Genomic DNA, 115,343 nt, shown 5'->3' on the forward strand with positions numbered 1-115,343 from the left:
GCCCTTGTCCTTACCGGACAGCACGACAACGCTGTCGCCTTTGCGAATCTTTTGCATCGTCTTGCTTCCTTACAGAACTTCCGGAGCCAGCGAAATGATCTTCATGTGGCTCTTTGCGCGAAGTTCGCGCGGAACCGGTCCGAAGATACGCGTGCCGATAGGCTCTTTCTTGTTATCGATGAGAACAGCTGCGTTATTATCGAAACGAATAACGCTACCGTCTGCGCGACGGATGTCCTTGGCGGTCCGTACGACCACCGCCTTCATCACGTCACCTTTTTTGACGCGGCCGCGCGGAATAGCTTCCTTGATCGACACCACAATGATGTCGCCAACGGAAGCATAACGCCGCTTCGAGCCGCCCAGCACCTTGATGCACATGACACGACGTGCGCCGGAGTTATCCGCCACGTCGAGGTTTGTTTGCATCTGAATCATGACTGGCCGCCTTCTTTTCCTTCAGCTGGTTAAGGGCTCCTGCCCTACCTAAGCTGCGTGTTTGTAATTTAGCCCGCTGTTACGTTCGAAAGAACGACCCAGCGTTTGTCCTTCGAAATTGGCTTGGATTCTTCGATAGAAACCTGATCACCAATCTTGAACTGGTTGTTTTCGTCGTGCGCCTTATACTTCTTCGACTGGCGAACGGTCTTCTGGAGGAGCGGGTGCGAATAGCGACGCTCAACCTTAACCACAACAGTCTTATCGTTTTTGTCGCTGACGACAACGCCCTGCAGAACGCGTTTAGGCATTATACTTGTTCCTTATGCCTTGCTTTCGGCCGCCTTCTGGCGGGCGATGGTCTTAATACGCGCAATGTCACGGCGAACCTGCTTCACGCGCGCGGTTTTTTCGAGCTGGCCGGTTGCCTTCTGAAAGCGCAGATTAAACTGCTCTTTCTTCAGGGCGCCCAACTCATCGTTCATCTGATCGAGGCTTTTGGCCCGAACGTCTGCGGCTTTCATGACTGCCTCTCTTACTCTGCGATGCGCTGAATGAAGCGCGTCTTGACCGACAACTTTGCAGCGCCGAGTCTCAGGGCTTCGCGTGCCACATCTTCGGGTACGCCGTCAAGCTCAAACATTATACGACCTGGTGCTACGCGGCATGCCCAGTAGTCAACTGAACCCTTACCTTTACCCATACGGACTTCGGTAGGCTTCGATGTTACTGGCAGATCCGGGAAGATACGGATCCATACACGACCGGCACGCTTCATGTGACGGGTGATCGCGCGGCGAGCCGCTTCGATCTGTCGTGCTGTGACGCGGTCAGGCTCAACGGCCTTCAAACCGAATGCACCGAAATTAAGGTCCGTACCGCCCTTCGAGTTGCCGTGAATACGGCCCTTGAACTGCTTACGGAACTTGGTGCGCTTAGGCTGCATCATTGTTCTCTACTCCAAATTTCTCGCCCGCGGCCCGCTTTTTAAGCGTTTTCGCGGCGGCGGTTCTGCTGGGAACCCTGATTGTCACCCTCAACCGCACGACGTTCAGAAGCCATTGGGTCGTGCTCAAGGATTTCGCCCTTGAATACCCAAACCTTCACGCCGCAGATGCCGTAAGCGGTCTGCGCTTCTGCTGTACCGTAGTCGATATCAGCACGCAGCGTGTGAAGAGGAACGCGGCCTTCGCGGTACCATTCCATACGTGCGATTTCAGCGCCACCCAGACGGCCGGAGCAGTTGATACGAATACCTTCCGCACCCAGACGCATTGCTGACTGAACAGCACGCTTCATGGCGCGACGGAATGCCACACGGCGTTCGAGCTGCTGAGCGATCGACTGAGCGATCAGCGTAGCATCGACTTCCGGCTTGCGAACTTCAACAATGTTGAGCGACGCATCGGAATTCGTCATCTCGGAAAGCTTCTTGCGAAGCTTTTCGATGTCTGCACCCTTCTTGCCGATGATGATACCCGGACGAGCCGAGTGAATCGTCACGCGGCACTTCTTGTGCGGACGCTCGATTACGATCTTGGAGATCGCAGCCTGCTTAAGTTCGCTCTTAAGATATTCGCGAATCTTCACGTCTTCATGCAGAAGCTTGCCGTACTCACCGGTATTCGCGTACCAACGCGAATCCCAGGTGCGGTTGATGCCGAGACGAAGACCGATTGGATTAATCTTCTGGCCCATTATGCGGCCTCCCCTTTTTCCGCAACTTCGCGGACAACAATGGTGAGATGCGAAAACGGCTTTTCGATGCGGCTTGCCTTACCACGTCCACGAACGTGGAAACGCTTCATGACAATGGATTTGCCGACATAAGCTTCAGCAACGATCAGCGCGTCAACATCGAGATCATGATTGTTCTCTGCGTTGGCGATAGCCGATTCGAGCGTCTTTTTCACTGTTTCCGCGATCCGCTTGCGCGAGAACGTCAGATCAGCAAGTGCCGCATTTACTTTCTTACCGCGGATCAATGCCGCGACAAGATTAAGCTTCTGCGGGCTGACGCGAAGCGTACGGGCGACGGCTTTCGCCTCGTTATCCTTAAGCTGGCGGGGAGCCTTGGCCTTGCCCATCGTTACTTCCTCTTTGCCTTCTTGTCCGCGCCGTGACCGTAATAGGTACGTGTCGGCGCGAATTCACCGAACTTGTGTCCAACCATTTCTTCGGAGATCGATACCGGCACATGCTTGTTGCCGTTATAAACACCGAAGGTCAGGCCAACGAACTGCGGCAAGATAGTGGAGCGACGGCTCCACATCTTGATGACTTCACTACGACCGCCCTCGCGTACCTTCTCAGCTTTCTTGAGAAGATAGCCATCGACGAACGGACCTTTCCAAACTGAACGAGCCACTTCAGACTACCTCTCTTACTTCTTGCGCTGATGACGCGAGCGCATGATGAACTTATCGGTCGCCTTATTCGAACGGGTCTTCTTACCCTTCGTAGGCTTGCCCCAAGGCGTGACCGGATGACGACCACCGGAAGTGCGGCCTTCACCACCACCATGCGGGTGGTCAACTGGGTTCATTGCAACACCGCGAACGTGAGGACGCTTACCGCGCCAGACCGAACGACCGGCCTTACCGTCATTGATGTTGCTATGCTCTGGGTTGGAAACTGCGCCAACCGTTGCGAAACATGCACCTGGAACCAGACGCTGTTCACCAGAATTGAGACGCAGGATAGCCATACCCTGGTCACGTCCGACGAGCTGTGCATATGCACCAGCCGAACGAGCAATCTGGCCGCCCTTGCCTGGCTTCATTTCCACGTTGTGGATAATCGTACCAACAGGCATCGACGAAAGCGGCATTGCATTGCCTGGCTTAACGTCGACGGACTGGCCGGAAATGACCTTGTCGCCGGCTGCCAGACGCTGCGGAGCCAGAATGTAGCTCAGCTCGCCGTCTTCATAGCGGATCAGCGCGATAAACGCGGTGCGGTTTGGATCGTATTCCAGGCGTTCAACCGTAGCGACGACGTCGTGCTTACGACGCTTGAAGTCAACAAAACGGTAAGAACGCTTGTGACCACCGCCCTGAAAGCGAACAGTGATACGACCGGTGTTGTTACGGCCACCCTTCTTGGACAGACCTTCGGTCAGGGACTTGACCGGCTTGCCCTTGTAGAGTTCCGAACGGTCCACGATGACCAGCTGACGCTGGCCTGGCGTGGTCGGATTAAAGTGCTTGAGTGCCATTGTCTTTACTCCATGGCCTCTCAGAGACCTGTCGAAACGTCGATGCTCTGGCCTTCAGCCAAAGTAACGATCGCTTTCTTGACATCGCTCTGGCGCCCGACAATGCCGCGGAACCGCTTCACCTTGCCTTTGCGCACAGTGGTGTTAACGGCCTTTACCTTGACGCCAAAAAGCGCCTCGATTGCAGCCTTGATTTCCGGCTTCGTCGCCTTGCGAGCTACGTTGAAGACGACCTGGTTATGTTCGGAAACAAGGGTCGACTTCTCAGTAATAACTGGGCTGACGATCACGTCATAATGGCGAAGATCGGTCATTTAAAACGCTCCTCGAGGGCTTCGACAGCTGCCTTGGAAAGCACGAGCTTGCCACGACGCAGGATGTCGTAAACATTGATGCCCTGTACTGGCAGAACATCGATGTTCGGGATGTTCGAAGCAGCGCGCTGGAAGTTCACGTCGATCTCTGCACCACCGATGAGGAGTGCATTCTCAAGACCGAGCTTTGCGAACTGCGAAACAAGCTGCTTTGTCTTGGCTTCAGAGGCAGCCAGATCATCGATGATGATCAGGTCGGATGCCTTAGCCTTAGCCGACAGAGCATGACGCAAGCCGAGAGCGCGAACCTTCTTTGGCAGATCATGATCATGCGTACGGACTACTGGTCCGTGAGCCTGACCACCGCCCCGGAACTGCGGTGCACGAGCCGAATGGTGACGAGCGCGACCCGTACCCTTCTGCTTGTACATCTTCGAACCGGTGCGGCTGATGTCGCTGCGGCCCTTGGCATCATGAGAGCCCTGCTGGCGGCGAGCCAGCTGCCAGCGCACGACGCGCTGAAGAATGTCGTCGCGTGGGTCGAGGCCGAAGATTTCTTCGTTCAGCTTGACCTTGCCGGCATCCTTGCCTTCAAGAGTTGTAATCGTGAGATCCATTATTCGGCTCCCTCAGTCGCGACTGCATCCGCAGCTGCATTGTTTGCGCTTGAACGCAGGGCAGCCGGCTTAGGTGCATTCTCAGGCAGCGAAACCTTGACTGCATCACGAACGAGGATCCAGGCACCCTTGGAGCCAGGAACCGCGCCGCGAACCAGAATAAGGCCACGATCGCTATCTGTAGAGACAACTTCGATGTTCTGCGTCGTCACGCGGGTTTGACCCATGTGACCAGCCATCTTCTTGCCCTTGAACACCTTACCCGGATCCTGACGCTGACCGGTCGAGCCGTGAGCGCGGTGGGTAACTGAGTTACCGTGCGAAGCACGATGACCAGCAAAGTTGTGGCGCTTCATAACACCGGCAAAACCTTTACCGATAGAAGTGCCCGTCACATCGACCTTCTGGCCGGCGACGAAATGCTCGGCAAGAATCTCCGAGCCTACTTCGAGAAGGTTATCCGGCGAAACGCGGAATTCCGCTACTTTCGCCTTAGGCTCAACTTCAGCCTTCGCGAAATGACCGCGCAGAGCCTTAGTTGTGTTCTTTACCTTGGCAAGTCCAACGCCAAGCTGAACAGCCGTATAACCGTTTTTTTCAACTGTACGCTGAGCTACCACGTGGCAGTCTTCCATGCGGAGAACTGTCACTGGTACATGTTCGCCAGCGTCGTTATAGACGCGGGTCATGCCCAGCTTCTGTGCAATAACACCTGAACGCATCGGGTTCGTTCCTTCCGTCCTCAAGCCGATTAAAGCTTGATCTCGACATCAACACCGGCAGACAGATCGAGCTTCATCAGCGCGTCTACAGTCTGTGGAGTTGGGTCAACGATATCGAGAAGACGCTTGTGCGTGCGCATCTCGAACTGCTCGCGGCTCTTCTTGTCGATGTGCGGCGACCGGTTAACTGTGAACTTTTCGATCCGCGTTGGAAGTGGGATCGGTCCGCGCACGTTGGCACCGGTACGCTTGGCAGTCGACACGATTTCCCGCGTCGAAGCGTCAAGGATCCGATGATCAAACGCCTTGAGGCGAATGCGGATGTTTTGACCGTTCATTTCATCTGTTCCTTGTTACGCGGAGCGCCTCCGGAGAGACGCTCCTGCACAAATCTAATTACTCGATGATCGAAGCGACGATGCCTGCACCGACGGTGCGGCCACCTTCACGGATAGCGAAGCGGAGCTTCTCTTCCATCGCGATCGGTACGATCAGCGTGACGTCTACAGTGACGTTATCGCCAGGCATAACCATTTCCGTGCCTTCTGGCAGGGTAACAACACCGGTCACGTCAGTCGTACGGAAGTAGAACTGTGGACGGTAGTTGGTGAAGAATGGCGTATGACGACCACCTTCGTCCTTGGTCAGAATGTAGGCTTCTGCCTTGAACTTGGTGTGTGGCTTAACCGAACCTGGCTTGCAGAGAACCTGACCACGTTCAACGTCTTCACGACCAACGCCGCGAACCAGTGCGCCGATGTTGTCGCCAGCCTGGCCCTGATCGAGCAGCTTGCGGAACATTTCAACGCCGGTAACGGTCGTCTTGCCGGTTGCCTTGATGCCGACGATTTCGACTTCTTCGCCAACCTTAACAATACCGCGCTCAACGCGACCGGTAACAACCGTACCACGACCCGAAATCGAGAACACGTCTTCGATTGGCATCAGGAATGGCTGGTCGATTGGACGCTCTGGAGTTGGGATGTACGAGTCAACTGCATCCATCAGGTTGCGGATTGCGTCTTCGCCGAGTTCCTTCGAGGAATCTTCGAGAGCTGCAAGAGCCGAACCCTTAACGATTGGCACTTCGTCGCCTGGGAAGTCGTACTTCGACAGAAGTTCACGAACTTCGAGTTCTACGAGTTCGAGAAGTTCAGCATCGTCAACCTGATCGCACTTGTTCAGGAACACGACGATCGCAGGAACGCCAACCTGACGAGCGAGCAGGATGTGCTCACGGGTCTGTGGCATCGGGCCGTCAGCTGCCGAAACAACCAGGATCGCGCCGTCCATCTGTGCAGCGCCGGTGATCATGTTCTTAACATAGTCAGCGTGGCCTGGGCAGTCGACGTGTGCATAGTGACGGTTTGCAGTTTCATATTCAACGTGAGCCGTCGAAATGGTGATACCGCGAGCGCGTTCTTCTGGTGCAGCATCGATCTGGTCGTATGCCTTGAATTCACCGAAGAACTTGGTGATCGCTGCCGTCAGCGAGGTCTTGCCATGGTCAACGTGACCAATGGTGCCGATGTTTACGTGGGGCTTATTACGTTCAAACTTGCTCTTTGCCATCTGAGCTCTCCTAAAATTACAGCCTGCTCAGGCTTTTTAATGTTTGGCGTAACCCGGAGGTTACGCGAACTTCTTCTGGATTTCCTGTGCGACTGCAGTTGGGACCGGCTCATAATGGTCAAACTGCATCGTGTACTGGGCGCGGCCCTGAGACATCGAACGCAGGTTGTTCACATAACCAAACATGTTGGCCAGTGGAACATTTGCGTTGACGACCGTAGCGATACCGCGTGCTTCGGTGCCAGAAATCTGACCACGACGCGAATTCAGGTCACCGATAACGTCACCGACGTAATCTTCAGGTGTTACCACCTCAACCTTCATGATTGGCTCGAGAAGCTGTGCGCCAGCCTTCTGTGCGCCTTCACGGAATGCTGCACGGGACGCGATTTCAAACGCGAGAACCGAGGAGTCAACGTCGTGGTATGCGCCGTCGATCAGGGTTGCCTTCACGCCGAGCATCGGGAAGCCTGCCAGCGGGCCTGCACCCATGACGCTTTCGATACCCTTCTGAACGCCTGGGATGTATTCCTTAGGAACAGCACCACCAACGATCTTGGATTCGAAGATGAAATCGTCGCCGTCATGCGGTTCGAAGATAATCTTGACGCGAGCGAACTGACCCGAACCACCCGACTGCTTCTTATGCGTGTAGTCGATTTCAGCCTGACGGGTGATCGATTCACGGTAAGCAACCTGCGGAGCACCGACGTTAGCTTCAACCTTGAATTCGCGCTTCATGCGATCGACGAGAATGTCGAGGTGAAGTTCGCCCATGCCGGCGATGATGGTCTGACCCGATTCTTCATCCGACTTAACGCGGAACGAAGGATCTTCAGCAGCCAGACGGTTGAGCGCGATGCCCATCTTTTCCTGGTCAGCCTTGGTCTTTGGTTCGATCGCGATTTCGATAACCGGATCTGGGAATTCCATACGTTCAAGAATAACCGGCTTCAGCGGATCGCAGAGCGTATCGCCGGTGGTGGTTTCCTTGAGGCCAGCCAGAGCAACGATGTCGCCTGCAAAAGCTTCTTCGATGTCTTCACGGCTGTTCGAGTGCATCTGCAGCATACGGCCGATGCGCTCACGCTTGCCCTTAACAGTGTTTTCGAGCGAAATGCCCTTGGTCATCTTGCCCGAGTAGATACGAGCGAAGGTCAGCGAACCAACGAACGGATCGTTCATGATCTTGAATGCGAGCATCGAGAGGGGTGCTTCATCCGAAGATTCACGGGTTGTTTCGGTTTCCGTCTTAACGTCGATGCCCTTAATTGCAGGAACATCGGTTGGAGCTGGAAGGAAAGAAACAACAGCGTCGAGAAGCGGCTGAATGCCACGGTTCTTGAACGCAGTACCGCAAAGAACCGGATGGAACTTAACGTCGATCGTGCCCTTACGGATCAGTGCGCGGAGCTGGTCGTTCGTAGGCATGGTGCCTTCGAGGTAAGCTTCCATCGCAGCTTCGTCGATTTCCACGGCCAGCTCGATGAGCTTTTCGCGGTATTCTTCAGCCTGATCCTTGAGGTCTGCAGGAATTTCACCAACGGTCGCAGCTGCGCCGATCGTGCCATCCCAAGTCAGAGCCTTCATTTCGATAAGGTCGATAACGCCTTCGAACTCGTTTTCAGCGCCGATTGGCAGCTGAACTGGGAGAGCGATTGCACCAAGACGCGAGCCAACCATTTCTACGCAACGGTAGAAGTCAGCACCGATCTTGTCCATCTTGTTGACGAAGACCATACGTGGAACGTGGTACTTCTCAGCCTGACGCCATACGGTTTCAGTCTGCGGCTCAACGCCAGCATTCGCATCGAGAAGAGCGATTGCGCCATCGAGAACGCGGAGCGAACGCTCAACTTCAATGGTGAAGTCAACGTGGCCCGGGGTGTCGATGATGTTGAAGCGACGCTTCTTGCCATCCTGACCCTGCCAAAACGTGGTCGTGGCAGCGGACGTGATGGTGATACCGCGTTCCTGTTCCTGCTCCATCCAATCCATGGTGGACGCGCCATCATGGGTTTCACCGATCTTGTGGTTCTTACCGGTGTAGAACAGAATACGCTCGGTCATCGTCGTCTTACCGGCGTCGATGTGAGCCATAATACCGAAATTGCGGTAGTCTTCGATTTTATATTCGCGGGCCATGTTTTTGCTCTTTGAATAGGGTTCGACGATTACCAGCGGTAATGCGAGAACGCGCGGTTGGCTTCTGCCATGCGGTGCGTGTCTTCACGCTTCTTGACAGCGGAACCACGATTGTTTGCCGCATCCAGCAGTTCGCCGGAGAGACGGTCAATCATCGTCGTTTCATTGCGACCACGAGCTGCATTGATCAGCCAGCGAATGGCAAGTGCCTGGCGGCGTTCTGAACGCACATCGACCGGAACCTGATAGGTTGCACCACCAACGCGGCGCGAACGGACTTCAACGTGCGGAGCAACATTGTCGAGCGCCTGATGGAACAGCGCGACCGGCTCTGACTTCGCCTTGGCTTCGATTGCAGACAGCGCACCGTAAACGATGCTTTCAGCAACCGACTTCTTACCATGAAGCATAACTGCATTCATGAACTTCGTGATAACGAGATCGCCGAACTTTGGATCCGGATTAATCTCACGCTTCTCAGCTTTATGGCGTCTGGACATTTCGTCTCAACTTTCAATTACATCGGGCTCAACTCGCCATTCCGGCGGCCGGTATCCCCGGAAAATTCTTACTTAGGACGCTTCGCACCGTACTTCGAACGACGCTGCTTGCGGTTCTTAACACCCTGGGTATCGAGAACGCCGCGGATGATGTGGTAACGCACACCCGGCAAATCCTTTACGCGACCGCCGCGGATCATGACCACGGAGTGCTCCTGAAGGTTGTGACCTTCACCAGGGATGTAACCGATGACTTCAAAGCCATTGGTCAGACGGATCTTAGCGACCTTACGGAGAGCCGAGTTTGGCTTCTTAGGGGTCGTTGTATAAACGCGGGTGCAAACGCCGCGCTTCTGTGGGTTTGCCTGCAGAGCAGGAACCTTATTACGCTTTACCGGCGCAGTGCGCGGCTTGCGGATCAACTGGTTTACGGTAGGCATTGAACCTTCCTCTATAAAAAATCTCGTATCGGCGCCCAATAAGGGCCGTTTCACCGGAGTGCTCATGCACAAATTCGGGACGAGCCACTCCATCAGCGGCCACCCGAACAAAAGCAGAGGAAGCATAAGCTTCATGCGAACGGCAAGTTGCATTTCGATCGTAAAACGAACCCTGTTTGAGGCGAACTCCAAAGCGCGTCGCTCCGAAAATGCCAGCCTCACATCGGCTCAGATGGGCTGCTGATACGTGTTTACAGGCGTTTCGTCAAGGGCAGGACGTTAAGTTTCTTATCCAAAAGGCCGCTCGGGGGCGTTTTGGGGTCCGCCGGACAGGTTATTGCGCCGCATTAGGCTTCATATCGCTAATATTTCGCGGCAAAACTGTCATTTTCGTATGCCAGCATAGCGCCAGACATCAACAGTCGCTATTGAAGCACATCCGAGTCGAAACGCAACACAATATTAAGGGATTCTCAATGTCATCCACCACCACATCCACAGAGAACGATTCGCCGATTGTTCACCTGGTGATCGCCGACGTCTGGAACGAAGGTGAAGAGGAATCTATCGAAGTCCATATCCTGCTGAAATCCGATGAAGACGAAGATCTCGTTCAGACGGTTCTCGCGATCCTGGCGGAAGAAGGTTATCACGAAGCAGAGCTGGTCGAGATGGGTACCATCACGGAAGAACCAGAAGAAGAACCACACAAGAGCGCATGGCACACCGCCCTCACCGGCGAAGTTGCATTGATTGAATTCGAAGGCGACGAAGAAGACGAATAAGTTCGACGCAAGCGAGCACCGAAAAATGTGGAGCATCTTCCGCTTTGCATAATCTTCAAGGGCGGTTTTAAACTGCCCTTTCTTTTTGAAATTTGCATAACAAAAAGGCCGCCCCGAAAGGCGGCCTTTTCTTTGTTGATTGCTTTCCGATTATTCGGCAGCGTTGTTGGTCATATCTGCCAGCATCACGTTGGCTTCCGAAGAACCGGTCGACTTGCGGCGCTCGTCGATGATCAGTTCGTCGCGAGCAGTTGCAATGCGACGGATCTGGTTGGTCATGCCACCTGTACCAGCCGGGATGAGACGACCGACGATGACGTTTTCCTTGAGACCCTGCAACGTATCCATCTTGCCTGCAACTGCAGCTTCGGTGAGTACGCGAGTGGTTTCCTGGAACGATGCCGCCGAGATGAACGAAGGAGTCTGAAGCGACGCCTTGGTAATACCAAGCAGAACCGGATTACCCGAACCTGGCTTCTTGCCTTCTTCGATCAGACGATCATTGATTTCGTCCAGTTCGATGCGGTCGACGTGATCGCCCGGAATGTAGCCGGTATCACCGGATTCCGTGATCTCGATCTTCTGCAGCATCTGACGAACAATCACTTCGATGTGCTTGTCGTTGATGAGAACGCCCTGCAAACGATAGACTTCCTGGATTTCGTTCACGAGGTACGAAGCGAGTGCTTCAACGCCCTTGATCGCCAGAATGTCATGCGGTGCTGGGTTACCGTCGAGGATATATTCACCCTTTTCGATAACGTCGCCGTCCTGAAGATGGAACGGCTTGCCCTTAGGGATCAGATACTCAACAGGCTCGATCGTATCGTCGTTTGGCTCAATGATGATGCGACGCTTGTTCTTGTAATCGCGACCAAAACGAACGGTACCATCGATCTCTGCGATGACGGCGTGGTCCTTCGGACGACGAGCTTCAAACAGTTCCGCAACGCGTGGCAGACCACCGGTAATATCCTTAGTCTTCGCGCTTTCCATCGGCAGACGCGCAATAACATCACCAGCATTAACATGTGCACCAGGCTCGAACGAAAGGATCGTTTCTACCGAAAGCAGGAAGCGAGCTTCGCCACCTTTCGACAGCTTCGCGATCTTGCCGCTCTTGTCCTTGATGACCATAGCAGGCTTGAGGTCCGCACCGCGTGGTGTCGAACGCCAGTCAATGATGACGCGCTTCGTGATACCGGTCGACTCGTCCGCTGTTTCCGAAACCGAAAGGCCATCAACGAGATCTTCGAACTCGATATAACCTTCAACTTCCGTCAAGATTGGACGGGTGTACGGATCCCATTCAGCAATACGCTGGCCGCGCTTGACTGCATCACCTTCGTCAACGAACAGGCGTGAACCGTAGGTTACGCGGTGAACCGCACGTTCCTTGCCGGTCGAGTCGAGGATCAGGACAGCCATGTTACGGCCCATCACCACGAGATTGCCATCGGAGTTGCGAACCACGTTGCGGTTACGCAGCTTGACAGTGCCTTCGTACGAAGCTTCCAGGTAAGACGAGTCAACAACCTGTGCAGTACCACCAAGGTGGAACGTACGCATGGTCAGCTGAGTGCCAGGCTCACCGATCGACTGAGCAGCGATAACGCCAACTGCTTCACCCTGGTTAACAGGCGTACCGCGTGCAAGGTCACGACCATAGCACTTGGCGCAAACGCCGTTACGGGTTTCACAGGTCAGAGCCGAACGAATACGGATCGACTGGATGCCGGCCTTCTCGATGACTTCAACGTCCTTTTCCTCGATCATGCGGCCAGCTTCGACGATGACTTCGCCGGTTGCCGGATTGATGATCGGATCAAGTGCCGTACGGCCCAGAACGCGCTGTCCGATTGGAGCAACGATCTGACCAGCATCAACGATTGGCTGCATGGTGAGACCGATTTCGGCGCCACAATCGACTTCCGAAATAATCGCATCCTGTGCAACGTCAACGAGACGACGTGTCAGATAACCCGAGTTAGCGGTCTTCAACGCGGTATCGGCAAGACCCTTACGGGCACCGTGGGTCGAGTTGAAGTATTCGTTAACCGTCAGGCCTTCCTTGAAGTTCGAAATGATCGGGGTTTCGATGATTTCACCCGACGGTTTGGCCATAAGACCACGCATACCGCCCAGCTGACGCATCTGGTTGACCGAACCACGGGCACCCGAATGAGACATCATGTAGACCGAGTTCATCTGCTTCTGACGTCCGGTCACCGGATCGAATTCAACAGCCTTAATGCGGGCCATCATTTCTTCGGTGATCTTGTCAGTCGCCTTACCCCAGGCATCAACGACCTTGTTGTACTTTTCGCCCTGAGTAATCAGACCGTCATTGTACTGCTGTTCGTATTCAGTCGTTAGAGCTTCGGTTTCTGCAACGATCTTGGCCTTCGAGTCTGGAATGACCATGTCATCCTTACCGAAGGAAATACCGGCGCGACATGCATGGGCGAAGCCGAGCTGCATGATGCGATCGCAGAAGATAACCGTCTCTTTCTGACCGCAATGGCGGTAGACGTGGTCGATCATCTTGGAGATGTTCTTCTTCGTCATCTCCTGATTGCAGATATCGAAAGGCACATTGGCGTGCTTCGGCAGAAGCTCACCAGTGATCATGCGACCAGGCGTGGTGTCATAAACCTTGGAAACAGGCTTGCCTTCCGCATCAACCGTCTTGAAACGGCCTTTGATCTTGGTGTGCAGCGTGACAACCTTGTTCTCAAGTGCATGCTGAAGTTCGCCCATATCGGCAAACACCATGCCCTCACCCGGCTCCTTGTCTGCCACGATCGACAGATAGTAGAGGCCGAGAACCATGTCCTGCGAAGGAACGATGATTGGTGCGCCATTCGCTGGGTGCAAGATGTTGTTGGTCGACATCATGAGCACGCGCGCTTCAAGCTGAGCTTCAAGCGACAGCGGAACGTGAACAGCCATCTGGTCACCGTCGAAGTCAGCGTTGAAAGCTGTACAAACGAGCGGATGCAGCTGAATGGCCTTGCCTTCGATCAGCGTGGGTTCGAATGCCTGAATACCAAGACGGTGCAGCGTAGGCGCACGGTTCAGGAGAACCGGATGCTCACGGATGACTTCGTCGAGGATATCCCAAACTTCCGGACGTTCCTTTTCAACAAGCTTCTTCGCCTGCTTGACAGTCGAGGAGTAACCCTTGGCGTCAAGACGAGCGTAGATGAATGGCTTGAAGAGTTCGAGCGCCATCTTTTTCGGCAGGCCGCACTGGTGCAGCTTCAGTTCAGGACCGGTCACGATAACCGAACGACCAGAATAGTCGACGCGCTTACCGAGAAGGTTCTGACGGAAACGACCCTGCTTACCCTTGAGCATGTCGGAGAGCGACTTCAACGGACGCTTGTTAGCACCGGTGATGACGCGGCCACGACGGCCGTTATCGAACAGCGCGTCAACAGCTTCCTGCAACATACGCTTTTCGTTACGGATAATGATGCCCGGAGCGCGCAGTTCAATGAGACGCTTCAGACGGTTGTTACGGTTAATCACACGACGGTAAAGGTCGTTGAGATCGGACGTAGCAAAACGACCGCCATCCAGTGGAACCAGAGGGCGCAGATCCGGTGGAATGACCGGAACGATCTTCATGATCATCCATTCAGGACGATTGCCGGATTCCATGAAGTTCTCAACAATCTTGAGACGCTTCATCAGCTTCTTCGTCTTCAGTTCCGAAGTGGTTTCTGCAAGTTCAACGCGCAGGTCTGCAGCGATGTTTGGCAGATCCATCGAAGCCAGGAGTTCGAAGATAGCTTCTGCACCGATAAGGGCTGTGAACTGATCTTCGCCGAACTCGTCGACAGCGATCATGTATTCTTCTTCCGAAAGAAGCTGATGCTCCTTAAGCGAAGTCAGACCTGGTTCGGTCACGATGTAGTTTTCGAAGTACAAGACGCGCTCGATATCCTTGAGCGTCATGTCCAGCAGCGTGCCGATGCGCGAAGGCAGCGACTTCAGAAACCAGATGTGAGCAACAGGCGCTGCGAGTTCGATGTGACCCATGCGCTCGCGACGAACGCGCGAGAGCGTGACTTCCACGCCGCACTTTTCGCAGATAATGCCCTTGTATTTCATACGCTTGTACTTGCCGCACAAGCATTCATAATCCTTGATCGGGCCAAAGATACGCGCGCAGAAGAGACCATCGCGTTCAGGCTTGAACGTACGATAGTTGATCGTCTCCGGCTTCTTGATCTCGCCGTATGACCAGGACAGAATCTTCTCAGGGCTGGCAATCGAGATTCTGATGGAATCGAACGTCTGTGCCGGAGCCTGAGGATTGAAAAGATTCATGACCTCTTGGTTCATGCCGTTCTCCTTGAGGGCGATCCGCCGCCCTGTGTGTCGTCGATGACAGGCTGAAAGTCCCTGCCATCTTGAAAAGAAATCGCGGTATTAAGCAGTTTGAAACTGCACATTCCGTTTCAGCATTTCCGTTACGCAAATCACTTCTTGCATTGTCTGGAAACACCTTACGGGCGCGCCACGGCAATACCATGGCGCGCCTTGATGTTTTTTTATTCCGCCGCGTCCGGAAGTGCCGGCTGCTCGTCACGTGTGTCGTCCAGCTCAACATTGAGACCGAGCGAACGCATTTCCTTGACCAGAACGTTGAAGCTTTCTGGAATACCAGCTTCGAACGTATCGTCACCACGAACGATGGCTTCATAGACCTTGGTACGGCCGGCAACGTCGTCGGACTTGACCGTAAGCATTTCCTGCAGCGTGTAAGCTGCACCGTATGCTTCCAGAGCCCAGACCTCCATTTCACCGAAGCGCTGACCACCGAACTGCGCCTTACCACCAAGCGGCTGCTGAGTGACGAGCGAGTAAGGTCCGATCGAACGAGCATGGATCTTGTCGTCAACCAGGTGGTGGAGCTTCAACATATAGATGTAGCCCATCGTCACCTGACGGTCGAACGGCTCACCCGTACGTCCATCATACAACGTCGACTGACCCGAGGTCGCAAGACCTGCATCCGTCAACATCGCATTGATGTCAGCTTCCACCGCACCGTCGAAGACCGGCGTCGCGATAGACACGCCGCGCTTGACCTGGTTCGCCAGCATTATGACTGAATCATCGTCATAAGAGCGAACAGGCTCATTGCGGTCATTGTCCGGATAGATGTGCTCGAGCGTATCACGCAGCGGCTGAATGTCTGCCGTCTTGCGATAAACATCGATCAGCTCACCGATCTTCTTGCCCATACCTGCGCAAGCCCAGCCAAGATGTGTTTCCAGAATCTGGCCCACATTCATACGGCTCGGCACGCCAAGCGGGTTAAGAACGATATCGGCATGTGTACCGTCTTCGAGGAATGGCATGTCTTCGACAGGAAGAATGCGGGAAACCACACCCTTATTGCCGTGACGGCCAGCCATCTTATCACCCGGCTGGATCTTGCGCTTAACAGCGACAAAGACCTTGACCATCTTCATGACGCCTGGAGGCATCTCGTCGCCGCGCTGAACCTTTTCGACCTTGTCCATGAAGCGTGCTTCAAGCAGCTTCTTGGATTCGTCGTACTGGCCGCGCAGAGCTTCGAGTTCACCCTGCTGCTTTTCATCTTCAACAGCAAACTGCCACCACTGCGAACGCGGATACTCGGTCATGATATCGCGAGTAATGGTCGTGCCCTTCTTGAAGCCCTTAGGGCCTGCAGCAGCAACCTTACCATCGATCATGTCGGCGAGACGGCCGTAAACGTTACGGTCGAGAATAGCCTGTTCGTCGTCACGGTCCTTGGCAAGACGTTCGATCTCTTCGCGTTCGATCGCCATTGCACGTTCGTCTTTTTCAACGCCGTGGCGATTGAAAACGCGAACTTCAACAACGGTACCGTAAGTACCTGGAGGCATACGCATCGAGGTATCACGAACATCGGACGCCTTTTCACCGAAGATAGCGCGCAGAAGCTTTTCTTCAGGCGTCATCGGGCTTTCGCCCTTCGGTGTGATCTTACCGACAAGGATGTCGCCAGGATGCACTTCAGCACCGATATAAACGATACCTGCTTCGTCGAGATTCTTCAGCGCTTCTTCCGACACATTCGGAATATCACGTGTGATTTCCTCAGGTCCAAGCTTCGTGTCGCGGGCGGCGACTTCAAATTCCTCAATGTGGATCGAGGTGAAGACGTCGTCCGAAACAATCTTCTCGGAAAGAAGGATCGAATCTTCGTAGTTATAGCCATTCCAAGGCATGAACGCGACAAGCACGTTACGACCAAGAGCCAGATCGCCCAGATCAGTCGATGGGCCATCAGCAATGATGTCGCCCTTACCGATAGGATCACCAACGCGTACAAGCGGACGCTGGTTGATACAGGTGCTCTGGTTCGAGCGCTGGAACTTCTGCAGACGATAGATATCAACGCCAGACTTAGAAGGATCGAGGTCCTCAGTAGCGCGAATAACGATACGCGTTGCGTCAACCTGGTCAACCACACCACCACGGCGAGCGGCAATAGCAGCACCTGAGTCACGTGCAACAACTGCTTCCATACCGGTTCCAACGAACGGAGCTTCCGCACGAACGAGTGGAACGGCCTGACGCTGCATGTTCGAACCCATGAGAGCACGGTTAGCATCGTCGTTTTCAAGGAACGGAATAAGAGCTGCTGCAACCGAAACGAGCTGCTTCGGCGAAACGTCCATCAGGTCCACGTTTTCACGCGGAGCCATCATAACTTCGCCTGCGTGACGGCAGATGACGAATTCGTCAACAAAACCGCCCTGCTCGTCCAGCTCAACGTTTGCCTGAGCAACCGAGTGCTTCGCTTCTTCCATAGCCGAAAGGTAAACAACGTCGCTCGTTACCTTGCCGTCGACAACCTTACGATACGGGCTTTCAATAAAGCCGTACTTGTTGACGCGGGCAAAAGTTGCAAGCGAATTGATCAGACCGATATTCGGGCCCTCCGGCGTTTCAATCGGGCAGATACGGCCATAGTGGGTCGGATGCACGTCGCGGACTTCGAAGCCAGCACGCTCACGGGTAAGACCACCGGGTCCAAGAGCCGAAAGACGGCGCTTGTGGGTGATTTCCGAAAGCGGGTTGGTCTGATCCATAAACTGCGACAGCTGCGAAGAACCGAAGAACTCGCGCACTGCTGCGGCTGCAGGCTTCGCGTTAATCAGATCCTGCGGCATAACCGTGTCGATTTCGATCGAGGACATACGTTCCTTGATCGCACGCTCCATACGGAGCAAACCAACGCGGTACTGATTTTCCATCAGTTCGCCAACCGAACGCACACGACGGTTACCGAGGTTATCGATGTCATCAACTTCGCCGCGGCCATCGCGCAGTTCAACCAGCATCTTGACCACAGCAAGGATATCTTCCTTGCGCAGAACACGCACGGTGTCTTCTGCATCCAGATCAAGACGCATGTTCATCTTCACGCGACCAACAGCAGAAAGGTCATAGCGTTCCGAATCGAAGAACAGCGAATGGAACATGGCTTCAGCCGAGTCCATTGTCGGCGGCTCACCTGGACGCATAACGCGATAGATGTCGAACAGAGCTTCCTGACGACTTTCGTTCTTGTCGACAGCGAGCGTGTTGCGGATATACGCACCGATATTGACATGGTCGATATCGAGAACGTTGATCTCTTCAACACCGGTGTCGAGAAGCGTCTTGAGAACCTTTTCGTCGATTTCGTCACCAGCTTCCAGATAAATCTCGCCGGTAGCGTAATTGACGATGTCTTCTGCAAGGTACGAGCCGAACAGATCGTCTTCAGTCGCCTTGATAGCCTTGAGGCCCTTCTCAGCGAGCTGCTTTGCCGAGCGAGCGGTCAACTTCTTGCCAGCTTCGAGAACGACTTCTCCGGTGTCCGCATCGACGAGATCAGAAATGATCTTCATACCCTTGAAGCGGTCAGCCGAATAAGGAATGCGCCAGTTATCACCGTCACGCGAATAGGTGACAGTTTTATAGAACGTCGACAGAATCTCTTCGCCGTCCATGCCAAGCGCCATCAACAGCGTCGTAGCTGGAAGCTTACGGCGACGGTCGATACGTGCATAGACTACGTCCTTGGCATCGAATTCGATGTCAAGCCACGAACCGCGATAAGGAATAACGCGAGCTGCGAACAAAAGCTTACCCGACGAATGGGTTTTGCCCTTGTCGTGATCGAAGAATACGCCCGGCGAACGGTGCATCTGCGAAACGATAACGCGTTCTGTACCGTTGACGATGAAGGTGCCGTTGTCCGTCATGAGCGGCATATCGCCCATGTAAACGTCCTGCTCCTTAATGTCCTTGATGGACTTCGCACCGGTATCTTCATCAATATCGAACACGATCAGACGCAGCGTCACCTTGAGAGGTGCCGAATACGTCAAATCGCGCTGACGGCATTCGTCAACGTCGAATTTTGGTGCATCGAATTCGTAGCGAACGAATTCGAGCATTGAAGCGCCGGAGAAATCCTGAATTGGGAAAACAGACTTGAAAACCGCCTGCAAACCCTCGTCAGAACGCCCGCCAGCTGGTTCCTCAACCATGAGGAACTGGTCGTAAGATGCCTTTTGAACCTCGATGAGGTTAGGCATTTCCGCGACCTCGGGAATCTTGCCGAAAAATTTGCGTACGCGCTTGCGACCATTGAAAGAATGGGTCTGAGCCATCGTCGCTCCTCGTTCTATAGCCTTACGGCTTGCTCACGCCTTGCGGCCTTTATCGTGCGCCGCCTTTCGGCGGTCCTTCTAACGGGCTAAAACCCGTTTTCTGAAAGCCCCTTCAAGGCCATCAGAAAAAGGGTTCAACAGGATCAGAACGCTCTTCAAATATCCGTTCCGATTATAAGATGCACAAATCAAAGCAAATTCCGCACTTTTCGTTTCTTTTCATGCATTTACTCCAGATGCAAGTCCAGAGTGAAACCGACGGACGGAAACCGTCCGTCGGAATTTTCGAACTTACTTGAGTTCGACCTTAGCGCCAGCTGCTTCGAGCTGTGCCTTGATCTTCTCAGCTTCGTCCTTCGAAGCGCCTTCCTTAACTGCCTTTGGAGCAGCTTCAACAAGGTCCTTAGCTTCCTTGAGGCCGAGACCGGTGATTGCGCGAACTTCCTTGATCACGTTGATCTTGTTTGCGCCACCGTCAGCGAGGACGACGTCGAATTCAGTCTTTTCTTCAGCAGCAGCAGCTGGAGCAGCGCCACCAGCAGCAGCAACTGCTACAGGAGCAGCAGCCGAAACGCCCCACTTCTCTTCGAGAAGCTTCGAAAGCTCTGCAGCTTCGAGAACGGTCAGTGCCGACAGGTCGTCAACGATCTTTGCGAGATCAGCCATTTTGGTATTTCCTTAGTTTCAAGGTTTGAACAATTGACAGCGAAAAACGGCCTTACGCCGCCTCGTTCTTCCGGGCGTGCGCGCCAATAACGCGAGCGATCTGGCCCGCTGGTGCGCTGGTAAGTACTGCGAGACGCTGAGCCGGGGTCTGGATCATTCCAACCAGCTTTGCGCGCAGTTCGTCGAGCGATGGGAGCGAAGCAAGCGACTTTACGCCATCGGCGTTAAGTGTCGTTGCGCCCATTGCACCGCCGAGGATAACGAGCTTGTCGTTAGCCTTAGCGAATTCGACGGCTACTTTCGGAGCGGTAATTGGGTCGTTTGCATAAGCAACAACCGTCTGACCTGTAAACAGATCAGAGATACCTTCCGATTCCGTGCCCTGAAGAGCGATCTTGGCAAGGCGGTTCTTCGCGACTTTAACGGTACCACCAGCATCGCGCATCTTTGAGCGAAGATCGCTCATCTGCGCAACAGTGAGACCGGTATAGTGGGCCACGACGACCGAACCGGAATCTTTAAAAGCTCCGTTCAGCCACGAGACAAATTCGCGTTTTTCCGCTCTATCCACTGTCTCTCTCCAGTAGACAGGACCACATGGTCCTGCCGGGTTGCCTTTGCCGGACGAACTTCACAGTCAGTCCGACGTTCGAGGATCCTGTCCCCTTCAGCTATCCTGGAAACCAGGCATCACTCAAAGGCAACTACGGTTCAAACCTTGCATGCACATTCATGCGAAACAGGGTTATTCCACGTCTCATGCAGGCCATATGTTTAAGGACAATCACCCGAAGATGAATGTCCGCCTGCAATCTCGGACAGGATAACCGGACTTTCGTCCGGCTATCCGGATCTTGCGATCCGGAATTCTTGCACTTTTGACCGCTTTCACGATGCAGGTGTACCACCATTCGCCCTTCTCGAAGAAAGGCTAAGCTCCGGCGAGCCGGAGCCTAAATAACTTAAGCGACAACCTTAACGGTTGACGGGTCGACCTTGACGCCAACGCCCATGGTCGAAGAAATCGATACGCGCTTGACGTATTCACCCTTAGCAGCCGAAGGCTTAGCCTTGATAACTGCATCGGCAAAAGCCTTGATGTTTTCTTCGAGCTTCTGGTTGTCGAAGGAAACCTTGCCAATACCGGCGTGGATGATACCAGCCTTTTCAACGCGGAATTCAACTGCGCCGCCCTTAGAAGCGGTAACTGCAGCTGCAACGTCGACAGTAACAGTACCAACCTTAGGGTTTGGCATCAGGCCACGCGGGCCGAGCACCTTACCAAGACGACCAACGAGTGGCATCATGTCTGGGGTTGCAATGCAACGATCAAAGTCGATCTTGCCGCCGTTGACGATTTCGAACAGTTCTTCCGCACCAACGATGTCAGCGCCAGCCTTCTTGGCTTCTTCAGCCTTGTCGCCGCGTGCAAAAACAGCAACGCGAACAGTACGGCCGGTGCCGTTTGGAAGGTTAACAACGCCACGAACCATCTGATCAGCATGACGTGGGTCAACGCCGAGGTTCATTGCGATTTCGATGGTTTCGTCGAACTTGGCAACTGCACGTTCCTTAACCAGGCCGATAGCATCGGACAGGTCATAGAGCTTGTTGACGTCAACGCCTTCGCGGATCTTAGCTACACGCTTGGAAATCTTTGCCATGGTCTTAGCTCACCACTTCCAGGCCCATCGAACGGGCAGAACCTTCGATCATACGCATAGCCGCTTCCACGTCAGATGCGTTCAGATCCTTCATCTTAACAAGAGCGATTTCGCGAACTTTATCACGCGCAATCGTGCCTGCCTTTTCCTTGCCAGGCGCCTTGGAACCCGACTTAAGGTTGGCAGCCTTCTTAAGGAAGTAGGTTACCGGAGGGGTCTTCATCACAAAAGTGAAAGACTTGTCCTGGTAGTATGTGATCACGACTGGAATCGGCGAACCTTTTTCCAGTTCCTGTGTGGCAGCGTTAAATGCCTTACAGAATTCCATGATGTTGATGCCGCGCTGACCCAGAGCTGGGCCAATCGGAGGCGATGGGTTGGCCGCACCTGCTGCTACCTGGAGCTTCAGCTGGCCTGCAATTTTCTTAGCCATTGCATTCTGCCTTCATAAAAATACCGGAAACCGGCGTTCTCGATTAATGCCGGAAATCCGGCTCTCGACTGACGTCAGTAAAACTGACTGGCAGTTCGGTGGTTCGAGATCAGCGACCGGCTAAAGCCACCTACCCTTCCACCCTTTTCACCTGTTACGGTGAACGCCCTCGCGAGCTAAACGATCAGAGCTTATCGACCTGACCGTATTCAAGATCAACAGGCGTAGCACGCCCGAAGATGGAAACTTCAACCTTGAGGCGCGCGCGCTCTTCGTCGACTTCCTGCACAATGCCATTGAACGAGGCAAACGGACCATCGGAAACGCGAACATTTTCGCCGATTTCGAAGGTCACAGAAGTCTTCGGACGCTCTGCACCATCCTGAACCTGATTCAGAATCTGATCTACTTCCTTCTGTGAAACCGGAACAGGCTTGGAATCACCAAGGAAGCCAGTCACACGAGGCGTATTCTTGATCAGCGAGAATACAGCATCGGTCAGGGTAGCCTGAACGAGAACATAACCCGGGAAGAACTTGCGCTCAGCATCAACCTTGCGGCCACGGCGAACTTCAACAACCTTCTCGGTCGGCACGACAATCTGCTCAATAAGGCCAGAAAGACCCTTCTGTGCAGCCTTAGCCTGAATATCCTCAGCCACCTTCTTTTCGAAGTTGGAATAGGCGTGAACGATGTACCAGCGCGCTGTCATCTCGTAACTCCCCAATCCTGCTTAGCGGCCAAGGCCAAGTATAAATTCTACGCCATAGGCCATAAGCTGATCGGCAAGAAAAAAGAATGCAGCAGCAAAAAAGGCCATTACAACCACCATAATGGTGGAAATGACTGTTTCACGCCGGGTCGGCCAGCTCACCTTCGCCGTTTCGGCGCGAACCTGCTGAAGAAAGGTGATCGGATTCGTCTTAGATGCCATCTGCCACTCTGTTCTTGCTTGAGGAAACCGGACCGTTCAAAACGAATCAGAACCCGATACCCATGCGTATACGGCACGTAAAGCTGAAGATTCAGCCCCACGCACCGCGTGTCTGTTGACGTTACATAGAATCGATTCCCAAAAAAAACAAGCCCAATAGTTAAAAGAATACCATACAGGCTTATCGGAAATCCGATCCTTACGAACATCGCTTGCTGCACCATTCAATCGTGCCGCCGCGACCTCCCCTGCCCGATCTGAATAACCGGCGGAAAGTTATCGATATCTGACTTCGCTGCCAAAAGGCCAGAGCGCTAATCAGAATAGTCAGCGAAACCGCTAACTCTTAATACAAAAAACGAGCACTCACAGTCAAGCCATGAGTACTCGTTTTAAATGGCAGGGGCAGCAGGGTTCGAACCCGCGACCTACGGTTTTGGAGACCGTCGCTCTACCAACTGAGCTATACCCCTATTTGGCATTCAAGATGCCAGACCGGCGGCATAACCGCCAGTCAAATTCTTTACTCGATGATCGAAGCGACGATGCCTGCACCGACGGTGCGGCCACCTTCACGGATAGCGAAGCGGAGCTTCTCTTCCATCGCGATCGGTACGATCAGCGTGACGTCTACAGTGACGTTATCGCCAGGCATAACCATTTCCGTGCCTTCTGGCAGGGTAACAACACCGGTCACGTCAGTCGTACGGAAGTAGAACTGTGGACGGTAGTTGGTGAAGAATGGCGTATGACGACCACCTTCGTCCTTGGTCAGAATGTAGGCTTCTGCCTTGAACTTGGTGTGTGGCTTAACCGAACCTGGCTTGCAGAGAACCTGACCACGTTCAACGTCTTCACGACCAACGCCGCGAACCAGTGCGCCGATGTTGTCGCCAGCCTGGCCCTGATCGAGCAGCTTGCGGAACATTTCAACGCCGGTAACGGTCGTCTTGCCGGTTGCCTTGATGCCGACGATTTCGACTTCTTCGCCAACCTTAACAATACCGCGCTCAACGCGACCGGTAACAACCGTACCACGACCCGAAATCGAGAACACGTCTTCGATTGGCATCAGGAATGGCTGGTCGATTGGACGCTCTGGAGTTGGGATGTACGAGTCAACTGCATCCATCAGGTTGCGGATTGCGTCTTCGCCGAGTTCCTTCGAGGAATCTTCGAGAGCTGCAAGAGCCGAACCCTTAACGATTGGCACTTCGTCGCCTGGGAAGTCGTACTTCGACAGAAGTTCACGAACTTCGAGTTCTACGAGTTCGAGAAGTTCAGCATCGTCAACCTGATCGCACTTGTTCAGGAACACGACGATCGCAGGAACGCCAACCTGACGAGCGAGCAGGATGTGCTCACGGGTCTGTGGCATCGGGCCGTCAGCTGCCGAAACAACCAGGATCGCGCCGTCCATCTGTGCAGCGCCGGTGATCATGTTCTTAACATAGTCAGCGTGGCCTGGGCAGTCGACGTGTGCATAGTGACGGTTTGCAGTTTCATATTCAACGTGAGCCGTCGAAATGGTGATACCGCGAGCGCGTTCTTCTGGTGCAGCATCGATCTGGTCGTATGCCTTGAATTCACCGAAGAACTTGGTGATCGCTGCCGTCAGCGAGGTCTTGCCATGGTCAACGTGACCAATGGTGCCGATGTTTACGTGGGGCTTATTACGTTCAAACTTGCTCTTTGCCATCGCCGTTGTTCTCTTTGTTCTAGAACCGCTCGAGCGCCCGCATAGAAACCAATCAGATTTCCAGGCCGACATTTATGCCAAAACGGAACGGCGAACCGCCCGTCGATGATTCCTTACACGCCTATCCGCTCTTGAAAATCTGGAGCGGGTAACGGGAATCGAACCCGTGTATTCAGCTTGGAAGGCTGCTGCTCTACCATTGAGCTATACCCGCGCACTCTAAACTCTAATCCGACAGTGGTGGAGGAAGTTGGATTTGAACCAACGTAGGCTTAGCCAACGGATTTACAGTCCGTCCCCTTTAACCGCTCGGGCATTCCTCCTAATATCACTATCAGCAGAGTCGAGTAACTAGGCATTTTTCACAGAGTTTCCGGTTGGCGCTGGGCCCGCCGTCGTTCTGTGAGCGGGCTTATGCCGATATGCGTCGCTCCTGTCAACAGGGTAAAAGTGAAAAGAATGCAGAACATTCCACAGCTTGGACAGATCAGCTCGCACTCAGCCCCCGAGAACCGCGCGAAACCGGGATTTGACGCCTATAAAGAGATATAAATTCTCACATTAAATAAAATCGAGCACGCTATCTTCCATGTTGTGGACAGGGTATAAGCGCCGCATGAATGATAAAAACTCACCCCGTACCCCTAAAGATTCTCATTATGCGCGCCTGCGTCGCGAACATCGTGACCATAAGGCAGCCGCAGAAGGCAAAGTGCCGCACAGGCCTCAACGAGCACCTATTCCGGCCGGTCGAGTGGCGGATGGAACCGTGCGCCTTTATGGTCTGCATACGGTTCGCGCAGCTGTAGAGAATTCCGCACGCACGATTTTGCGTATGCGTGCGACTCGCAATGGCTTTGCGCGCCTTGAAATTGGCGAAGCGGAGAGCCTCCCCTTCCCAGTCGAAATCGTCGAACCTAAAGAGATCGACAAAGAGACTGGTTCGGATGCCGTCCATCAGGGCGTCATGATCGAAGCAGAACCGCTTCGGCATAAAAAGTTGTCAGAATTGAAAGATAGCCCGCTTTTGCTGCTGCTGGATCAAGTTACCGATCCACACAATGTTGGTGCTATCATCCGCTCGGCAGTGGCTTTTGGTGCAGGAGCAATCATCACCACTAACCGTCACAGCCCTCAAGAAAGCGGGGTTCTGGCAAAAGCTGCCTCGGGTGCGCTCGAACTGATTCCTCATATTGAGGTTCGCAACCTTGCAGAAGCGATCGAAGAACTTCATTCGCTCGGTTTCATGACCATCGGCCTTGATTCGGAAGGTCCACTTGAAATGGAAGCGACACTTGTGGGTGGTCGCGTTGCACTCGTTCTTGGCGCAGAAGGCAAAGGTCTTCGTCAGAAGACCCGTGAAACAGTGACTGCACTGGCACGTCTCGATATGCCGGGCGAAATCAAATCGCTTAACGTCTCCAATGCTGCAGCAATTTCGCTCTATGCAGCGGAACGTTATCTGCGTGCGCGCAACGGTTCTTAAAAGCGATTCAAGTTTTTATCTGGAGCGTTTCATGCGCTCCAGATGATTTGAAGAATAGGACACACGGATTTAGGCCGTGGCGATGTAAGTCCGAATATCCTCTGCTTCACGCTCCACATCCTCAATGCGCCGCTTAACTACGTCACCGATTGAGATGATTCCAGCAAGCTTGCCATTTTCTTCCACCGGCATATGACGGAACCGGTTGCGAGTCATGATTTCCATCACCTGATTCACAGTGTGATGTTCCCGACAAACCTGTACCTTTGTAGTCATAAACTCAGACACAAGCCGGTCAGCGATCTTTTCTTGCATAGACGCGATAGCACGCACCACGTCACGTTCAGAAAAAATGCCCTTTATCCGACCTGCTTCATCACAGACGACCAAAGCACCGATTTTGTGTTGAGCTAAGACAGCAACAGCATGAGAAAGCGTTTCCTCAGGGCCTATAACAACAACATCTCTGCCCTTTGTCTCGAGAATCGATCTAACAGTCATGCCAAAGTCCCTCCCAAGGTTCAGCAATCCAATCTGCAGGATCGCTGCATGATTCTAACGCAACTCCTCCAGCTGCGTTCCAATAATGGTGCGCTTTGATTAGCCGCTTTGCAAGCAGACTAAATTGGGAGACCTAAGCTCAGCGCCTAATCACAGCGTCGTAGCTTCGGGGCTTATCAAGCAGTGAAATCCCGAAAAAGCCTGCGATGAAGCCACCAATATGGGCTTCCCATGCAATTCCCGATAAATCAGCTCCGCCTGTCGAATAAAGACCCGTGAAAATATTGATCAGAAACCAGATACCCACGAAGGTCAGCACAGGCTTAAGTGTGAGCGTGAGACCAATAGGCAGCACCGGCCCTGCAAATTCCGACCTGCGCCCAAAGCCGACACGGCGGAACCCGTAACGCGCTGCAGCCCCCATCATGCCGGAGATTGCGCCGGAAGCACCAACGAGTGGCGTTACGCTTTCGGGATAGATCGCATAATGCGTGAGGCCCGCAATCACCGACGTTAGAATCCAGAAAATAATCATTCGACCAGTACCGATACGGCCCGCGAGCGGAGAACCGAAAGCCGCAAACCAGATCATATTGACCGCAATATGCGCAAAACCGCCATGCATGAAAGAGTAACTGATGAGCGTGAAAAGTGCGGACGGATCGGTAAAGCCACCAGCAAGTGAGAACCGCGCGGGAATCAAAGCAAAGTTCAGCATGAACTCATAGTTCTGCTGCTCACTGATAATGTAGTTTTGATAGATATAGACGCCAGCGCAGATCGCCATTAGCGCAAGAATGACGCTCGGTATGTTGAATATTGGTTCGCTGCCGCCCGAACGTCTCGAATCGTTGGAGTTTCCGCGCATTTCAGGCTGAGGCGTGCTCATCGATTGCCACTTTCCGTCTGCGAAAGACCTGTCGCGCTGATCGCTCTTGGCGGCCGCGCTCATCTGGATATGGATTCTTGATAAGTGACAATTCGTTAAAAATAAAGGCCGCCGGAGTATCCCGTACGGCCTTGTCGCAAATGTCTGACTTTTGCGAGACAGAATCTGGAGATCAGAAAAAAGCCAACCAAGACAATGGCTTCAACTGACAACCCATCAAACTGCTATAAAAGAACTTTTGCAACTATTACTTCTTGTTAACCTTAACAACCAACCCTAGTGGATGAAGAAAGGGTTAAGCTGGCGCCCTCGCCGTTAATACTATTTTAATGCGCTGACCAACGGGCACTGCCCGAAATCAGGATAAAACGGCAAGCAGCGCATAATGAAAAACCGCAGCACGATCGCAATCTTTAGCGAATGGCAGCGACTGGCTTTAAGTCAGGGTAACGCGCTCCATGCGCCGCAGCGCGAACTGATCCAGCCTCGCAAGCTCGGACGGCATTTGTCGGATCTGTTCATTCTTGAAGAAGATGAAACGGGTGACCTGATGTTCCGCCTCGCGGGCACACGCGTTTGTGCCCTGTTCGGTCGCGAACTTAAAGCCACTCGGTTCTTGTCACTCTGGCCTGAACGCAATCGCTCTGCCCTTAACGAACTTGCCAGAAACATTGATTCTCTGTTGGTCCCGGCTTTGAGCCAGAATGACGGCATTAGTCTCTCAGGGCGCAGCCTAGCCTTTGAGATGTTGCTGGCACCGCTCGAAAGAGGTGAAGGCGGAAGAATCAATCTGCTTGGCAGCATCGTTGTTCTTAGTGATGTCGCATGGACCGGTGCTGATCCACTGGTCTTGGGCCATCTTAACAGTGTTGAACCGCTTGCCCCCGATCTAATCATTGAGCAGGAGGTCCGCAAACCTTCCGTGATGACCGTCAATGTAGCAAACAGCACACGCCGCTGGGGTACGCCGGTTCCTGCGCACAATATGCCAGCTCTCCGGGTCATCAACGGCGGAAAAGCCTGACTGGAAACATTTAAGGTCAGCAATATAAAGGTAAACGCGCACTAAGGTTACGGATTGGCAAACCGCATTTTTGGGCAATTTGGGCATCAAAAGGCCATAAAACCCTCTAAAATGGTCTTAAACGCGCCATTTCTGAACAAAACATTGCTGAGTTCCGCGCAGTTTTATTCAAATTAGATTCGCATTTTCGCGTCTGAATTTCCCAGCCCTCAAAGTCTTGCACGCATTCTTGTTTCCAACAGGGAGACAAAAGAATGACGAAGCAAACAATCATCGCAGCAATCCTGCTGATACTAGGTACGGCTTTTGCGCAAGCAGCGAATCCAGCATCTAAGTCGCACTGGATGCCAACGGGTGAGCGTACATCTCAGCCGATCGGCCATTATGAATTTTGCGAGCGCCATGACACAGAGTGCAAGATCACCAGCGCTAACAGCGCACCGCTGACGCTCAATCAGAAAGTCTGGCAAGAAATCATCGCTGTTAACGCCAGCGTCAATGAACGAATCGCACCACGCACCGATATGGACGTCTGGGGCCGCGAGGAATATTGGGAATACCCAACCACGGCTGGCGATTGCGATGACTATATGTTGCTCAAGCGCCGCGAGCTGATTGCACTCGGTATCCCTCTCAACACGCTCCTGATGACAGTCGTTCGTCAGGCAAATGGCGAAGGCCATGCGGTTCTGACGGTACGCACAGATCGCGGCGACTTCATTCTCGACAATCTCGATCAGCGTGTGCGCCTTTGGAACGAAACCGACTACACCTATCTTAAGCGCCAATCGACGACCAACACTGGCACCTGGGTCTCTATCAAGGATGGCCGCGAAACCTTCGTCAGCAGCATCCGCAACTGATTTTCATCAAGTATCACATTAAAAAGGGACGGGTCGTCATTCCCCGTCCCTATTTATATTTATCAGATTCTGCTTATGCCGGTTCCAGACCACGCATGAAAGATTGGCCTTTCTCGACGTAATGCTTGGCCGACAACTTCAGCTTTTCGACAGCGGCAACATCAAGCTCGCGAATAACGCGCGCTGGCGAGCCGACAATCAGCGAATTATCCGGAAACTCCTTGCCTTCTGTCACCAGCGCGCCCGCGCCTATGAGGCAATTGTTCCCGATCTTCGCACCATTGAGCAAAATGGCCCCCATGCCGATCAAACTATTATCGCCAATTGTGCAACCGTGAAGAATCGCGCGATGGCCAATCGTGCTGCCCTCCCCAATGCTGAGCGGAAACCCAATATCCGTATGCATGATGGTGTGTTCTTGCACATTGGTGTTCGCACCAACCGAGATCATCTCATTATCGCCGCGCAGAACCGCTCCAAACCAAAAGCCGACATTCTCGCCAACGAGAATTTTACCAATCAGCGTTGCATCCGGTGCAATCCAATTACTGGCCCGGTCGGCAAATTCAGGCTTGTGACCATTATACGCATAGATCGGCATGAGCTTTCCTCCATCACAAATTCTTGGAACAACATGCGCTAATTATCATGCGAACGGAATGCGGCTTTCAGGCAATAGAGTGTTACCGCAAGGAAGATGATACCGGCGAGCACTTTGAAGCCAACAATTGTCGAGAAAAATCCCCAATCATCCGGCCAGTAATAGGTGCTGCGAAGCCTCCCCATCTGCGATGAAACCGCCATTTTTCCTGTGGTTACGTTATTAAAAGCACTACGAAGCAAAAAGAACGACACCAGTCCCCCGAGCACTGTACTGGCCCAAAGCGAACCCGACGAAAATTTTCGCATTTCAGATTGCGGTCGATTTTCAGGATCCGGCTTAATATCGCGCTTTTCACGATTGCGGATATTAAGCCAGATAGGCAGCTGTTTATCTCTGTCTTCTTGCGCCATGATCAATCGCAGATTTCATAGCCGCTGCTTTCAGCTTCCACGGCTGCCCTGATCCAGAAGAAGACATTGCCTTCACCTTGAAGCTTGCCCTGACAAAGAGCGACGACATTTCCCTGTCCCGCAGGAGCCTTAGCGGCACAAGATGCCTTCCAGCTGGCAAAACGTTCAATGGAACCATCAACAATCTCAGGAAAACCAAAATAAATCTTGCTCATTTTCTGGGCCAGTTCGGGACAGGTACCGTCATCGTCAATCGCCTGCGCTAGCGCAGAGGAAGCCACAAGGCCCAAACATAGGGCTGCGGCAGTACCCAAAACATGGCGCGCAAATGAATCAATCATGATTTCTCCCACCTTCCTCAATCAGCGCCAACTTTTGTAGAGAACGCTCCTCGGACCATCAAGCCAATAAAAAACGCCCTCTCTGCAAAGCAGAAAGGGCGTTCTGGTTCATCAATCAAGACGGATCTTAAAGATCGACGTCAAGAATAGCCATCGAGAAGTTGTAGGAAAGTTCGCCTTCGTCTTCGTCCTTATAGACGAGACCCAGGAACTCATCATCCAGATATACCTCAGCGGAATCGTCCTTGCGCGGACGCGCCTTCACCTGAAGGCCCGGATTGTTGAAAGTCCGCTTGAAATATGCGTCGAGTTTCTTGAGTTCTTCGGGTTTCAACCGGCTTCTCCTGATATTGAATTGAGGCCGGTTTAATGCACCCGGCATTGTTTGATGTAAAGCACTAACGCATGAGCGGCTCAGCGCATACACCGTTAGTTTGGATGACTAATCGTGGATATAGTCCGCGCTGATGAAAAGACCAGACGCGGCAGATCGTTACGATTTATGGGAACTATGCCGGGCTAAATACCCTCGCCATACATGTGCTCACCAAAGGCTGCTTCGCCTAGCGTCTGGTCCATAACGCGCGATGGCTCGGAACAACCACTTTCCCCGACAACCTTTGCCGGTACACCAGCTACCGTCGCATTATTCGGCACAGGTTTCAGCACGACAGAACCAGCCGCAATTTTTGAGCAATTGCCAACTTCGATATTGCCCAGAATTTTCGCACCCGCTCCGATAAGCACACCATGGCGAATCTTAGGGTGACGATCACCACTGGCCTTGCCCGTACCGCCCAGCGTTACGCCATGCAGAATCGAAACATTGTCTTCAATGACAGCCGTTTCGCCCACCACAAGCCCGGTCGCATGGTCAAGGAACAACCCACTGCCAAACTTTGCAGCCGGATGAATATCAGTCTGGAAGATCGAAGACGAACGGCTTTGCAGGTAATAAGCAAAATCCTTACGACCTTCTTTATAAAGCCAATGAGCCAGACGATGCGTCTGGATGGCATGAAAACCCTTCAGATAAAGAATTGGGTCCATAAAACGGCTGTAAGCCGGATCGCGGTCATACACGGCCTGTATATCGACGCGCACTATATGCGACCATTCCGGATTGGCTTCAAACATCGCATCAAAAGTCTGACGCAGGATATCCGCGCTCAGATCCGCATGACCAAGACGTTCGGCAATGCGATGCATCACTGCATCTTCGAGCGTCGATTGATTGAGGATCGTCGCATACAGAAACGTTCCAAGCACGGGATCGTTCTTGGCCGCTTCCTCCGCTTCAGCGCGAATGGAATGCCAGATCGGATCAACCTGCCCCAACGAAGGGGACAATTTTGCGTTCGAACGAACGGACATCATGCATACTCCAATTTTGCTCATTGCAGACAATTGAACACTCCCGTTGCCCATAAAGCCTGCATTGCAATGCGAGTTCGGCAGACAACATATCTCAAAATGCCGTGCCTTTACACCGCATAAATCTTATCGCTGTCGTTAGCGTATCGCGCCCGAACTCAGAGAGGGTTTTCTTCGAGAAAGGCCAGAACACCTTTCTTATAAATCTTGTCACCCACCGCCAACATGTGGTCACGGTCAGGAATATCGAGCGCCCGGCCATTTGGCAGCATATCTGCCAACTCTTGAGCGCTCCCTGCAATATCATCTGTCGTGCCCACCGCTACAAGGACCGGCTGCATGATGCGCGCAATTGCCTCGGCAGAAACCAGTTCCTTGGATGTAATGACACAAGCCGCGAGCGCAATTCGATCACTCTTGGTCTGGTCGGCAAATTTACGGAACATCATCCCGCGTGGATGCGTGATGGTCGATGGATCTTCTGCAAGAAGTGCTTCACCAATTGGCTCCCAGTCGCCCGCGCCCGTCACCATGCCGATGCCAAGACCGCCAAACACGGCGCTATGAACACGTTCGGGGTGCTCGATTGCCAGAAACGCAGTGATGCGCGCGCCCATCGAATATCCCATGACATGCGCTTTTTCGATACCAAGATGATCGAGCAGAGCCGCGGCATCACCCGCCATGGCGCTCGGTGTGTAATCCGCTGCCTCATGGCTCTTTGCAGAAAAGCCGTGGCCACGATCATCGATGGCGATCACGCGATAACCTGCTTCAGTCAAAGTGCGGAACCAACCCGGCGACACCCAATTGACGATGCTTGACGAGGCAAAGCCGTGAATGAGCAGGATCGGATCGCCCTCTCCGTCCTGACGATACGCAAGACGCAGACCATCATGTTCGAAATATTCGATATCGAGCGCGCTCAATTTTGTATTCCTTTTGAATTTCAGAATGCGGGATTTTTGACAGGCTTAACTGCGACACTCACCACAAATGGCCTTGTGGATCGCACTGTCACCACGCTTGATACCGGTTCGTTTAACAGTCCCGGCCAGAAGTTCAACCACATAAGCCGCAGGCCCTTGCGAAGAAATGATGGCCTCGGAGAACGGTTCTGCATTTTCATGGATCGCCGACACATGGCCGGTATCCTCAAGAAAAACCATATCCAGCGGCGAAGGCGTGTTCTGCATCCACATCATCACGCTCCGCATTTCGCCGAAAACAAAGAGCATCGCGCGGTCTTTCGGAAAATCGGTTCGCCACATCAGACCACGCATACGCGCTTCATCTGTAGCAGCAATCTCCAACCCGAATGAAACCTTGCCCTTTGAGGTAACGAAGGTCAGCGGTTCTTTATCCAAAGGCAATAGCATTGGCTTGGTTTCCTGCGCATGGGCAGAAACAGCAAAAAATAGAAAAGCGAATGCGAAAAGAATCCGGCCCATACCCTGCTCTCGTGCTGCGCGTTCGTGCCAATTGCGCTGTCACGGGCGCTCACGAATGGTGCGATTGAGCCGCGAAGATAACAACGAGGTTGTAGTACGGCAAGACTAAGTCGCCAGCATCACCCGGTTGTTACAGAATATGAAATGGGAGTTCGATCATCTCCAGCAAAAGTGCGAAACGTTTTTGCGTTGGATGATGCATTAAGCGAAGAGATAGAGTGATTCTATGAGCTTTGGTGGGCTGCTCAATGAGAAACCGGAATCGCCGTGCCAATATCTGGATGGATTTCCGCAGCCATGAGGCCCTTGTCTCCATTGCCGAAACGGATCAGAACGACTTGACCGGGGCGCAGTTCCATCATGCCGAAGCGACGAAGCGTTTCCATATGAATGAAAATATCTTCTGTGCCCTCGCCGCGCGTCAGAAAGCCGAAGCCCTTGGTGCGGTTGAACCACTTCACAATCACGCGCTCCAGTCCGCTTGATGGCGTAACCGTTACATGCGTGCGTTGTGGCGCCATCTGAGCCGGATGAACTGCTGTAGACGTATCCATGGAAAGAACGCGGAAGCACTGCATACCACGATCGCCATTGCGCACTTCACAAACGATACGCGCGCCTTCGAGCGCTGTTTGAAAGCCATCGCGGCGAAGCGATGTGACATGAAGGAGAATATCGGAAAGCCCAGGCTGGTCGGGAACGATGAAACCGTACCCCTTTGCAACGTCGAACCACTTGATGTGGCCGGACACTTCAATAAGTTCGCCTAGCTCTTCTGAGGAGGCCTGACTGCGAAACTGGTCATTCGACACAGATTTGTCCGCCATGCGCTCGTCCCTCCTCTTTTGTTCCGTTGCGATTCTGTCCTGATTCTTGCCCAAAGAATAACACTTCCTTAACCGGAGGCGGCAAGCCTAAACTTTTGCTGTCATGAAGATGATCACAGGCTTTGTGCTCTCAGCGTTAATTTGCCAATTTCTAAAATTGAAAATTGCCGTATCAAGCACCTCGTCGAAAACATATGGCAGCATGGCAATTCGACAACTTGTTTACTTGCGTTTTCACGTAAGCCGCCTATCCACGAAATTGCTCTTTCAAGCCGTGCAATGGAAACCGGGCGGAAGGATACGAAAAGCTGAACCATTCTCTGGGGAAAGCGTTAAATCCTACAACCGGCAAACATGCGAACCAGGAGAAGACTATGCGTTATCTGCACACGATGGTTAGAATTCGCGACATTGATGAATCGCTCGATTTTTACGTGAACAAGTTTGGCCTTGAAGAAATTCGCCGGACTGAAAATGAGAAAGGTCGCTTTACGCTCATCTTCCTTGCCGCGCCATCAGACAAGGATAAGGCCAAGGCGGAACGCGCTCCAGAGTTGGAACTTACCTACAACTGGGACCCGGAAACCTATACCGGTGGCCGTAACTTCGGCCATCTCGCTTATGCGGTCGATAATATCTATGAGACTTGCCAGAAGCTGAAAGACGCTGGCGTCACAATCAACCGTCCACCACGCGACGGCCACATGGCTTTCATCAAGTCACCCGACGGCATTTCCATCGAACTGATCCAGAAGGGTGAGCGCCTCGCTCCGCAGGAGCCATGGGCTTCGGCCGAAAATATCGGCAGCTGGTAATCAAGAAAAAGGCCCGGTATCTCGACCGGGCCTTTTCATTAAAACTGTTAGGCTTATTCGGTGCCTTGAATCGCTGCGAGCAACCAGTCGCTACCATCAACGCGGGTGAACGTCCAGACTTCGACGCTTTCAACCGGCTCATCAGGGTTGCCTTCAACGACAGCGCCTGTATTGCGGTCAAGCATAACATCGATAGCCGAGTAACGGATGGCGACAGTCGCATAGTCGACATTGCCTTCACGCCATGCTTCGGAAACATCGCCCTGAAGCAGCTTCACGTCCTTGACTTCATTACGCATACCGCTGGAAGCGATCTCACCCAGTTCTTCAGCCAGGTAGGACATGGCTTCCGGTGTTGCGAGCTTGCGGAGTGCTGCATAATCCTCACGGCCATAAGCGGTCTGGATTTCTGACAGCATCTGCTCGAAGCGATCCAGTTCTTCCTGGCCAACATCCATTGGCTCTTCTTCAACCGCAGCTGCAACCGGGGTCTCTTCCTGCTTAGCGCCAAAGGGATTTACCGAAGGCGTGCGGCTTGTAGTATTTGACGGTGGTGCAGCAGTCTTTGCAGAACCAAAAACCTGTGCAGCATTAAAAGGCTGAGCACCGGCGTTGCCTGCACCCGCTGCTGCCGTCTGACGACGATTTGCAATCATGCGCATGACGAACATCGCGATCAGCGCAATGACAGCGACCTGCAACAGAAGGCCTAACATGCCGGCCATACCGCCAAGGCCATTACCCAGCAACATGCCGATCAGACCACCAACAAGGAGACCACCGAGCATCGAACGGCCGAAATTGCCAAACATGCCGCCAGAACGAGCCGCAGCTGCATTCTGTGTGCCTGCCGCTGCACCCGGACGATTGGTCTGGGTTGCACCTGTATTTGGCGTCATCGAACGTTCCATAGGCGCTGCATTGTTTGGTGCAGTGCGCGTCGGTGCAGGCGCCTGATATGTACGCGCACCACGGCTACCAAAACCGCCCCCGCCAGCACGGCGAGCCTCGGCGAAATCAACAGCGGCAAAAGAGGCTATAAGCCCAAGGACCATTGCAGCGGTCAGTTTGGTCAGGCGGTTTCCGGAACCCGGCATAAGTATCTCCCAATAGAGTAATCACAGAATATATTAGTCCGTGATTATATGGGAATTCGCTCCCCGTTTTCACAAGAGCGTGAAGACAAAAAAGTTGAGAAAATTCAAATAGGCACAGCTGCATCCAGAATCTGTATCTGAGGAGTGACTGAACCGTTCCAGTGATTGAGCGAAAGATTCCCAACAATATGGACACTCTGACCGATATTATTAAACAAAAACCGCCCCAGATCGCCTTCAGCAACGCGGAAGGCGATCGCGTTGACGCGTTTGCCATCTGCGCCACGCAGAGCAACACGCACATGATCCCGTCCAACTAAACGCACATCCGCCAATATATGATGCGGAAGTGCAAGCACCGGCTGTGGATGCGCTGAGCCGAAAGGACCAGCTTTCTGCAACGATTCATAAAGCGAAACAGTCGCGCCCGAAGCAGCAACCGCCCCGTCAATCGAAAGACTCTGATTTTCACGAAGCCTTGCGACCGTATCAGCCGATTCTTCCTCAAGATATGCACGAAGCGCACCAAGCTTGCCGCGCTCAATGGTAATACCAGCTGCCATGGCGTGACCACCGCCCTTTACCAGCAACCCGCGCTCCATCGCACCGCGAACCAGTTTGCCAAGATCAAGTCCGGAAATAGAACGCCCCGACCCCGAGCCAATGCCATTCGCATTAAATGAAATGGCAAAGGCAGGCCGACGCGCCTTTTCTTTGAGCCGCGATGCCAGCAATCCGACGATACCCGGATGCCAGCGATCACTTGCCGTCACAATCACCGATGCACCTGCACCGCCTGAAAGCTCAAGTGAAGCTTCCGCTTCGGCCTCAATCAGCATTTCGGCTTCCATAGCCTGTCGCTCCAGATTGAGTCGGTCGAGTTCTGCGGCAATTGGATCAGCAGCGGTTGAATCGTCCAGTGTAAGCAACCGAGCGCCCAGCCCTGCATCACCAATACGTCCCCCGGCATTGATACGCGGGCCGATCAGATAACCAAGATGGAAAACATTGAGCGGCTCTCCAATGCGCGAAACCCGGCCAAGCGCTGCCAGTCCCGCATTGCTCTGGCTACGCGCAACCAGCAGCCCCTTCACGACAAAAGCGCGATTGACACCTTTCAGCGGAACCACGTCACAAACTGTCGCAAGTGCCACCAAATCGAGCAGCGAAAGAAGGTCCGGCCCGGCCCCCTTCCCGCGTTCGCGCAAAACTTTTGTCACCTGAACAAGCGTCAGAAAAACAACGCCCGCGGCGCACAGATGCTCCTGCTGTGAAATATCGTCTTCGCGGTTCGGGTTGACGATGGCCACCGCATCATCCGGTAGATCACCGCCCACCTGATGGTGGTCGATAACCACGACATCGGCACCAGCTTCTTTTGCAGCCGTAATCGACGGCGCGCTGTTGGTGCCGCAATCAACCGTCACGATTAACGAGGCGCCCTTTGCGACCAGTTCACGCATGGCATCGGGGTTCGGGCCGTAGCCTTCAAAGATACGATCCGGAATATAGATTGAATGCGCGATACCATAATGTTTCAGAAACCGCGCCATAAGGGCGGATGAACATGCGCCATCAACGTCATAGTCACCGAAAATCGCAACCGTCTCGCGCCGCATGATAGCGTCGGCGATGCGGTTTGCGGCTTTATCCATATCGGTCAGCATCGCTGGATCTGGCATCAGATTGCGCAAGCTCGGATCGATAAACTCCGGCGCACCTTCAACAGAAACCCCGCGCCCTGCAAGCACGCGCGATACCAGATCGGAAATGCCATGATGCTGCGCGATTGCGAGCGCCGTATTGGCCTCACGAGGCCCGAGCCGGTCCATCCACTTCTGGCCAGTGACGGATTTCCGGATACCAAGAAAAAAGCGTTCTGTTGTCATGGTTTCTTAAAGACACAAAAGGCGACATTTTTGCAATGCCGCCTTTTAAACAACCCTATGATAGCTCTGTTAGAACTTCGACAAATCCTGATGCCGTGCCTTGATTTCACGAACCGTCTGCGAACTTGAGCGCATGACGATTGTGTGGGTCTGGATATAATCACGGGCGAACTTGACGCCAGAAAGCATATTACCATCCGTCACACCGGTTGCAGCAAAAAGCACGTCGCCCTTCGCCATCTCTTCCAGCGTATAGACCTTTTTCGGGTCTGAAATGCCCATCTTGGCCGCGCGTGCGATTTTCTCATCAGAATTAAGCTGAAGTCGGCCCTGCATCTGGCCGCCAATGCAACGCAATGCAGCAGCTGCCAGCACACCCTCCGGCGCACCACCGATACCGATATAAATATCGATGCCGGTTTCATCCGGATTGGTCGTGTGCATAACACCCGCAACGTCACCATCGCCGATCAAACGAATGGACGCACCAGTCGCACGCACTTCTTCGATCAGACGCGCGTGGCGTGGACGATCCATAATGCAGGCCGTAATTTCATGTGGCTTTACGCCCTTGGCCTTTGCAATGGCCATGATGTTGTCGGTAGGTGTTGCATCGAGATCGACAACGCCCTTCGGATAACCTGGACCAACAGCAATTTTTTCCATGTAAACATCTGGCGCATAGAGCAGATTCCCCTTCTCAGCGATGGCGATAACAGCCAGCGAGTTCGGAAGATTCTTGGCGCAAATCGTCGTACCTTCCAGGGGGTCGAGCGCAATATCGACATCAGGCCCCTGCTTGGTGCCAACTTCTTCACCGATATAGAGCATCGGCGCTTCATCGCGTTCGCCTTCACCAATTACGACGGTACCAGCAATCGGCAGACGATTAAGCTCCTGACGCATGGCGTCAACTGCGGCCTGATCGGCAGCCATTTCATCGCCACGTCCACGAAGGCGTGCTGCAGCCACTGCCGCGCGTTCTGCCACACGAACGAGTTCGAGTGTGAGAATGCGATCCAGTCCCTGGGCTGATCCATGCGGTTGCTGCTCTGCGGTCTTGGCCATGTGAACAAAGTCCTGAATTCGAATGAGGTTGCTGCGTCGACAGAACGACAGTGTCGTCACTTATAGCGACAATATGCAAATCTTTTGTCAAAGTCCCCTGCCGCCTGCAAGAGAATGAAGGGTAAAAAGATTTTGCACTCAAGCGCTTAATCGATTTAAGGTCACACACTTGGTTTCATGTCTTGGTCGGGCGTGAACGAACACACCCAACCATTGAGACCAGAAAGCTGAAAGCAACCAGAAGAAGCTTCTGCAGATCAACCTAAAGCTGCTTCGAAGAAAAACTCTGGGCTATCAACTTCGACCAGCTTTTTTCTATCGATTACCCAGAAACGATTTCCAACGTTACGCACGAAACTGCGATCATGTGATACGATGAGGCTTGCTGTTTCATCGCTCAACAGTTCTGCTTCCAGCGCTTCTTGCCCATCGATATCCAGATGATTGGTCGGCTCATCGAGAATGTAGAAGTTCGGCTTGGTCAGACGCAGAACCAGCATGGCAAGCCGCGCCTTTTGTCCGCCCGAAAGCCGCGACAAAGGTTTCGCCTGCATCTCAAGCGTCATACCGGCGCCGGCAAGCAAGGATCGTGCTCGCTGGTCGCCGACATCGAAACGCTTCATGATAGTCTCAAATGGCGTCCAGTTACCATTCAGCTCGGATAAAGCCTGATCACTATAGCCCAACACGAGTGAAGGCGGCGCTTTGATGCCCGCAAGCGATTGTTCCGGCTGAAGGATTGCTTCACGAACCAGTGTGAGCAATCGCGTCTTACCCGTACCGTTAGCGCCGAGCAGCACAATTCTGTCACCGGGATTTACCCACAACTGCCCGGTTTTGTAGAGGGGGCGACCGTCAGGAGTCGCGATCTCGGCCTGATCGATAACGATCAGTGCCTTGGCATGGCTACCCCGACCATCGAGCCTGATCTTGCCAGCAGAGCGTTCGACATGAGCTGCTTTCGCGCTTTCCTCGATTTTCTCGGCTCTCGCACGCAACTGCTTGGTTTTCACCACCAGCAAATCACTTCCCGAATTAATGCCTATATTGTTGAGCTTCGCGGCCTGTCTGCGCAATTGCTGGACAATCTTCATGTCCTTTTCAAACTGGCGGGCGTCAGCCGCATCTTTCTCGTCAAGCGCCACACGCGCTTGGCTATAGGGCAACGCAAAGACGAACGACTTATCAGCACGCAGGAAAAGCGTGCGTTTCGTCACCACATCAAGAAAGGCGCGGTCATGACTGCAAACAATGACGGCTACTGAACGCGGGAGCGCATCAAGCCAGTTTTCCAGCAAATGCACCTTCTCAAGGTCGAGATGGTTTGTCGGCTCGTCCAGCAATAGTAAGTCAGGCTCGGACACCCATGTGCGTGCCAGAAGCGCAAGCCGCTGCCAGCCACCACTCAACTGCCGAATTGCAAGTTCACGCAATTCAGCCGGAACATTGAGATCGTCAAGCACAATATCAACACGCCAGCTTTCATAAGCGCGTGCGTCTTCATCCAGTCCGCTGAGAACAACGTCATAGAAAGACAGATCCATCAGATCGTCTGACACATACTGGCTGACATAACCGATTTTGAGCCCACGCGAGCGCGTGATTGTACCGCTGGTGGGCTCACCCTCTCCGACGATCAATCGTAAAAGACTGGTCTTTCCACGACCATTGGCGGCAACGATACCAAGCCTCTCGCCATCGCCTACGACGAAATCGAGGTTTGCAAACAAGGTCTGATGGAGGCTAAGCGAAAGATTCTGAACAGATATAAGAGACATGGCGATAGGCCCAATTTGACCAAGCACTGACGAGCAGTTCTCAAACAGCTTCAATCAACATGCTTGCAAATTTGCGGCTACAGCAATTGAAGCTGAGCCCTCAGAAAAGGCAGAAAAAGACCTTTGTTTCAGTCTTAATCGGCCCTGCACAATTTACTGTTGCAGGGCAAAATCAGGGCCATACTGACGATGACGGTCGTGACGCGTCACATCCATATTACAGCCCTCCTTTTCCAAATTTGTCTCTAAACCGGACTATTCCGATGGGTGCTTCTTAGCAAAGACGTTCCCGCCCTTCAAGAGCGGCGACACTCTTGAATATAATCAGCCTGCGCGTTCGATACGGATCATCTGTGGCTTGTTGACCAGATGATCGTCCTTGAGAATTGCTTCAAGAGCTTTCTTCACAGCGGATTCTGTCGTTTCGTGAGTCACAAGGATGACAGTCTTGATGCCGTCACTTACGTCGCTGTCCATCAAAGGACGTTGAACGATTGACTCAAGCGAAATGTCATTCTCAGCCATACGCTTGGCAATTCCAGCAAATGCACCGATACGATCATAAACCGTCAGGCGAATGAAATAGCCGCCCGCATGCTTGCGCATCTTCGCGCGCTTATATGGCTGCAAGGCTTTCGCAGGTGTTCCGAAAACCGGGCCGTGCTGGAAGCCAGGACGGCTTTTGGCAATATCTGCCAGATCGCCGATCACAGCCGAAGCCGTGGCATTACCACCGGCACCCGGGCCGGAAAGCAGCAGCTCACCCAAGAGGTCAGTTTCGATTGCAACTGCATTGGTCACGCCATGGACCTGTGCAATTACCGACGAGGTTGGAACCATCGTTGGATGCACGCGCTGTTCGATACCGGTATCGGTCTTCTGCGCAACGCCGAGCAGCTTAATACGATAGCCAAGCTCGTCAGCAGCACGAATATCGGCCAGTGAAATATTGCTGATGCCTTCAAGATAAATGTCGTCGGCTGCAATCTGGGTGCCAAATGCAAGGCTTGTGAGCAACGCAAGTTTGTGCGCCGTATCGTTGCCTTCAATGTCAAAGGTCGGATCAGCTTCGGCATAACCGAGACGCTGCGCGTCTGCGAGGCAATCTTCAAACGAAATACCCTCTTCCCACATCCGGGTGAGGATGTAGTTACAGGTGCCGTTCATGATACCGTAAACGCGCGAAACCGTGTTGCCGGTCAATGATTCACGCATCGCCTTGATGACGGGAATGCCGCCAGCAACGGCTGCTTCAAAATTGAGAAGAACGCCCTTATCTTCGGCAATCTTGGCAAGCGCCACGCCGTGCTTTGCGAGAAGTGCCTTATTGGCGGTCACGACATGATGACCTGCACGCAATGCAGCTTCAACAGCCGATCTGGCCGCGCCTTCATCACCACCGATCAGCTCAACGAAAACATCAATATTAGCGCTTTTGGCAAGCTCGATCGGATCGTCAAACCATTCAATGCCACCAAGATCGACACCGCGATCACGAGTTCGATCGCGTGCGCTCACCGCAGTAACTGTAACTTGCTTGCCGCACTGACGAGTGAGCATTTCGGCCTTGTCACGTAGAATACGCAACACCGAAGCACCAACGGTGCCCAGTCCGGCAACGCCGATCCGCAATGCATCACTCATTGTTCTGTCTTTCCGATTCGTTGAATTTCTATGTGGTGGGAAACAAGGGCCGACCAAAAGGCGGCCCCTGCTTTGTCCGGTTAAAATCGCTTAACGGCGACCTTCAAGCGGAATGATGTTCTGCACATTCTCGTCCTTGGCGGACAGGAAGCGCTTGATGTTACGAGCAGCCTGACGGATGCGGTGTTCGTTCTCGACCAATGCGATACGAACATACTCATCACCGTGTTCGCCAAAGCCTACGCCCGGCGCAACAGCCACGTCGGCCATTTCAACCAGAAGCTTGGAGAATTCGAGCGAGCCCAGCGCACGGAAACGCTCTGGAATCGGAACCCATGCGAACATGGTTGCCGCTGGTGGCGGCACATCCCAGCCTGCACGGCCAAAGCTGTCGACCAGCACATCGCGACGCTGCTTATAGACATTCCGAACATAAGCAATGTCAGTACCGTCGCCATTCAGTGCTGCGGTGGCTGCTACCTGAATAGGCGTAAACGCACCATAATCCAGATAGGATTTAACGCGCGTCAGAGCTGCAATGAGGCGTTCATTGCCAACCGCAAAGCCCATGCGCCAGCCCGGCATCGAAAACGTCTTCGACATCGAAGTGAACTCGACAGCAACATCCATCGCACCCGGCACTTCAAGAACCGATGGCGGCGGGTTGTTGTCGTCAAAATAGATTTCCGAATAAGCCAAATCCGACAGAATGATCAGATCATTCTTGCGCGCGAAATCGACCACATCCTTGTAGAAATCAAGGGTAGCAATATAAGCGGTCGGGTTCGACGGGAAGTTAAGGATAAGCGCGAGCGGCTTTGGAATGGAATGCTTGACCGCACGATCCAGCGCACGAATGAAATCCTCATCCGGCTTTGCCGGAATCGAACGGATCACACCGCCCGACATGATGAAGCCGAACGAATGAATCGGATAGGTTGGATCCGGGCAAAGCACGACATCGCCGGGCGCCGTGATCGCCTGCGCCATATTGGCGAAGCCTTCCTTGGAACCAAGCGTCGCAACGACCTGTGTATCCGGGTTGAGCTTCACACCAAAACGACGCGCATAATATTGTGCCTGCGCACGGCGAAGACCGGGAATGCCCTTCGACGACGAATATCGATGCGCGCGCGGGTCCTGAACAGCTTCGCAAAGCTTGTCGACGATGTTCTTTGGCGTCGGCAGATCAGGATTACCCATTCCGAGATCAATGATGTCGGCTCCAGCCGCTCGCGCCGATGCCTTCAGGCGATTTACCTGTTCAAAGACATAAGGTGGCAAGCGACGGACTTTATGAAATTCTTCCGACATGATCCTGTTCCAGAAGGGAGTTGAATGAAACGGCGCGTATGCGCCGGGTTAGGAGCTATACACCTGTTATCGAATCGGGTCGAGACTTGTTACAGTTCTGCGACGAAGCTTTTATAGAAAGAAAAGCCCGCTATTCCCCGGCTTCGATCTGCTTGAGGGTGGCGTCTGTTTCTTCCTGCGCCTGTTTGCGCAAAGCAGCAGCCTGAGCTGGCGTGAGAGCTGCATTGGAAGAACGTGTGGCCGCAAGACGCGTGCGGTCAGAATCAAGGCCGGACATCATCTGCGCCTTCTCTTCGGGCGTAATCTGTGTAGTCGCAGCTTTTGGCATTCGGCCAAAGGTCGGATAGGTATCGGTGCGCTTGGCACCTTCCTGAGGCGTACCCTGAAACTCAGGCCCACCGGCACAACCCGCGAGAAGCGCCACGGCTGTTGCTGCCAGCATGAGATTGGCAAACTTCCGTGTGCTTTTGGTCATATGTCCGGTTCCGATCCTGGTGCTCTGAAGACGCTAGTACATTACTTAGCGCGTCACAGATAGTATAGTGCGGAATGGATAGCACTAACTCGATGCATCATGTCAACAAGTGAGTTGCGATTGGCTTCATTCCGCGGCGACGGATGTATGAATGATAAATAAGTATAACCAAAAATTACAAGCAGTAATATTGTGTTATATCGCTGTAATTGAACGACCTAATAAGCGCTTATGAAACACATAGCACATTCAATAGTTGCGTTTGACAGTTAAAAATCCTAAAAATTAGTTACTACTTATCACTGAGTGATTTGTATATTCACGCTTAAATGCGCCTACATATGTGGTGTAATCGCTATAAAGTGCTGAAAATCTTGGTTTATCTACCCCGGTACAAATGACCGGTTTCCGTGAGTAAAATCGCCTTCTTTAAAATTGGCGAGACTCACATGGGGGATTTGATCTCCCGAAACCAGGCGGGCACGGGCTTCCGGTTCGTCAGACTGATAAATCCCGATAAGCTGATAAAACAGCCGGGACGTCGAGCTGGAGCAGACATTGAAATTTGCAGAACCTTCACACCGGAAGACCGGCAGATTGCTGACAAGCAGCGTAGCTTTGCTCGCACTTGTACTCGCATCCTGCACATCGACTGGCAACGGCACTTCGCCTTTACAAATGACGAACAACGCCGATGGTTCCATGATTGCCGACACTCTTCAAAGTGCTGCCGATCAGACAGTTGCCGCCGAAGTAGCAGCAGACGCAGGTAAGGCTGAAACGAAAAAGGCTGACGCAACGACTGAAACGGCGAAAGCCGCTGTCGCCGAAGCAAAATCAACTGATACAGCACAAAAGCCAGCAACAGCAGCGGCAAACGACGCGCAACCGACCCAAGACGGCTCTATTCAGGTTGCGGCTCTCGCACCACAGACGAAATCCACTTCCCTGTTTGGCATGTTTGGCAAAAAGCCAGCTGAGCCGCCTGTAAATTCAACAACGGCGCCCGAAACAACTGAGACTGCAAAACCTGAAGAGACAAAAGAGCAGGCTACCGCACAGGTAGCTAAGCCTACTGCGGAAGAAGCCAAACAAGCCGAAGCGCCAAAACCTGCCGAATCAGAGAAACCTACTCAAGTGACATCGCTTTTTGGCTCTGCAAAAAATGCCAATGCATATGCAGCGCCCCAGCGCCCCGCCTCAACAGCAAGCCAAGGCAGCATCGCTCGTCTCTTCACCGATGAATCAGCAAACAGCTCTGGTACGTCGCAGAACAAGAAGCTCGCAGTTATAAGGCCAGCCGGAAAATCGAAGCACGAATATAATTACACCCTACCTGGCGTGCGTCCGAACGGCGGCTTCGAGATCAAGCATCGCAAGAGCATCTATGACGACAGCGATATCGATGCGAACGAATATGATGATTACGCATCCGTTCAGCTAGCATCGGCACCGGGTCTTGCGCGGCTCGCACCAAATGGCTTGAAGGTTCAGCGCGAAACAGTCGATGTTGCCTGCCTTAAGCCTCAGCTCGTCACTATGCTGAAGACCATGGAACGGCACTTCCGCAAACCTGTCATGGTCACTTCCGGCTATCGTAGCCCTTCCTATAACCGCAAGGTCAATGGTGCCCGCAAATCGCTTCATATGATTTGTGCAGCAGCCGACATTCAGATTGATGGTGTTTCAAAGCATGAGATCGCCCGCTATGCGCGCAACATGACAGGCCGCGGCGGTGTCGGCACCTATTGCCATACAACCTCAGTCCACGTCGATGTAGGTCCAGAACGCGACTGGAACTGGAGCTGTAAAAAGTAATCACAGCAAATCAAGCCGGACCAAAAGTCCGGCTTTTTTGTTATTTTTCATATAGTTGCCAGATTCCCCACTCCGCTTTTCCAGAAGAAAACGACAATCCGACAAGTTTTTTTTAGAAAAGTTATATTAAGGGCTTGCGAGTCAGGATCTTCCTGAATATAAGCCCACTCACACCAGCAACAGGCGCCCATCGTCTAGCGGTTAGGACAGCGCCCTTTCACGGCGCAGACAGGGGTTCGATTCCCCTTGGGCGTACCACTTGCTGGTTTTTTCTTTTCCAGAATACTATAATCCACAGCTTGCACGTTGAAGGCCACAAGGACCGCCAACGTTTTTCGTTGTTCATGTTGTTTTTGCACAAGCCGCCCTATCTCCTTGTTTTCAAAGAATCATACAGAAAGCTCGCCCACGAAAATTTTCTTTGATTTTTTCTAAAAAAGGACTTGCGCGTCTGAAATTTCCTGCCTATAAGCCGACCCACACCAGCAACAGGCGCCCATCGTCTAGCGGTTAGGACAGCGCCCTTTCACGGCGCAGACAGGGGTTCGATTCCCCTTGGGCGTACCACTTGCTGGTTTTATTTTTCTCCCGAAAAGTTGATATCTTGGTAAGTGACATAGCTTCGACAGCAATGTTACGCACTGTCCGTAAAACTTGAAAATGGACAGCAAGATTATGGCTAAAACCAAAGCAATCGTACCGACCGCCCATGCCAGTCGCTATTTACAGCAGCTGTGCAAACATTGGGCTCATAAATTCACCGTTGAATTCACACCCGAGCATGGTCGAATCGATCTTGGCGAGAATCGCGTGGTACTAATGGATGCTAATCCGGAAAATCTCGTCACAACGGTCGAGGCACCTGAAGAAAGCCTCTCTCAAATGGAAGACGTCGTCGCAAGCCACATCGTGCGCTTTGCGTTCCGCGAAGAACTGGTCTTCAACTGGGTGAAGGAATAGGCGCTTTGGTGCCCGTTCAGCCCTCCGATAAATTGCCCGCAAATTGCCCCGAATAGCCATCTTCACATCACATTGCGGGCTAAATCCCACGCAAAATTCATACCAACACAGAGATGATTTGGTGGTGAAGATGACCAGTGAAACAAGAACAACACTGACACTGCTCAGTGCAGGCCTTATTGCAGCAATGCTTGTGCTCGGCGCAGATATGAGCTGGGCGGACGTCGCCAAGGTACTGTTCTGATACTCCTCCGCACATACTTGCAACAAAGCAATCATGAGCCTACACCGGCTCATGCTTTTTCAAACTCCCCTTGTCACCGGTCGCTTAGAGCGGCGCTATAAAAGGTTTCTAGCCGACGTCACGCTCGACGATGGACGCTTCATCACCGCATCGGTTCCCAACACTGGCTCCATGCTCGGATTGACTGCTCCCGGCTCCCGCGTCTGGTTGAGCGTCTCAGACGCCCCTCACCGCAAATATCCACATACATTGCAGATCGTTGAAGCAGACAACACACTGGTCGGCGTCAATACGGGACTCCCAAACAAGATCGCGGAAGAAGCCATTCTTTGCGGCATGATTCCTGATCTAAAAAACTACGGGCTTCTCAAACGCGAACAGAAATATGGCAAAAACTCGCGGATCGACATTCTACTTGATGAAGGTGAGCAGCCCCGCGCCTATGTCGAAGTGAAAAATGTCCACTTCATCCGCACACCTTCCCTTGCCGAATTTCCCGATACTGTCACCGCGCGCGGTGCAAAACATCTTGATGAACTTGTTGATGTCGTATCCGCTGGATATCGGGGCGTGATGGTGTTTATTATCCAGCGAAGCGATTGCGACAGATTCAGCATCTCAGGCGATCTTGATTCGGCTTATGCCCGCGCATTTGAACGCGCACGAGCGGCCGGGGTTGAGGCTTGGGCCATTCGATGCCAAATAACAGAAAATGGCATCACCGCTGAAACTCTGGTGCCCATTGAATACTGAGCGCATCCCGAATTGTTTAAAACGGTTTCCGGGCAGCGCATGCGTAAGAATAAATGATTAGAGCGCCGGTCTGATAAAAACGGATTTTAAAGCGCTTGAGAAAGACGGATCGAAATGGTGACTTATATCGAAGCGACGAGCGCACCGATGAAATATACTGGGCAGATCAGGCTCTATGGCCCGGACGCCTTTGAAGGTATGCGCAAGGTCTGTAACCTCACCGCTCGTTGCCTTGATGCATTGAATGACATTGTCAAGCCGGGCGTCACGACCAATGAAATCGACCGCTTCGTCTTTGAATTCGGCATGGATAATGGCGCCTTCCCGGCGACACTTAATTATCGCGGCTATACAAAATCGACCTGTACCTCAATCAATCACGTCGTTTGCCACGGCATTCCGGACGATAAGCCTCTCCGTGAAGGCGACATCGTCAACATCGACGTAACCTATCTGCTCGATGGCTGGCACGGCGATTCCAGCCGCATGTATTCGGTAGGTGAAATCAAGCGTGCGGCAGAACGCCTCCTGGAAGTTACCTATGAGAGCCTGCTGCGCGGCATTGCTGCGGTAAAACCCGGTGCAAAAACCGGCGCAATTGGAGCAGCCATCCAGACCTATGCCGAAGGCGAGCGCTGCTCTGTAGTGCGCGATTTTTGCGGCCACGGCGTTGGTCAGCTTTTCCATGATGCACCGAACATTCTGCATTATGGCACTGTCAACGAAGGCGTCGAAATCAAGGAAGGCATGATCTTCACGATCGAGCCAATGATCAATCTGGGCAAGCCGGGCGTGAAAGTGCTGTCGGATGGTTGGACGGCAGTTACACGCGACCGTTCGCTGACGGCACAATACGAACACACTGTCGGCGTTACTAAAGATGGCTGTGAAATATTCACACTGTCACCAAAGAATGTTTTTGGCCCGCCATCCATGCGGTAAGCGTAGTTAGATATTGTCTGTCTGTTTCTGCGGGGGTTTAAACAGAATGGCACCGAAAGATAAAAAAACGGGGAGTTTAGACCTCCCCGGATTCAATGAAGGCATTCAGATCGGCCTGCGGCTCGAAAAGCCGCACCATTTGGGCCACCGTGACAGGCTTCGCCAGCGCTTCAAGGCGGCATCAGATGCGCTCGCGGACTATGAATTGCTCGAACTTCTTCTGTTCCGCGTTATTCCGCGGGCCGGCACCAAACCGATCGTAAAGTCTTTGCTTACCCGTTTTGGCTCTCTCGCCGAAGTTCTTGGTGCACCCGAAAAACTTATTGCCGAAACACCGGGCGTTGGCCCTTCCATAGCGCTTGAACTCAAAATAGTTGAGGCAATAGCCAAACGTTCCGCACGTAGCATGGTGATGGAGCGCGAAGTGTTAGGCTCATGGAGCCAAGTAATCGCATACTGCACGACCGCAATGGCCTATGAAACGCGAGAGCAGTTCCGCGTGCTTTTCCTAGACAAGAAAAATCGCCTCATCGCAGACGAAGTGCAGCAACAGGGAACGGTCGATCACACGCCAGTCTATCCGCGCGAGGTCGTACGACGAGCACTGGAGCTTTCTGCAACCGCGATAATCGTCGTTCACAATCATCCGTCTGGCGATCCAACCCCATCGCGGGCTGACATCGACATGACGAAACTTCTGATCGATGCGGCCAAAGCTTTGAGTATCTCGGTCCACGACCACATCATTATCGGCAAGCACGGCCATATTAGTATGCGAGGCCTGAAACTGATTTAGAGCGCATCTCTAAAAATGCGAAGCGGCTTTCGGAAAAAGATGCGCGTAGAAACAAATGAACAGTACATTTCCAATAACTCAATCAAAACTGGAAATGCTCTATTCTCGGACCTGTGAATGGTTACCATTCATTAAGCATAGGAACGGAAACGCGGGCTTACCTCTACAAATTAGCTCGAATTTTCTTAAATTTAGACACAATCACAAGCGACGAAGCGAATAGTTCAAGGGGCTTCAAATCCGCCCCTGTCATAAGAGTTAAAGTATATTTCTCGTCAGCGTTTTCGGCGGGAAAACTGGAGTAAAAAATGTTGAAGCGTTCTTACATCGCCGCGGCGTTCGGTGCCGCAATCGTTGCCTTTGCTGGCCCGTCCTTTGCTGCTGACATGATGGGCGGCGCGGATTACACCTACAACGAGCCGATTGCATCCGGTCCTCATGACTGGTCGGGCAACTACGTCGGCGCACAGATCGGCGCTTCGTCGTCCCGCGTTCCTGGCCCATTCACGAACCGTACTGGCTTCCTTGGTGGCGCGGTTGTCGGCAAAAATATGCAGAGCGGTAACGTTGTTTTCGGTGGTGAGCTCGAGGGTAACTTTGCAGAAGCTGAACATCGTATCGGCAATGGCGGCAGCCTCCAGCAGTCTTGGAATGCAAATGCCAAGGGCAAAGTCGGCTATGCTTTCGACAAAACATTGGTTTACGGCACTGCTGGCTATGGCGTAACGAAGTTCAAGGCCAAGGATGCAACCACGTCCGCTCCAGGCTGGGAAGGCGGAGCACTGATCGGTGCAGGCGTTGAACAGGCACTTTCTGGTCCAATTTCCATCAAGGCTGAATATGACTTCCAGCGCTTCAACGATGTGAAGTCGAAGGTAAATGGCGTTAGCCAGACGAACAATTTGAAGAATCATTCGATCAAGGCCGGTGTAAACTACCGCTTCTGATTCTTGACGAAGGACACTTCAGTCCAATTTCGCATAAGCTCATTCTGCTTTTGCACAAAAGGCTGCGCTTACCGGCGCAGCCTTTTCTTTTGCACAATTTCTCAGGCTGGAAAGGCTGCAGCGGCTATCGTGCCACCCCTCATGCCACTTGACTTCGCTAGCTCCCAACTTCTTATATATCAACGGTTCGAGTGGGACGCTCATCACCAGTAATTCTCAAGTGAATTCCGGCAGCGTTGAATCCCTATTGGGAACCGGCTTTCAATTGGGTGGCGAGACATATCTTCGCCGTTCAGCTAGGAATGGAAAATGCAGCGCGTTTTTGACGGACATAATGATGTCCTTCTGCGTCTTTGGGAAAACCAGCGCAATGGTGGCGACCCAATCAAGGAATTCATCGACGGCACGTCGATTGGCCACATAGATCGCCCCCGCTCACTCAAGGGCGGTCTGGCTGGCGGTATCTGCGCCATCTACATCCCATCTGGCCACCATATCAAACTGGGTAAGCCAGATCAGAACGGACATTACGAAACGCCGCTTTCGCCTCCACTGGAACGCGCTCCATCTCTTGACATCGCTCTTGAATTTGCTTCGCTGGCACTCCGCCTCGAAGAAGCTGGTGGCTGGAAACTTTGCCGCAACGGCAAAGAATTAGACGAGGCACTGACGAGCGACACATTCGCGGCAGTTCTTCATATGGAGGGCTGCGAAGCCATTGACGCCGATCTGGCAGCACTAGACGTCTTTTACGCCGCAGGACTGCGCTCGCTCGGCCCGGTCTGGAGCCGAAACAATATTTTCGCGCATGGCGTACCCTTTGCATTCCCTATGAGCCCTGACACAGGTCCCGGCCTGACAGAAGCCGGTGAACGTTTGGTCAAGGAATGCAATCGCAAAGGCATCCTCGTCGACCTCGCGCACATCACCGAAAAAGGATTTTGGGATGTGGCAAAGCTGAGCGATCAGCCACTTATTGCCAGCCATTCCAATGCACATACTCTCACCCCTGTCGCACGCAATCTGACAGATCGTCAGCTTGATGCGATCCGTGACAGTAAAGGCCTTGCCGGTCTCAACTACGCAACCACCATGCTGCGCAGCGATGGCATCGAGAATGCAAATACACCGCTTTCAGATATGGTACGCCACGTAGATTACATGGTTGAGCGCATGGGCATCGATTGCGTGGCGCTCGGTTCTGACTACGACGGCGCAACCATTCCAAACGAAATCGGTGATGCAGCAGGTACGCAAAATCTCGTCACGGCGCTGCGGGAAGCAGGTTATAGTGAAGATGAACTCGCGAAGCTTTGCCGCGACAACTGGATAAGAGTGCTTAAACAGGCTTGGCACGAAGCAGCCTGATCGCTCGATAACAAAATCCCAAAACAAAATGACAGAAAGGGAACTAAAATGATGCATTTCGGACGTTTTCGTATTCTTGCAGCCGGTGCAGCTCTTGCTGCAGTTATGGCTGCAAATCCGGCATTGTCGGCAACGCCGGCCGATACACTCGTTCAGGCTTGGGCTATCGATGACACCATCACGCTCGATCCGGCCGAATCCTTCGAACTTTCGCCAGCAGAATTCATCGGCAACGCCTATGACATGCTGGTTCGTCTCGACATCAACGACACATCGAAAGTTGTGCCGGGCGTGGCAGAAAGCTGGACCATTTCTGATGACGGCCTCACCTACACGTTCAAGATGAAGCCGGGCATCAAGTTTGCTTCCGGCAACCCGCTGACTGCAAAGGACGTGGCTTACTCGTTCGAACGCGCTGTTCGTCTCGACAAGAGCCCGGCGTTCATTCTGACCCAGTTCGGTCTCAATGGTGAAAACGTCACGGAAAATGCCAAGGCGGTTGACGACACCACCTTCGTTCTGAAGGTCGACAAGGCTTATGCTCCAAGCTTCGTGCTGAACTGTCTCACCGCTACGATTGGCGCGGTTGTGGATCAGAAGCTGCTTGAAGAGCATTCTGTAAAGGTCACTCCGACTGACGATTATAAGTACGAAACCGACTATGCCGCAGCATGGCTCAAGACCGGCTATGCAGGTTCGGGTCCATTCAAGATCCGTGACTGGCGCGCCAATGAAGTTGTCGTTCTGGAACGCAACGACAATTACTATGGCGAAAAGCCGAAGCTCGCCCGCGTCTTCTATCGTCACGTCAAGGAAAGCGCCACGCAGCGTCTGATGCTTGAATCGGGTGACGTCGATGTCGCACGCAATCTTGAGCCGGGCGATCTGGAAGCAGTTCAGAAAAACAAGGATCTGGCCGTCGCCAGTGCTCCAAAGGGTACCGTTTATTATATCTCGCTCAACCAGAAAAATCCGAACCTGGCTAAGCCAGAAGTTCGCGAAGCCTTCAAATATCTGGTTGATTACGATGCAATCGGCGCTACTCTCATCAAGGGCATCGGCGAAGTTCGCCAGACCTATCAGGCAAAGGGTGTTCTCGGCGCTCTTGACGCTGCCCCCTACAAGCTCGACGTTGAAAAGGCGAAGGAACTGCTCGAAAAAGCTGGTCTCAAGGACGGTCTTTCGATCACCTTCGACGTTCGCAACACACAGCCTGTGACCGGCATTGCCGAATCCTTCCAGCAGTCCGCCGCCAAGGCTGGCGTCAAGATCGAGATCATTCCGGGCGACGGTAAGCAGACGCTGACCAAGTATCGCGCGCGTAACCACGATCTTTACATCGGCCAGTGGGGCATGGACTATTGGGATCCAAACTCCAATGCTGAAGCCTTCACGTCCAACCCGGACAATGGCGACGATGCTTCCAACAAGACGCTCGCATGGCGTAATGCATGGGACATTCCTGCACTGACCGAGGAAACCAAGGCTGCACTTCTGGAACGCGACAACGACAAGCGCGCCGCAATCTATCAGAAGCTTCAGCAGGAAGCTCTTGATCAGAGCCCATTCGTAATGCTGTTCCAGCAGACCGAAGTTGCCGGCGTTCGTGGCGGTGTGAAGGGCTACAAGCTCGGCCCGACATTCGACTCGAACTTCCTCGCACCGATCAGCAAAGACTGATCTGAAGAACGGTCAGACAATTGAGCACGACAACAACTGTAACTAAAAAGAGGGGCGCCCGACGGCGCTCCTCTTCCATCGCTAAAGCGATTGCCAGCTTTCTGGTCATCGTTATTACCACTTATCTCGGCCTTCTGGCCGTCACGTTTTTCATCGGCCGCGTTGTGCCGATTGATCCGGTTCTCGCCATTGTCGGCGACCGCGCACCCGCACATGTGGTCGAGCGCGTGCGTCAAGAGATGGGCTTCAACCTCCCCTATTACCAGCAGTTCTACCTTTATGTGAAAGGTGTCTTGCAAGGCGATTTCGGCACATCGGTACTGACCACAAATCCGGTCATGACTGATATTCGCCGCGTATTCCCAGCAACGATGGAACTCGCAACCATTGGAACGATCATCGGCGCCCTGCTCGGAATTCCGCTCGGTGTTCTGGCGGCAGTCAAGCGCGGCAGCATCATTGACCAGATCGTACGCGTGATCGGCCTTGTCGGCTATTCTGTGCCAATCTTCTGGCTCGGTATGCTCGCACTTCTGATTTTCTATGCGCGCCTCGGCTGGACGTCTGGCCCCGGACGCATCGATATCACGTTCGAATACACCTTCACGCCGATCACTGGCTTTTACCTTGTCGACGCGATCATCCAGCGCGATTGGGAAGCACTGCGCAACATCGTTTCGCATCTCATTCTGCCGTCGGCTCTGCTTGGCTATTTCAGCCTGGCCTATATCAGCCGCATGACGCGTTCCTTCATGCTCAACGAGCTTGAACAGGAATATATCGTTGCAGCACGCGCGAAAGGCATTTCGGAAACCCGCATCATATGGGGCCATGCTCTTCGCAATGCAGCAGTGCCACTCGTGACGGTGATTGCGCTTTCCTATGCAGGCTTGCTTGAAGGCTCAGTTTTGACCGAAACGATCTTCTCGTGGCCGGGTCTTGGTCTTTACATCACCAACTCGCTTCAAAATGCTGACATGAATGCCGTCCTCGGTGGCACAATCATCATCGGGTCGGTCTTTATCGCGCTCAACCTCGTATCCGATCTGCTGTATCGGCTTCTCGATCCAAGGACGCGCGCACGATGAGCCAAATGACAGAAACATCCAATCTTTCGTGGCGCGACTGGCTGCTCTCCGAGCGTCCGCAATCGCGTATGCAGGCACGCCTCGGCCGTTCTTACATGGTCTGGCGCCGCTTTACGGCCAATAAGCTAGCCATTCTCGGCCTGCTCATCATCATTGCATTGCTGCTCGTTGCAGCCTTCGCCAATGTACTGGCACCGCATTCGCCTTATAGTGGCGACTTGGCCAATGCTCGTCTGCTGCCTCCGGGCACACCGGGCTATCTGCTTGGCACCGATGATCAGGGACGTGATATTCTCTCACGCCTTATCTATGGCTCACGCCTGACACTTTACGTCGTCTTGCTGGTTGCCGTCATTGCTGCGCCTATCGGCCTTCTCGTCGGTACAGTTGCTGGTTACGCCGGTGGCTGGGTCGATGCTGTTCTCATGCGCATCACCGATATTTTCCTTGCTTTCCCGAAGCTCATTCTGGCACTCGCCTTTGTCGCAGCTTTGGGACCGGGCATTGAAAACGCCATCATCGCAATCGCGATCACCTCATGGCCGCCCTACGCGCGTATTGCACGCGCTGAAACTCTAACCATTCGCAACTCGGATTATATTTCCGCGGTGCGTCTGATGGGCGCGTCACCTTTCCGCATCATTCTGCGCCATGTGATGCCGCTCTGCACATCTTCGCTGATTGTACGAGTAACGCTTGATATGGCTGGCATCATTCTGACGGCAGCGGGCCTTGGTTTCCTTGGCCTTGGTGCGCAGCCACCATTACCTGAATGGGGCGCAATGATTGCTTCTGGCCGTCGCTTCATTCTCGACCAGTGGTGGGTGGCAGCCATGCCGGGTATTGCGATTCTTGTCGTCAGCCTTGGCTTCAACTTCCTTGGCGATGGCCTGCGTGATGCACTCGATCCGCGGGGTAACAACCAATGAAGCCACTTCTGACAGTTGAAGACCTCCGCGTCACCTTCCCTACCCGTACAGGTGCGATTGAAGCAGTACGTGGCGTAAGCTTTACGCTTGGTCGCGAGCGTCTCGGGATCGTTGGTGAATCCGGGTCCGGCAAATCGCAGACCGGACGCGCGATCATGGGGCTTACCCCACCGCACGCGAAGATCACCGCCAAGAAGCTTGAATTTGACGGAATCGATCTTCTCAATGCGTCACCTCGTGAACGTCGCGCCTTGCGCGGCGGCCGGGTTGCCATGGTGTTGCAGGACCCGAAATATTCGCTCAATCCTGTCATGACTATCGGCAAGCAAATCGCGGAAACGCTGAAAGCACATGGCAAGTTTTCGAGTTCGGAAATCCGCACTCGTTCAATTGCCATGCTGGAAGCCGTACAGATCAGAGATGCTGAACGCGTGATGAAACTCTATCCGCACGAAGTTTCGGGCGGCATGGGACAGCGCGTCATGATCGCTATGATGCTGGTCGCGGAACCGGAAATGCTGATCGCAGATGAGCCAACCTCTGCACTTGATGTGACAGTTCAGCTCGAAGTGCTTGGCATTCTCGACAAGCTCGTGGCAGAGCGCGGCATGGGCCTCATCTTCGTGAGCCACGATTTGCGTCTCGTATCGTCCTTCTGCGACCGCGTCATCGTCATGTATGCTGGTAAGATCGTTGAGGAACTTGCGGCAAGTGATCTTGCAAATGCGAAACACCCTTATACGCAAGGATTGCTGAACTGCATGCCCAAACTCGGAGCTGACCGCCATCCGCTACCCACCTTGCAGCGTGAGGAGGCATGGCGTCTATGAGCACCGCACCAGCTCTCAGCGTCGACAAGATCGACGTATTTTTCGACGAATTCCACGCGCTCAAATCGGTCAGCATCGATGTCGCACGCGGGGAATCTTATGGACTGGTGGGCGAGTCCGGCTCCGGTAAATCCACGCTTCTGCGTGCAGTAGCCGGGCTTGCACCTGTCGACGACGGTGAAATCCGTATTGACGGAAAGCCACTTAAGACACCGCGCGACAAAGCGTTCTACCGCAATGTTCAGATGGTGTTTCAGGACCCTTACGGCTCTCTGCATCCACGTCAGACGGTCGATCGCCTGCTGCTTGAACCGCTTGCAGTGCATGGCATAGGTGATACAGAAAAGCGCATCGTTCGCGCGCTTGATGAGGTGGGCCTGGGTTCAGGCTTCCGTTTCCGCTATCCGCACCAGCTATCGGGCGGTCAGCGTCAGCGTATCGCCATTGCACGCGCACTCATCATCGAGCCAAGTATTTTGCTTCTCGACGAACCTACATCTGCGCTCGATGCCTCTGTGCAGGCTGAGGTACTCAACCTGCTTGAACAAGTGCGGCGCGACCGTAAGCTGACATTCGTTATGGTCAGCCATGATCTCGCAGTCGTTACGCATATGTGTGATCGGTTGGCCGTTATGCGCAACGGTGAAGTTGTCGAGCAGCTTGAAGCCGGTGATCTTGTCAGCGGCAATATCAATGCTGACTATACAAAGAACCTGATGACCGCCAGTGAAGGCTTCAGGCGCTAAAAACAAGGGGACCAAAAGGTCCCCTTTTTCAATAGCCATTCTGAAAAGCGTGAAACGCACGTCGGATAAAACCGGCTTACAGCAGTTCCAATTAAGAATGAATCGTTGGAAACGCTGTAAATCAATGCACGGTTGGTACTTTAGTCGTCTGCACCGCGGCGTGCACTATCGCCATCCAGACCACGGCGCCAATAGGCAACGATCAGCTGCTTATCCTTTGGAATATTCCGCTCTTTACGCATATAGGTGCGGATGGACCTGAATGCGTTGAATTCACATCCCGCCCACACATAGATGCTCTCTTCGCCCTCGGGCAGTTCAACGGCGCGTACGGCATCCTGCAGAAGCGTCGTGGTTCCAGCTTCAGCACCTTTGCGGTGTAGCCACTGCAGATCAACGTCAGCACGCGATTGAATGACCTGCTCTTCCGCATCACTGTCGATTTCAATGCGCACGACAGCTTTGGCACCTTCTGGAAGACGCTCCAGAATACGCCCGATTGCTGGCAGAGCCGTTTCATCACCCGCCAACAGATACCAGTTCGCATCGGCAGCAGCATCACCACCGCCCGGCCCTGTCATTCCAACAATATCGCCCGGCTTGGCGCTTATAGCCCAACCGGAACCCGGCGCATCGCAATCATCACCATGAACAACCATGTCGATATCGACCCAGCCAGCTTGAGCATCAATCTGGCGGATCGTGTAAACACGGGTCGCGAGCTTGGCTTCGCCTTCCGGCCAGACGGGGCGACCGTCTTCACCGGACACGGGCCATTGCGGCGTAGCGAGATCTTTTGGTGGGAATAGCAGTCGAATGTGTAAACCCGTATGGGCAAAGCGCGCAAGTTCGTTCCCCTTCAGGCGGACACGGCGCATGTGCGGCGTAACATTGCTGACGGCAACTACCTGCATTTCGCGGAAGTAAGGCAGTGGCAGACCTGCTGCACCGTCACCTTCCCAGACGATCCGAGGCTTTGGGCTGCCCTTTTCAAGAAATTCCATCACATGTTCAACGATGGAGTATTTCATATAGGCTAGGCCAGTTTCGTCACGGCTTTTCACATCGACCGATACTGCGTCCTTGTCCCACTGAACATCAGCCTGTCCGAAGCTTAACACAAGTCGCGCACTGTTTTCCTGCCGCTCTACATCAGCATGTTCGACGAAATGATCGAGAACCTGATCAAGAATACGAGATGGATTGTTGACGGTGAAACGTGTGCTGGCGTTCAGGCTCAATTCGGACATGCCTGTTCTCCTCATCATGGAATGTGAGCCAGCCATACCCGAATTTAACATGAGGGTTCAAGTCATCATTTAACTTTAACGCCGCAATAAATTGTGACGGGCAGTGCCTGACGCCATGCATCATAGGAACCAAGCGCGCCTGCTTGCGCAACCTGCAGCCTTGTCAGCTCGCCGCCATGCTGCTTACGCCAGTTGAAAAGCTGCATTTCGCTTTGCAATGTGACGGCATTAGCAACCAAGCGCCCTCCGGGCTTTAGGGCTTTCCAGCAAGCTTCGATCACGCCCGCATCTGTAACACCACCACCAATGAAAATCGCATCCGGTGCTTCGAGACCATCAAGTGCATCCGGCGCTTCACCTTTCATAAGCTGCAGACCGGGCACGCCCAGAGCATGCGCGTTGCGCTCAATGATCGCTTGCCGCGTTTCATCGGCTTCGATTGCGATAGCCCGACAAGAAGGATGAACACGCATCCATTCAATGCCAATCGAGCCACAACCAGCACCTACATCCCATAAAAGCTCACGCGGCAGCGGCTGCAACCGTGACAGCGTCACTGCGCGTATATCGCGCTTTGTCAGCTGCCCGTCATTTTCAAAAGCATGGTCTGGCAATCCGCTGACAGGTGAAAAAACAACCGCATCTGGCGCCGCGATGCATTCAATTGCCAAAACATTGAGATTGGCACAGTTTTCATGTGACCAGCCATCAGCACTGTCACTGATAGATTTTTCCTTTGTTCCGCCGAGATGTTCAAGAACCGTCACACGGCTTTGGCCAAAGCCTTTGGCCTTTAGAAGTGCTGCAGCTTTCGCAGGCGTCGTACCATCATTGCTCAATACGAGGATCTTCTCGCCCGGCAAGATATGCGGTGCCAGCAATTCAAACGGACGACCATGCACGCTGACTATGCGTACTTCTTGCAGAGGCCACGCCATACGGCTTGCGGCCAGCGACAATGACGATGGAAACGGGATGATCTGCATATCCCGTGTCGAGAAATGACGGCTCAGCGATGCACCCATGCCAAAGAACATCGGATCACCGCTAGCCAGCACCACAACCTGCCTGCCGCGTTGGGCTTGAATCATTGGAAATGCATTATCGAACGGTGACGGCCATGAAATCTGCTCGGCTTCAACGTCAGGATTGAGCAAGGCCAGATGCCGCTTGCCGCCGAAAATCACATCAGCACGGTTGAGTACGTCGCGAGCGTTCTTTCCAAGACCCGCCAGCCCGTCCTCACCAATACCGATAACCGTCAGCCAGCAGCTCATAAGCATTGCTCCTTTTCTTTGTTCGTATGGCGGTGCAGTAGCAAGTGCAAGCGCGAAGGCGTATAAGGCCAATATGTTGAGCAAGCCAAAAAGCCAGACCATTGCTGTCAGACCCGACCGGCGTAGTGCCTGTCCGGGACTTTCGCGCATGGTGATGAGCAAGGATGGCGCAATCGCTCGCATCAAACTCCGGCTCGGAAGGCTCAGCGTGGCACAGGCTCAAGCCATCGCAGATATCGCCGAACGATTTGAAACGGGCGCGATTGAATTGTCGATTCGCTCCAATATTCAGCTTCGCGGCATTCATCCCGACGTCTGGCCGGATATCATCGGAGCTCTTCACGAGGCTGGGCTTGGCGCGCAAAACGAAGCAGCAGATGATGTTCGCAATGTCATCGTCAGCCCCACTGCTGGTATCGATCATGGTCAGATTAGCGATGTGACTGCCCTCGCCGCCAATCTGCTTTCCGTTTTGCAGGACAATGAAACTTATCACGCGCTATCGCCCAAATTCTCGCTCCAGATCGATGGTGGCGAAGATTGCGCTATGGTTTCACATCCTGGCGACATCTGGCTCTCAGCCATTGAAGGCGGCAAAGCCTATGCGTTTGGATTGGCTTCATCGCCTGACAAACAGGCGCTTGGCCTCGTTTCAAACGAACACGCGCTGCCTTTTATCGAAGCGATGCTACAACATTTTCTTGGTGCGAGCCACAAAGGCATTGCCCGCATCAAGCACCTCTTCGAGGTGATGCCAGTCGCAGATTTTCTGCAAACGCTTCCATTCGCATTTGATGCACCAGCAAGCTGGCAACGCAAAGCACCCATCGCTCACGCGCATCTTGGCTTACATCGCCAGCTCGACGGCAACTTCTATGTCGGCGCCATGCCGCTGCTTGGTCGCCTGACACCGCAGAAACTGCGTGGACTTACCAAATTTGCAAGCGAAGAACTGCATCTCACCCCATGGCAAGGCATTCTGATCCCCCATATTGCGGAAGCTGAAGGCAAGAGCATCGTCAGCCAGCTACATGCCCTTGGCTTCTCCACCGATCCTGCCTCGCCTGCCGCCCGTCTTCGTGCCTGTTCCGGTTCCAAAGGCTGTGCCTCTGCTCTCGCAGACACACAAGCAGACAGTGAAAAGCTTGCGCGTAAGCTACAAAGCGATACCACACAGATTCACATCACGGGCTGCGCCAAATCCTGCGCCGCACTTTCTCCCTTGCCGCACACGCTTCTCGCCCGTTCCCCAATGCATTACGACCTATTTTTACAAGACAAAGCTGGACCAGCACGCTTCGGGCGGCTATTGGCGTCAAACATCACCATTGATGAGGCAGCAAAGCTGCTGAACAAATAGCAAAAGCGGACGCCATGACAGATTACATCCGCGACGGGCAGGCCATTTATGACCGCTCCTTCGCCATCATCCGCGACGAGGCCGATCTGAGCCGCATACCTGCGGATCTCGAAAAGCTCGCCGTGCGCGTGGCTCACGCATCTGGCATGGTCGATATCGTTGAAGACATCGTCTTCTCAGATGGCGCAGGACAGGCCGGACGTGATGCTTTGCTCAAAGGTGCACCAATACTCTGCGATGCGCGGATGGTTGCAGAAGGCATTACCCGTGCCCGACTGCCAGCCAATAATGATGTTATCTGCACACTGAACGATCCATCGGTTCCAGAGTTGGCGAAAAAGATCGGCAACACACGCTCTGCCGCAGCGCTCGATCTCTGGCTCCCACACCTTGAAGGCAGCATCGTTGCTATCGGTAATGCGCCAACCGCCCTCTTCCGCCTGTTTGAAATGCTGGACAATGGCGCACCCAAACCTGCGCTTATCATCGGTATGCCGGTCGGCTTTGTGGGTGCTGCAGAATCCAAGGACGAGCTGGCTGAGAACAGCCGTGGCGTCCCCTTCGTCATTGTGCGCGGACGTCGTGGTGGTAGCGCTATGACCGCAGCTGCCGTCAATGCACTTGCTTCGGAGCGCGAATAATGGCCCTCAAAGGCAAGCTTTATGGTCTGGGTGTCGGCCCCGGCGACCCCGAACTCATCACACTAAAAGCGCTTCGACTGCTCAAATCCGCTCCTGTGGTCGCCTACCACGCAGCCAAGGGCAAAAAGGGCAATGCACTAACGATCGTCGAAACCTATCTGTCTTCAGAACAGACTTTGGTTCCGCTCATCTATCCGGTAACAACGGAAAAACTACCCGATCATATGGACTATGAGCAAATCGTCAGCGATTTCTATGCCGAGATCACCACGACGATTGCAAGTCATCTTGATGCAGGCTGCGACGTGGCCGTAATCGCGGAAGGTGATCCGTTTTTCTACGGCTCGTTCATGTATATCCATGACCGACTGGCCGAAAAATACGAAACGGAAGTCGTGCCTGGCGTTTGCTCTGTTCTGGGCGCTGCTGCCGTGCTTGGCGCACCTTTGGTCTACCGAAACCAGACCCTGTCGATCCTTTCAGGCGTCATGAGCGCAGAAGAACTCAAAACCCGTCTCGCTGGCACTGAGGCCGCAGCCATCATGAAACTCGGCAAAAATCTCGACAAGGTGCGCGATGTGCTCAACGAGCTTGGGCTGATGGATCGTGCGCTTTATATCGAGCGTGCAACCATGCAGAACCAGCGTATTGCGCCACTGGCCGAGGTCAGTGGTAGCGATTGCCCATATTTCTCGATCATTCTCGTTCCGGGCAGCAAATGGAACGGCGCATGAAGCCTGCAATTCTGATCTTGAGCGAAGCTGCAATTTCCACAGCGCGGAAAGTGCAATCAGCACTTGGAAATGCGGAAGTGCTGGGACTGGAAAACCGCGTTCAAAGCGCCGACAAAAGCTTTGCTCATTTTGGCGATATAATCCGCGCACTTTATGAAGAAGCTCGACCTGTGATCGCTTTGTGCGCTTCAGGCATCATCATCCGCGCCCTTGCACCGCTTCTGCAAAACAAACGCATCGAACCACCAGTTCTGGCCGTTGCGGAAGATGGCAGCGCGGTCGTGCCATTGCTTGGCGGTCTGTCGGGCGTCAACGATCTGGCGCGAATAATCGCTCATGCACTGGAAGTAGCGCCCGCAATCACCACGACTGGCGAGTTACGCTTTGGCATTAACCTGCTGCATCCTCCGGCAGAACTGACACTCGCCAATCCGGACAACGCCAAGACTTTCATGTCCGACCTGCTGGCAGGTCAAACACTACAAATCAAAGGCAATTCTCGCTGGCTCACGGCATCAAAGCTGCCGCTTGCTGACGATGGGAAGCTCACAATCAGCATCACGCCCGAAACCCGCACGCCACGGGCAAATGAGCTGATCTATCATCCACGAACAATTGCCATCGCTATCGAAAAGCCGACCGAAGAACTGACAAGCCTCATCGGGAAAGCCTTTGACGATGCAGGCCTATCGATAGACTCGCTTGCTTTGCTTCTCGCTCATGAGAAAGATTGCGCATCACCGCATATCCATCGGGCAGCAAAAGTATTGGAAGCACCATTGCGCTTTGTTGCAGGTGATGCCGATCTTACAGCCGCCTCGGTCGAAAACCCTGTTCAACACATAGCGACTGAAAACCTGACGCTGGCTGTTGCGGCAGCACCTGCCGATGTTCTTTTTATCGGTCGCAAGCGCGGTAAGCTCACGGTTATTGGGCTTGGCCCCGGTACCAGTGATCTAATGACCCCAGCAGTGCAGCGTGATCTCGAACAGGCCGAAGACATACTCGGCTATGAAACCTATGTTCGCATGGCAGGCCCCTTCCGCGACGATCAGATCATTCACATGACCGACAATCGCGAAGAAATGCAGCGCGCACGCCATGCGTTTGAACTTGCAGCTTCAGGCCGCGACGTCGTGATGGTGTCTTCCGGCGATCCGGGCGTATTTGCAATGGCTGCAGCGGTTGTTGAGGCACTGCATGAATCATCTGATGTTGCATGGCAAGGCGTTGAACTGGTTATCCAGCCCGGAATTTCGGCAGCGATGGCAGCGGCGTCCCGCATCGGTGCACCGCTTGGGCACGATTTCTGCATCATCTCGCTTTCGGACAATCTCAAGCCCTGGGATGTGATCGAGAAGCGTCTCGCACTGGCAGCTCAAGCCGATCTCGCCATGGCTTTCTATAATCCGATTTCCAAAGCCCGCCCGCATCAGCTTGGTCGAGCGCTGGAAATCCTCCGGCAGTATCGCGATGCTGAAACGCCAGTCGTGCTTGGTCGCGACATTGGCAGGCCTGCGGAAACAACTCGCGTTGTTTCGCTCGGGCAACTCACACCTTACGATGTCGACATGCGAACCGTGGTGATTGTCGGCTCATCCCACACTGCCCGTTTTCCACGCGCGGAAGGTGGAGAGTGGGTTTACACGCCGCGCTGGTATGGCGAAAAGCCCAAATAGATCAAAAACAAAAAGGCAGGGAAACCCTGCCTTTTTCATCACTTAAAAAGTTTTTCTGAATCACTTCTTCTTCGACTTTTTCGGTGCTGGTGCAGCCGATGCAGTCTGAGCAGCAGCAGCTTCCGCTGCAATCTGATCGGCGCTCTTTGGCGACGTATCGACAACCGAACGAACCGAGCCATTTGCAGAAACCTGACAAACTGCAGTGCGCAGGTCGACCTTCAGGTCAACATCCGTACCACCACCGGCGCCCGGACGCGAATTAACTGCGCTGATCACGCGTTCAGGCAAGAAATACTTATTGGCAGCAGCAGTGATGCAAGGCTGTGCCAAAGATGAATCGACCGTCGACGTTGGAATGAAACGTGGCAGCGAAACAGTCGAAGCTGTTACTGGCGCTTCAGACTTGCCTGGAGCCGTCGCGTTCTGCGTAGTTGTTGTACAAGCGGCAGCCAAAGGAGCCAGCATGGCAATAACAAACAAACGGGCTCCGTTGCGGGTGCGTCCGTACATGATCAACCTCTTACGATCTGCTGATTAGGTAAAATTTTAACTGAGATAACTATTCGCTTTTGACAGATTGTCGAGTGGCAGGAAGGCCACAATGCCGGTTTTTCGTTGAGCATCCCCAACGACGTCATCATTGTTTCGTGAATATCCAGTTCAACATCTCGCGCCAGTCGCTCATTCTGATCGGCGTTCCATGATTGCCGCTTTCAAAACGACGGAACTGAACGGGATAACCGGACGAGCGCTTGCGTATTTCTCGATAGAAGCCTTCCTGCTTATCGATTGCAAAAACCGGATCGCGACTGCCATGGCCGAAAAACACCGGCACACGCTTTTTGAAAGCCGGCGATTTGAAAAAGCCCTCATCCCACAGTGAACCTAAAAGGATCAGGCCGGAGAGCTGATTGCCCGCATTATCATTCGATGCGATACGCCAGCAAAGCGCCCCACCCTGCGATCCACAAGCCAGTATGAGCGGTGCAGATGGTGAAGTCGCTTTCGCAGCTTCGATGAGCCCCGCAACTTGCGCTTCACCCGTTGCCGCAAAATCCTTGAAGTCCGGCGTCAGATAAAGTCCGCCATTGGTCGCCGCAAGGTTCTTCACGCGGTTGAAATTGCCGCCAAACGTAAAATCATTCATGCCTTGCAGACGATTACCGCCGCGCCCGTGCAGATAAATGACGATAAACGATGCACCGCTCTGCTTTCCAGCAGCCATGGCCTTTACCGGCCCTGCCGCCGTCTGGAAGACGACATCTTTCTGATATGCACGCGCTTTTAGCGAAACATAAGCGTCTTTAACGCGCTTTTCAGGCACGGAATCGCGACCATTGATATCGCGCATTTCGTTGTAATCGATGACTTTATAATCGCCATTGTCGGCGCTGCTTAGCACGCCCGGATAGGCGAAATAATCATCCTTGAACGGGGGGAGCGGTCCTTGGGCGAAAGCGGATGTTGCAGTCAACAGCAACAAACCCGCGAATAATCCAGCCCGCTTGTTCATTCTCCCTCCCTCAAACAATTTCAGAGTTCCAGCGTATGATAGCGACGATTGAGATAAATCAGCGCTACTTCGTCTGCATTCGAACGCAAGCCAACGACCTCGCCAAACAGTACATGATGCGTGGAATGCTCCTGCACACTTGTCACACGACAATCAAAAGCCGCCAGCGCGCCTTTGAGTACAGGTGCACCCGTATCGATTATGTCCCATTGTGCCAGCTCGAAACGCTCGTCTTGCGTAAGCCCTATACGCCCTGAAAACGCATCGGCAAGCTGCTGATGTGAGCCTGCCAGCGTATTAACCGCAAACACGCCGTTCTTGATGAAAAGCAGGTTCTCTTCGTGCATTTTCTGCAGGCATATCAGCAGAGTTGGCGGGTTATCCGAAACTGAACAGGCCGCAGTTAAAGTAAGTCCGCGCCTTCCGGCAGCACCTGCGGTGGTAACAACCTGCACCGCACCTGCATAATGACTCATCGCATCGCGATAAGTCTTCGGCTCGAGCGATACAGTATTTGAGGTAGTGTTTTTATCCGTTTGCACGTCAGCAAGCATCCGTATTGTCTGCCAGGCTTCCTGAAATCAATATCTGATTGCCTGTATACATATACGGGCATTGCACAAAGGCGAGGAAACCGCTACCCACTTTTCGTTCAATTAGCCATGAAATGTTTGAAGAAGATAAATCGCGTGATCAAGCCAGAGCAATTGCCCGAAAGACATGAAGCGGTTTTCCGCCCGGAATTGCGCGTTCTCAACGGGACGAAACTCTTCGCCCTGGCGCTATCGGCTTTCACAATGCTTTGCTTTCCAGCATCAGCGCAGGAAAATGCGACTGAAATTCGCATTGGAATGGCAGCACCTTTGAGTGGCGGCTTTGCCCCGCTTGGAAACCAGCTGATCGAAGGCGCCCGCGTGGCGGCCAGTGCGAAAAACGCGCAGCTCGTCGTTGCAGATAATCGCTGTGATGCAGAAGGTGGCAAAGCCGCGGCAGAAACCTTCATCAAAGAAAACGTCCAGATCGTAACCGGCTTTCTCTGTTCGGAAGCGTTGGAAGCAGCACTTCCCGTTCTGAGCCAGCAGAATATTCCTGTCATCGCCTCAGGCGTCAGCGAACAAACCCTTACAGAAAAGCGTGCAGCAACGCCTTTTCCGGTTTTCCGCATTACGACAGGGCTGGAGAAGGAAACGCGTGCTACGGGTAGCTTTCTGGCAAGCCTATGGCGCTCCCAGCCCTTCGCGGTCATAGACGATGGCACGATTGAAGGCCGCGAACGTGCGGGGCAGGTTTTGGCTCACCTGAAGGACCAGCAGCTTCAGCCTGTTTTCACGGATACATATCGCCCCGGCCTCGAAAACCAAAACGCGCTTGTTGCGCGCCTGCGTCGTGCAGGAGCAACGCATGTTTATGTCGGTGGGGAACGCGACGACATTGCAGCTATTGGCACAAGTGCCGTGGCACTTAAATATCCGCTGGTTATCGCGGGCGGCAGCGTCCTCAATGCAGCGCCGGGTGCTCAACCACTGAGCACTGAAACCCTGATGATTGCACCTCTGAAGCCGCAGGATCTTTCGACAGCAAAAACGGCGGTCGATGCCATCAGTCAGGCAGGCAAACTGCCGGAAGCCTATTCCGTCACTGGTTTTGCCAGCATTGAACTCGCGGCTTCCGCGATCAGCAAAGCTGCGGAACAAAAGCTGCCGCTTATTGATATCTTGCGCGACAGCTCATTTGAAACCGCGCTTGGCACAATCAAATTCGATGGTAACGGTATGCGCAGCGACAATCCAAATCGCCTGCAGCGCTATGATGGGACGCATTTTATAACAGCTGACTGATTAGCCCGATCAGGCTAGCAGCGATAATAATCCCGGTCATAACACTCATACTCGACCAGAAAAGCGAAAGCGCAGCATCGATATCGTCTGCATCAGCTTCCCGCTTACCTTCACCATAAAACAGCGGTGCTTCGACCTTTTCCGATCCATATTGGCGCGGTCCGGCAAGTGCCAGCTCAAGCGCACCTGCAAAGGCCGATTCCGGCCATCCAGCATTGGGCGAACGGTGCAGGCGCGCATCGCGCCACATGACGGATAGTGTTCTTTTCCCGGCTTTTTTATCGACCGTAAACGCAGCAGCTATTGCAGTCAGCAATCCGGTCAATCGTGCTGGAATATAGTTTGCAAAATCATCGAGACGGGCAGCGAAACGCCCGAAATGACGATAACGGTCATTGAGATGGCCGATCATCGAGTCTGCCGTGTTGATGAGTTTATACGCGAAGAGCCCCGGCAATCCGCCGACGAGAAACCAGAAAGCAGGAGCAACAATGCCATCCGACGCATTCTCGGAAAGGCTTTCAATCGCTGCGCGACTGATACCGCCTTCATCGAGCTGATCCGGGTTCCGTCCGACAATCATCGAAACCGCTTTGCGACCACCTTCAATACCGTCTTCACGCAACCCAGAGGCTACCGCCCGCACATGATCGGCAAGGCTTTTCTGGGCCAGAAACACTGCGACGATGGTGATTTCAACCAGCGCGCCCGCTGTCCCCAGATAAGGCAGCAAATAGTCTAGCGCCAACCCCACCACAACACATGAAATTACCAGTCCGATTATCAGCCATATGCCATTACTGCGCAGTGCATTGACGGAAAGACTATGATCGTTGAGACGTTTTTCACCCCAGCTGATTGCCTTGCCAAACAGAACCACCGGATGCGGAACTTTCTGCCAGAGCTGCGGCGGATCACCCACCACACGGTCCAGAACAAGCGCTAAAGCAAGAATAATCAGCTTTATTTCCATCGACTTGATGCGCTTTCCTGAATCACTTTTTCAAGCGGAGAATATCCCGCAATGCATGTTCAAATCGCATAAGGCCCGCCTGATCAGGCGCGAGTCCGATGCGCAGCCAGCTTGGTGCATAGGCAAACTTTCGGACAAGAATATGCCGCTCACAAAGTGCATCGTAAATTGCACGAGCATTTTCATGTTCAACGAGCGAAAACAGAGCTGTGCCACCTACTTCCAAGAGCTGACAATGTGCGAGCGTCGCGGCAAGTTCTGCCCGTCTTGTATCAATGCGTCCGTGAAAGGCCTCAAGTTCAACACCACTTTCGAAAGCATGGAGTGCAATCGCAAGCGTTGGTCCCGCCACAGCCCATGGACCGAGCCTGTCTGCAACGCGCTTCACAAGCTCATCATTCGCAAGCAGGAACCCAAGCCGGACACCTGCAAGGCCAAAGAACTTGCCAAAGGATTTCAACACGACCAGCGGCGCATTCGCAGCATGTCTTGCAATGCTCACCTCCGGATGCGGATCGGCAAAAGCCTCATCCACAACCAGAAAACCGCCACGCTCGCCCAACTTTCGCGCAAGCCCCAGCAAATCAGGCCGCGCAATAATCCGGCCATCCGGGTTGTTCGGATTGACGATTGTGACCACCCGTGCATCCTCTGGGATGTCGTCGAGCGTCGCACATTCGATCACATTCCAGTTCGCCGCTTCAAAAGCTGCCGCATGTTCCTGATAGGTCGGGCCCAAAATGGCGACCGTCGCAGGTTCAAGCAATGTCGGAATAAGCTGAATAAGCGCCTGCGTTCCCGGGCTGGCAACGATTGGCGCATTCTGACCTGCTTCGTAATAGGAACGCGCCGCAGTCAGAACCCGCAACAATAACCCCTCATCCGGCAAACGATTCCACAAGGGCGCAGCCAGTTCCGGCAGAGGAAAATGTTCGGGATTGATACCCGTTGAAAGATCAAGCCAGTCGTCGGCCTTACCGCCAAAGCGCGCAATGGCCCTATCCAGCGCTCCGCCATGCTCAATAGTCATGTTCAGGCATTCTCTCCGGAAAAATCAATTACATGCATGAAGGAGCCAGCAGCTGAACCAACGCGAAGTCCCGCCTCTCCCAGTTCCTCGCCTAACGCATCGCGGACGCGGAACAGCCGTTCGGCCTCACCTTCACGCACAATACTGGCATAGTGAAACTCATGGGCGTAAAGCGGCAACGGCCATGGCGAACCCGACAAAGGTTCCAGTTTGCGATAGCCAAGGTGCATTTTGCGTTTGGCAAAGCTTGTTTCAAGCGGAAGCAGCCCAAGCATAGCGTGCTTAACCGATGACGAATCTTCCAGCGTCTCACCCAGCACCATATAGCCGCCACACTCGCCGTAAATGCGCGCACCACGATCCGCAGCGCGCCTCATGCTCTGCTGGAAATGCTGCGCTTGGCTCAATTTCCCGGCATAAAGCTCAGGATAGCCTCCCGGCAGATAAATGGCGTCAGCACTTTCATCGGGCGCTTCGTCAACAAGCGGTGAAAAGAATGAAAGCTCAGCACCACGCCTGCGCCAGCCTGCAAATAGATGCGCATAGGCAAAGGCAAAGGCGTCGTCTCGCGCTACTGCAATGCGGTTTCCAAGCGGCGTGAGGCGAGGAACATTCGCCATAGCCTCATGATGCTTTGGCCGCGACCAGATATGCTCTAATGCGCTTAAATCAATACGCGCATCAACCACATCCGCAGCGTGCTCAAGGAAACGCTCCAGATCGGCATGTTCCGCTGCTTGAACAAGCCCAAGATGCCTGGAAGGCAGAACCAGCGCTTCATCTCGCGGAATTACGCCCAGAACGGCAATACCGAGCGGTTTGATCGCTTCGCGCAGCATGGCCTCATGTCTGCCGCTGCCAACCCGGTTAAGAATAACCCCGGCAATCAGCACATCTTTGCGAAACTGGCTGAAACCCGAAATGAGTGCTGCAATGGAATGGGATTGGCGGGCGCAATCGACCACCAGAACCACTGGCAGATCAAGAGTTCGCGCCAGATCTGCCGACGAACCCTTTCCATCGAGCGATCCGTCGAAAAGCCCCATCATGCCTTCAACAACAAGCAGCTTGTTGCCCTCAGTCATACGGGATGAAATGGCACTGATAAGCTCTGGCCGCATGGCCCAGGGATCAAGATTAAAGCAATCCACACCGCTGGCAGCCTTATGGTAAGCAGGATCGATATAATCGGGACCAGCTTTCGCAGGTGCAAGCGCCTCGCCGCGCCGCTTTAGAGCGCGCAGCAGCCCAAGCGTCAAAGTGGTTTTGCCTGAACCGGAAGCCGGCGCTGCAATCATGAAACCCTTCATGCGCTCTTCTCTCTGCTAAGATGAAGCGGATCGCTTGTCAGTTTTCGACCCTGAGATGCACCGGCCCAGTCAAGCCCAGCACGTAGCTTCACTACCTCTCCCACAACCACGATTGCCGGTGGCTTGAGACCCGATGCTTCTACATCTACAACCGCGCGTGACAATGTTGTCTCCAGAACCACCTGTTCAGGCAAGCTGGCATTGCAGACAAATGCGACCAGCTCATCTGGCGAGCGTCCTGCTGTCATCAGACGCTCTGTGATGACGTCGATATGCTTCATCGCCATATACATCACAATAACCGGAGAAGACTGAGCAATGCCCTCCCAATTAATACGATCTGGCATCAGCCCTGTTGCATCGTGGCCCGTGAGGAATGTAACTGATTGGTTGATATCGCGATGCGTGGCCGCAATTCCTGCATAGGCAAGACCGCCGATACCCGCTGTAATGCCTGGCACAATGCGAAACGGCACGCCATGTTCAACAAGCGTCAGCGCTTCCTCGGCTCCGCGCCCAAAGACGAATGGATCACCACCTTTCAGGCGCAGAACCTTCTTGCCTTCCTGAGCTAGCTCAACCAATCGCAGCGAAATATCGCGCTGCTTTGGTGAAGGCTTGCCGCCTCGTTTGCCTGCGTATTCAACAATTGCGTCATCGCGCTTGAGTGAAAGACAGGCTTCATCGACCAGCGCATCATAGACAATAACATCCGCTTCTCGCAGCGCGTTGACCGCATGCAATGTAAGCAGGCCCGGATCACCCGGCCCGGCACCAACAAGCCAGACGTGCCCGGGCTGTATCGCGGGCAAGCTGACTTTGCTCTTCGCAACGATACATTCCGGCGCATGTTCAGGCTTAATCATCGTCATCAACCATAATTCTATCTAGTGGTCTAACTCCAAAATTTACCACCATCGGTTACCAGCGCTGAGAAATTTTGGAGTTTAAAAGACCACTAGCATCTCTATGAACCTAGTGGATTTTTCGAATTTTACGTTTGTTACGACGCCTACTTCAGTAGAAATACAAACGTAAGATTCAATCCACTAGCGGCACAGCTATCAGATACATTATAAGGCGTCCATGAACGATGAAACCGACCCTGCGAATAAAACTCCGGAAACGGACAAAGAAAAAGCCGAACTGCGTCGCGGCTGGACAACGGGTGCCTGTGCCACAGCTGCTACCAAGGCAGCGCTGACTGCGCTCATTACCGGTGAATTCCCCGATCCGGTCGGCATCATCTTGCCCAAAGGCGAAGTCCCCTATTTCCAGCTTGAATATGAAGGGCTGGGTGAAGGCTATGCCATGGCAGGTATCGTCAAAGATGCGGGTGATGATCCGGATGTCACGCACGGCGCAACAATCATTTCAACCGTTTTCCCTGCCCCTCCCGGCACAGGCATTGTGTTTCAGGCTGGTGAAGGCGTAGGCACCGTAACCCGACCCGGCTTGCAAATTCAGCCGGGCGAAGCGGCAATCAATCCAACTCCGCGCCGCATGATGACAGAGATCTGCGAACAGATATGTGCGGAATATGGTCTGCCTGCCGATCTGGTGATTACGATTTCCGTTCCGGGTGGCGAAGAAATTGCGCAGAAAACGTGGAACCCCCGCCTTGGCATCGTTGGCGGCATTTCGATCTTGGGTACGACAGGCGTTGTGCATCCCTTTTCGTGTTCAGCATGGATACATTCTATCCATCGCGGCATAGATGTGGCGCGTGCCGAAAAGCAAAAACATGTACTCGCTGCGACCGGCTCAACCTCTGAAGACGCAGCACAAGCACTTTATGATCTGCCGGATTTTGCAATTCTCGACATGGGTGATTTTGCTGGTGGCGTACTCAAATATCTGCGAGCGCATCCCATCGATAAGCTTACCCTTGCAGGTGGATTCGCCAAGCTTACAAAACTTGCTCAGGGTGAACTTGATCTTCATTCCGCGCGCTCACAGGTCGATAAAAGCTTCCTCTGGACTATTGCCGAAAAGGCTGGCGCGCCAAGCGACATGAAGGACCGGATTCTTTTTGCGAACACTACGCTGGAAGTGCTTGAAATGACTCAAAGCCTTGGCATCGACATGGCTACGCCGATTGCTGAAAAAGCTAAGCGGGTGGCGCTCGAAACCCTGCGCGGCGCACCTGTTGAAGTCGAAATCATTGTGACGGATCGCAAAGGCAATATCCTTGCCCGCCTCTAAAATACTCATTCTTGGCGGCACGGCCGAAGCATCAAAGCTTGCTTCCTCACTGGAGGCCCTACCCGTCGAAGCTATCACCTCGCTTGCAGGCCGAACGGCCAACCCTGCTCCAGTCATCGGCAAGCTGCGCATTGGCGGATTTGGCGGCGCAGAAGGTCTAACGGCTTATCTGGCAACCGAAAAAATTGATCTTCTGATTGATGCGACACATCCCTATGCAACGCGCATTTCACACAATGCTATCGTTGCATCCGATATGGCAAATATTCCGCTACTCCGGCTTGAACGTCCAGCCTGGGAAAAGGCAAGCGGCGATAACTGGATTGAGGTCGAGAACGAAGCGCAGGCTGCGACCTTGATCCCCGCTGGTGAGCGTGTTCTGCTCGCTTTAGGACGACAGCACATTGCCCCCTTTGCAGAACTTAACGATGTGCATTTCGTTATGCGGATGATCGACCCGCCGGAAGTCAAACTCCCGCACGATTGCGAGATCGTCTTGGCAAAGCCCGGCAATTATGAAGCTGAGGTCCAATTCCTTAGCGGACGCAAAATCGGGTTGATCGTCAGCCGCAATTCCGGCGGCAGCATCTCTTATGCCAAGATCAAAGCGGCCCGTGATCTCGCCATCCCGGTCATGATGATCAGCCGCCCACCAGTTACGGCCAAAACTGTTGTCGCCACTGTGGATAAAGCAATTGAATTCGCGCGTTCAGCTTTAAGGTTTTGAGCGCGCAACATGACTATGCGCTTCATGATAGAGCGCTGAATCCCGGAAGTTCTTCGGGTCAAGACCACGTCCAATGAACACCATCGCCGTTCTTTTGACGCCAGAAAGCTCCACTTTCGCCACAATGTCAGACAGTTTTCCGCGCAATATCTGCTCGTCTGACCACCCAATTCGGTATGCAACGACCACTGGACAGTCAGAACCGTATAGTGGCGTCAGCTCCGTTTCGATCTTCGCAAGGTTCCGGATCGATAGGTGAATGACCAAAGTCGCACCAGATTTACCCAGTGTGGCGAGATCCTCACCTTCCGGCATCGCAGATGATTTTACCGAAGTCCGCGTCAGAATAATGCTCTGGTTAACTTCCGGAATTGTCAGTTCCTGTTTCATTGCAGCCGCAGCCGCTACAAAAGCCGGGACACCCGGCGTCACGTCATAAGGGATACTGAGCGTATCAAGCCTGCGCATCTGTTCAGCCATCGCGCCATAAATCGATGGATCTCCTGAATGCACCCGTGCAACATCATGCCCTTTGGCATGAGCCGCCTCAATCGCCGCAATGATTTCATCAAGTGTCAGCGAGGAACTATCAATCAGCAGCGCATTATCGGGTGCAGATGCAACAACTTCTTTTGGCACCAGCGATCCTGCATAAATGCAGACCTGACAGCTTTCGATCAGTCGCAAACCACGCACGGTGATAAGGTCGGCGGCACCGGGACCGGCTCCAATGAAATGAACTGTCACGTTTTCTTCCTCTGTTCAGGCGTTTCGAATGCCTGTCAGGTGGCAGAAGAGTCAATCTTTTTCAGGCAAAAGTCCTTGAATATCATTGAAGATCGACTGCCACTCTTCCGGAGTCAGCTCGAAGAAGTTGAAGCTTCTGAGCAGAAATGCACCCTCATTAGCAATGAAAGCCAATCTCGCGCGCCTGCCTTCAGGTGTCGAAACATCAAGTCCATCCCACTGCTTGCGATACCAGGTCCGCGTTTCATCGAGATAATGGGAGTTGGGAATAAGGCTCGCCATCATGGCGGCAAATCGTGAATCGTCCTCAGCATCGCTTTCGCGCGTCACCGCGATATGGGCAGCAATATGTGAAATCGCATCTTGTCTGTGCTGTTTGCGCGCTGTCACCAAATCGTCGAACCGGTCGCCCCACCGCTCGATCATAGCTTTCATCAGCCCGTCTTTATTACCAAAGCAATATTGCACCCCGCCCTTGGTAACACCGGAGGCCTGCGCCACCGCATCCATGGTCAGCGCAACGATACCACCTTCGGCAACCAGCTTCTCGGCCATATCCAGAACGTGGTCACGGTCGATTGAGCGCGGACGACCGGTTTTCTGCAATTTCTTACTTTCCATACGGACGGATTTATATTATGTCAGCCACCCTGACAAGTTTGAATACGTTCGTATTGAAAAGGTTTAATCCGATGTTGCCGCAAAATCGCTGGCTCGTTCTCGCAATTGTTTCCAGCGCGTTGTTTCTGATCGTTGTGGATATGACAGTGCTTTACACAGCGCTGCCACGCCTCACCCATGATCTGGCGGCAAGTGCTTCCGAAAAGCTCTGGATCATGAATATCTACCCGCTGGTGGTGGCAGGCCTGCTGCCGGGCCTCGGCACGCTAGGCGACAAGCTCGGCCACAAGCGCATGTTCATGAATGGCCTGGTGGTGTTTGGCCTTGCTTCGCTATGCGCAGCCTATTCGCCAAACCCGGAAGTGCTGATCGCAGCCCGCGCATTTCTCGCCTGTGGCGCGGCAATGATGATGCCTGCTACGCTGTCGATCATTCGACTGACCTTCACCGATGAAAAAGAACGCTCGCTTGCCATTGGCATCTGGGCGGCGATTGCTTCGGGTGGCGCGGCCATCGGCCCTGTCGCGGGCGGTGTACTGCTCGAATATTTCTGGTGGGGCTCAGTGTTCCTGATTAACGTGCCTGTTGTACTGGTGGCCCTGGCACTTTCGGCCTTCAACCTTGAAAATCGTCCCCTTGGCTCCAAGCGCAAATGGGATCTCGTCGGCTCGATCCAGATTATGATCGGCCTGATCGCGTTGACCTATGCCGTCAAGGAACTTGCCAAGCGCGATGCATCGATGACTGTCTTTGCGAGTGCTCTGATTATCGGCCTCATCGCAACGACCATTTTCGTGCGTCGTCAGTTTTCAAGCAAGGAGCCGCTCATCGACTTCTCGCTGTTTAATAACCGACTGTTCTCAACGGGTGTGTTTGCGGCTCTCGTTGCGTCCGGTTCGATGACTGGCATGGAACTGGTGTTCAGCCAGCGCATGCAGCTGATCGAAGGCATGACGCCTTTGCAGGCTGGCCTGATGATCTTGCCTATTCCACTTGCGGCCTTTGTAGCTGGACCGCTGGCTGGTATGATGTTGCCGCGCCTTGGCGCAGGCAAGGTACTTTGGGCGTCGCTCGGCATCACCGCTCTCGGTGTGGTGATCTATATCCTGACCTATAAGCTCTCGACGCATTTCTATCTGGCGGGGCTTGCAGTCCTCGGTTTTGGTGTTGGCTGTGCAATGACCGGCGCATCCTCGTCAATCATGGGCAATGCACCGGCCGAAAAGGCTGGCATGGCGGCATCTGTCGAGGAAGTTTCGTTTGAACTTGGCAATGCGCTGGGTGTGACGATCTTCGGAAGTATCCTGTCGGCATTCTATACCGCCAGCCTTATCCTGCCTGCAGGCTCAAGCATTCCATCTGTTGTCCGCGACAGCCTGGATGAAGCGCTTCTCGCTGCACAATCGATGCCGGAAGCGGATGCCTATGCTCTGACTACCCTCGCATCGGAGGCATTCGAAAATGCCTATGTGGCTGTCATCGTTGCAACCGCTGCCCTGCTGCTCGTTGCGACTGTTGCAACCTACATCGTGCAACGTCGCAAAGTGAAGATCGCGTAATTCATACGCTCCGTGTCACCGCAATCGCTGCGGTGGCACATTCACTGGTCGTTTTTCCGATCAACAATTCTGCATCAGCTCCAGCCGCAGCAAGCGCTGCAGATTCTGCAACGCCATGGCATCCGACCGTAGCGAAAACAACGTCCGACGGGTGCTTCAACTTTGGCGTTTCTTCTTCGAGCCGCTCGGCATCAAAGAAGTGCAGCTTGCAACCATAATGTTGAGCAAACTTGGCCCAGACCAGATCACCTTGCTTGGTGGAAATTGTTGCTATGACAGCCGGTCGCTTCAAACCGGCTTTAAGCAAAACCTTGTCTGCCAATGAAACGAGTTCCTCGAGACTTACGCCTGACGAACTTCCCATCCCAAGCGCAGCCCGTTTTTCCTTAGACTGCACGAGGTGCCGATTGCGGGGCCAGCTGCTGAGCCTGCCGCAAATCATCCGCTGTAACGCCAAGGATGTCGGCAATGCGCTTGATCATCGCTGTTTCGGACTGATCAACATGATTATCTGCACGCGCAATGCGCATTAGATCGCGCAGCAGTGACGCACGGCGTTCAGGGGCCATTTCAGCCAGCATAGAAGCCGCCTGCTTGGTGGTGGTCTCATAGCCAAAGTCTTTAAGATACTCGGTAACTTCTGGCAGCTCTTCAGCCGAAATACCAAAATTCTCGGAAACAATGTCTCTGAAAGCTGCAATTTCTGCCGGATGACGATCGCCATCGGCAAAAACCACATGAAGCAGAAGAAGCAGTTCCGAAGCGAGTGCCGGATCTTCGGCGACACGCTGCACAGCACTCTTTTTGCTGAGAAACGCAGTAATGCGTTCGAAAATGCTTTCGCTCATGGATGACCGTCTCCTGTTACCAACCTGACCTGCATCAATAATGATGCCTGAACAAAAAAACAACGCAAGCGCCAGCAAGTTCCCGCCGTCGTCTTTACCCGAAAAAGCAGGCGAAACGCGTCTGGCGCAATCAGGTTGTCTGCTCTATGTTGCGTCAACTTTTGCCGGACCCCCCATGCTTGAATTTTTCGATACATTGACGCTCCTCCTGACCATGGCCGCTTTCATTGCGGGCATTATCGATTCTATCGCAGGCGGAGGCGGTATGATTACGATCCCTGCCTTGCTTCTGGCAGGTGTACCACCTGTCGAAGCGCTTGGCACAAACAAGTTGCAAGGTCTGTTCGGCTCTTCCTCTGCAACCATTGCCTACGCACGCAAAGGCCATGTGAACATCAAGGAACAATGGCCCGAAGCCATTGCATCGCTGGTCGGTTCAGTTTTTGGTGCGCTTTTAGCAACCGTCCTGCCCGTCGATATCATGCGGGCAGCACTGCCAATTCTGCTGATCGCGATTGCCATTTACTTTGCGGTGAAACCAAGCCTTGGTGATGTGGATCGCGCACGCCGGATAGGACCTTTCCTGTTTGGCGTCACGCTGGTTCCATTGATTGGCTTTTACGACGGGCTTTTCGGCCCCGGCACCGGTTCATTCTTCATGCTGGCATTCGTCGCACTTGCAGGCTACGGCGTACTGAAAGCAACTGCTCATACCAAGCTGCTCAATTGCGCATCCAATATCGGCGGCTTTGCCACTTTCGCGCTCGTTGGCACGATCAACTGGAAACTAGGCATCTGTATGGGGATTGCACAGTTCATCGGCGCTCAGATCGGTGCAAGCCTTGCCATGAAGATTGGCTCACGCATCATAAAGCCCCTGCTGATTGTAGTGAGCCTCGCGCTTGCCGTGCGGCTACTGATGGAGCCGAGCAATCCTATTCGCCAGATGATAGGTTTCTAGTTATTTGTTTCAACGCGCATCTATATCCGAAAACCGCTTCGCACTTTTCGGGATGCGCTCTAAATCCTCAGCGCTACCAGCACAACACCACAGCCGATCAGCGCAATTCCAAGCCAGTTGATTGTAGACATACGTTCGCCAAGGAAGGCTGCGCCGAAAAGCGCGACTAAAACGACCGACAGTTTATCGATAGGGGCGACGCGTGACGCGTCACCAATTTGCAGCGCCCGAAAATAGGCAAGCCATGAGGCGCCGGTCGCAAGACCGGAAAGCACGAGAAACACCCACGACTTTGCAGAAATCTCGCCGGGCTTCTGCCATTGACCTGTCACGGTCAGAAAAAGACACAGTGCGCCGATAATCACCAGCGTACGAACCAGCGTAGCAAAATCTGAATTGATGCCCTGAATGCCGACCTTCGCGAATATCGCCGTCAAGGCAGCGAAAACTGCCGACATCAATGCCCAGAATTGCCAGCTTGCTACCATGATCAGAACTCGATCCCCTTTTGCGCCTTCACGCCCGAACGGAACGGATGTTTGATCATTTCCATCTCGGTGACAAGATCAGCAAACTCAATCAGTTCATCTTTGGCGTTACGCCCGGTGATGATGACGTGTTTCATTTCAGGCTTGGCCTTCAACACTTCAATCACTTCATCGACCGGCAGATAGTCATAGCGAAGCACGATATTGAGCTCGTCGCAAAGCACCATGTCATAGCTTTCATCGAGGATCAGGGCCTTCGCCTGTTCCCATGCGTCACGCGCCATGGCGATATCGCGAGCACGATCCTGCGTTTCCCAGGTAAAGCCTTCGCCAAGCGCCGAGATTGTCACCTGCTCCGGAAACTTCTCCAGTACCCAGCGCTCGCCGGTATCCCATGAACCTTTGACAAACTGCACGACACCAATTTTCATGCCATGGCCAAGCGCACGGAAAACCATACCGAAGCCTGCGCTCGACTTACCCTTGCCTTTGCCCGTATGGACAATCACAAGACCTTTTTCGTCGGTCTTGGTGGCCTGAATCTTGTCGCGCGCCGCTTTCTTCTTGCGCATTTTATCGGCATGACGGGCATTCAATTCCTCTTCCGTCATCGAAAGAAGTTTCGCAGATTTCTCAGCCATTTAATGCCCTTTCCGGAATCAGTTTTTTAAGTTTAACAAGGTCCACGGAAGATGACAGATCTTCCAGATCGGACTTTGCTTACAAACAAAGAGTGGCACGTCACATCGTCGTTTTCGTGCGATACTCCATAAGGTTTTCCAGCTCAAACCGCGCAGAATTGGAACGCGGCACCCAAAAGCCACGTTCAATTGCATCGTTGAGCTTTGACGCGGTTTCACTCAATGCAGCCGGGTTTTTCTCAAGCATAAAATCATGCACCGCTCTATCAGCGATATAAGCCTGATAGACAGCCTCGAAGTGATGATTACCGACTTTGCCAGTCGTAGCTGCGAAAGCGAAAAGATAATCGACAGTGGCGGCAATTTCCGCTGCACCCTTATAGCCATGGCGCATCACACCAGCGATCCATTTGGGGTTTGCCGCACGGCCACGCACAACCCGCGCCAGCTCTTCTTCGAGTGTACGGATAACCGGCTTCTCAGGTTTTGAATGATCGTTGTGATAGACGGTCGGCATCGCGCCCGTCAGTTTCTCAACAGTCGCAGCCATTCCACCTTCGAACTGATAATAATCGTCGCTATCGAGCAAATCGTGCTCGCGGTTATCCTGATTTTGCACCACGGCCTGCACCGAACGAAGCCGTTCTTCAAGAAGCCCGCGTTCCGCTTGGCCTTCTTCGCCTGCGCCATAGGCATAACCACCCCAGACGAGCCAGGCTTCTGCCAGATCGTTGCGACCGGCCCAGCCGTTTTCGTCAATCAGTGCCTGCAATCCAGCACCATAGGCGCCGGGCTTTGATCCGAACACGCGATAGCCCGCGCGACGCTCGGCAGTCTTTTCATCAGCCCCCGTTGCGATAAGCCGTGCTTGTTCAGCTTTGATGCGGTTAGCAATCGGATTGTCGTCCGCCTCTTCATCGAGTGCACCCACAGCACGAACGGCCTTGTCAAACAGTGCAATCTGTTCGGGGAAAGCATCGCGGAAGAAGCCAGAAATGCGCAATGTCACATCCACGCGCGGGCGTCCAAGCTTGGCAATCGGCACGATCTCATAGCCAGTGACACGGCGCGAAGCCATATCCCAGACAGGTTTCACACCGATGAGCGCAAGCGCCTGCGCAATATCATCGCCGCCGGTGCGCATATTGGAAGTGCCCCATGCGGTCAAACCAAACGATGTCGGCCACTCGCCATGATCCTGTGTGTAGCGCGTGATGAGCAGTTCAGCTGATTTACGCCCCAGTTCCCATGCGGCTGGTGTCGGCACGGCACGGCTATCGGTCGAGAAGAAATTGCGCCCAGTCGGCAAAACATCTGGCCGTCCACGCGTTGGCGCACCCGATGGTCCCGGCGGCACAAAGCGCCCTGAAATGGCAGACAGAAAACCTTCAATCTCCGAAGGGCCACAGGATGTCACCATTGGGCGCAAATGATCATTGATCGATTGCAATACTGCATTGGTCTGCGTCCACTCTGCCGGGCAGTCAACCTCGCCCTCCACAAACTGCGCGGCAAGCAATTCGATACGTTCAACCGTATCACCTTTAATACGCCAGCTTGCAGGACTTGCAGCCAACAGCAGTGCAGGCTTCGGCCCGATCCACGGATCAGCCATCGCACAATCGAGCGGATCAAATTCTTCGCCAAGACCTGCATCTTTTGCTATTGCACGTTGCAGGCTCTGTTCGCCCGGTGAGCCACCCAGAGCAACAGGAATACTACGCGGAACGCGTGCCAGTGCTACCAGCAAATCGGTAAGCAAACGCCCCTCTGGGGCCAGACCAAAAATATGCAGCCCATCACGGATCTGCATTTCCTTGAGATCGCAGAGATAGGCATCAAGCTTTTGCAGCGCCATATCTTCATCGTCATGGTCGTGAATACCCGCGTCGCGGTCGAGACCAATATCGCGCACCAGATCAAGAATTTGCGCTTTCAACCGCAGCAGGCGACGCGGATCAACGCCCGACGCCTCGTAATATTCATCGACCAGTGCTTCCAGATCCTTGAGCGGGCCATAGCTTTCGGCTCGCGTCAACGGCGGCGTCAGATGATCGATGATCACGGCGCCCGCGCGGCGCTTGGCCTGCGTGCCTTCACCCGGATCATTGACGATAAACGGATATACATGCGGTGTCGGGCCGAAGACCGCTTCGGGATAGCAATTTTCCGATAGCGCTAAGGCTTTACCGGGCAGCCATTCCAGATTCCCATGCTTGCCCATATGCACGATGGCATCGATCTTCGCCACATCACGCAGATAAGCATAAAACGCGATATAGCCATGCGGTGGCACCAGATCAGGTGAGTGATAGGTTTCTTTCGGATCAATATTATAGCCGCGTGCTGGCTGAATACCGGCAATGGTTTCGCCAAGTTTCATCAGCGGCAGTGCGAAACCTTCAAGCTTTCTATCAAAGAACGGGTCATTCTCCGGACCACCCCAGCGCATTGTCACTTCATTCTGAATCACATTCGGAAGCTTTGCAAAGAAAGCCTTGTATTGATTCAGAGAAATGATTTCGCGGATTACACGCCCATCACGCGCGGCATTGGTTGGGCCAGCCATCAAAAGCTGCATGAAAGCATCACTATTGGCAGGCACCTCACCTACCTGATAGCCCTCACCTTTCATAGCCCACAGCACTTCCACAGTTCCCGCAGGCGTATCAAGCCCAACGCCATTGCCAAGCCTACCATCGCGGTTTGGATAATTGGCGAGGATCAACGCAATGCGGCGTTCTTGCTGCGCTTTCCGCTTCAGGCGCACCCAGTTTGCCGCCAGTTCCGCCACAAAAGCCACGCGACCTTCATCCGGCTCGTGGGTGACTATATTGGCTTCAACCGCGCTATCGAATTGCTTTGCCGATTTGAACGACACCGCACGCGACAGCACTCGGCCATCCACTTCCGGCAGCGCCACATTCATCGCGAGATCGCGCGCCAGCAGCCCCTGCTGAGATGCCTGCCATGTGGCTTTTGGCGTACCAGAAAAGATCACCTGCAAAACCATATTGCCGCGCTTATCAAGCACGGTCGGTTTACGCTCGGCACCCGGTGATGAAATCGCAAAGCCGGTTGCATTGAGCACAATATCCGGCTGGCAATCTTCAAACAGGCCATCAACAACCGCCGCCGAAAGTCTGTCCTTGAGGCTGGAAACAAAGATCGGAACTGGGTTCAAGCCCTTGGCCTGCAATGCCCTGATCATTGCTTCAACCGGCTGTGTCTGTCCGCTCTGCACGAGCGCACGATAAAAAATGATTGCCGCAGCAGGCGCATCAGCGGCCTTCCATTGCTGGCGGATGAGATCGAGCGAAGGCGCGGCCATATCCGGCCACCACAGTCCAGCTTTTAGAAGCGGTGCCGCCTCTTCCGGCTTTTCGCTTTCATCAATCAATGCGCAACAATAATCAAGAAAGCGAGACGTATTGGCGGCCCCGCCCTCGATCAGATATTGCCAGAGAGCATCCCGCTCCTGCGCTGGCACGGTCGAAAACCTTGTCAGTCCGTAATCGGGCTTATCATCACCCGGCAGCACGGCGATCTTGATGCCGTGTGAAACCGCACAGGCATGAAGCGCCTCAAGCCCGTAAGGCCAATAGGTCTCGCCACCAATAATCCGCACGACAATAAGCTTCGCATGTTGTGCCGTACGCTCAATATAAGCGTCGACCGACATGGGATGTGTGAGGCTTAGAAAGTTGGCCAGTCGCACACTGTGTCGGAGACTTGGCCCGCTTTGCCCAAGCTTATGTGCTTGAGCAAGACTGGCCAGTTCCGTATCGGCAGCGGAAAGGAACAATATGTCACCCGGCGTCTGGCCGAGGTCGACGGCCTCATTGCCGTCGCTTATCGTTCCTTTCTGGGCAAGTAAAAGATGCATTACGAAACGGCGTCTTTCACAGATTTGGTGATTGTCTGCTCGTCAATCTCATGCAGACCAATGACGACAAGACGCGTATTGCGCGCTTCATCCTTGCCCCATGGACGATCGAAATAATGCTCAATACGCGGACCAACGGCCTGCACAACCAGACGCATCGGCTTGCCCGGCACATCGACAAAGCCCTTGAGACGCAGAACATCGTGCTCCGCAATCACAGCTTTGAGCTTCTCGGTAAATGCCTTTGGATCAGCAACCGAGCCTGCTTCCACAACAAAGCTTTCAAACTCATCGTGATCATGCTCATGGCCATCAGCATGATGGATTTCATGATGGGATTTGCGGTTGGCAATATCATCTTCCGTACCCACGCCAAGACCGAGCAGCACATCCGCACCAAGCTTGCCAAAGCTTGCTGGCACCATGTTGACGCGACGTGTTGAGCGTTCAGCCACATCGGCCTTCACGCTATCGAGTTTCGACGGATCAACGAGATCGGCTTTGTTCAGAACGATAAGGTCGGCTGCATGAATCTGATCCTCAAAAAGTTCCTCTAAAGGGCTTTCGTGGTCAAGAGATTCGTCCGCCGCGCGCTGAGCATCTACCTTGTCATGATCGTCAGCAAAACGGCCTTCTGCAACGGCAGCAGCATCTATAACCGTCACCACGCCGTCGACTGTTACCTGCGTCTTGATTTCAGGCCAGTTGAAAGCAGCGACCAGCGGCTGAGGCAGTGCCAGGCCAGAAGTTTCGATCACGATATGATCAGGACGATCCGCACGATCCAGAAGCTTGGTCATGGTCGGAATGAAGTCATCTGCAACAGTGCAGCAGATGCAACCATTGTTAAGTTCGATCACATCTTCCTCACGGCAGCTCTCGATACCGCAGCCTTTCAGAATTCCACCATCAACGCCCAGATCGCCAAACTCATTGATGATGAGCGCGATACGCTTGCCATTGGCATTTTCCAGCAGATTGCGGATCAGCGTCGTCTTGCCGGAACCTAAGAAGCCGGTGATCACGGTTGCTGGAATCTTTTGTCCCTGCATCGAATTATCCCTTCATTTTGAGCGGCAGACCTGCCGCCATGAAATAAACTTCATCCGCCACTGATGCCACGGCCTGATGCAAAAAACCGGCATGATCGCGAAACTCCCGCGCCATGCGGTTTTCCGGCACAATGCCGAGGCCAACTTCGTTGGAAACAAAAACAACGGGACCTGAAAGCTGACGCAATGCCGCTATCAGTGACTCGGTTTCAGCAGCGATATTCTGCTCTGCCATCATCAGATTGGTGATCCAGAGCGTCAGGCAATCGACCAGCAAGAAGCGGTCAAGCCCCGCGTGTTTTTGAAGCGCTCCTACCAGATCGAGCGGCTCTTCCACCGTCTGCCATTCACGCCCGCGACGGTCGCGATGAATGGAAATACGGCTTTCCATTTCCTTGTCGTATGCGCGTCCTGTCGCGAGATAAACAGGCTGAAGTCCTGAGTCCTCAACCAGTTTTTCTGCATAAGACGACTTACCAGAACGGGCTCCGCCAAGAACGAATGTAATTTTTGCATTTTCATTTCTGGGCGGAGCCATAGGTATCAGCCTTCAATATCCGACTTCGCATAAGCCTGAATGAACCAGCCCAATGCAAGACCAATGACGGCCCACATGAACAGGTTTGTTGCAAGCGATGCGACTGCATATTGCGAAGCAAGCAGCGATGGGATTGGCGATGCAATATCTTCCGGATGCGGTGCCCCATAAAGATGTGGTGCGATAATCAGCACCAGTCCAAGGATTTTGGAAATGATCTCACCGCGCAAAACCAGCAGATAAATGCCGACGCCGCTTAACACCACCGTCAGAATCCACCAGAGCTGGCGCTGCGCCAGATCGGCTGCGGGCATCGCAGGCAGTTCCGGCGAAAGTCCCAGAGCTGGCAGGAAAGCGACGGCAAAGAAACCGGCCACACCCCAGAAAATACCGTTCTGCGGCGTAATACGACGACCGAGAAGAAGCGCAACACCACCCAAAAGCAGGGCAAAACCTGCGCCAGCTACGAGATTGGCGAGCAATGTATTGCCAAGACGACCAAACGGCAGTTCTGCCCCGGCCTCACCTTCACCTTCGCTGGTTGCAGCTGCTGCATGATCGTGCGGTGCAGCCGCTTCGGCTGCGTCACCATGACTATGACCGCCACCAGCGTCTTCATAAGTTTCCGCCTGAATGATCAGCGGAACGGTTTTCAAGTACATGGCAGGCGTCACGAGAAGCCCTGCCAAAAGGCCAGCAGCAAGTGTGGCCAGAAGATAACGGATCAACATTTCATTCCCTCAACAGCAATTTCCGCTCCGATGGCCGTCCACCATCGAGCGTTGCTCATTTCCTGTTTCTAAAAGCTAAACGGCTTAGTGGCAGGGAAACCCGTATGAATGACGCGTGTCGTGCGCTGAATCGTGCAGCTTATCGGAGTGAGCAAGACCCACACCGTAAATCAGAAATGCACCAAGAAGCAGCGAAACGACAGCCGTGCCAAGACGCGTTGCGAGCGGCATAGCTAAAGTGTTGGGAACAGAATTTTGGGTACGCGCAGCCATGACAACCTCCGTGTAGGCAGCAGGGAAAACCTCCCATGGGGTGCGGACAAAACGTCCTTCACGCAACAGGCAGGTCTCCTGGCTCACGGGTCGCAGGGTTTGAAGCGCCTTCCCAGAAACACTGATGTTTCCAGTGGCTGCCGTTTAACCGGCTTGCCTCATCCCTCTCCGCTCTACAGTCGCGGGGTCGGCTGCGATAAAGACGCCCGGATTGGGTCCGTCCGTCGCATTCCCTTTTGGTATCGCCGGGATTCGTCCCGGCAAAACCTGTTGTGTAAATCGACACTAGGCTTTCGCCAATGCGGCGTCAATCGAGTGCAAACAACGCATCAATATCAAGACAGTTTTCAAGGCCGTCGGCCAGCTCATCAAGTGCCTCTTCAATGCCAGCACGATAATTCTCGCCTGAACTGCTCACGCCGAGCGTTGCAAGAAATTGCCGACGGAACTCATCCGCACCAAAAACACCATGCAGGTAGGTGCCCATCACCCGACCGTTCGCCGAGACTGCCCCGTCATCGTGATCGCCGATCCGCGCGAATGGGCGGATAGCATCGGGACCATTTGTACGCCCTATATGAATCTCGTATCCATCAAGTGCTGCATCATAAAGTTGCGAGTGAGCCGCAACATTGCGCACGACTTTTTCCAGTTCCATCACAGTGTTGACGTCCAGCAGCCCCAACCCGTCAATGTCGCGCACCTGACCCTCGATACCGCCCGGATCGCTTATCCGGTTGCCAAGCATCTGGAACCCACCACAAATACCAAGCACATGCCCGCCACGCCGCACATGGAGCTGCAAATCACGCTCCCATCCGTTTTCGCGAAATGCAATCAGATCGGCAATCGTCGATTTTGTTCCCGGTAAAACCACAAGCCCTACGTCATGCGGCAAAGGCTGTCCCGGCGGAACCATGACAACCTCAACCTGGTTTTCTGCTTTCAGCGGATCAAAATCGTCGAAATTCGCAATACGCGGCAACATGGGGACTGCTACTTTCAACGCCTTGGCATCGCCGCGCGTTGCTCGTTCCAGAACGACCGAATCTTCAGCAGGCAGTCGTGACACGGCTTTCAACCATGGAACGACCCCAAAAGAAGGCCAGCCCGTAAAGCGGGTAATCGCTTCCAGACCGTCATCGAACAGCGAAATATCGCCGCGAAACTTGTTGATCAGGAAGCCGCGCACCATGGCGCGATCCTCATCTGGAAGAATTGTATGCGTACCGACCAGCGAGGCAATCACCCCGCCGCGATCAATATCACCCACCAAGACGACTGGCACATTTGCACGCGTGGCAAAGCCCATATTGGCGATATCGCCGGCGCGCAGATTGATTTCGGCAGGCGACCCCGCACCTTCGATCAACACCAGATCGGCGCCTTCACTGACAACATCAAAGGATTCCATCACCGCCGCCATCAGTTGCGGCTTTAACTGCTGATAATAGCGCCCACGCGCCTCGCCACGCACTTTACCCTGCACAACCACCTGACTGCCCATGTCAGTCTGTGGCTTCAGTAGAACCGGGTTCATATGAACCGATGACGGCTCGCCGCAAGCCAGAGCCTGAAGCCATTGCGCGCGCCCAATCTCGCCGCCATCATCGCTGACGGCTGCATTATTCGACATGTTTTGCGGTTTGAACGGCCGGACTTTCAGCCCGCGATTGCGTGCAACGCGACAAAGACCGGCAACAAGCACGCTTTTGCCGACATCCGAACCCGTTCCCTGAAACATGATTGCGCGTGTCATGCGAGCTTGCCTATCCCAACTTCATGCGACTGGCAATCGCCAGCGGTTGCGGCAACCTTATATGCAAAAATGCGCATCAGTTTATTACAAAAGTGAGCAACATTATTCCAATGGAGCGTTGGCAGCCACTCGCCATTGTGATCTAGTCGCCTCAGGAGGGTGCGGTGCTCATAGGGAGGAAACCATGGATACTGCCGACCAGAACCAGTTTGAACTCAATGAAGATCAACTCGCCATTCAAGATATGGCGCGCGGCTTCGCATCGGATTTTGTTGCGCCTCATGCACTGCGATGGGATCGCGACAAACATTTCCCGATTGACGTTATAAAGGAAACCGGACCGCTCGGCATGGGTGGCATTTATGTCCGAGAAGACGTAGGTGGATCGGCACTTAAACGCTCGGACGCGGTGCTTATTTTCGAGGCTCTCGCCGAGGCTTGCCCAGCTTTTTCAGCGTTTATTTCCATCCACAATATGGCAGCATGGATGATTGACACGTTTGGCGATGAAAGCCAGCGTCAGACATTTTTGCCTAAACTGACGTCGATGGAATGGCTTGCCAGCTATTGTCTGACTGAACCGGGTTCAGGCTCCGATGCAGCCGCGCTTCGCACCCGTGCAGAGCGCGATGGCGATCACTATGTACTTAACGGCACCAAGCAGTTTATTTCCGGTGCGGGAGCTACCGATCTTTATGTAACTATGGTGCGTACCGGCGAGGACGGTCCGAAAGGAATTTCTACCATCGTTGTGCCGAAAGATGCGCCCGGCCTGTCGTTTGGCGCCAATGAGCACAAGATGGGTTGGAATATGCAGCCCACCCGCACAGTGATTTTCGACAATTGCCGCGTGCCTGTCGCCAACCGTCTGGGTGATGAAGGTACGGGCTTCCGAATTGCCATGGCTGGCCTTGATGGTGGACGACTGAACATCGCCGCCTGCTCGCTCGGTGGTGCACAATCTGCACTCAATAAAGCTTTGGAATATACGGGGCAGCGCAAGGCTTTCGGCCTGACAATTGACCGGTTTCAGGCGTTGCAGTTCCGTCTTGCTGATATGGAGACCGAGCTCTCGGCAGCAAGACAGCTTCTTTACAGTGCTGCGAGCAAGCTTGACCGCAAAACGCATGATGCCGGCAAATGGTCAGCGATGGCCAAACGCTTTGTGACCGACACAGGCTTTAACGTCACCAATGACGCGCTGCAGCTTCTGGGTGGCTATGGCTATCTTCATGATTACGGCATCGAGAAACTTGTCCGCGATCTGCGCGTTCATCAGATTCTCGAAGGCACCAACGAGATCATGCGCGTGATCATTGCTCGCCAGCTGATCGGACGCTGATACAAATATTGAATGGGAGGAAATCATGGCCACTATCGCGTTTATCGGCCTCGGTAATATGGGCGGTCCAATGGCCGCCAATCTGGTGAAGGCTGGACACAAGGTCATAGGCTTTGATCTGCTGCCTGCTCATCTTGAAGAAGCCAAAGCCAACGGCCTTCAGATCACGGCAAATGCTGCAGAAGCGGTCAGCGATGTAGACGCGGTTATCACCATGTTGCCTGCTGGCAAACATGTTCTTTCTGTTTATGGAGACATCGCGCCTAAGGCTCGTAAAGACTCACTTTTCATCGATAGCTCGACGATTGACGTTGATTCGGCGCGCAAAGCACACGAGATCGCAGCCCGCCATGGCCACCTCTCCATTGATGCACCGGTTTCGGGCGGCACAGGTGGCGCCGCAGCAGGTACCCTCACCTTTATGGCGGGTGGCAGCGATAATGCCTTTGCAAAGGCTGAGCCGCTTCTTCAGCCGATGGCTGGTAAGATCGTGCATTGCGGCGGCGATGGCGCAGGTCAGGCTGCGAAAATCTGCAACAATATGATTCTCGGCATCTCGATGATCGGCGTCAGTGAAGCCTTTGTGCTGGCTGAAAAATTGGGCCTTTCGCATCAGGCGCTTTTTGATGTGGCATCCACCTCATCGGGGCAATGCTGGTCTCTGACCACCTATTGCCCGGTGCCCGGACCAGTACCAACATCGCCTGCCAACCGGGATTATAAGCCCGGCTTTGCCGCAGCTCTGATGCTCAAAGACCTCAAGCTTTCGCAGGAAGCGGCAAAAAGCTCGGGCGCTGCAACGCCGTTGGGCGCTCATGCAGAAGCACTTTACAGCCGCTTCGATAATGAAGGGCATGGCGGAGACGACTTTTCGGGCATAATAAATTTCTTGCGCTCAACCAAAGCAGGCAATTGAGAAATTCTTCGCCAAAGCAGCGAAAAACTTGCTTTGTTTAGATTTGCTTAAGTATCTGATAACTGTCCGGTAACGATGTTGCGCTAAAAAGGAGCCAGAGACGGTGCAAACCTTCTCGACGCTCCGGATCTGGTACTGCGTACCGGAGCTTCAGTCTCTCCCGCCTGTGTATTGTTTGGCGGGAACGCCATGCGTTTTTGGCAAAACCGTGCACCTTCAGAGGCAGCGCGGTTTTTGCCATTGTTCATTTCATAAATTATGCGTGATTTTTATATTAGATCTGGTCCCAAAGATTGAATTCTGGCCATAATCCTGTGAAAGCTAACCGCTGCTTGGTACGCAGATAAAGCGTAATTTTTTCTGGGATCTATAGATTTTGAGTGCAACACGACCAATAACGGCGCTTCCAGCCGAAAAAAACACGTTCGGTTTACCGGCGGCGGTGCTTTTTGTCCTTTGTTATTTCGCCTTCCAGGCAATATTGGTCACGTTTGTATCAAACGGTGCAGGTCTCGACGATGCGGAACAGCTTGCCAATATCGGCTATCTTGATTGGGGTTACGGCGGCTCGCAGCCACCGCTTTACACCTGGATAACAAATATTACGGCGTCGGTGCTAGGCACTTCGATGCTGACGTTGCAGATCGTCAAGTTCGGTGTACTCGCAAGCCTTTTTCTAAGTGTATTCGCCGCAATGCGGCTGCTCGGGTTTTCACGTATCGTTGCCTCGGCGTCAATGCTTGGGCTTTTTCTCATTCCGCAGATTGGATGGGAATCGCAGCGCGCACTCACACACTCTGTTGCAGGCACAGCGGGCTGTGGTTGGGCCTTTTTGGCTCTTGCCTGGCACATGCGCGCCCGTCATGTGGGTTCGGCGGCCGTACTTGGCATTACTATGGCTGCAGCGATTCTGGGCAAGTTCAATGCCTCGCTTTTCATAATTATGCTGATTGTCACCGCTCTTTCAGTCCCCGAATATAGAAAAATTCTCCTTTCAAAGCTCTCTATCGTCACAATCATTGCCTTTGGCGCGGCTTTCGCCCCCACGGGCATGTGGATGCTCGCGCACAAATCGAGCGTCATTGCTCGCTCTGGCAAACTCCAGATAGGCGCTTCGGGAAATCTCTTTATTGACCGCCTCAACGGTGTCGGCAGCTTTATTGAAGCAGCCTTTCTATTTTCGATTGTAGCACTCGCGGTTGCAGGCATTATTGCGCTCATCCACTCGAAAGCACGGACATCACCAAATAAACCGTTCACTTCAGGCGAGATTTTTATGCGTCGCCTGCTTATCATCGGAATGGGAATTGTTTTTGCCGGTGTCGTGCTGGCCGGTGTCAGCAATATCAAAGACCGTTGGTTGCAGCCGGTTCTTTTCCTTCTGCCTGCAGCCACCGCTGCCTGGTTTGCACATTATCGAGCCGGAACACGAGCACTGATAGATTTCGCGACTGTAAGTATCGTTGCGGCCCTAATCGTGCCACCTGTCCTTGCCTATTATCTCACATATGGCTCAAGCACGCCGCCCTATGGCCAGCTGGAATATCAGCGTCTTTACGATGAAGTGAGACAGCAGGGCGAGTTTAAAACGATCTTGACGGACAACGCACAGATCCCCGGTAACTTCCGTCTCTTCGACCCGTCTCTCCAGATTATTCATCCTGAAACACCGTTTGGTGCGGCCAATGCAGCGAGACCTACGCTGGTTATGTGGTTCGGAGATGCAGTTCCAAATGAGCGTGTATCGGCGCTTATAAACGAGGCGCAGATTCATATTCCTGAAACGGGTATTACAACGACCAAGATCGCCTACAGAACCCGTCCAGACATGAACATCACTGTGAGTTACTTCCTGCAGAAATAAAAAAGATCCGGGTTAATTACCCGGACCTTTTCATTTTATTCTACTGTTTCCTGCACCGCATGTGCGGTGCCTTTGACGTCGCGCCCGACGCCGCGGACTGTATTTGCGCAAGACGCCAGCGTGAAAGCACACAGAACGATGGCAACGGGGACAATGCGGGATAGCTTCATAACAGTCTCTCCATTGAGATGCTCAATTCAACCAAATATGCCTCCCAAACTACCTGACGCGCGCTGCCCGGTATTCTGGCGGTGAAGCCGTTACTCGGCTGTCACATATAAAATCTAGCGCAGCTTTTTTCGCTGGCAAGAGAGGTATTTAGTAAACTGCTAAAGTTTCATTGCACGGCTCAACCTGCGCGAAATGTATCGAAGCGACCGCTGCGGCGATAGCTTTCAAAAACATTGCGTAAATGTTCAGCGACCACCTGAATGTGCTGGCGCGCGTCCGGTTTAATGATCATTCCGAGCTGATAACGTCCAAGCTGCGGCAGATTATGTTCAGGTCCGAGCGCTACAATTCCCTCTCCCAGCAATGTTTTACCGAAAGGTGCAATAGCGAGATCAGCCTGTATGGCAGCGCGCTGCCCTGTAGAATGAGAACTCATATAGGCGATACGATAAGACCGGCCTGACTTTTCCAATGCTTCCAGCGCATTTCCACGCCATGCACAGCCCTCTTCCCATATGGAAAGCGGGAGCGGATCACGACGATAGGCCGTACCACATTTTGCGCCTGCCCAGACCAGCTCCTCATCAAGCAACACTTCAACGTCACCCCTGCCCGGAACGGTATGAGAGAGATTGACCAGCGTGACGTCAAGACGGCGTTCATCCAACCGCTTACGCAGATTGGTGCTTTGATCAATGACGACATCGACAGTGACGCCCGGATGGGTCTCAGCAAATCGCTTCAAAACCAGAGGCAGAACGCATTCGCCAATATCGTCAGGCGACCCTAAGCGAACAACGCCTGTAACCGTCGGAGCAACAAATTTGGCCACGGCCTCGCGATTGAGCGCAAGCAGTCGCCGAGCGTAGCCAAGCAATATCTCACCGTCACTCGTCAGCGTAACCGAACGCGCATCTCGCTCAAAAACGGCAACCCCGAGCTGCTCTTCAAGTTTCTTGATCTGCATCGAAACAGCCGAGGGCGTCCGAAAAACCACATTTGCCGCTGCCGAAAAACTGCCTGTATCGGCAATGGACGCGAATGTGCGCAACACATCAATATCGAGCATTGGCAGAGGATGTTGAACCGGCGCTGTCATGTTGAACTCCGCGATTTCCGTTAGTTCAATTTTTCTGATCTTATACCTTTCTATATTTCGTTTGATTGAACGTCAAGATGGTCGCAAGCTCTCATCATCGAGATCAGAACATCTCCACCCAACCACTTGGTCTCACTTTTTGTCAGGAGAACGAAAATGAGCATTCAATGTGAAGCACTGCAAAACGAATCTGGTTCGCGCCCATCTGTCATCCCAAGCTGGCTGCAAGCGAACACTGCATCGGTCGTCGCTTTCTATGCCGAATGGGCTTATCAGCGGCGCGTAAAGAAAAGCCGTAGGGTGCTGGAGTCTTTACCGGAACACATTCTACACGATATCGGCTGGCCTTGCGTGGATGATCGCCTTCCAACTTCCACGCGCATCAGCCGAAAGAAGTAAATAGCATCGTCAGTTGAGGGCAGGATATTCCTTGCCCTCAATTAAACGACATATAGATGCCAATTTACGGCAGGCATTTAGCCGCACTATGCAATCTGAAAGTTCTATGTCTCAATATGTCTGTCCTGTTTGCGTCATAGCCTACCCCCTATAAATCCGGGCTGGAGCAACAGGATGGCCGGTCAGAAAGCGACCGGATGACAGGGTCTGATAAAGCCCCGGTGTCATGACGGAGGCACAAAGCCGGAAACTGCGTCGGGAACCGCAGTTCGGGCTTTCGAGAATGGGAACGATCAGGCTATGAATCAAGCTTCATCGGTTAAGCGGTCTATTGTTTTTTTTCTGGTCCCTGACTTCTCGATGATCGCATTTGCGACAGCAATTGAACCGCTGCGCATTGCCAATCGAATGCTGGGCTATGAAGCCTATCGCTGGCGGTTGACATCCACCGACGGCAAACCGGTAACGGCGTCGAACGGCGTGGAATGCGCCGTCAATGCTTCGCTGGAGGACGAACGACGCTTCCTTCAGCGCGAACAGCGTCCTTCCATGGTGTTTGTTTGCTCGGGCGTTTATGTCGAAGAATTTCGCAACAAGACAGTCTTTGCCTGGCTGCGCGAAGAATATAACCGCGGCGTCGCGGTTGGCGGCCTTTGCACAGGCGCGCATATTTTGGCGGCTGCCGGTCTTCTCTCTGGTAAACGTTGCGCCATTCACTGGGAAAACCTGCCCGGCTTTTCCGAAGCTTTTCCAAAAGCCGAAGTCTATGCCGATCTCTTCGAAGTCGATGGCAACATCTATACCTGTGCAGGCGGAACCGCCTCACTCGATATGATGCTAAAGCTCATCGGAGATGACTTCGACGATAATTTGGTTAACCGCATTTGCGAGCAGGCTCTCACGGACCGCGTGCGCAATCCGCATGATCGCCAGCGTCTGCCGCTTCGCGCTCGTCTTGGTATCCAGAACTCGAAGATTCTGACGATCATCGAAATGATGGAAGCCAATCTTTCAGAACCCGAAGCGCTTATCGATGTGGCGCATAATATTGGGCTTTCGCGTCGCCAGGTCGAACGTCTGTTCCGTCAGGAAATGGGTCGCTCACCAGCGCGTTATTATCTCGAAATTCGCCTCGACCGGGCGCGGCATCTGCTGCTGCAATCATCCATGCCGGTTGTTGAAGTTGCCGTTGCCTGTGGCTTTGTTTCCGCGTCGCATTTTTCCAAGTGCTACCGCGAACTTTATGGGCGTTCGCCGCAGCAGGAACGAGCTGATCGCAAAATGCTGATAGCGGCCTGATCGGAGAACCAAGCATAAAAGCCGCATCATTCACACTGCGGCTTTTCTTTTTAAATCATAGTGATAGCCCTGCTCTGTGAATCAAATTCTCAACACATTAAGGTTCCGGATTTCCTGACCGTCAAAACGATCAAACAGCCATTGAGCTTCGGTCGCCTCACGCCGTGATTATGTCGTAGAATGACAATTGTAAGCTCCTGCCAATCACTATGATTCCATCAAATGAACAACGGGATCGCATAAAATGGCAGAGTTTCCTAAGAAAGCGAAAGTAGTCATTGTCGGACTGGGCGGCATCGTTGGCGCATCCGTCGTCCATCACCTGATCGAGCGTGGCTGGGACGATATTGTTGGCATTGATAAATCAGGCATTCCCACCGATATCGGCTCCACCGCACACGCGTCTGATTTCTGCTATGCAACCAGCCATGATTTTCTATCGTGCTGGACAACGCTTTACTCCATCGATTTCTATGAAAAGATGGGCCATTACGCGCGCGTCGGCGGCATCGAAGTTGCCCGCGTCGGCGACGATTCCCGCATGGAAGAACTAAAGCGCAAAGTCGCATCCGGCAAAGCTTTCGGCACACGCGCCCGCCTGATGGAGCCTGCGGAAGTCAAAGAGAAATTCCCGCTAATCGAAGAAAGTCTTGTTCAGGGCGGCTTGTGGGACCCGGATGCAGGTCTCGTTATTCCGCGCTCGCAGACGGTGGCGGGCAAGCTGATTGACCAGGCCGAAGCAGCTGGCAAGCTTCAGAGCTTCGCCAATACCCCCGCACAGTCGCTTGTTGTTGAAAATGGGCGCATCAAGGGCGTTGTCACCCATCGCGGTACGATCGAAGCGGATTATGTTGTGATCTGTGCCGGTCTCTGGGGCCGTCTGATTGCCGAGATGGTTGGCGAAGACCTGCCAGTCATGCCGATTGACCATCCGCTCACTTTCTTCGGTCCCTATAATGAATTTGCAGGAACCGGTAAGGAAATCGGCTGGCCGCTCATGCGCGATCAGGGCAACTCAGCCTATATGCGCGACACCGGCGACCCGAAGACGGCCGAAGGTGGCCAGATCGAATGGGGCTACTACGAAGAAACCAATCCTCGCCTCTGCCATCCGCGTGATTTGCTTGAAAAGCATGAAGCACGCCTGTCGCCATCACAGCGCGATCTCGACATGGAACAGGTACTCGAACCGCTTGAACGCGCCATCGAACTGACCCCGATCCTCGGCGAACTGGGCTACAATGAAAGCCATTCCTTCAATGGTTTCCTTCAGGTCACGACTGATGGCGGTCCTTCAATGGGCGAAAGCCAGAAGGTGCGCGGCCTCTGGTATGCAGTTGCGATCTGGGTCAAAGACGGCCCCGGCATGGGCAAGCTCATTGCTGACTGGATGACAGATGGCCGTACAGCAATCGATCACCACGCTATCGACTATTCGCGCTTCTATCCGCATCAGATGACCGAGCAGTTCATATGGGATCGCTGCACCGAAACGGCGATGAAGGTCTATAATCCGGCAGTGCATCCGCGCGAACCATTTTCCAAAGGCCGCAATATTCGTCGCTCCCCTTTCTATGAGCGTGAAAAGGAACTTGGCGGCCACTTCATGGAGCTGGGCGGCTGGGAGCGCGCGCACGGCTATGCGGCCAACGAACATCTGCTTGAGAAATATGGCGACCGCATTCCGGTCCGTGAGAACGAGTGGGACAATCGCCATTTCTGGCGCGTTTCCAACGCTGAGCATCTCGCACTGAGTGAAGATTGCGGCATTATCAATCTGTCGCATTTTGCCATGTACGACATCGAAGGTCCGGATCATGTCGAGCTGATGGAATGGTTATGCGCTGCCAAGATCGGCGGCGATGCCAATATCGGCAAAGGCATCTATACGCATTTTCTCGATGATGAAGGCATGGTGCGCGCCGATTTCACGGCCATCCGCATGGCAGACCGCATCCGCATGATCAACGGCGCGGATGCCGGTCCGCGCGATTTCCATTATATGCGCCGCGTGGCTGAAGATAAGGGCTTTGATGTCACTATTACCGATGTGACTGAGAAATATGTCACCATCGGCATTTGGGGACCGAATGCACGAGACAATCTCAAAAAGGTTGTCGAGAACCCGGAGGGTCTTGACCTCGAGAACTTCGCGTTTGCTGCCATCAAGCCAATCCGTATTGCAGGCAAGGACGTAACAGCGTTCCGTATTTCCTATGTCGGCGAACAGGGCTGGGAATTGCACATGCGCTACGACGACGGCCTCGCTGTCTGGGATGCGCTGCGATCAACCGGGGCAATTGCCGTCGGTGTTGAGACCTATGCGAATACACGCCGCATGGAGAAAAGCCTACGCCTTCAGAATGCAGATCTGCTCACTGAATATAATCTGCTTGAAGCTGATCTGGCTCGCCCGAAGGTCAAGGAAGCAGACTTCCGTGGCAAGGCGAAGCATCTTGAGTACAAGGCTCGCGAGCATCAGCCAGCCATGCTTTGCACGCTGGTTATGAGCGAGAATGTCGACTCCAAAGGCGTCAAACGCTACCCGGTCGGCATTCTGCCGGTGCTCGACCCTGAAACGGGTGCAACACTGGTCGATGAGCTCGGACGTCGCTCGTTCACGTCGTCCATCGCCTACGGCCCAACTATCGGCAAGAATCTCGCACTTGCCTATCTGCCTTGGTCTTACTGCCAGGAAGGCCGGAAGTTGAATGTGGAATATTTCGGAGAGACCTATCCAGTGGAAGTCGTATCGATTGGTTACAAGCCACTCTACGACCCGGAAAATCTCAAGCCCCGCAGTTAAAGGGCAGACCGAAAAGTGCGACGCGGTTCTCGGAACAAGAGGCGCGCAAAAACAAATAGATAGAGAACTCCCAACGGTTCAATGAAAATGGGAGACGCTCTAATCGTAAAGCTCAATAAAAAGCCGGGGTTGTGCCCCGGCTTTCTCAATTCGTGTTAGTCAACTTATTGAATGGTCGCCTTGCCACCCGAAATCGTAATGGTTTCGTCGCCCTTCAGCGCCTCACGATCACCATTCGGGAACGTTACAAAACAACCGCCATTGCAGAAATCGACTGTTTCACCAGGTGCCACCAGCATTTCACGCTTCGAAGCGCCTTCAGTCACCACAATGGTCTGAGCCGAGCTGTCGTTGTTAGCAACAGTTGCAGCATAAAGACTCGGTATGGAGAACGAAATCGCGAGCATCGCACCGATAGCGACCTTGCCAGCATAATTGACCTGAGTTCTGTTCATATCGTTTCAGCGTTTCCGCTGCTCCCGCTACAAGCCGAGTATTCGGCCCCATTGCTCTAAGACAGTTCGCCTGCCTCTTTTCGTAATCATTTATAAGACTTCAAAACTGAACTGCAACTGAACGACATATTCATAATTCGCATTAAAGCGCATCTCAAAAAGACGGCGGCGGTTTTCGGAACAGGATGCACGCAAAAACAAATAGATAGAGAATTTCCAACCATTCAGTGAAAACTGGAATTGACTTAAGGCGTTCAGACTTTGTCGTCATGTTCAGGCTTTTCGCCCTTCTCAGACTCAGCAGGCTTTTCCTTCCGCGTCTTTGTAGCGCGTGGGGTATCTTTATTCATAAGCTCGGAAAGCTTTTCGATTTCCGTAACACCAAGAACCAGATCAGTGGAAGACGAGGCCAGCTCGATACCTTCTGCGTGGAAACGTTCAACAATCTGGAATCGCAGCTCATTCTTGATACCGCCTGTCGATGTAATATCTGCAACATGTGCGTAGATATCGAACACCAGCAGAGAATCCGTCATGCTCTGAAACGCTACGAACGGTTCCGGATTTTTTAGAATTGAAGGATGACTGCGGATGATTTCTAGCAGCAACGTGTGAACGCGACGCGGCTCATCGGTATAGGCTGCCTGCACATTAATATCGATTCGGCCAAGCTTGTTACGAAGGGTCCAGTTACCGACATTGCCGTTGATAAGCGTCGAGTTTGGAACGACAATCGACTGCTTCTGAAAAGTCTCAACTTCGGTTGCACGAACGCTGATCTTTTTTACGATACCGCTAACGGTGCCTGCTTCGACCCAGTCGCCCACTTTGAACGGACGTTCAGCCAGAAGAATAAGGCCCGAAACGAAGTTCTGGACAATGTTCTGCAAGCCAAAACCGATACCAAGTGACAGACCACCAGCAATCAGTGCGAGACTGGACAGATTGAAGCCAGCTGCCGAAACACCAACCAGCGCCGCAAGTACTAGCCCCACATAGCCGACCACCGTGCGGATCGAATTACGAACGCCGGAATCTACACGGCCACGCGCCATAACGCTGTTATCAAGCCAGTTCTGGAACCAGCGCGTCATCAGATAGACAACGACGAAAAGCGCAATACCCGTCAGAATACCCATCAGCGAAATGGAAATATTGCCGATAGGGATACCCGTCATCAGATTATAGAAAGTGCTTTTCAGCTCCGACCATTGGAAACCAAACTGCATCAGCACAAGCGGTATGCCGACCAGCGCCACCGCAAAATTGATCAGAATGCCAACGCCAAGCCCGATTTGGTCAAGTGTCGCTTCATCAAAATGGAAGCGGTCACGCATAACCCGACCAATCGGGCTGGACGCAAAGGCTTGTTCTTCCGAAATTGCACGACCGGTCAAAAAGCCAAGATACATCGTGACGAGGAACGCTCCGGTAACAACGATCTGCTGTGCAGCAAAGCGTGCAAGTCCGATAAAGCCAAGACCAGCTGCGATAATCGGCAAAAGACCAAGGACGATCAGGAATATCCTGAACATCTTAGGCCAGGGGCGGACGCCCTCTTCTCCGTCTTTTTCTATTGGCTTCACAAAGGCGACGATGAGGATCAGAACGCCGATCACGACCGTCGAAAGCAAGCTTTTCGCCATCGTCAAAGAGAGCGGCGAGGAAAGAACCTGGTTTACTTTGCTGAAAAACGAGTCAAGCCCGTTAATCAATGCCATGCCTGTAATCAGCCAGACGAGAACTCGACCTGGGCGTGGCGCGACCGGCACCAACCGCCATGCTGGTGTGTATGGGCTTATACAGGCAAACGCCAGCCGGCTGATAAAGAACACGATGCCTAAAACGACGAAGAGCGACTGCAGAAGCCCTGCAATATCAGGTCTTAAAACATTGAAGTAATTGAGAAAGAAATAGGTTGTTGCCAGAAACACACCGACAGCACCCGATGGGATCGCTGTCGACCAGAATGCAACCGACAAACGGCTCAGATAAGACGGTGTTTCAATCGTCGGATCACGTTCGTAAAGCGAACCGAGAACACGGCGCGCGCCGAGCTGGATGATCAGTGCCGCAACAAATGCGAAAAAGGCCGCGGCGAGAAACGAATTCAGCTTGAAGGTCGAGACAAAGCGCCACCATGATTTCACGATGCTCCACAGCGAAACCATCTGATCCCCAGCAGCCGAGGTTACTTCAGATCCGAGCGTAAGATCGAGATTGACGCGCTGAGACAAGGTTTGCGCAAACAGGTCACGGCGCATATTGCCGATTTTCGCCGACATCTGATTGACCGAAAGCGATGCATCTTCCGTCTCGCCGATAACAGCGTTGATCTCGGCCTTTTCAGCAGTCAGTCGTGCGCGTTCATCCGCAACGATTTGCGGCTCTGCCGGTTGATCGCCGGAGGGGGCGGCACCCAACTGCTCCAGACGTGTGTTGATTTCCGTCAGCCTTGGACGAAACGCAACACCCGCATCAAGCAGCTTCTTGGAAAGGCCATCAAGCTGTAGCTTGAGATTTGCGAGCGTCTCATCGCTGGTCGAAGATTTTTGCAGCTGATCGTTGATCGATTTGGTCTGCTGCTTGAGATCATTGATGATCGGCTTTTGTTGCTGCACCACACCAGAAACGGGTGTGCTAGCTGCCGCAGGTTCTGTTGCTACCGGTGCAGGAGCTTGAGCAGGCGCCGATTGCGGAGCGGAAGGCTGAGCCTGTTGCGGTTTGTTATCCTGAGCAAACGAATGATCCAGCGCCCCAAGCGACACAGCAAAAGTGGTCATTGCAAATGCAATTGCGCGGAACGTCGGTAAATATGCCAATTTAAGCTCTGCCAGTTTCACGATCACTGTTTCAACATAAAGCGCGTTAAAGCGGAAGCAAGCCCTACAACATTGGGCCGAAAATCGAAATCGGTTTTATGACCGACAGAGCCTGATCAATGCAGGATTTTGGTTGTGTGAGCAGCAGATCTTGAACCATCGCAAACCCTTTCATGCGAACCGAGGGGCAGCAGGTGACAGAAATAGATTCCAATTTGTGAATCGATGCTGTAGGTGTCAACGCTAAGTCCCGATAAAAATACAAAGTTTTTGAATCGGGCTTTGCATAAAATCGAATAACTAGAGTGGCTTAGACCAATCGGAAAAGCACTCTGGCACTGGCTCATTTCTGCGGAAAGACTGTAGAGGAAAGTCCAAGCGTTTTGATTAAGGGCATGAACAACACAGATCGGCGCACTGATCGTTATCATCAGCATGGATTCATGCTGTTTGTAACGTGCGTCCTGTCGTTTGCGGCCTTTATGTTTGCAGTGGACCTTTCTGCCCTTGGCGATGCAGCCTGCCGCACTGTTCCCAAAAGCATGGCGGCCCAGCAGGTCGAAGACGCGCCTGCGATACCTGGACGCCAGCAATCCATGCCTGCGACGCAGCCGTTACGCGCCGTTCTGGCCGAAGCGATTGCCGCTAAAATCAAGGCAACCTATCCTGACGGAAATGGTGCGGGATTGTCGGCGATGCCGCGTGATCTTGCATTTTTCGACGCAAAACCAGTCGAATCCGCAAGGACAAACACGATTTTGAGACTTTCGCGGAGCACATATGCTCCCGCACGCGCGCCACCAAGGAGCGCCTGAAAGTCGTCACTGAGATTGGCCGTAGTCAATCCTGAATCATTTACGAAGAAATGCGCTTTAAGCTTTTGTATTCATTACGAAATTTGAATGCGCTCAATATCCGGAACTTCAACTCATGCGTACTTCTAAATGGGTCGCTGTGCTATATGGCCTGATCGTTCTGATCGGCGTCATCATCGCCTTGCCCAATTTCTTCACACAGCAGCATCTCGACGCGATGCCGTCGTGGTTCCCTAAACGACAGGTAACGCTCGGCCTCGATCTGCGTGGCGGCTCCTACCTTGTTCTTGAAGTGGATGCAGCTGGTCTCAAAAAAGATCGTATGCGTGCGCTGCTTGATGATGCACGCGGCAAGCTGCGCGCTGAACGCATTCAGCCACAATCGATCCGCGCCGTTGGTGATTCCGTCATCGTGACGATCCCTGACGCCGATCAGCGTGCAAAGGCCGAGACCGCGCTCAAAACCCTGATTTCTCAGGTTAACACGAGCGGCTTCGGCGCAGCGATCAACGATATCGACGTCACGTCCAGCGACAATCAGATCCGTCTGACGCTGACACAGGCTGGTTTCACCTATCGCCTTGATTCAGCGCTTCAGCAGAGCCTTGAAATCATTCGCCAGCGTGTTGACCAGGTCGGCGTTGCCGAGCCTTCGATCCAGCGCGTTGGTTCCGACCGTATCGTTGTTCAGCTTCCGGGCCTTCAGGACCCGGCACAACTTCGCCAGCTTCTCGGAAGCACCGCGAAGATGAGCTTCCACATGGTGGCTGACGCAAATCCGAATGATGCACCGCCTCCGGGTGTCAGCATCCTGCCGGATTCCAAAGATCCAAACATCAAATACCCAATTGAAGATCAGGTTGCCCTGTCCGGTGAGCGTCTTACCGATGCGCGTGCAGGATTTGATCAGCGCACCAACGAACCAATCGTTTCGTTCCGCTTCGACAGCCTCGGCGCCCGTCAGTTTGCTGACATCACCACCAAGAACGTCAATCGCCCATTTGCTATCGTTCTCGACGGCAAGGTGCTGAGCGCGCCGGTCATCCGCGAACCGATTACCGGTGGTAACGGCCAGATCAGCGGCAGCTTCACGGTTCAGGACAGTGTTGTTCTCTCAGCATTGTTGCGTGCAGGTGCTCTCCCTGCCCCGCTGACGGTTATCGAAGAACGTACGGTTGGTCCTGACCTTGGTGGCGACGCCATCAAGATGGGGCTGATCACCGGTATCGCTGGCTTTATCCTCGTCGCGATCTTCATCCAGCTCCTTTACGGCGTCTGGGGTCTGATTGCCAACGTAGCGCTTCTGCTCCACACGTTGCTGACCTTCGCAGCACTGAGCCTAATCGGTGCGACACTGACACTGCCCGGTATCGCCGGTATTATTCTGGGTATCGGTATCGCGGTTGACGCGAACATTCTCATCAACGAACGTATTCGAGAAGAAACGAAAAGAGGCCTTGGTGCCATGGCAGCCCTCGACCGAGGCTTCCATAGCGCTTTTGCTACAATCGTTGACTCCAACGTCACCTCGCTGATTTCGACCCTGCTCCTCTTCATGTTCGGTACAGGCCCGGTACGCGGCTTTGCTGTTGCCATGATGCTCGGCATCGTAATCTCGATGTTTACCGACGTGACGCTGGTTCGCATGGCGATGGGTTGGTATGTGCGTCGTCGCAAGCTCAAGGTGCTTCGCATTGAGCCACTGGTAAGGATCGCGCCTGAAAACCCTAACTTCCGCTTTATGAATGCGCGCTTCTTCGGCATCGGCGTTTCCATCGTCCTGTCGATTGCTTCGATCGCGCTCTTCTTCAAGCCGGGGCTGAATTACGGCATCGACTTCAAGGGCGGCATTCAGGCGGAAATCACCACGTCGCAACCTGCTGATCTGGCGCAATTGCGTGAGAAGCTCGGCGGACTTGGCCTTGGTGAAGTTGCCCTGCAGTCTGCTGGCAGCCCAAATGATGTGCTGATCCGTATTCAGCGTCAGGATGGCGGTGAAGAAGCACAGACGGTTGCAGTCAACAAGATGCGCGACGCTGTTACTGAAATCGATCCGGGTGTGAAGATTGAACGTACCGAAGTTGTGGGACCAAAGGTCTCCGGCGAACTGGCCCGTTCTGGCTTCATCGCGGTCGTGCTTTCGGCTCTTGGTATGCTCATCTATCTTTGGTGGCGCTTCGAATGGTTCTTCGCAGTCGGCGCGATTATCACGCTGATACTCGATACCACGAAGATGGTTGGTTTCTTCGCGCTGCTTCAGCTCGACTTCAACCTGACCGCCATTGCAGCGCTTCTGACCGCTATCGGTTACTCGGTAAACGATAAGGTCGTTGTTTATGATCGTATGCGTGAAAACATGCGTCTCTACAAAACGAAGCCTCTGCGTGAGATCGTCGATATGAGTATCAATCAGGTACTCGTCCGCTGTATCTATACATCGGTTGTGACGTTCCTCTGCCTTCTGCCAATGGCAATCTGGGGCGGCAGCGCCGTTCATAATTTTGCCGTGCCTATGCTGTTCGGTATCTTCATTGCAACGACGTCGTCGATCTTCATCGCTGCACCGATCCTGCTGTTGCTGGGCAACTGGTGGCAGCATCGTCGGGAAGCGCATCAGGCGCTTGAAGACAACACGGCTGCACAAAAATAACTCCATTGCCGGGCATGGTTACGATCATGCCCGGCTCTCCATAAAAGTTTTATAAGACTGAAGAACGGGAAGGCACCCCTATGCCCCATGACACGCCTTTGATTGCGACAATCGTCATCGGGTTATGTCTGGCGTTTATCTTCGGCGCGATTGCCACCCGTCTCAAAATCTCCCCCCTCGTCGGTTATCTGCTTGCTGGTGTCATCGCTGGCCCGCACACGCCCGGTTTTGTTGCCGATCAAGACCTTATTCTCCAACTCGCGGAAATCGGCGTTATCCTGCTGATGTTCGGCGTTGGTCTGCACTTCTCTCTCAAAGACCTGCTTTCTGTGAAAGCTATTGCTGTTCCCGGCGCGCTGGCACAGATCGCGACAGCAGCAGCACTCGGCACAGCTCTCGGTCTTGCACTTGGCTGGGACGTAAAAGCCGGTCTTGTCTTCGGGCTGGCACTTTCAACGGCCAGTACCGTCGTTCTCCTGCGTGCGATGCAGGATCTGCGTCTTATCGATACAGATCGCGGCCGCATCGCCATCGGATGGCTGATAGTTGAAGACCTCGCCATGGTCATGGCGCTGGTGCTTCTGCCGGCTCTAGCCAGTGTCGGCACTGAAGCCGGACATGCCGCAGCCAACGATCCTATCGCCGAGTGGCTGGGGCTAGGCATTGGCGGCATCATTCTTCTGACCATTGCCAAGGTTGCAGTTTTTGTAGCGCTTATGCTGGTGGTGGGGCGAAAGGTGATCCCATGGCTTCTGAACGTCATTGTTCAGACAGGCTCGCGTGAACTGTTCCGCCTTGGCGTTCTGGCTATAGCGCTTGGTGTTGCCTTTGGCGCCGCCCATCTGTTCGGCGTATCTTTCGCGCTTGGTGCATTCTTTGCTGGCATGGTGATGAGCGAATCTGAGCTAAGCCATCGCGCCGCAGAGGAATCGCTGCCGTTGCGCGACGCTTTCGCGGTTCTGTTCTTCATTTCCGTGGGCATGTTGTTTGATCCGATGAGTCTCATCCGTGATCCCCTGCCCCTGATTGCGACACTCCTGATTATTCTGGTCGGCAAATCGGTTGCAGCATTCTTCATTGTCCGCGCATTTAAACGTCCCGTTGGAACAGCTCTTACCATTTCCGCAAGTCTTGCCCAGATCGGCGAGTTCTCATTCATCCTCGCAGGGCTGGGAGTAGGCCTCAACCTTCTCCCGCCTGAAGGGCGCGATCTGATCCTCGCCGGTGCAATTCTTTCGATCTTCCTCAACCCAGTCATGTTCATTGTTGCCGAGCGACTGCGACCTTGGATCGAAAAGCGTCAGGGCGTTGAAGGCCCAACCAATGATTTGGGTGAAACAAGCCTCGATATCTCGGAACCCGAACCGCTACCGCACACCAAATTGACAGCTCACACAATCATTGTGGGCTATGGCCAAATCGGTAAACGAGTGGCTTCGGCCTTGCAGGAAAAGCAAATGCCTTTCCTTGTGATCGAAAATTCGCCCAAGATTTATTTCAGATTGAAAGAAATCGGCATTGAAGCTATTGCGGGAAATGCCTCTGATGCTGAAATATGGGAGGCGGCAAATCCTGAGATGGCAATCAATCTGGTGATTGCTATCCCGAATGCATTTGAAGCCGGGCGCGCAACATCACTTGCCCGCGCTGCAAATCCGGGCCTGCGCATCATCGTGCGAGCCTGCTCGGCAGCTGAAGCACAATACCTGCACGATCTAGGTGCAGACTCCGTTATCCTGGGCGAAGCCGAAATCGCCGGAGCAATGGAGAGAGCAATTATAAACGAGAGACGAAACGAGGGTGTTCAGCAACATCGCCCTTCGTCCGAGACCTTGGTTGATTTGAAGGGGATCGAACCGGAAGCAACCTGATGCAAGAACCGGAGAGATCGATAAAGGGGAATTAGATGCGAGTTGAAGGTGCGGTGATCGGTTAATGAAGTTCAAGGATTACATCTGGCCGGTAATAGGCATTCTAGCAGTCATTGTTTCAGCCTGGCTTCTTTATCGGGAGTTGCGCAGTATCTCGCTTGAAGACGTTCTGGATAGTCTTTACGCGATCCGCGCGCATCATTGGTTGCTGGCAACAGCAGCAGCGCTCCTCGCCTATAGCTCGCTGGCCGGTTATGATCGCATTGCGCTTCTCCACTTGCGTCGCAAAATTTCCTGGCTCTTCATCGCTCTCTGCTCGTTTACGACCTATGCATTGTCGCACAATATCGGCGCGTCGGTCGTTTCAGGTGCAGTGGTGCGTTATCGCGCATATTCCTCGCAAGGAATGCCAGGCAGTGAAATCGCTGTCCTTATCGCTTTCTGCTCATTCACATTCATTCTCGGCGTAATCATCACCTCCAGCATTGTCCTGCTGCTGGAACCGCATATTTTGATGCGGTTCAACTCGGACTTGACGCCGACTGTGTCGATAGTCATCGCGTTGTTGATGCTGGCTTTTGTATTGCTTTATATCTTCGGCAGCTGGTTGCAATTACGCCCACTTCAGATCGGCAAATTCCGCCTCGAATATCCGCGTTTGCCAGTTGTTACACAGCAGCTGATTGTAGCGCCGCTCGAACTGATTGGTGCCGCAGGCATCATCTATTTCGCATTGCCAGAAGCAGGCAATCCGGGCTTCCTGATTATTCTCGGCATCTTCCTGGTATCGTTCTCGGCAGCCCTCATATCACACGCTCCGGGCGGTCTTGGGGTGCTTGAGCTGGTTTTCCTCACCGGCCTGCCGGATATGGATCAGGCTGACGTTCTGGCGGCACTTATCGTCTTCCGCCTGCTTTATCTTCTCATTCCATTTGCCATGTCGCTGATCGTGGTTCTCGTTTTCGAGAAATCGCAATTTGTGCTGCGCTGGAACGACAAACAAAAGAAGTAATCAATCTGAGGCGGGATTAATTTTTACACACCCGCCTCAATTTGAATTTATATTCCTTAAATTGATATGAAATAGCCCCTATCTTGGAAATTTCTTCGCATATCCTCCCGATGCAGAGCAGAAACGCCTCCCAAGGCACATTCCAAGAGGAACTAACGCATGCCTGCGACATTGATCATCCCCGGTTACAAGGGATCGGAAGCAGGCCACTGGCAGCGCCAATGGTTGCATGACGATCCGTCAGCAGTGCTCGTCGAACAAGATGACTGGCACTATCCGGTGCTATCCGACTGGATGCACGCGCTTGAAGCCAAACTCGCCGAAAATCCCGGTGCGGTTCTGGTTGCCCATAGTCTTGGTTGTATTCTTGTTTCGCATCTGGCAAGCCGTCCGGCTGCGGCTCACGTTGCTGGCGCACTTCTGGTCGCCCCGGCAGACGTTGAAACTATGTCGCGTCGCGATAACCGCTTTGCGAGCTTTGCACCCTTGCCTCGGCATGAATTGGCTTTTCCATCCATCGTCGTTGCCAGCCGCGATGACGAATATATGCGCTTTGCCAAGGCAGAAGCCATTGCGAATGTCTGGGGTTCGGGCTTTGTCGACGTCGGCCATGCAGGCCATATCAACGTGGCAAGTGGCTTCACGCATTGGCCGGAAGGCGCAATCCTCGCCTCATCCCTGCAACGCGAACCAATAACACACACGCTCTCCCAAGCAGCGTGACCGCCAGCCGCCTGCCTCTAAAAAAGCAGGCGGTTTCTTTTTAGCCGTTCTGTTTCCGCTCAAGCCAGATTTTCAGAACAAGCGTCAGCAATGCTAAGCCGGCCAGTGTCGAAGCGGCAGCAAAGGCACCAGCGACATTGTAATCGTTGAACAAGAGCTCAACCTGCAGCGGCAATGTATTGGTCTTGCCACGGATAGCGCCTGACACAACGGATACTGCGCCAAATTCGCCCATCACGCGGGCATTGCAAAGCACAGCACCGTAAAGCAGCGCCCATTTGATATTGGGCAGCGTGACATAGAAAAATGTCTGCCAGCCATTCGCTCCAAGCGTAAGAGCCGCTTCTTCCTCATCACTGCCCTGCACTTCCATCAGTGGAATCAGCTCGCGTGCCACAAAAGGCGACGTCACGAACAGGCTCACCAGAAAGATCGCGGGAACCGTGAACATGACCTTGATGTCGTAGCTCTCAAGCAACGGTCCTAGCAGTCCCTGCGAGCCATACAGGAAAAGATACGTAACACCAGCGACGATCGGAGAGACCGAGAACGGAATTTCGACGAATGTGATCAACAGTCGGCGACCCGGAAAGCGGAATTTTGTGACCAGCCAAGCTACACAAATGCCGAAAGCCATATTGATCGGCACAACCACAATCGCGGTCAGGATCGTCAGCCACACCGCATGAAGCGTATCAGGCTTGAGAATTTCTCCAAAGAAGACATCCACCCCTTTGCTGAAGGCATAGGAGAAGATGACGGCCAGCGGCGCGCCAATGCAGATTGCTGACAAAATGGCAGCCATTCCGATCAGCAGGCTACGCACAGAGCCCGGCTTGTTGCGCGCCTGCGCGCTTGCACTAGCGCTCTGCATAACGAAGCCGCCTTGCCTGAATAATATTAGTCACAAGAAGCATAAAAAACGCCATGAGCAGCATCATGAAAGCGAGTGCTGCAGCAGCTGGATAATCATATTCATCCAGCCTGATGAAAACCAGAAGTGATGTGACTTCCGTTTCAAACGGCAAATTGCCGGAGATGAAAACGATGGAGCCGAACTCACCGAGACTGCGGGCAAAGGACAACGAAGCGCCAGCCAGGAACGCCGGGAAGATTGTCGGCCAGATAATATGCGAGAAAACCTGCCAGGGGCTGGCACCCAGGCTGCGTGCAGCCTCTTCCACATCAGCACTCATATCTTCCAGCACCGGCTGTACGGTGCGGATGACAAAGGGAATGCTGGTAAAAAACATCGCAATCATAATGCCAAGTGGCGCATAAGCAACCTTGATACCAATCGGCTCAAGAAAGCGACCAAACCAGCCATTGGGTGCGAACAGCGTTACGAGCGCCAGACCAGCTATCGCAGTAGGCAAAGCAAAAGGCAGATCGACTGCCGCATCGATCAGTCGCTTTCCAGGGAACTGATAGCGGGACAGAACCCATGCAAGCAGAAGTCCAAACAGACCGTTGAACACGGTAGCTACGGCTGCGGCACTGATTGTGATGCGAAACGTCGCCAGTGCACGATCTGAAGACACGATGTTCCAGAAATCGCTCCATCCAAGACTGGCGGTTTTCAGGATCATTGCCAGTAGCGGCAAGGCGACAATGACCGCCAGATAAAGCAAAGTGCAGCCAAGGGTCAGTCCGAACCCCGGCAGCACAGAATTGCGTTTCATGCTCAGAAGCGACACTGGATTTTTCCAAAAGAAAGGCGAGAGCTGGGTGCTCCCGCCGGGTAGTCTTGTTTACTTAGCAGTAAAGAGCTTATCAAGTACGCCGCCTTCGGCAAAATGCTCTTTCTGAACCTTTTCCCAGCCGCCAAAAGCATCTTCGACTGTTACAAGGCGCACATCTGGATAGATATCCTTATGCTTTGCAATCACGTCCTTATCGTGCACGCGATTGAAATTCTGTGCGAGGATTTCCTGACCTTCAGGCGCGTAGAGATAGTTTAGATAAGCTTCGGCAATCTTGCGCGAGCCGCGCTTGTCGACAACCTTATCAACGACAGTGACTGGGAATTCAGCCAGAAGGCTGACTTCCGGAACAACCACATCATACTTGTCTTCGCCGAGCACCTTGGCTGTACCGCGCGTTTCCGCTTCAAACGTCACCAGAACGTCGCCGATACCGCGTTCAGCAAAGGTCGTCGTTGCACCACGACCGCCTGTATCGAACACTGGTACGTTCTTGAAAATCTTACCGATAAACTCGTGGACCTTTTCCTGATCGCCCTTGAAAGCTTCGTTGGCATAAGCCGTCGCTGCCAGATAGGTATAGCGCGCATTGCCGGAGGTCTTAGGGTTCGGGAAAACAACTTTCACGTCGTCACGAGCGAGATCATCCCAGTTCTTGATGCCCTTTGGATTGCCTTCCCGCACAAGGAAAGCCGGGAATGAGTAATAAGGCGAAGAATTGTTTGGCAGGCGCTTCTGCCAATCAGCAGGAATAAGGTCGCCCTTATCGTGCAACACCTGAACATCCGTCACCTGGTTAAAGGTTACAACATCAGCTTCCAGACCTTCGAGAATGGAACGAGCCTGCTTGGATGAACCGGCATGGGACTGATTGACAGTGAGGTCTTCTCCAGTCTTGGCTTTCCAATCGGCGATGAATGCCTTGTTGACCTGCTCGTAAAGCTCGCGTGCGATGTCATAGGAAACGTTAAGGATTTCCTTTGGCTCCTGCGCGTTGACCGGAGCTGCGCCCAAACCGAGAGCAACAGCCGCATATAGAATAATTTCCTTCATAGATCGCACCCTTCTCACTTTGCTTGCGCAAAGCGCCCGTAAATCGACTTCTGTTGGGAAACAAATCTACAGAGAGACAAGCAAGAATCAATCTAAATCATTGATTTAAATATATAAACTACTTTCACAACCATTATTGGAAACCCCGCCTAACGGCAAAATTGGTCTGAGAATATTTTTCCAAAGACAGGTAGAAACGCGCAATAAAAACAAGAAAGCCGGAAGCTTTCGCTCCCGGCTTTCGAAACTTTTTTCATTGCTTAGATGTTACCAAAACCCACGGTGCTGCCAGCACCAGAGAAAATTTTGCTCGCCACGCTCCAAGCGATTACGACGACGCTCTGCAATTTCATCAGCGCTCAGCTTCATGCCGCGCCAAGGCTGCTCCAGATAGGCCGTCATGCGCAGCACAGCATCTTTTATGCTTTGCGCCAGCAATTGAATTTTACGGTTCATAAGAGCCTCCATTTCACGTTCACCACTCAAGCTGCAAACTGAAACCCAATTTGGGCCGCGCTTTCGCCGCAACAATGAACGATGCGTTAATTTTGAAGGCTTCTGCGATAAAGTCAATATCCCACTTATTTTATGGGAGTTAACATCGCGAAATATTTTGCGAGCAACCATGTGGATGCCCGCAAAATTATTCTATTTTAGACTTCGTAGTCGTCGACAGGCCTGATCCGGACCTTTTCAACATGACGACCACTCATCGCTTCGATGGTGAATTGGTATCCATCCTCGACAAAGCTTTCACCGCCCACCGGCAGATGGCCGAGGTGCCAAAGCGCATAGCCAGCAAGCGTTGTGTAACGATCACTATCATCCACCAGATCGCGCTGCAGGATGCTGCTGAGACGGCGAATATCAGTGAAACCATCAACCAGATAGCCACCCTGTCCGTCTGATTCTGCAACAGCAGCCTCTTCGTCTTCATCCGGGAACTCACCGGCAATGGCTTCAAGCACGTCGGTCGGTGTGACTACGCCTTCAAACGAGCCATGCTCATCCACCACCACAGCAAGCTGCACCGGCGAAACGCGAAGCTGTTCCATGACGCGAAGCACATTCGCATTTTCATGAACCACCAGCGGCTGCTTGACCACTTCATCCCAGTTGATCTGCTTCTTGTCGGTCATATCAAGCAGCAGATCCTTGACCGAAGCAACACCGACAAACTCATCGACCTGACGACGGGCAACAATTACGCGGGAATGCGAAAGCTTACGAATCGCTTCATGAAGCTCAGCTTCATCCTCATCCAGATCAAGCCATTCGATCTCATTACGCGGCGACATGATGGAACGAACCGGGCGATCGGCAAGATCCAGTACGCCTCGGATCATTTCTTTTTCTTCCGGCAGGAAGACGTCACTGGCAGCCGTCTGCTGCGCAATCACGTCAACTGTGTCCGAAAGTGGGTTATCGCCGCGATGGCCACCGAGCAGGCGCAGAACAGCGCCCGCTGTGCGTTCACGAAGATCGTTTGTGGTCACGAGCTTTTCGCGATTCTTACGCGCCATCTGATTGGCCGCCTCGATCAATACCGAGAAGCCGATAGCGGCATAGAGATAGCCCTTCGGAATATGGAAGCCGAAGCCTTCAACGACAAGGCTGAAGCCGATCATCATCAGGAAGCCAAGACAGAGGATAACCACTGTTGGATGCTTGTTGACGAAGTCCATCAGCGGGCGCGAAGCCAGCATCATGACTGCAATCGCAATAATGACCGCGATCATCATAACCGGCAGATGCTGCACCATACCAACAGCCGTGATCACGCTATCGAGCGAGAAGACCGCATCAAGCACGACGATCTGAACGATAACCTGCCAGAAGATCGCATGGGCAACGCGCGTGTTCTTAGGTCCATGCGCACCTTCAAGGCGCTCATGCAACTCCATCGTACCCTTAGCGAGAAGGAACAGACCACCAACCAGCATTATGAGATCGCGACCGGAGAAGGAAAGTCCCATCACGGCAATCAAAGGTTCACGCAGCGTCACGATCCACGAGATCGAAGCCAGCAATGCGAGACGCATTATCAAGGCCAATGAAAGACCGATTATACGCGCACGATTACGCTGATGAGGCGGAAGTTTATCGGCCAGAATGGCGATAAAGACGAGATTGTCGATGCCGAGAACAATTTCTAGCACCACCAATGTCACGAGTCCTACCCAGGCATTGGGGTCGGCAATCCAGTCCATGGACCAATCCATGATTTGTCGGCTCCTGTAAAATCAGAGAAAAGAGGAAACAGAAAAAACGCCGCATGCGGTTCCCTCCCGAACCACAGAAAAGCGGATCGGCCAGAAGGAATTGCAAACGGCGTGAGAAAGCTCAAAGCCTTTTAAGTCCAATGCTCCCATACAGGGAGCGGGACTTCGTGAAGACGAATCGTCAGAACTGTCGTCGGGCATAAAGCGCGATGAACCTTTTAAAGAGACACGAAGCAGACCCTTTGTCTGCTCCAGAACACCATGTTTTCATATGGCATATGATGGCAACATTATGCAGACGCGCGGCTTACGCGCAAGACCATATACTATTCAGCCGGAGAAACATGCACGCCGCGCTTGCGCTCACGACGTGGGCGACCTTTGAAATAACGCATACCGATCACCGTTACCACGATCGTCAAGGCCGTAATGCCTATCACGGACCAGAACATGTGATCGCCATCCATCTTCGCAAATACACCTATGCCGCGACCAGCCAGCCAGCCTGGTAGGAACATGAGCGGCGCCCAGACCACCGCAGAAAGCACGTTTGCGGTCTGGAAGCGCTTTTGATCCATCGACATCATGCCTGCAACCATCGGAACGGTACAACGGACCGGCCCAAAGAAGCGACCAAGGAAAACAGCCGAGAAGCCATAGCGGCGAAATAGCAATCGTGCCCGCGCAATGCCGGTGCGGTGCTTATTGAGCGGCCACTTGTGAATAATGCTGCGACCAAGCCACCAGCCAAGCAAATAAGAAACGATATCGCCGATGACCGCGCCGATGATGGCGCCGATGATGATTGGCCAAGGCTCCACGATTCCGGCGCCCACCAGACCGCCAATAGCGAGCATGATAGGTGTGGCAGGAATGAACATTCCGATAATAGCGAGAGACTCGCCGAAGGCTATAATGCCTACGATAGGACCCGCCCATACCCGATGATCGGAAATGAACTGTCCGAGATCGCTAATTATGCTTTCCATTCCGTCCTCAAAATGCCGCGAACCGGATTCTGAAGTCAGACCCCAACCATGGGGTGACTTCGGGTTTTCTTAAACGAGGACAATCCGGTGCGTGAACCCCTCGCCTGCCTGCGCGTAACAAACGCTTGCAGCATTCTCTCAATGGCTAAGAACTTATTTGCCTATCAAGTCTTTTATATGCCGAACCATCTCAGACAAGCATCAAAAATTGATGACATGGCTTCGAATTTTGCTGCGCAAATCATTTAGCCCGAACGAATAATGCCAGTCCCCTCTTGAGTGAAGCATAAGCAAGTCCAAATCGAGCGTTGCGAATATGGAAATTCCTGCGTCCACTTACAACGTCATTTGGAAAAAATGATTCAAAATCAGAATCATGACAAGAATGATTCCACTGGCAGAAATTTATTTTAGCAATCAAAACGATTAGTTTTCACTTATACGCGGAATAGGTGCATTGAGTATTTAATTAAGAACTCCGCATTTCCGGGCTTTTTGAAATCTCCGCAACTTTTTTTCATTTTTTTATCACTGAAGGCTAGACAGACAGAAAAGCGGCCTTTATAGAACCGCTCACCTCACCGGGGCCGCTGCCTCTGCCTCGGAGAAGCGAGTGGGTGATTAGCTCAGTTGGTAGAGCAGCTGACTCTTAATCAGCGGGTCGTAGGTTCGATCCCTACATCACCCACCATTTTCTC

Annotated in this window: 111 protein-coding genes, 6 tRNA genes and 1 riboswitch (1 of these 118 running past the window's edge); of the genes, 40 read left to right on the forward strand and 77 right to left on the reverse strand. The window is 53.3% G+C overall.

Annotated features, from left to right (window positions below; translation table 11 throughout):
* The 17 genes from rplX to rpsL form a co-directional block, all read right to left on the reverse strand.
* Positions 1–57, reverse strand: the beginning of a protein-coding gene (rplX, locus tag KMS41_06115) for a 50S ribosomal protein L24 (GenBank protein ID QWK76710.1). 249 nt of this gene lie to the left of the window's left edge; 57 of the gene's 306 nt are visible here — the first part of the coding sequence; the start codon lies at positions 55–57; its stop codon lies beyond the left edge, outside the window.
* Positions 58–69: 12 nt separating this feature from the next.
* The gene (rplN, locus tag KMS41_06120; protein QWK76711.1) at positions 70–438 is read right to left on the reverse strand and encodes a 50S ribosomal protein L14; all 369 of its coding nucleotides are present in this window, start codon (positions 436–438) and stop codon (positions 70–72) included.
* Positions 439–506: 68 nt separating this feature from the next.
* On the reverse strand, positions 507–749 hold the full coding sequence (gene rpsQ / locus KMS41_06125) for a 30S ribosomal protein S17 (GenBank protein ID QWK76712.1): 243 nt from the start codon (positions 747–749) through the stop codon (positions 507–509).
* A gap of 12 nt (positions 750–761) precedes the next feature.
* A complete protein-coding gene (gene rpmC / locus KMS41_06130; protein QWK76713.1) occupies positions 762–962 on the reverse strand; it encodes a 50S ribosomal protein L29 in 201 nt (66 codons plus the stop codon).
* Positions 963–973: 11 nt separating this feature from the next.
* Complete coding sequence (gene rplP, locus KMS41_06135) at positions 974–1,387, reverse strand: 50S ribosomal protein L16 (GenBank protein QWK76714.1); 414 nt, start codon at positions 1,385–1,387, stop codon at positions 974–976.
* A gap of 38 nt (positions 1,388–1,425) precedes the next feature.
* Positions 1,426–2,136 carry a 30S ribosomal protein S3 gene (gene rpsC, locus KMS41_06140; protein QWK76715.1) on the reverse strand — a complete coding sequence of 237 codons (711 nt, stop codon included), beginning with the start codon at positions 2,134–2,136 and terminating at the stop codon, positions 1,426–1,428.
* Positions 2,136–2,525 carry a 50S ribosomal protein L22 gene (rplV, locus tag KMS41_06145; GenBank protein QWK76716.1) on the reverse strand — a complete coding sequence of 130 codons (390 nt, stop codon included), beginning with the start codon at positions 2,523–2,525 and terminating at the stop codon, positions 2,136–2,138. Before rplV ends, rpsC begins: the two co-directional genes overlap by 1 nt.
* A 2-nt stretch (positions 2,526–2,527) precedes the next feature.
* Positions 2,528–2,806, reverse strand: a complete 279-nt coding sequence (gene rpsS, locus KMS41_06150; protein QWK76717.1) for a 30S ribosomal protein S19 — start codon at positions 2,804–2,806, stop codon at positions 2,528–2,530.
* Positions 2,807–2,821: 15 nt separating this feature from the next.
* Positions 2,822–3,655 (reverse strand): 50S ribosomal protein L2, encoded by an 834-nt coding sequence (rplB, locus tag KMS41_06155; GenBank protein QWK76718.1) that lies wholly within the window; start codon positions 3,653–3,655, stop codon positions 2,822–2,824.
* A 20-nt stretch (positions 3,656–3,675) separates the two neighbouring features.
* On the reverse strand, positions 3,676–3,969 hold the full coding sequence (locus KMS41_06160) for a 50S ribosomal protein L23 (protein ID QWK76719.1): 294 nt from the start codon (positions 3,967–3,969) through the stop codon (positions 3,676–3,678).
* Positions 3,966–4,586, reverse strand: coding sequence for a 50S ribosomal protein L4 (gene rplD, locus KMS41_06165; GenBank protein QWK76720.1), 621 nt, complete (start codon positions 4,584–4,586; stop codon positions 3,966–3,968). The genes KMS41_06160 and rplD overlap by 4 nt, the downstream gene beginning before the upstream one ends.
* Positions 4,586–5,308: a 50S ribosomal protein L3 gene (gene rplC, locus KMS41_06170; protein ID QWK76721.1), complete on the reverse strand. Its 723-nt coding sequence runs from the start codon at positions 5,306–5,308 to the stop codon at positions 4,586–4,588. Before rplC ends, rplD begins: the two co-directional genes overlap by 1 nt.
* A gap of 29 nt (positions 5,309–5,337) precedes the next feature.
* Entirely contained in the window at positions 5,338–5,646 is a 309-nt protein-coding gene (rpsJ, locus tag KMS41_06175; protein ID QWK76722.1) for a 30S ribosomal protein S10, read from the reverse strand.
* A gap of 58 nt (positions 5,647–5,704) precedes the next feature.
* Positions 5,705–6,880 (reverse strand): elongation factor Tu, encoded by a 1,176-nt coding sequence (gene tuf / locus KMS41_06180; protein ID QWK76723.1) that lies wholly within the window; start codon positions 6,878–6,880, stop codon positions 5,705–5,707.
* A gap of 60 nt (positions 6,881–6,940) precedes the next feature.
* The gene (fusA, locus tag KMS41_06185; protein QWK76724.1) at positions 6,941–9,025 is read right to left on the reverse strand and encodes an elongation factor G; all 2,085 of its coding nucleotides are present in this window, start codon (positions 9,023–9,025) and stop codon (positions 6,941–6,943) included.
* A 29-nt stretch (positions 9,026–9,054) separates the two neighbouring features.
* Positions 9,055–9,525: a 30S ribosomal protein S7 gene (gene rpsG, locus KMS41_06190; GenBank protein ID QWK76725.1), complete on the reverse strand. Its 471-nt coding sequence runs from the start codon at positions 9,523–9,525 to the stop codon at positions 9,055–9,057.
* 68 nt (positions 9,526–9,593) lie between these two features.
* Positions 9,594–9,965, reverse strand: a complete 372-nt coding sequence (gene rpsL, locus KMS41_06195; GenBank protein QWK78791.1) for a 30S ribosomal protein S12 — start codon at positions 9,963–9,965, stop codon at positions 9,594–9,596.
* Between the two features lie 476 nt (positions 9,966–10,441).
* Between rpsL and KMS41_06200 the strand changes: the two genes are divergently transcribed.
* The gene (locus tag KMS41_06200) at positions 10,442–10,750 is read left to right on the forward strand and encodes a hypothetical protein (protein ID QWK76726.1); all 309 of its coding nucleotides are present in this window, start codon (positions 10,442–10,444) and stop codon (positions 10,748–10,750) included.
* A gap of 150 nt (positions 10,751–10,900) precedes the next feature.
* Here the strand turns inward: KMS41_06200 and rpoC are convergent, their stop codons facing one another.
* From rpoC to KMS41_06260, 12 genes are all read right to left on the reverse strand, one after another.
* On the reverse strand, positions 10,901–15,103 hold the full coding sequence (rpoC, locus tag KMS41_06205; protein QWK76727.1) for a DNA-directed RNA polymerase subunit beta': 4,203 nt from the start codon (positions 15,101–15,103) through the stop codon (positions 10,901–10,903).
* Positions 15,104–15,312: 209 nt separating this feature from the next.
* Positions 15,313–19,443, reverse strand: a complete 4,131-nt coding sequence (rpoB, locus tag KMS41_06210) for a DNA-directed RNA polymerase subunit beta (protein QWK76728.1) — start codon at positions 19,441–19,443, stop codon at positions 15,313–15,315.
* Positions 19,444–19,734: 291 nt separating this feature from the next.
* Positions 19,735–20,109, reverse strand: a complete 375-nt coding sequence (gene rplL / locus KMS41_06215) for a 50S ribosomal protein L7/L12 (GenBank protein ID QWK76729.1) — start codon at positions 20,107–20,109, stop codon at positions 19,735–19,737.
* Positions 20,110–20,161: 52 nt separating this feature from the next.
* Positions 20,162–20,680 (reverse strand): 50S ribosomal protein L10, encoded by a 519-nt coding sequence (gene rplJ, locus KMS41_06220; GenBank protein QWK76730.1) that lies wholly within the window; start codon positions 20,678–20,680, stop codon positions 20,162–20,164.
* Positions 20,681–21,071: 391 nt separating this feature from the next.
* Positions 21,072–21,773 (reverse strand): 50S ribosomal protein L1, encoded by a 702-nt coding sequence (gene rplA / locus KMS41_06225; GenBank protein ID QWK76731.1) that lies wholly within the window; start codon positions 21,771–21,773, stop codon positions 21,072–21,074.
* A 4-nt stretch (positions 21,774–21,777) separates the two neighbouring features.
* Complete coding sequence (gene rplK / locus KMS41_06230) at positions 21,778–22,206, reverse strand: 50S ribosomal protein L11 (protein QWK76732.1); 429 nt, start codon at positions 22,204–22,206, stop codon at positions 21,778–21,780.
* Positions 22,207–22,390: 184 nt separating this feature from the next.
* Positions 22,391–22,918, reverse strand: a complete 528-nt coding sequence (gene nusG, locus KMS41_06235; protein ID QWK76733.1) for a transcription termination/antitermination protein NusG — start codon at positions 22,916–22,918, stop codon at positions 22,391–22,393.
* A gap of 21 nt (positions 22,919–22,939) precedes the next feature.
* Entirely contained in the window at positions 22,940–23,140 is a 201-nt protein-coding gene (gene secE, locus KMS41_06240) for a preprotein translocase subunit SecE (protein ID QWK76734.1), read from the reverse strand.
* A gap of 397 nt (positions 23,141–23,537) precedes the next feature.
* A tRNA-Trp gene (locus KMS41_06245) sits at positions 23,538–23,613 on the reverse strand.
* Between the two features lie 50 nt (positions 23,614–23,663).
* Positions 23,664–24,839 (reverse strand): elongation factor Tu, encoded by a 1,176-nt coding sequence (gene tuf / locus KMS41_06250; protein QWK76735.1) that lies wholly within the window; start codon positions 24,837–24,839, stop codon positions 23,664–23,666.
* A gap of 140 nt (positions 24,840–24,979) precedes the next feature.
* Positions 24,980–25,053: transfer RNA gene (locus KMS41_06255), tRNA-Gly, on the reverse strand.
* 24 nt (positions 25,054–25,077) lie between these two features.
* Positions 25,078–25,162, reverse strand: a tRNA-Tyr gene (locus tag KMS41_06260).
* Between the two features lie 293 nt (positions 25,163–25,455).
* Between KMS41_06260 and rlmB the strand changes: the two genes are divergently transcribed.
* Complete coding sequence (gene rlmB / locus KMS41_06265; protein QWK76736.1) at positions 25,456–26,325, forward strand: 23S rRNA (guanosine(2251)-2'-O)-methyltransferase RlmB; 870 nt, start codon at positions 25,456–25,458, stop codon at positions 26,323–26,325.
* A gap of 69 nt (positions 26,326–26,394) precedes the next feature.
* Here the strand turns inward: rlmB and KMS41_06270 are convergent, their stop codons facing one another.
* Complete coding sequence (locus tag KMS41_06270) at positions 26,395–26,826, reverse strand: CBS domain-containing protein (GenBank protein ID QWK76737.1); 432 nt, start codon at positions 26,824–26,826, stop codon at positions 26,395–26,397.
* Between the two features lie 139 nt (positions 26,827–26,965).
* The gene (locus tag KMS41_06275) at positions 26,966–27,715 is read right to left on the reverse strand and encodes a rhomboid family intramembrane serine protease (GenBank protein ID QWK76738.1); all 750 of its coding nucleotides are present in this window, start codon (positions 27,713–27,715) and stop codon (positions 26,966–26,968) included.
* Positions 27,716–28,100: 385 nt separating this feature from the next.
* On the opposite strand from KMS41_06275, the gene KMS41_06280 reads away from it, so the two are divergent.
* Both KMS41_06280 and KMS41_06285 read left to right on the forward strand, forming a co-directional pair.
* A complete protein-coding gene (locus tag KMS41_06280; protein ID QWK76739.1) occupies positions 28,101–28,739 on the forward strand; it encodes a PAS domain-containing protein in 639 nt (212 codons plus the stop codon).
* 254 nt (positions 28,740–28,993) lie between these two features.
* Positions 28,994–29,602 carry a transglutaminase-like cysteine peptidase gene (locus KMS41_06285; GenBank protein ID QWK76740.1) on the forward strand — a complete coding sequence of 203 codons (609 nt, stop codon included), beginning with the start codon at positions 28,994–28,996 and terminating at the stop codon, positions 29,600–29,602.
* Between the two features lie 73 nt (positions 29,603–29,675).
* On the opposite strand, the gene KMS41_06290 is transcribed toward KMS41_06285, so the two are convergent.
* The 8 genes from KMS41_06290 to KMS41_06325 all read right to left on the reverse strand — a co-directional run bounded on the left by KMS41_06290 (position 29,676) and on the right by KMS41_06325 (position 34,609).
* The gene (locus KMS41_06290; protein ID QWK76741.1) at positions 29,676–30,203 is read right to left on the reverse strand and encodes a gamma carbonic anhydrase family protein; all 528 of its coding nucleotides are present in this window, start codon (positions 30,201–30,203) and stop codon (positions 29,676–29,678) included.
* A 38-nt stretch (positions 30,204–30,241) separates the two neighbouring features.
* The gene (locus KMS41_06295; protein ID QWK76742.1) at positions 30,242–30,616 is read right to left on the reverse strand and encodes a hypothetical protein; all 375 of its coding nucleotides are present in this window, start codon (positions 30,614–30,616) and stop codon (positions 30,242–30,244) included.
* Positions 30,617–30,618: 2 nt separating this feature from the next.
* Positions 30,619–30,957: a hypothetical protein gene (locus KMS41_06300; GenBank protein QWK76743.1), complete on the reverse strand. Its 339-nt coding sequence runs from the start codon at positions 30,955–30,957 to the stop codon at positions 30,619–30,621.
* Positions 30,958–31,084: 127 nt separating this feature from the next.
* Positions 31,085–31,291, reverse strand: coding sequence for a DUF3126 family protein (locus KMS41_06305; GenBank protein ID QWK76744.1), 207 nt, complete (start codon positions 31,289–31,291; stop codon positions 31,085–31,087).
* 185 nt (positions 31,292–31,476) lie between these two features.
* Positions 31,477–32,331: a serine O-acetyltransferase gene (cysE, locus tag KMS41_06310; GenBank protein ID QWK78792.1), complete on the reverse strand. Its 855-nt coding sequence runs from the start codon at positions 32,329–32,331 to the stop codon at positions 31,477–31,479.
* 158 nt (positions 32,332–32,489) lie between these two features.
* Positions 32,490–33,260 (reverse strand): alpha/beta hydrolase, encoded by a 771-nt coding sequence (locus tag KMS41_06315; GenBank protein ID QWK76745.1) that lies wholly within the window; start codon positions 33,258–33,260, stop codon positions 32,490–32,492.
* A 45-nt stretch (positions 33,261–33,305) separates the two neighbouring features.
* Positions 33,306–33,782, reverse strand: a complete 477-nt coding sequence (locus KMS41_06320) for a DUF192 domain-containing protein (protein ID QWK76746.1) — start codon at positions 33,780–33,782, stop codon at positions 33,306–33,308.
* A gap of 245 nt (positions 33,783–34,027) precedes the next feature.
* Entirely contained in the window at positions 34,028–34,609 is a 582-nt protein-coding gene (locus KMS41_06325; GenBank protein QWK76747.1) for a CspA family cold shock protein, read from the reverse strand.
* 374 nt (positions 34,610–34,983) lie between these two features.
* On the opposite strand from KMS41_06325, the gene gloA reads away from it, so the two are divergent.
* A complete protein-coding gene (gloA, locus tag KMS41_06330) occupies positions 34,984–35,424 on the forward strand; it encodes a lactoylglutathione lyase (GenBank protein QWK76748.1) in 441 nt (146 codons plus the stop codon).
* A 53-nt stretch (positions 35,425–35,477) separates the two neighbouring features.
* Here gloA and KMS41_06335 read toward each other — a convergent pair whose 3' ends face one another.
* From KMS41_06335 to KMS41_06365, 7 genes are all read right to left on the reverse strand, one after another.
* The gene (locus tag KMS41_06335; protein QWK76749.1) at positions 35,478–36,521 is read right to left on the reverse strand and encodes a Tim44 domain-containing protein; all 1,044 of its coding nucleotides are present in this window, start codon (positions 36,519–36,521) and stop codon (positions 35,478–35,480) included.
* Between the two features lie 104 nt (positions 36,522–36,625).
* Complete coding sequence (gene recJ / locus KMS41_06340; GenBank protein QWK76750.1) at positions 36,626–38,410, reverse strand: single-stranded-DNA-specific exonuclease RecJ; 1,785 nt, start codon at positions 38,408–38,410, stop codon at positions 36,626–36,628.
* A gap of 69 nt (positions 38,411–38,479) precedes the next feature.
* The gene (glpX, locus tag KMS41_06345; GenBank protein QWK76751.1) at positions 38,480–39,478 is read right to left on the reverse strand and encodes a class II fructose-bisphosphatase; all 999 of its coding nucleotides are present in this window, start codon (positions 39,476–39,478) and stop codon (positions 38,480–38,482) included.
* 257 nt (positions 39,479–39,735) lie between these two features.
* The gene (locus tag KMS41_06350) at positions 39,736–41,256 is read right to left on the reverse strand and encodes an ATP-binding cassette domain-containing protein (GenBank protein QWK76752.1); all 1,521 of its coding nucleotides are present in this window, start codon (positions 41,254–41,256) and stop codon (positions 39,736–39,738) included.
* Positions 41,257–41,580: 324 nt separating this feature from the next.
* Positions 41,581–42,900, reverse strand: a complete 1,320-nt coding sequence (locus KMS41_06355; protein QWK76753.1) for a homoserine dehydrogenase — start codon at positions 42,898–42,900, stop codon at positions 41,581–41,583.
* 90 nt (positions 42,901–42,990) lie between these two features.
* On the reverse strand, positions 42,991–44,214 hold the full coding sequence (locus KMS41_06360) for an LL-diaminopimelate aminotransferase (protein QWK76754.1): 1,224 nt from the start codon (positions 44,212–44,214) through the stop codon (positions 42,991–42,993).
* 130 nt (positions 44,215–44,344) lie between these two features.
* The gene (locus KMS41_06365) at positions 44,345–44,689 is read right to left on the reverse strand and encodes a hypothetical protein (GenBank protein QWK76755.1); all 345 of its coding nucleotides are present in this window, start codon (positions 44,687–44,689) and stop codon (positions 44,345–44,347) included.
* A 558-nt stretch (positions 44,690–45,247) separates the two neighbouring features.
* Between KMS41_06365 and KMS41_06370 the strand changes: the two genes are divergently transcribed.
* The 14 genes from KMS41_06370 to KMS41_06435 all read left to right on the forward strand — a co-directional run bounded on the left by KMS41_06370 (position 45,248) and on the right by KMS41_06435 (position 57,790).
* On the forward strand, positions 45,248–46,507 hold the full coding sequence (locus KMS41_06370) for a DUF882 domain-containing protein (protein QWK76756.1): 1,260 nt from the start codon (positions 45,248–45,250) through the stop codon (positions 46,505–46,507).
* Positions 46,508–46,690: 183 nt separating this feature from the next.
* Positions 46,691–46,765: transfer RNA gene (locus tag KMS41_06375), tRNA-Glu, on the forward strand.
* A 234-nt stretch (positions 46,766–46,999) separates the two neighbouring features.
* Positions 47,000–47,074: transfer RNA gene (locus KMS41_06380), tRNA-Glu, on the forward strand.
* A 108-nt stretch (positions 47,075–47,182) separates the two neighbouring features.
* Positions 47,183–47,467, forward strand: coding sequence for a DUF2218 domain-containing protein (locus tag KMS41_06385; protein ID QWK76757.1), 285 nt, complete (start codon positions 47,183–47,185; stop codon positions 47,465–47,467).
* A 295-nt stretch (positions 47,468–47,762) separates the two neighbouring features.
* Positions 47,763–48,464: a DNA/RNA nuclease SfsA gene (gene sfsA / locus KMS41_06390; protein QWK76758.1), complete on the forward strand. Its 702-nt coding sequence runs from the start codon at positions 47,763–47,765 to the stop codon at positions 48,462–48,464.
* A 114-nt stretch (positions 48,465–48,578) separates the two neighbouring features.
* Positions 48,579–49,406: a type I methionyl aminopeptidase gene (map, locus tag KMS41_06395; protein ID QWK76759.1), complete on the forward strand. Its 828-nt coding sequence runs from the start codon at positions 48,579–48,581 to the stop codon at positions 49,404–49,406.
* A gap of 46 nt (positions 49,407–49,452) precedes the next feature.
* Positions 49,453–50,202, forward strand: a complete 750-nt coding sequence (radC, locus tag KMS41_06400) for a DNA repair protein RadC (protein ID QWK76760.1) — start codon at positions 49,453–49,455, stop codon at positions 50,200–50,202.
* Between the two features lie 308 nt (positions 50,203–50,510).
* A complete protein-coding gene (locus KMS41_06405) occupies positions 50,511–51,149 on the forward strand; it encodes a porin family protein (GenBank protein ID QWK76761.1) in 639 nt (212 codons plus the stop codon).
* A gap of 309 nt (positions 51,150–51,458) precedes the next feature.
* Positions 51,459–52,517, forward strand: coding sequence for a dipeptidase (locus KMS41_06410; protein ID QWK76762.1), 1,059 nt, complete (start codon positions 51,459–51,461; stop codon positions 52,515–52,517).
* A gap of 48 nt (positions 52,518–52,565) precedes the next feature.
* Positions 52,566–54,197: an ABC transporter substrate-binding protein gene (locus KMS41_06415; GenBank protein ID QWK76763.1), complete on the forward strand. Its 1,632-nt coding sequence runs from the start codon at positions 52,566–52,568 to the stop codon at positions 54,195–54,197.
* Positions 54,198–54,217: 20 nt separating this feature from the next.
* A complete protein-coding gene (locus tag KMS41_06420) occupies positions 54,218–55,285 on the forward strand; it encodes an ABC transporter permease (GenBank protein ID QWK76764.1) in 1,068 nt (355 codons plus the stop codon).
* Positions 55,282–56,214: an ABC transporter permease gene (locus tag KMS41_06425; GenBank protein QWK76765.1), complete on the forward strand. Its 933-nt coding sequence runs from the start codon at positions 55,282–55,284 to the stop codon at positions 56,212–56,214. Before KMS41_06420 ends, KMS41_06425 begins: the two co-directional genes overlap by 4 nt.
* Positions 56,211–57,044, forward strand: coding sequence for an ABC transporter ATP-binding protein (locus KMS41_06430; protein ID QWK76766.1), 834 nt, complete (start codon positions 56,211–56,213; stop codon positions 57,042–57,044). The genes KMS41_06425 and KMS41_06430 overlap by 4 nt, the downstream gene beginning before the upstream one ends.
* Positions 57,041–57,790, forward strand: coding sequence for an ABC transporter ATP-binding protein (locus tag KMS41_06435; GenBank protein QWK76767.1), 750 nt, complete (start codon positions 57,041–57,043; stop codon positions 57,788–57,790). Before KMS41_06430 ends, KMS41_06435 begins: the two co-directional genes overlap by 4 nt.
* Before the next feature lie 140 nt (positions 57,791–57,930).
* Here KMS41_06435 and KMS41_06440 read toward each other — a convergent pair whose 3' ends face one another.
* Together KMS41_06440 and cbiE are read right to left on the reverse strand one after the other, a co-directional pair.
* Positions 57,931–59,040: a siderophore-interacting protein gene (locus KMS41_06440; GenBank protein ID QWK76768.1), complete on the reverse strand. Its 1,110-nt coding sequence runs from the start codon at positions 59,038–59,040 to the stop codon at positions 57,931–57,933.
* Positions 59,041–59,105: 65 nt separating this feature from the next.
* Positions 59,106–60,317 (reverse strand): precorrin-6y C5,15-methyltransferase (decarboxylating) subunit CbiE, encoded by a 1,212-nt coding sequence (cbiE, locus tag KMS41_06445; protein ID QWK76769.1) that lies wholly within the window; start codon positions 60,315–60,317, stop codon positions 59,106–59,108.
* A gap of 73 nt (positions 60,318–60,390) precedes the next feature.
* On the opposite strand from cbiE, the gene cobG reads away from it, so the two are divergent.
* The 4 genes from cobG to cobJ are packed head-to-tail and all read left to right on the forward strand — an operon-like array spanning position 60,391 to position 64,731.
* On the forward strand, positions 60,391–61,677 hold the full coding sequence (cobG, locus tag KMS41_06450) for a precorrin-3B synthase (protein ID QWK76770.1): 1,287 nt from the start codon (positions 60,391–60,393) through the stop codon (positions 61,675–61,677).
* Between the two features lie 14 nt (positions 61,678–61,691).
* Positions 61,692–62,318 (forward strand): precorrin-8X methylmutase, encoded by a 627-nt coding sequence (locus tag KMS41_06455; protein QWK76771.1) that lies wholly within the window; start codon positions 61,692–61,694, stop codon positions 62,316–62,318.
* Positions 62,318–63,052 (forward strand): precorrin-2 C(20)-methyltransferase, encoded by a 735-nt coding sequence (locus KMS41_06460; GenBank protein ID QWK76772.1) that lies wholly within the window; start codon positions 62,318–62,320, stop codon positions 63,050–63,052. The genes KMS41_06455 and KMS41_06460 overlap by 1 nt, the downstream gene beginning before the upstream one ends.
* Positions 63,049–64,731, forward strand: coding sequence for a precorrin-3B C(17)-methyltransferase (gene cobJ, locus KMS41_06465; GenBank protein QWK76773.1), 1,683 nt, complete (start codon positions 63,049–63,051; stop codon positions 64,729–64,731). The genes KMS41_06460 and cobJ overlap by 4 nt, the downstream gene beginning before the upstream one ends.
* Positions 64,732–64,791: 60 nt before the next feature.
* On the opposite strand, the gene KMS41_06470 is transcribed toward cobJ, so the two are convergent.
* From KMS41_06470 to KMS41_06480, 3 genes are all read right to left on the reverse strand, one after another.
* Positions 64,792–65,244 (reverse strand): hypothetical protein, encoded by a 453-nt coding sequence (locus tag KMS41_06470; GenBank protein ID QWK76774.1) that lies wholly within the window; start codon positions 65,242–65,244, stop codon positions 64,792–64,794.
* Between the two features lie 127 nt (positions 65,245–65,371).
* Positions 65,372–66,247 carry an alpha/beta hydrolase gene (locus KMS41_06475; protein ID QWK76775.1) on the reverse strand — a complete coding sequence of 292 codons (876 nt, stop codon included), beginning with the start codon at positions 66,245–66,247 and terminating at the stop codon, positions 65,372–65,374.
* A gap of 20 nt (positions 66,248–66,267) precedes the next feature.
* On the reverse strand, positions 66,268–66,801 hold the full coding sequence (locus KMS41_06480) for a flavin reductase (protein QWK76776.1): 534 nt from the start codon (positions 66,799–66,801) through the stop codon (positions 66,268–66,270).
* Between the two features lie 243 nt (positions 66,802–67,044).
* On the opposite strand from KMS41_06480, the gene KMS41_06485 reads away from it, so the two are divergent.
* A complete protein-coding gene (locus tag KMS41_06485) occupies positions 67,045–68,085 on the forward strand; it encodes a branched-chain amino acid ABC transporter substrate-binding protein (GenBank protein QWK78793.1) in 1,041 nt (346 codons plus the stop codon).
* Here KMS41_06485 and cbiB read toward each other — a convergent pair.
* From cbiB to cobA, 4 genes are read right to left on the reverse strand one after another with little or no spacing between them, the layout of a single operon-like run.
* A complete protein-coding gene (gene cbiB / locus KMS41_06490) occupies positions 68,069–69,058 on the reverse strand; it encodes an adenosylcobinamide-phosphate synthase CbiB (protein ID QWK76777.1) in 990 nt (329 codons plus the stop codon). The genes KMS41_06485 and cbiB overlap by 17 nt on opposite strands.
* A 22-nt stretch (positions 69,059–69,080) precedes the next feature.
* Positions 69,081–70,094, reverse strand: coding sequence for a threonine-phosphate decarboxylase CobD (cobD, locus tag KMS41_06495; GenBank protein QWK78794.1), 1,014 nt, complete (start codon positions 70,092–70,094; stop codon positions 69,081–69,083).
* The gene (locus KMS41_06500) at positions 70,091–71,398 is read right to left on the reverse strand and encodes a cobyrinate a,c-diamide synthase (protein QWK76778.1); all 1,308 of its coding nucleotides are present in this window, start codon (positions 71,396–71,398) and stop codon (positions 70,091–70,093) included. Before KMS41_06500 ends, cobD begins: the two co-directional genes overlap by 4 nt.
* Positions 71,395–72,264, reverse strand: coding sequence for a uroporphyrinogen-III C-methyltransferase (gene cobA / locus KMS41_06505; protein ID QWK78795.1), 870 nt, complete (start codon positions 72,262–72,264; stop codon positions 71,395–71,397). Before cobA ends, KMS41_06500 begins: the two co-directional genes overlap by 4 nt.
* A gap of 220 nt (positions 72,265–72,484) precedes the next feature.
* Between cobA and KMS41_06510 the strand changes: the two genes are divergently transcribed.
* Both KMS41_06510 and KMS41_06515 read left to right on the forward strand, forming a co-directional pair.
* Positions 72,485–73,603 (forward strand): cobalt-precorrin-5B (C(1))-methyltransferase, encoded by a 1,119-nt coding sequence (locus KMS41_06510; protein ID QWK76779.1) that lies wholly within the window; start codon positions 72,485–72,487, stop codon positions 73,601–73,603.
* A complete protein-coding gene (locus tag KMS41_06515) occupies positions 73,590–74,330 on the forward strand; it encodes a cobalt-precorrin-6A reductase (GenBank protein ID QWK76780.1) in 741 nt (246 codons plus the stop codon). The genes KMS41_06510 and KMS41_06515 overlap by 14 nt, the downstream gene beginning before the upstream one ends.
* Here the strand turns inward: KMS41_06515 and cobM are convergent.
* Both cobM and KMS41_06525 read right to left on the reverse strand, forming a co-directional pair.
* On the reverse strand, positions 74,319–75,077 hold the full coding sequence (cobM, locus tag KMS41_06520) for a precorrin-4 C(11)-methyltransferase (protein QWK76781.1): 759 nt from the start codon (positions 75,075–75,077) through the stop codon (positions 74,319–74,321). The two genes, KMS41_06515 and cobM, sit on opposite strands and share 12 nt — an antisense overlap.
* 51 nt (positions 75,078–75,128) lie before the next feature.
* Entirely contained in the window at positions 75,129–75,698 is a 570-nt protein-coding gene (locus tag KMS41_06525; GenBank protein QWK76782.1) for a TetR/AcrR family transcriptional regulator, read from the reverse strand.
* A 71-nt stretch (positions 75,699–75,769) separates the two neighbouring features.
* Here KMS41_06525 and KMS41_06530 point away from each other — a divergent pair, with 71 nt between their 5' ends.
* On the forward strand, positions 75,770–77,257 hold the full coding sequence (locus KMS41_06530; GenBank protein QWK78796.1) for an MFS transporter: 1,488 nt from the start codon (positions 75,770–75,772) through the stop codon (positions 77,255–77,257).
* Position 77,258: 1 nt separating this feature from the next.
* Here the strand turns inward: KMS41_06530 and KMS41_06535 are convergent, their stop codons facing one another.
* On the reverse strand, positions 77,259–77,621 hold the full coding sequence (locus KMS41_06535) for a cobalamin biosynthesis protein (protein ID QWK76783.1): 363 nt from the start codon (positions 77,619–77,621) through the stop codon (positions 77,259–77,261).
* Between the two features lie 22 nt (positions 77,622–77,643).
* Positions 77,644–78,105 (reverse strand): TerB family tellurite resistance protein, encoded by a 462-nt coding sequence (locus tag KMS41_06540; GenBank protein ID QWK76784.1) that lies wholly within the window; start codon positions 78,103–78,105, stop codon positions 77,644–77,646.
* 175 nt (positions 78,106–78,280) lie between these two features.
* Here KMS41_06540 and KMS41_06545 point away from each other — a divergent pair, with 175 nt between their 5' ends.
* A complete protein-coding gene (locus tag KMS41_06545; GenBank protein QWK76785.1) occupies positions 78,281–79,066 on the forward strand; it encodes a TSUP family transporter in 786 nt (261 codons plus the stop codon).
* A 59-nt stretch (positions 79,067–79,125) separates the two neighbouring features.
* Here the strand turns inward: KMS41_06545 and KMS41_06550 are convergent, their stop codons facing one another.
* The 8 genes from KMS41_06550 to KMS41_06585 form a co-directional block, all read right to left on the reverse strand.
* Entirely contained in the window at positions 79,126–79,554 is a 429-nt protein-coding gene (locus KMS41_06550; protein ID QWK76786.1) for an EamA family transporter, read from the reverse strand.
* A 2-nt stretch (positions 79,555–79,556) separates the two neighbouring features.
* Positions 79,557–80,195 carry a cob(I)yrinic acid a,c-diamide adenosyltransferase gene (cobO, locus tag KMS41_06555; GenBank protein ID QWK76787.1) on the reverse strand — a complete coding sequence of 213 codons (639 nt, stop codon included), beginning with the start codon at positions 80,193–80,195 and terminating at the stop codon, positions 79,557–79,559.
* Between the two features lie 100 nt (positions 80,196–80,295).
* Positions 80,296–84,081 carry a cobaltochelatase subunit CobN gene (gene cobN / locus KMS41_06560; GenBank protein ID QWK76788.1) on the reverse strand — a complete coding sequence of 1,262 codons (3,786 nt, stop codon included), beginning with the start codon at positions 84,079–84,081 and terminating at the stop codon, positions 80,296–80,298.
* A complete protein-coding gene (cobW, locus tag KMS41_06565) occupies positions 84,081–85,133 on the reverse strand; it encodes a cobalamin biosynthesis protein CobW (GenBank protein QWK76789.1) in 1,053 nt (350 codons plus the stop codon). Before cobW ends, cobN begins: the two co-directional genes overlap by 1 nt.
* 4 nt (positions 85,134–85,137) lie before the next feature.
* On the reverse strand, positions 85,138–85,671 hold the full coding sequence (gene cobU / locus KMS41_06570) for a bifunctional adenosylcobinamide kinase/adenosylcobinamide-phosphate guanylyltransferase (protein ID QWK76790.1): 534 nt from the start codon (positions 85,669–85,671) through the stop codon (positions 85,138–85,140).
* A 5-nt stretch (positions 85,672–85,676) separates the two neighbouring features.
* Entirely contained in the window at positions 85,677–86,402 is a 726-nt protein-coding gene (locus tag KMS41_06575; protein ID QWK76791.1) for a CbtA family protein, read from the reverse strand.
* A gap of 84 nt (positions 86,403–86,486) precedes the next feature.
* Complete coding sequence (locus tag KMS41_06580; GenBank protein QWK78797.1) at positions 86,487–86,675, reverse strand: CbtB-domain containing protein; 189 nt, start codon at positions 86,673–86,675, stop codon at positions 86,487–86,489.
* A gap of 50 nt (positions 86,676–86,725) precedes the next feature.
* Positions 86,726–86,961, reverse strand: a riboswitch (cobalamin riboswitch).
* Positions 86,962–86,982: 21 nt separating this feature from the next.
* Complete coding sequence (locus tag KMS41_06585) at positions 86,983–88,434, reverse strand: cobyric acid synthase (GenBank protein ID QWK76792.1); 1,452 nt, start codon at positions 88,432–88,434, stop codon at positions 86,983–86,985.
* 184 nt (positions 88,435–88,618) lie between these two features.
* Here KMS41_06585 and KMS41_06590 point away from each other — a divergent pair, with 184 nt between their 5' ends.
* The 3 genes from KMS41_06590 (at position 88,619) to KMS41_06600 (ending at position 92,556) form a co-directional block, all read left to right on the forward strand.
* Positions 88,619–89,776: an isobutyryl-CoA dehydrogenase gene (locus KMS41_06590; GenBank protein ID QWK76793.1), complete on the forward strand. Its 1,158-nt coding sequence runs from the start codon at positions 88,619–88,621 to the stop codon at positions 89,774–89,776.
* Positions 89,777–89,801: 25 nt separating this feature from the next.
* The gene (gene mmsB, locus KMS41_06595) at positions 89,802–90,692 is read left to right on the forward strand and encodes a 3-hydroxyisobutyrate dehydrogenase (GenBank protein QWK76794.1); all 891 of its coding nucleotides are present in this window, start codon (positions 89,802–89,804) and stop codon (positions 90,690–90,692) included.
* 376 nt (positions 90,693–91,068) lie between these two features.
* On the forward strand, positions 91,069–92,556 hold the full coding sequence (locus KMS41_06600; protein QWK76795.1) for a glycosyl transferase: 1,488 nt from the start codon (positions 91,069–91,071) through the stop codon (positions 92,554–92,556).
* Between the two features lie 35 nt (positions 92,557–92,591).
* Here KMS41_06600 and KMS41_06605 read toward each other — a convergent pair whose 3' ends face one another.
* On the reverse strand, positions 92,592–92,726 hold the full coding sequence (locus tag KMS41_06605; GenBank protein QWK76796.1) for an entericidin A/B family lipoprotein: 135 nt from the start codon (positions 92,724–92,726) through the stop codon (positions 92,592–92,594).
* 179 nt (positions 92,727–92,905) lie between these two features.
* Positions 92,906–93,826 (reverse strand): LysR family transcriptional regulator, encoded by a 921-nt coding sequence (locus KMS41_06610; GenBank protein ID QWK76797.1) that lies wholly within the window; start codon positions 93,824–93,826, stop codon positions 92,906–92,908.
* 156 nt (positions 93,827–93,982) lie between these two features.
* Here KMS41_06610 and KMS41_06615 point away from each other — a divergent pair, with 156 nt between their 5' ends.
* The 3 genes from KMS41_06615 to KMS41_06625 all read left to right on the forward strand — a co-directional run bounded on the left by KMS41_06615 (position 93,983) and on the right by KMS41_06625 (position 98,330).
* Positions 93,983–94,225 carry a DUF1127 domain-containing protein gene (locus tag KMS41_06615; GenBank protein ID QWK76798.1) on the forward strand — a complete coding sequence of 81 codons (243 nt, stop codon included), beginning with the start codon at positions 93,983–93,985 and terminating at the stop codon, positions 94,223–94,225.
* A gap of 300 nt (positions 94,226–94,525) precedes the next feature.
* The gene (locus tag KMS41_06620) at positions 94,526–95,524 is read left to right on the forward strand and encodes a GlxA family transcriptional regulator (protein QWK76799.1); all 999 of its coding nucleotides are present in this window, start codon (positions 94,526–94,528) and stop codon (positions 95,522–95,524) included.
* Between the two features lie 244 nt (positions 95,525–95,768).
* Positions 95,769–98,330 carry an FAD-dependent oxidoreductase gene (locus tag KMS41_06625; protein QWK76800.1) on the forward strand — a complete coding sequence of 854 codons (2,562 nt, stop codon included), beginning with the start codon at positions 95,769–95,771 and terminating at the stop codon, positions 98,328–98,330.
* 164 nt (positions 98,331–98,494) lie between these two features.
* Here the strand turns inward: KMS41_06625 and KMS41_06630 are convergent, their stop codons facing one another.
* A complete protein-coding gene (locus KMS41_06630) occupies positions 98,495–98,785 on the reverse strand; it encodes a hypothetical protein (GenBank protein ID QWK76801.1) in 291 nt (96 codons plus the stop codon).
* 254 nt (positions 98,786–99,039) lie between these two features.
* A complete protein-coding gene (locus KMS41_06635; protein QWK76802.1) occupies positions 99,040–101,607 on the reverse strand; it encodes a mechanosensitive ion channel family protein in 2,568 nt (855 codons plus the stop codon).
* A gap of 395 nt (positions 101,608–102,002) precedes the next feature.
* On the opposite strand from KMS41_06635, the gene KMS41_06640 reads away from it, so the two are divergent.
* The 5 genes from KMS41_06640 to KMS41_06660 all read left to right on the forward strand — a co-directional run bounded on the left by KMS41_06640 (position 102,003) and on the right by KMS41_06660 (position 108,678).
* Positions 102,003–102,422: a hypothetical protein gene (locus tag KMS41_06640; GenBank protein ID QWK76803.1), complete on the forward strand. Its 420-nt coding sequence runs from the start codon at positions 102,003–102,005 to the stop codon at positions 102,420–102,422.
* A gap of 115 nt (positions 102,423–102,537) precedes the next feature.
* Positions 102,538–105,072 (forward strand): protein translocase subunit SecD, encoded by a 2,535-nt coding sequence (gene secD, locus KMS41_06645; protein QWK76804.1) that lies wholly within the window; start codon positions 102,538–102,540, stop codon positions 105,070–105,072.
* Positions 105,073–105,152: 80 nt separating this feature from the next.
* Positions 105,153–106,943, forward strand: a complete 1,791-nt coding sequence (locus KMS41_06650) for a Kef family K(+) transporter (protein QWK76805.1) — start codon at positions 105,153–105,155, stop codon at positions 106,941–106,943.
* Positions 106,944–107,007: 64 nt separating this feature from the next.
* Positions 107,008–107,955, forward strand: a complete 948-nt coding sequence (locus KMS41_06655; protein QWK76806.1) for a flippase-like domain-containing protein — start codon at positions 107,008–107,010, stop codon at positions 107,953–107,955.
* Between the two features lie 159 nt (positions 107,956–108,114).
* Complete coding sequence (locus KMS41_06660) at positions 108,115–108,678, forward strand: alpha/beta hydrolase (protein ID QWK76807.1); 564 nt, start codon at positions 108,115–108,117, stop codon at positions 108,676–108,678.
* Positions 108,679–108,718: 40 nt separating this feature from the next.
* On the opposite strand, the gene cysW is transcribed toward KMS41_06660, so the two are convergent.
* From cysW to KMS41_06690, 6 genes are all read right to left on the reverse strand, one after another.
* Positions 108,719–109,552 carry a sulfate ABC transporter permease subunit CysW gene (gene cysW / locus KMS41_06665; GenBank protein ID QWK76808.1) on the reverse strand — a complete coding sequence of 278 codons (834 nt, stop codon included), beginning with the start codon at positions 109,550–109,552 and terminating at the stop codon, positions 108,719–108,721.
* Positions 109,539–110,360, reverse strand: a complete 822-nt coding sequence (gene cysT, locus KMS41_06670; protein ID QWK78798.1) for a sulfate ABC transporter permease subunit CysT — start codon at positions 110,358–110,360, stop codon at positions 109,539–109,541. Before cysT ends, cysW begins: the two co-directional genes overlap by 14 nt.
* Positions 110,361–110,429: 69 nt before the next feature.
* Positions 110,430–111,434: a thiosulfate ABC transporter substrate-binding protein CysP gene (gene cysP, locus KMS41_06675; GenBank protein ID QWK76809.1), complete on the reverse strand. Its 1,005-nt coding sequence runs from the start codon at positions 111,432–111,434 to the stop codon at positions 110,430–110,432.
* Between the two features lie 267 nt (positions 111,435–111,701).
* Entirely contained in the window at positions 111,702–111,890 is a 189-nt protein-coding gene (locus KMS41_06680) for a hypothetical protein (GenBank protein ID QWK78799.1), read from the reverse strand.
* 197 nt (positions 111,891–112,087) lie between these two features.
* Positions 112,088–113,656: a TerC family protein gene (locus KMS41_06685; protein ID QWK76810.1), complete on the reverse strand. Its 1,569-nt coding sequence runs from the start codon at positions 113,654–113,656 to the stop codon at positions 112,088–112,090.
* A 326-nt stretch (positions 113,657–113,982) separates the two neighbouring features.
* Positions 113,983–114,645, reverse strand: a complete 663-nt coding sequence (locus KMS41_06690; protein ID QWK76811.1) for a DedA family protein — start codon at positions 114,643–114,645, stop codon at positions 113,983–113,985.
* A 615-nt stretch (positions 114,646–115,260) separates the two neighbouring features.
* On the opposite strand from KMS41_06690, the gene KMS41_06695 reads away from it, so the two are divergent.
* Positions 115,261–115,336: transfer RNA gene (locus tag KMS41_06695), tRNA-Lys, on the forward strand.
* Positions 115,337–115,343 lie beyond the last annotated feature (7 nt).

This window comes from Ochrobactrum sp. BTU1 (assembly GCA_018798825.1).
Classification (GTDB): Bacteria; Pseudomonadota; Alphaproteobacteria; order Rhizobiales; family Rhizobiaceae; genus Brucella.

Coding starts and splice junctions, on each gene's coding strand:
- rplN (QWK76711.1), bottom strand. CDS start 438: ATGATTCAGATGCAAACAAACCTCGACGTGGCGGATAACTCCGGCGCA.
- rpsQ (QWK76712.1), bottom strand. CDS start 749: ATGCCTAAACGCGTTCTGCAGGGCGTTGTCGTCAGCGACAAAAACGAT.
- rpmC (QWK76713.1), bottom strand. CDS start 962: ATGAAAGCCGCAGACGTTCGGGCCAAAAGCCTCGATCAGATGAACGAT.
- rplP (QWK76714.1), bottom strand. CDS start 1,387: ATGATGCAGCCTAAGCGCACCAAGTTCCGTAAGCAGTTCAAGGGCCGT.
- rpsC (QWK76715.1), bottom strand. CDS start 2,136: ATGGGCCAGAAGATTAATCCAATCGGTCTTCGTCTCGGCATCAACCGC.
- rplV (QWK76716.1), bottom strand. CDS start 2,525: ATGGGCAAGGCCAAGGCTCCCCGCCAGCTTAAGGATAACGAGGCGAAA.
- rplB (QWK76718.1), bottom strand. CDS start 3,655: ATGGCACTCAAGCACTTTAATCCGACCACGCCAGGCCAGCGTCAGCTG.
- KMS41_06160 (QWK76719.1), bottom strand. CDS start 3,969: ATGACCGATCTTCGCCATTATGACGTGATCGTCAGCCCAGTTATTACT.
- rplD (QWK76720.1), bottom strand. CDS start 4,586: ATGGATCTCACGATTACAACTCTTGAAGGCAAGGATGCCGGCAAGGTC.
- rplC (QWK76721.1), bottom strand. CDS start 5,308: ATGCGTTCAGGTGTTATTGCACAGAAGCTGGGCATGACCCGCGTCTAT.
- rpsJ (QWK76722.1), bottom strand. CDS start 5,646: ATGAACGGTCAAAACATCCGCATTCGCCTCAAGGCGTTTGATCATCGG.
- tuf (QWK76723.1), bottom strand. CDS start 6,880: ATGGCAAAGAGCAAGTTTGAACGTAATAAGCCCCACGTAAACATCGGC.
- fusA (QWK76724.1), bottom strand. CDS start 9,025: ATGGCCCGCGAATATAAAATCGAAGACTACCGCAATTTCGGTATTATG.
- rpsG (QWK76725.1), bottom strand. CDS start 9,525: ATGTCCAGACGCCATAAAGCTGAGAAGCGTGAGATTAATCCGGATCCA.
- rpsL (QWK78791.1), bottom strand. CDS start 9,965: ATGCCTACCGTAAACCAGTTGATCCGCAAGCCGCGCACTGCGCCGGTA.
- KMS41_06200 (QWK76726.1), top strand. CDS start 10,442: ATGTCATCCACCACCACATCCACAGAGAACGATTCGCCGATTGTTCAC.
- rpoC (QWK76727.1), bottom strand. CDS start 15,103: ATGAACCAAGAGGTCATGAATCTTTTCAATCCTCAGGCTCCGGCACAG.
- rpoB (QWK76728.1), bottom strand. CDS start 19,443: ATGGCTCAGACCCATTCTTTCAATGGTCGCAAGCGCGTACGCAAATTT.
- rplL (QWK76729.1), bottom strand. CDS start 20,109: ATGGCTGATCTCGCAAAGATCGTTGACGACCTGTCGGCACTGACCGTT.
- rplA (QWK76731.1), bottom strand. CDS start 21,773: ATGGCAAAGATTTCCAAGCGTGTAGCTAAGATCCGCGAAGGCGTTGAC.
- rplK (QWK76732.1), bottom strand. CDS start 22,206: ATGGCTAAGAAAATTGCAGGCCAGCTGAAGCTCCAGGTAGCAGCAGGT.
- nusG (QWK76733.1), bottom strand. CDS start 22,918: ATGACAGCGCGCTGGTACATCGTTCACGCCTATTCCAACTTCGAAAAG.
- secE (QWK76734.1), bottom strand. CDS start 23,140: ATGGCATCTAAGACGAATCCGATCACCTTTCTTCAGCAGGTTCGCGCC.
- tuf (QWK76735.1), bottom strand. CDS start 24,839: ATGGCAAAGAGCAAGTTTGAACGTAATAAGCCCCACGTAAACATCGGC.
- rlmB (QWK76736.1), top strand. CDS start 25,456: ATGAATGATAAAAACTCACCCCGTACCCCTAAAGATTCTCATTATGCG.
- KMS41_06270 (QWK76737.1), bottom strand. CDS start 26,826: ATGACTGTTAGATCGATTCTCGAGACAAAGGGCAGAGATGTTGTTGTT.
- KMS41_06275 (QWK76738.1), bottom strand. CDS start 27,715: ATGAGCACGCCTCAGCCTGAAATGCGCGGAAACTCCAACGATTCGAGA.
- KMS41_06280 (QWK76739.1), top strand. CDS start 28,101: ATGAAAAACCGCAGCACGATCGCAATCTTTAGCGAATGGCAGCGACTG.
- KMS41_06285 (QWK76740.1), top strand. CDS start 28,994: ATGACGAAGCAAACAATCATCGCAGCAATCCTGCTGATACTAGGTACG.
- KMS41_06290 (QWK76741.1), bottom strand. CDS start 30,203: ATGCCGATCTATGCGTATAATGGTCACAAGCCTGAATTTGCCGACCGG.
- KMS41_06295 (QWK76742.1), bottom strand. CDS start 30,616: ATGGCGCAAGAAGACAGAGATAAACAGCTGCCTATCTGGCTTAATATC.
- KMS41_06300 (QWK76743.1), bottom strand. CDS start 30,957: ATGATTGATTCATTTGCGCGCCATGTTTTGGGTACTGCCGCAGCCCTA.
- cysE (QWK78792.1), bottom strand. CDS start 32,331: ATGTCCGTTCGTTCGAACGCAAAATTGTCCCCTTCGTTGGGGCAGGTT.
- KMS41_06320 (QWK76746.1), bottom strand. CDS start 33,782: ATGGGCCGGATTCTTTTCGCATTCGCTTTTCTATTTTTTGCTGTTTCT.
- KMS41_06325 (QWK76747.1), bottom strand. CDS start 34,609: ATGGCGGACAAATCTGTGTCGAATGACCAGTTTCGCAGTCAGGCCTCC.
- gloA (QWK76748.1), top strand. CDS start 34,984: ATGCGTTATCTGCACACGATGGTTAGAATTCGCGACATTGATGAATCG.
- KMS41_06335 (QWK76749.1), bottom strand. CDS start 36,521: ATGCCGGGTTCCGGAAACCGCCTGACCAAACTGACCGCTGCAATGGTC.
- recJ (QWK76750.1), bottom strand. CDS start 38,410: ATGACAACAGAACGCTTTTTTCTTGGTATCCGGAAATCCGTCACTGGC.
- glpX (QWK76751.1), bottom strand. CDS start 39,478: ATGGCCAAGACCGCAGAGCAGCAACCGCATGGATCAGCCCAGGGACTG.
- KMS41_06350 (QWK76752.1), bottom strand. CDS start 41,256: ATGTCTCTTATATCTGTTCAGAATCTTTCGCTTAGCCTCCATCAGACC.
- KMS41_06355 (QWK76753.1), bottom strand. CDS start 42,900: ATGAGTGATGCATTGCGGATCGGCGTTGCCGGACTGGGCACCGTTGGT.
- KMS41_06360 (QWK76754.1), bottom strand. CDS start 44,214: ATGTCGGAAGAATTTCATAAAGTCCGTCGCTTGCCACCTTATGTCTTT.
- KMS41_06365 (QWK76755.1), bottom strand. CDS start 44,689: ATGACCAAAAGCACACGGAAGTTTGCCAATCTCATGCTGGCAGCAACA.
- KMS41_06385 (QWK76757.1), top strand. CDS start 47,183: ATGGCTAAAACCAAAGCAATCGTACCGACCGCCCATGCCAGTCGCTAT.
- sfsA (QWK76758.1), top strand. CDS start 47,763: ATGCTTTTTCAAACTCCCCTTGTCACCGGTCGCTTAGAGCGGCGCTAT.
- map (QWK76759.1), top strand. CDS start 48,579: ATGGTGACTTATATCGAAGCGACGAGCGCACCGATGAAATATACTGGG.
- radC (QWK76760.1), top strand. CDS start 49,453: ATGGCACCGAAAGATAAAAAAACGGGGAGTTTAGACCTCCCCGGATTC.
- KMS41_06405 (QWK76761.1), top strand. CDS start 50,511: ATGTTGAAGCGTTCTTACATCGCCGCGGCGTTCGGTGCCGCAATCGTT.
- KMS41_06410 (QWK76762.1), top strand. CDS start 51,459: ATGCAGCGCGTTTTTGACGGACATAATGATGTCCTTCTGCGTCTTTGG.
- KMS41_06415 (QWK76763.1), top strand. CDS start 52,566: ATGATGCATTTCGGACGTTTTCGTATTCTTGCAGCCGGTGCAGCTCTT.
- KMS41_06425 (QWK76765.1), top strand. CDS start 55,282: ATGAGCCAAATGACAGAAACATCCAATCTTTCGTGGCGCGACTGGCTG.
- KMS41_06430 (QWK76766.1), top strand. CDS start 56,211: ATGAAGCCACTTCTGACAGTTGAAGACCTCCGCGTCACCTTCCCTACC.
- KMS41_06435 (QWK76767.1), top strand. CDS start 57,041: ATGAGCACCGCACCAGCTCTCAGCGTCGACAAGATCGACGTATTTTTC.
- KMS41_06440 (QWK76768.1), bottom strand. CDS start 59,040: ATGTCCGAATTGAGCCTGAACGCCAGCACACGTTTCACCGTCAACAAT.
- cbiE (QWK76769.1), bottom strand. CDS start 60,317: ATGAGCTGCTGGCTGACGGTTATCGGTATTGGTGAGGACGGGCTGGCG.
- cobG (QWK76770.1), top strand. CDS start 60,391: ATGTTGAGCAAGCCAAAAAGCCAGACCATTGCTGTCAGACCCGACCGG.
- KMS41_06455 (QWK76771.1), top strand. CDS start 61,692: ATGACAGATTACATCCGCGACGGGCAGGCCATTTATGACCGCTCCTTC.
- KMS41_06460 (QWK76772.1), top strand. CDS start 62,318: ATGGCCCTCAAAGGCAAGCTTTATGGTCTGGGTGTCGGCCCCGGCGAC.
- cobJ (QWK76773.1), top strand. CDS start 63,049: ATGAAGCCTGCAATTCTGATCTTGAGCGAAGCTGCAATTTCCACAGCG.
- KMS41_06470 (QWK76774.1), bottom strand. CDS start 65,244: ATGTACGGACGCACCCGCAACGGAGCCCGTTTGTTTGTTATTGCCATG.
- KMS41_06475 (QWK76775.1), bottom strand. CDS start 66,247: ATGAACAAGCGGGCTGGATTATTCGCGGGTTTGTTGCTGTTGACTGCA.
- KMS41_06480 (QWK76776.1), bottom strand. CDS start 66,801: ATGCTTGCTGACGTGCAAACGGATAAAAACACTACCTCAAATACTGTA.
- KMS41_06485 (QWK78793.1), top strand. CDS start 67,045: ATGCTTTGCTTTCCAGCATCAGCGCAGGAAAATGCGACTGAAATTCGC.
- cbiB (QWK76777.1), bottom strand. CDS start 69,058: ATGGAAATAAAGCTGATTATTCTTGCTTTAGCGCTTGTTCTGGACCGT.
- KMS41_06500 (QWK76778.1), bottom strand. CDS start 71,398: ATGAAGGGTTTCATGATTGCAGCGCCGGCTTCCGGTTCAGGCAAAACC.
- cobA (QWK78795.1), bottom strand. CDS start 72,264: ATGATTAAGCCTGAACATGCGCCGGAATGTATCGTTGCGAAGAGCAAA.
- KMS41_06510 (QWK76779.1), top strand. CDS start 72,485: ATGAACGATGAAACCGACCCTGCGAATAAAACTCCGGAAACGGACAAA.
- KMS41_06525 (QWK76782.1), bottom strand. CDS start 75,698: ATGGAAAGTAAGAAATTGCAGAAAACCGGTCGTCCGCGCTCAATCGAC.
- KMS41_06530 (QWK78796.1), top strand. CDS start 75,770: ATGTTGCCGCAAAATCGCTGGCTCGTTCTCGCAATTGTTTCCAGCGCG.
- KMS41_06535 (QWK76783.1), bottom strand. CDS start 77,621: ATGGGAAGTTCGTCAGGCGTAAGTCTCGAGGAACTCGTTTCATTGGCA.
- KMS41_06540 (QWK76784.1), bottom strand. CDS start 78,105: ATGAGCGAAAGCATTTTCGAACGCATTACTGCGTTTCTCAGCAAAAAG.
- KMS41_06545 (QWK76785.1), top strand. CDS start 78,281: ATGCTTGAATTTTTCGATACATTGACGCTCCTCCTGACCATGGCCGCT.
- KMS41_06550 (QWK76786.1), bottom strand. CDS start 79,554: ATGGTAGCAAGCTGGCAATTCTGGGCATTGATGTCGGCAGTTTTCGCT.
- cobO (QWK76787.1), bottom strand. CDS start 80,195: ATGGCTGAGAAATCTGCGAAACTTCTTTCGATGACGGAAGAGGAATTG.
- cobN (QWK76788.1), bottom strand. CDS start 84,081: ATGCATCTTTTACTTGCCCAGAAAGGAACGATAAGCGACGGCAATGAG.
- cobW (QWK76789.1), bottom strand. CDS start 85,133: ATGCAGGGACAAAAGATTCCAGCAACCGTGATCACCGGCTTCTTAGGT.
- cobU (QWK76790.1), bottom strand. CDS start 85,671: ATGGCTCCGCCCAGAAATGAAAATGCAAAAATTACATTCGTTCTTGGC.
- KMS41_06575 (QWK76791.1), bottom strand. CDS start 86,402: ATGTTGATCCGTTATCTTCTGGCCACACTTGCTGCTGGCCTTTTGGCA.
- KMS41_06580 (QWK78797.1), bottom strand. CDS start 86,675: ATGGCTGCGCGTACCCAAAATTCTGTTCCCAACACTTTAGCTATGCCG.
- KMS41_06585 (QWK76792.1), bottom strand. CDS start 88,434: ATGACACGCGCAATCATGTTTCAGGGAACGGGTTCGGATGTCGGCAAA.
- KMS41_06590 (QWK76793.1), top strand. CDS start 88,619: ATGGATACTGCCGACCAGAACCAGTTTGAACTCAATGAAGATCAACTC.
- mmsB (QWK76794.1), top strand. CDS start 89,802: ATGGCCACTATCGCGTTTATCGGCCTCGGTAATATGGGCGGTCCAATG.
- KMS41_06605 (QWK76796.1), bottom strand. CDS start 92,726: ATGAAGCTATCCCGCATTGTCCCCGTTGCCATCGTTCTGTGTGCTTTC.
- KMS41_06610 (QWK76797.1), bottom strand. CDS start 93,826: ATGACAGCGCCGGTTCAACATCCTCTGCCAATGCTCGATATTGATGTG.
- KMS41_06615 (QWK76798.1), top strand. CDS start 93,983: ATGAGCATTCAATGTGAAGCACTGCAAAACGAATCTGGTTCGCGCCCA.
- KMS41_06620 (QWK76799.1), top strand. CDS start 94,526: ATGAATCAAGCTTCATCGGTTAAGCGGTCTATTGTTTTTTTTCTGGTC.
- KMS41_06625 (QWK76800.1), top strand. CDS start 95,769: ATGGCAGAGTTTCCTAAGAAAGCGAAAGTAGTCATTGTCGGACTGGGC.
- KMS41_06630 (QWK76801.1), bottom strand. CDS start 98,785: ATGAACAGAACTCAGGTCAATTATGCTGGCAAGGTCGCTATCGGTGCG.
- KMS41_06640 (QWK76803.1), top strand. CDS start 102,003: ATGAACAACACAGATCGGCGCACTGATCGTTATCATCAGCATGGATTC.
- secD (QWK76804.1), top strand. CDS start 102,538: ATGCGTACTTCTAAATGGGTCGCTGTGCTATATGGCCTGATCGTTCTG.
- KMS41_06650 (QWK76805.1), top strand. CDS start 105,153: ATGCCCCATGACACGCCTTTGATTGCGACAATCGTCATCGGGTTATGT.
- KMS41_06655 (QWK76806.1), top strand. CDS start 107,008: ATGAAGTTCAAGGATTACATCTGGCCGGTAATAGGCATTCTAGCAGTC.
- KMS41_06660 (QWK76807.1), top strand. CDS start 108,115: ATGCCTGCGACATTGATCATCCCCGGTTACAAGGGATCGGAAGCAGGC.
- cysW (QWK76808.1), bottom strand. CDS start 109,552: ATGCAGAGCGCTAGTGCAAGCGCGCAGGCGCGCAACAAGCCGGGCTCT.
- cysT (QWK78798.1), bottom strand. CDS start 110,360: ATGAAACGCAATTCTGTGCTGCCGGGGTTCGGACTGACCCTTGGCTGC.
- cysP (QWK76809.1), bottom strand. CDS start 111,434: ATGAAGGAAATTATTCTATATGCGGCTGTTGCTCTCGGTTTGGGCGCA.
- KMS41_06680 (QWK78799.1), bottom strand. CDS start 111,890: ATGAACCGTAAAATTCAATTGCTGGCGCAAAGCATAAAAGATGCTGTG.
- KMS41_06685 (QWK76810.1), bottom strand. CDS start 113,656: ATGGATTGGTCCATGGACTGGATTGCCGACCCCAATGCCTGGGTAGGA.
- KMS41_06690 (QWK76811.1), bottom strand. CDS start 114,645: ATGGAAAGCATAATTAGCGATCTCGGACAGTTCATTTCCGATCATCGG.